We start from the raw sequence: 114,905 nt of genomic DNA on the forward strand, positions 1-114,905 counted from the left end.
GTCTTCCAGCAAGCGCCGTTCTTCGCCGAGCATCATTTGCCCCAGCGGGCCGTCGAGCCAGCCGCGCGCGGCGCTGATCAGCTCGAGCCATTCGGGGTCAGCTTGGGCGAAGGCCTTGTCAGTCATAACCGTTCCTCACTTCATGGGCACCGCATTGCGGGCACAGCACCAGACCACGCGAAAAACCAATAAGATGCGTCGTCACCGTCAGCTTAGCGACCGCGCCATGATACAGATCGATGCCCTACCCGCTTTCAACGACAACTACCTCTGGTTGTTACAAGACACTGCCACGCAGCGCTGCGCGGTGGTCGATCCCGGCGATGCTGCCCCGGTGCTGGCTTGGTTGAAGGCCAATCCCGGTTGGCAGTTGAGCGACATTCTGGTGACCCATCACCATTTCGACCACGTCGGCGGCGTGGAGCAATTGAAAACCGCCACCGGGGCGAAGGTCTATGGCCCCTCGCAGGAAAATATTCCCGGCCGCGACGTGGCGCTCGACGAAGGCGACCAGATTGAAGTGCTCGGCCTCAATCTGCGCATTTTTACCGTGCCTGGCCACACCCTCGGCCATATCGCCTACTACGCCGCAAGCGCGCCAACCGAGACCGACGTGCCGCTGCTGTTTTGCGGAGATACCTTGTTTGCCGGCGGCTGCGGGCGCTTATTCGAGGGTACGCCAGAGCAAATGTTCAGCTCCCTCGGCCGCCTGGCCGCGCTGCCCGACGACACGGCTATTTACTGCACCCACGAATACACCCTGAGCAATTTGCGCTTCGCCCAGGCCGTTGAGCCACACAACGCCCAAGTCAATGCTCGCCTGGCGCAAGTGACGGCGTGGCGCGAGCACGGACAGATCAGCCTGCCGTCGAACCTGGCTCTGGAACGGGCAACGAATCCGTTTTTGCGTGCTGAGGTTGCGAACGTGGTCGCAAAAATCGACGAACGGGACGGCGCGGCTCAGCGCAAGCCTAGCGAGGTATTTGCTCGCCTGCGGGCCTGGAAAGACCAGTTTTAAGTCCATTGCCGCCTAACCGGGCGACCGGTTAAAACTTGACCACATTAGGCGGCGTTCCTAGAATCGCCCGATCTTTTTGCCTGGATCACACCCGCCGCCAATGCCGTCAATCGCCCAGAAGTCCCGGAAATTCGACACATTGGCCCGCCTGGCTCGTGCGCTCCCGGTTGTCTTCGCGGCCATTCTGGCGGGCTGCCAAAGCAGCGGCGGTCACACTCCCGGCACCTCTAGCCCCGTCACCCTGACCAGCCGCACCCAGCCGCCTGAGTGGATGACCGACACCCCCGGCACCGACAAGCCCCAAGACATGTGGGACCGCATGCGCGCCGGCTTCAAGCTGCAAGATGAAATCGGCATCAACCCGCGCATCGAGCAACAGCGCCTGTGGTTCGCCAGCAAGCCCTCGTATCTGGAAAGCGCTAGCGGTCGCGGCAGCTTGTATATCCATTACGTGGTCGAGCGCCTTGAAGCCCACGACATGCCGGTTGAGCTGGCGCTGCTGCCGGTGATTGAAAGCTCGTATAACCCCTTCGCCCTGTCGCGCAGCGATGCGGTTGGCCTGTGGCAGTTCATTCCATCCACCGGGCGCAACTTCAATTTGCAGCAAACCACGTGGTACGACGGTCGCCGCGACATTACGGCCTCGACCAACGCCGCCATCGAATACCTGTCGCGCCTGCATGAAATGTTCAACGGCGACTGGCTGCTGGCCCTGGCCGCGTACAACGCCGGCGAAGGCACCGTGAGCCGCGCCATCGAGCGCAATCAGCGCCTCGGCTTGCCAACCGACTACTGGAACCTGCCGCTGCCCAAGGAAACCCAGGACTACGTGCCCAAGCTGCTGGCCCTGTCGCAACTGGTGAATGCGCCAGCCGCGTATGGCATCAACCTCGACCCTATCGCCAACGAGCCCTACTTCGAAGTGGTGGAAATCGACAAGCCGATGGACCTCAGCCGCGTCGCCGCCATGGCCGATATCGACAAGGACGAGTTGATCCAACTGAACCCGGCGTTCAAGCGCAACATCACCCGTGGCGGCCCTTCGCACCTTTTAGTGCCGACCCAAAAAGCCGAACGCCTGACCACCTCGCTGGCGCAAATTCAGCCGAGCGACATCACCGAATTCCAGGAATACCGCGTGCGCAAAGGCGACAGCCTGCATGGCATCGCCAGCCGCTATCAGCTCTCGTCAGCAGAATTGAAAGAAGCCAATGACCTGTCCGGCAACAAGCTCAGCGTCGGCCAGACCCTGACCATTCCGCTGACCGCCGGCTCGGCGCCGCTGCCCTCGCCCTTCCCCACCAGCAAGCCGACCGCCGTGGCCAGCAGCACCACCACCAGCGTCAAGCTCAAAAGCTACAAGGTGAAGAACGGCGACAACCTCTGGCAGATCGCCAAGGCCAACAAGCTGGACGTGGGCGACCTGCGCCGCTGGAACAACCTGCCAAACAACGCGGTAAAACCGGGGCAGACGCTCGCGCTACAAGGCACGCAGCAAGTGATCCGCAGCATTGCCAAGAACAGCCCGGCGCAGGGCCGCGAGACGGTCACCTATTACAAGGTGAAGAAAGGCGACTCGATGTACATGATCGCCAAGCGCTTCAACGTAGAAATGCAAAACCTCAAAACCTGGAACCCGAAGACCAGTCACGACCTCACTCCGGGCCAGACCCTGACGCTTTACCTCACCGACCGCTGATCAGCGCGCCACGCAGCCTTAACGCAATGTAGGGCTGAGCATGATCAACAGCGTGCACACCAGGCCAACGATCCACACTAGCGACCGTTGCCAGTGCAAATCCCCCCAGTACAGAAACAGATACAGCACGCGGGCCACCACGAAAATCACCGCCAGGGTGTCGACGAAAAAGCCCATTGTTTGCGTGCCGTGCGCCATCAGCACCGCGGCGGCGAACAGCATGAAGGCTTCGAAGGTGTTTTGGTGGGCAGCGTAGGCGCGGGCGCCGAAGCCGGTCAGGCGCGCTTGCTGGGCGCGGGGATGGTGATTGTCATAACCGCCATCTTTTTTCATCTCGCGGGCCACCGGAACCTTGGCCACGTAAATCAGTAACGCGGTAATGAATACACACCAGAACGGCAGACTCATCGGTTGTTTTCCTTGTTATGGGGATGAGCCTGGAGTGTAGCCCGGCAATCGGGCGCCTAGTACGGCGGTGTAGCGGGAAGCGAGCGTTGCACTCGCTCCCTTCAATGGCGCTTAGCCGAGATTGAGCAGCACGCGACCGACCATTTTCCCGGCCAGAATGCGCTGCAAGGCGGCGGGCAATTGTTGCAGGCTCACCTCTTCCACCAGCGGTTCCAGGTCGAGTTTCCATTGCAGCGACAGGCGATCCCACATCGAGGCCTTGACCACCATCGGCAGCTCGACCGAATCGACGCCCAGCAGATTCACACCGCGCAGAATGAACGGCATCACGCTGCCCTTGAAGCCCACGCCAGCGGTCAAACCGCAGCACGCGACGCTGCCGCCGTATTGCAGGGCTTTGACCACGTTGAAGAGGATGTCGCCGCCCACGGTATCCACCGCGCCGGCCCATTGCTCTTTAAGCATGGCTTTGTCGGCGCCGGCTTGCAGGTCTTCACGGCTGACAATCTGACTGGCGCCCAGGCCCTGCAGAAACGCCGCTTGCTCGGCTTTGCCGGTGGAGGCCGCCACGGTGTAGCCCAAGCGTTTGAGCAGCACCACGGCAATGCTGCCGACGCCGCCAGTAGCGCCGGTGACCAGCACCGTGCCGCTGTCCGGGCGCAGGCCGGCTTGTTCGAGTTTGTCGACGCACAGCGCGGCGGTCAGGCCAGCAGTGCCGAGCACCATGGATTCACGCAGCGACAAACCCTGCGGACGCTTGATCGCCCAGGCCGCGGGAGTGCGGATGTACTGACCAAAACCACCAGCGGTGTTCATGCCCAGATCGTAGCCGGTGACGATCACTTCATCGCCAACGGAAAACTCGCCAACGCTGGATTCCTCCACCACGCCGGCGGCGTCGATGCCGGGCGTGTGCGGGAAGTTACGGGTGACGCCACGGTTGCCGCTGGCCGACAGCGCGTCTTTGTAATTGAGCGACGAGTAATGCACACGAATCAGCAACTCGCCGGCTGGAAGGTCCGCGGTGTCTCGCTCAATCACCTGCGGCTCGAACACGCCAGCCACTTCACTGACTTGTAGTGCGTTGAACTTACTCATATCGCTCTCCTGCGTTAGCTCTTGTTATTGAACGCGCGACGCGGTGCCCGACCCGTGACTTACCAGAAGCGTTGTTGTTGCAGGCGGCTCAGCCAAGTCAACAACAGGCGGTCAACCGACAAGCTCGCTGCCAGGCCGACCCGCTCCGGCAGGCTTTTCTTGTGCGCGTAATGCAATTGGTACACGTCGGCGGTTTTCGCTTTCGTGGCGATGTATTCATCGCTGGTCATCAGCTCATCCACCAGTTTTTTACCCAGTGCGGCCTGACCCAGCCAGACCTCGCCCGTGGCGATCTCGTCCATCTGCAACTGCGGGCGGTAGCTGGCGACGAAGTCTTTGAACAGCTCGTGGGTAATTTCCAGGTCTTGCTGGAATTTCTCACGGCCCTTCTCGGTGTTCTCGCCAAATACCGTCAGCGTGCGTTTATATTCGCCAGCGGTGAGCACTTCAAAATCAACGTCGTGTTTCTTCAGCAAGCGGTGCACGTTGGGCAGCTGCGCCACTACGCCAATCGAACCCAGAATGGCGAACGGTGCGGAGATAATTTTCTCGCCGATGCACGCCATCATGTAGCCGCCGCTGGCTGCAACCTTGTCGACGCACACGGTCAGCGGCACGCCGGCCTGACGAATGCGCGCCAGTTGCGACGACGCCAAACCATAACTGTGGACCATTCCGCCGCCGCTCTCCAGGCGCAGCACCACTTCGTCTTTCGGTGTGGCCAAGGTCAGCAGTGCCGTCACTTCGTGGCGCAGGGCGTCGGTGGCGGAGGCTTTGATGTCGCCATCGAAATCCAGCACATAAACACGCGGTTTCGCCTCGGGGTTTTTCTTCGCCAGTTTGTCGGCCTTGGCTTGAGCCTTTTGCAGAACCTTCAGTTGGTCCTTGCTCACGATCGAGCCTTGCAGACGCTCGTGCAGCGCTTTGTAGAAGTCGTTAAGTTTATGGACCTCCAATTGCCCGCTACGTTTACGGCCTTTTCCGCGCAGCGCGGCGATGGTCAGCAGCACCACCAAAATGGCCACCACCACCGTGAATGTCTTGGCCAGAAAGCCAGCGTAATCGGCTAGAAACTCCACGCGTTTTTCCTCGATCAATCAGATAAGCGCCCGGCACCGGGCGGCGAGTAAGGGGCCCAAGCATACCGACGCAACCCTGGCCCGACCAGCCGCGCAGAGCGGCCGTTTGTTACCGGTTCGTGCGTCTCGCTTACGCCATAGAGCGCCGTGCTAGCGATTCAAACAAGCGTATGTTTTTTCGTTGACAGGCCCACCCTATCCTCATACCCTCGCGAAACTTTCACCGTAGCGGGATGACGCTCACGTGGGCAGCATTTATATGATTCGCCATGGCCAGGCTTCCTTTGGCGCCGACGATTACGACGTGCTGTCCGAGCGCGGTGTGCAGCAAGCCGAAATTCTCGGCCGGCACCTGGCGCAACTCGACGTACGCTTCGATCGTTGCCTGGCTGGCAGCCTTTTGCGTCAGCAGCACACCGGCAAATCGGCCCTCGCTCAACTCCAGGCCGCAGGCATTGCCACGCCGGAACTGGAAACCGATGAAGCCTTTAACGAATTCGACGCCGACGCCGTCATTCGCGCCCTGCTCCCCGACTTGCTTCCCGAAGAACCCCACGCTCTCGAAACCTTACGCAACGCGGCACAAAACCGTGGTGAGTTTCAGCGTCTGTTCGCCCTGCTGATCGGTCGTTGGATTAGCGGCGAGCATCCCAAAGCGGGCCTGCAAAGCTGGAAGGAATTCGTTGAACAAGTGGAAGGCGGTCTGGCGCGGATTATCGAACGTGCGTCGAGCAAAGACAGCGTTGCGGTGTTCACATCAGGCGGCACCATTACCGCCATGCTGCATCTCATAACTGCAATACCGGCAGCGCAAGCTTTCGAGCTGAACTGGCAAATCGTCAACACCTCGCTCAACCGCTTCAAGTTCCGCGGTCGCGAGGTGGCACTGGCTTCCTTCAACAGTCACGCGCATTTAGAGCTGTTGAAGGCGCCGGAACTCATCACTTTCCGCTGAGTTCCGGACTACTGTGGCCCGCAAGGCCGCGCGTAACCCAAGAAAACTATAAAGGATCGAATCATGACCACAGTTGCTGACATCGCAAAAACCATGCAGTCCAAATTCAACGCTTCCGCTGCTGCCGGCTTGGACCTGGTATTCGGTTTCAAAATCGAAGACGGCGAAGACTTCTACCTGACCGTTAAAGACGGCACCTGCGACCTGACCGAAGGCACCGCACCAAACGCCAACGTCACCCTGATCATGAACACCGAAACCCTGGCTGGCATCACCTCCGGTGAAACCGACGGCATGCAGGCGTTCATGGGCGGCAAACTGCGCGCTGAAGGCGACATGATGCTGGCCATGAAACTGGGCGAACTGTTCCCGGTTTAAGGCGATTTAGCGTCTACGCTAGATGACAAACCGGAGTCTTTGGACTCCGGTTTTTTTTCGCCTGCGCGCTGTCTGTGGCGTAGGTTGTAGCCGGCAATCAGGCCGGATGATTATCCAAAAACACGCTCACCAATAAGGGCCCGCGCGGCTTGTGAGGCCTGCGGCACGGCATTAGATTAGCCAATAATCTAAGGCCCTCATTATAAGTAGAAGGGATAAGTATGGCGCTTACCGACCAGTCCACCCGAATCCGTAATGGCGAAGAACTCGACGCCGCCGTTATCGACCCGTACTTGAAGGCGCACATTGCAGGTCTGACTGGCACGCCGGTAATCAGCCAATTCCCCGGCGGCGCCTCGAACCTCACCTACTTGCTCGAATACCCGAATCAGGAATTCGTGCTGCGCCGTCCGCCGTTTGGCCACAAAGCCAAATCAGCCCACGACATGGGCCGCGAATTCCGCATTCTCAACCAGCTCAACGCCGGCTTCCCGTATTGCCCGAAAGCCTACGTGCACTGCACCGATGAGAGCGTGATTGGCGCCGAGTTCTACGTGATGGAGCGCGTCAACGGCATCATCCTGCGCACCGACATGCCGCCTGAGCTGAACTTCAGCCCCGAGCAAACCCGCGAGCTGTGCAAAAACTTCGTCGACAAATTCGTCGAACTGCACAACGTCGACTACAACGCCTGCGGCCTGGGTGATCTCGGCAAGCCCGAAGGTTACGTAGAGCGGCAGATTGGCGGCTGGACCGACCGCTACGAAAAAGCCATGACCCCCGATGCGCCGACCTGGGACGTGGCCAAAGCCTGGTTGCGCGAGAAGATGCCCGCCGACCACCACAAGCCGGCGATCGTGCACAACGACTACCGCCTGGACAACGTGATTCTCGACCCCAACAACCCGACGCAAATCATCGGCGTGCTGGACTGGGAACTGACCACCATCGGCGACCCGCTGATGGACCTGGGCAACACCCTCGCCTACTGGATTGACGCAGCCGACTCGGCGCCGATGCAAATGATGCGTCGCCAACCGAGCCATGCGCCGGGCATGTTTACCCGCCAAGAATTCGCCGACTACTACGGCGAGCGCGCCGGCGTTGAAGTGAAGAACCTCGACTTCTACTACACCTATGGCCTGTTCCGCCTGGCCGGCATCGTGCAGCAGATTTACTACCGCTACTTCCATGGCCAAACCCAGGACAAACGCTTCGCCTCGTTCATTCAACTGAACAAGCTACTGGAGCAGGCAAGCCTGCAGGTCATCAACAAGTCCACGCTGTAATCATGCGCAACCCGCCGCCCGGCTCTCGGCTGGCGGCGGGTTCAGCCACCTGGTCGTCGCTAACCCGACGCTTATAAAAACCCGCAATCAGGGGAACCCCATGTCCAAGACCACTCTGTTCGACCTCGACGGCAAAGTCGCTTTCGTTTCCGGCGCCAGCCGCGGCATCGGTGAGTCCATCGCCAAACTGCTGGCCCAGCAAGGCGCGCATGTGATCGTTTCGAGCCGCAAAATCGAAGGCTGCCAGGCCGTTGCCGACGCCATCATTGCCGACGGTGGCAAAGCCACTGCCATCGCTTGCCACATCGGCGAGATGGAACAGATTCAGAACGTGTTCGCCCAGATTCGCGAGCAGTTTGGCCAACTGGACATTCTGGTCAACAACGCCGCCACCAACCCGCAGTTCTGCAACGTGCTGGACACCGACCTGTCGGCCTTCCAGAAAACCGTGGACGTGAACATTCGCGGCTACTTCTTCATGTCCATCGAAGCCGGCAAGCTGATGCGTGAAAAAGGCAAAGGCAGCATCATCAACGTGGCCTCGATCAACGGCGTATCGCCAGGTGTGTTCCAGGGCATCTACTCGGTGACCAAGGCCGCCGTAATCAACATGACCAAAGTATTCGCCAAGGAATGCGCGCAATTCGGCATTCGCTGCAACGCCCTGCTGCCAGGCCTGACCGACACCAAATTCGCCTCGGCGCTGGTGAAAAACGACGCCATTCTGAACACTGCACTGCAACAGATTCCGCTCAAGCGCGTAGCGGATCCGAGCGAGATGGCGGGCACGGTTCTGTATTTGGCTAGTGATGCTTCCAGCTACACCACGGGTGTGGCGCTAAACGTCGACGGTGGTTTCTTGTCGTAAGAAAATCCCGCGCAATCGGGGTGTGGGCGGGGAAGATCAACAGCATCGCGGCTAAAGCCGCTCCTACAGACCTGCGCAGACTGTGGGACCGGCCTTAGCCGCCTCCGAATCACTTCTTGGTCAACGCCTCCAAACACCGCCCAGTCAGCTGAGTAAACCGCTGAAACGCCACAAACTGTTCATGTTTCAGCGCCCGCCCGGAAATGCGGCTATCGGCGTAGAGCACGCCGATCTGCCGGTTGCCGGCCAGCAATGGGGCGATAAAGAACATGCCTTGGCCCAGCCACTGGCGGATCGGTTGGGTTACCAGTTCGTTGAGGTTGTAGCTGGCCGGCACGCCCATCCACAGCGCTTCACGATGGCGCAGCACGTAGCTAAAAATGTGCGGCTGCTCGGCCTGTTCGGCGGGTAACACGAAGTCGCTGAGCCAGCGTTCGGTTTTTTCACCAACGGCGCGCTTGGCTTTGAAGCGTGTCTGCTCATCGGCCAATACCGCCAGCATCACGCGTTCCAGGCCAGCGCCCTGGTGCAGGCCTTTGAACAACGTCTCGAGAATCAGACCCACGTCGGCGCGCTTGGAGACCATCATGCCGAGGTCTTGCAGCGCCTGTTGCAAGATCAGCAGGTTGGGCTGCAGCAGCCGTGCCTTGCGCTGTTCCTGCTGGGTGCGGATCAGTTCCGGGTCGGTGGAGGGAATCAGCCGGCACAAGGAACTGGCGCCAAACGTGGCGGCCACTTTTACCGCTTCGTCGGCGCTGTCGAGCACTTGTTGCAGCGCTTCTTGCGGCGTCACGCCAATAAAGGTGGCCATCTGATTGATCAGGCCTTCCATTTCCGGCGAGTCCCAGCCTTCCAGCGCCGCTTCGCTGATGCGCGCGCCCAGGTGCACGGCGAACGCGGCGGGGTCGTTGTGGTTGCTGGTGTTGTGGGCCAGGCTGGCGATTTCGCCGAGGTTCCAGCTCTTCACCAGGCCTTGGGTCAGTTGCCGAAAGCTGGTGCCGAGCACTTCGCGCACCACTTCGTCTTCGTTGACGCCGGGACGCGCCAAGGCGGCGCCCAGTTCATCGGCCTGCTCACCGCCACAGCCCCAGAACGCCAGCGCGCCGAGGTGGTAGAGCAACGCGGCGATAAACACTTCTTCCTGGTGCTTGGTCAGCACGTAGCCCGCCATGTTGCGTGCCTGAACGGCGGCGTGAAACGAGCGGGCCAACAGTTCGTGCAGTTGCTCGCTGGAAGCGCGCCCCAGCAAACCGTCGATCAGGCTGACCGACAAACCAATCAGCCGCACGTTGTCGAAACCGATCAGCACAATGGCGCGCGAAATGGTCCGAATCTGTTCCTGGGCGGGGTTGTAGTAAACGCTATTGCCAACGCGCAGCACTTTGGAGGTTAACGACGCGTCGCGCAGCAACACATCGGCCAATTGCTGCACCGACGATTTTTCCGCCTGGGCCAGGCGGTGCAAGTCCTGCACTACGGCGGCCAATGCCGGTAACTCGGCTTGATTCAAACGATCGATCCATGACTGCAATCCATGGGTGCGTGTTGCCAAAATAAAAACCTCGCGGAACATTCTTTCATTGTCGCCAGTAGCCTCTGAAACCGGCCTCCGGGCTTTCTCTTTTTCCAGCGGATACAAGCTGTTACTGTACCGCCACGAAGCTCAATGCCGCTACGGAACGGACCACCTAGCCTGATGCGTTGCCTCCTTTCGCTACTTCTGAGTCTGGCTCTGTGCGTTCCTGCTTTCGCGTCTATCAGCGAAAGTCATGGTTATGCGCAATTCGGCACACTCAAGTATCCCGCCAGTTTCACCCACTTCGATTGGGTTAACCCCGACGCGCCCAAAGGCGGCACGATTCGAGTGATGGCATTTGGCACCTTCGACACTCTAAACCCTTACACCTTTAAAGGTAGCAGCCCTTCGTCTACTCCCAACTTCGCCCAATACGGCATCGGTGAATTAAACGAACCGCTGATGGCCGGCACCGGCCAGTACGACCCTTCCGGCGACGAGCCAGCGTCCAGTTACGGGCTGATCGCCAAGTCAGTGGAATACAGCGAAGACCGCAGCTGGGTGGTGTTCAACCTGCGCCCCGAAGCGCGCTTCAACGACGGCAAACCGGTGACCGCGTTCGACGTGGCGTTTTCCTACCGCACGCTGCTCAAGCAAGGTCATCCGCAATACCGCACCAACCTGCAGGAGGTGGCGCGGGTCGACATCCTCAATCGCCACCGCATCCGCTTTGTGCTCAAGCGCGCCGGCAATCCGCTGCTGATTCTGCGCCTCGGCGAGCTGCCCATTCTGCCGCAGCACTATTGGAAAGACCGCGACTTCAAAGCCACCACCTTCGACGCCCCGGTAACCAGCGGCCCGTACCGAATCACCGAAATCACGCCAGGCCGCAGTCTGGTGTTCGAGCGCGTAAAAGACTGGTGGGGCGCCGACTTGCCGGTGAACCGCGGCAAGTACAACTTCGACCGTATGGATGTCGAGTTCTACCGTGACAGCGACGTCGCCTTCGAAGCCTTCAAGGCCGGCGAATTCGATTTCTATATCGAGCACCAGGCAAAAAACTGGGCCAACGGTTACCGCTTCCCAGCCGTGAAACGCGGTGACGTGATCCGCGCGCAAATTCCCCATCAAATTCCCACGCAGACCCAGGGGCTGTTCATGAACAGCCGGCGCACAACCTTTGCCGATGAAAAGGTGCGTGAAGCCATGGGCCTGATGCTCGATTTCGAGTGGACCAATCGCACTCTCTTTAACGATTCCTACACCCGCGCCAGCAGTTATTTCCCCAACAGCGAGTTCAGCGCTACCGGTAAGCCCGAAGGCCGCGAGTGGCTGCTGCTCTCGCCGTTCCGCGAACAATTGCCCGCCCGCTTGTTTACCGAGCCGTTCGCGGTGCCGAAAACCCAGGGCGGCGGCATTCCGCGGGAAACCCTCAGGCGCGCGCTGGGTCTACTGGCCGACGCCGGCTGGAAGCTCAACGGCCAACGTCTGCAAAATGCCAAGGGCGAACCGCTGCGCTTTGAGCTGCTGCTGGTCAACCCCAACCTTGAGCGCATTCTCCAGCCGTATGTGGAAAACCTCGCCAGCATTGGCGTACAGGCAAACTTGCGCACCGTCGACCGGGCGCAATATAAACAGCGGCTGGACCAATTCGACTTCGACATGATTCTGATGACGCTGCAGCAAAACCTCAGCCCCGGCCTCGAACAATGGCAGTACTTCCACTCCAGCCAGGCCAACGTCAAAGGCAGCAAGAACTACGCGGGCGTTCGCAGCCCGGTGGTCGACAGCCTGCTGGAAAGCCTGTTGGCAGCCCAAACCCGCGACGAACAGGTGGCCGCGACCCGCGCCCTGGACCGCGTATTGCTGTCGCAGCACTACATGATTCCCAACTGGTACCTCAACTACCACCGCCTGGCGTACCGCAACCGGTTCGCCTCCGTCACCACGCCGCCTTACACCCTCGGGTTGCGCGCCTGGTGGCTGAAGCCCACGGAGAAGGCTTTATGACCTTGTTTTTGCGCACCGTGCTGCGCGTTGGCAGCGGCGCCCTGCTCGCCGGTCTCTGCCTGGCAGCCGCAGCGGCGCCGCAACATGCCATTACCCTGTACGACGAAGCGCCCAAATACCCCGCCAACTTCAAACACTTCGACTACGTAAACCCCGACGCCCCCAAAGGCGGCACCCTGCGCCTGGCCGGCAACGGCGGCTTCGACAGCCTTAACCCGTTCATTCCCAAGGGCGTGTCGGCCGATCAACTGGGCTTGCTGTACGACAGCCTCACCTACCACTCCCCCGACGAGCCGTTCACCGAGTACGGGTTGATCGCCGAGAAAATCGAGAAGGCCGCCGACGACAGTTACGTGCGCTTCTTTATCAACCCGAAGGCGCGCTTCAACGACGGCACGCCCGTCACCGCCGACGACGTGATTTTCACCTTCAACACCCTGCTGAAAAACGGCGACCCGATGTACCGCAACTACTACGCGGACGTCGACACCGTGGTGGCCGAAACGCCGCTGACCGTTCGCTTTAACTTCAAGCATGCCGGCAACCGTGAGCTGCCGTTAATCATCGGCCAACTGCAAATTCTGCCGAAACACTGGTGGGCCACGCGCGACTTCAACAAAGCCAACCTTGAAGTACCGCTGGGCAGCGGCCCGTACCGCATTACCCAAGTGTCGCCAGGCAGCAGCATCCGCTACGAACGCAACCCCAACTGGTGGGCCAAGGACCTGCCCGTAACGCGCGGCTACTACAACTTCGACACCGTGCAAATCGACTACTACCGCGATATGTCGGTGGCGCTCGAGGCGTTCAAGGCCGGCCAGTTCGACTTCAACCTCGAGTACTCCGCCAAAGACTGGGCCACCGGCTATGACTGCCCGGCCTTGCGCGATGGCCGCATCGTTAAAGAAGCCCTGCCCAACCACAACTCGGTGGGCATGCAGTCGTTTGCCTTCAACATTCGCCGGCCCAAATTCCAGGACCCGCGCGTTCGCGAAGCCATCAGCTTGTTGTTCGATTTCGAATGGTCGAACAAGCAGTTGTTCTTCAGCTCCTACAAGCGCAACAGCAGCTACTTCGAAAACTCCGACATGGCCGCCCACGAGCTGCCCGACGCGGCCGAGCTGAAACTGCTCGAACCGCTGCGCGGCAAAGTGCCCGACCAAGTATTTACTGACGTGTTTCGCCCGCCCGTGTCGTCGGGCGACGGCATGATCCGCGAGCAAAAGCGCAAGGCTTACAAGCTGCTGCTGGATGCCGGCTACAAGATTGAAAACGACAAAATGGTCGGCCCCGACGGCAAGCCACTGGCCTTCGAGTTCATGCTGTACCAACTGAACATGGAGCGCATTCTGCTGCCCTTTATGCGCAACCTGGCCGAGTTGGGCATCGATATGCAGATTCGCCGTGTCGACGCCTCGCAGTTCGTGAACCGTCTGCGCTCGCGTGACTTCGACATGACCAACGCCACCTGGGGCCAATCCAACTCGCCCGGCAACGAGCAGCGTGAGTACTGGCATTCCAGCAGCGCCGACAGCCCCGGCAGCCGCAACTTCATTGGCCTGCGCGACCCGGCCATCGATGAACTGGTCGACGGCCTGATTCGCTCCGACTCCCGGCAAAGCCTGATCACCCATGCACGCGCCCTCGACCGCGTGCTGCTGTGGGGCAACTATGTGATTCCCAACTACTACATCGACACCTGGCGCATCGCCCGCTGGAACAAATTTGGCCGGCCCGCCATCACGCCGAAATATGATTTTGGCTTGATGACCTGGTGGCAAACCCGCGAGACCGCTGAGGGCACCTCCCCAGCGGCAGCGCCGGCCAGCACCGATGCCGCGCCGCCCGAAGCGGCCCCACAGGATTCCCAATAAATGCTTGCCTACATTCTGCGGCGCCTGCTGCTAATTATTCCGACGTTGCTGGGCATCTTGCTGCTCAACTTCATCATCATCCAAGCCGCGCCGGGCGGGCCGGTGGAACAGATGATCGCCAAGCTGGAAGGCTTTGAAGGCGCCACCAGCCGCATTTCTGGCGGCGGCGCCGAAGTGTCGGTGGCCGGTTCCAATTACCGAGGCGCGCAAGGCCTGGACCCGGAGCTGGTCAAAGAAATCGAGAAAATGTACGGCTTCGACAAATCAGCACCGGAGCGTTTCTGGCTGATGCTCAAAAGCTATGCGCAGCTCGATTTCGGCAACAGCTTCTTCCGCGACGCCAAGGTGGTCGACCTGATCGTGGAGAAAATGCCGGTGTCCATTTCCCTCGGGTTATGGAGCACGCTGATCATGTACCTGGTGTCCATTCCGCTGGGCATCGCCAAAGCTATGCGCAACGGCAGCACCTTTGATGTGTGGACCAGCTCGGCGATCATCGTCGGCTATGCGATTCCGGCATTTCTGTTCGCCATTTTGCTGATCGTATTGTTTGCTGGCGGCAGCTATTACGACTGGTTTCCCCTGCGCGGGCTGACGTCGAATAACTTCGACCAAATGAGCATGGGCGGCAAAATTCTCGACTACTTCTGGCACTTGGTGCTGCCGGTGATGGCGCTGGTGATCGGCAACTTCGCCACCCTCACCTTCCTGACCAAAAACAGCTTTCTCGACGAAATCAACAAACAGTACGTGGTCACCGCGCGGGCCAAGGGCCTGACCAACAACGCGATTCTGTACGGCCACGTCTTCCGCAACGCCATGCTGCTGATCATCGCCGGCTTCCCCGCCGCGTTTATCAGCATTTTCTTCACGGGTTCGCTGATGATCGAAGTGATCTTCTCCCTCGACGGCCTAGGCCTGATGAGTTTTGAGGCGGCGATCAACCGCGACTACCCTATCGTGTTCGGCACGCTGTTTATCTTCACCTTGCTAGGCCTGGTGGTGAAGTTGATCGGCGACATCACTTACACCTTGGTCGATCCGCGCATCGACTTCGCGAATCGGGAGGGTTGAGCATGGGCACTGGATTGAAAATGTCACCCCTCAACCGTCGCCGTTTCGAACGCCTGAAAGCGCACAAGCGCGGCTGGTGGTCGCTGTGGCTGTTTCTTGTGCTGTTCGTGGCAAGCCTGGGCGCCGAGCTGATCGCCAACGACAAACCGCTGGTGGTGCATTACGACGGCGGCTGGTATTTCCCGGTATTCAAGCGCTATCCGGAAACTACCTTTGGTGGCGAATTCCCGTTGGAGGCGAACTACAAGAGCCCGTACATCCGCGAACTGATCGCCGAAAAAGGCGGCTGGACGCTGTGGCCACCGATTCCGTTCAGCTACTCCACCATCAACTACGACCTCAAAGTGCCGGCCCCCGCGCCACCCTCAGCGGACAACCTGCTGGGCACCGATGACCAGGGGCGAGACGTGTTTGCCCGGGTGATTTATGGCTTCCGCATCTCCGTGCTTTTCGCCCTGACGCTGACCATTTTCAGCTCGGTGATCGGCGTGGTCACCGGCGCGCTGCAAGGCTTTTATGGCGGCTGGGTTGACCTGCTCGGCCAGCGTTTTCTGGAAGTGTGGTCGGGGCTGCCGGTGCTGTATCTGCTGATCATCCTCGCCAGCTTTGTGCAGCCCAACTTCTGGTGGCTGCTGGGCATCATGCTGTTGTTCTCGTGGATGACGCTGGTGGACGTGGTGCGCGCTGAATTCCTGCGGGGCCGCAACCTGGAATACGTGCGCGCCGCGCGAGCGCTCGGCATGGAGAACGGCGGCATCATGTTCCGCCACATTCTGCCCAACGCGATGATTTCGACCATGACTTTTATGCCGTTCATTCTCACCGGCGCCATCGGCACGCTGACCGCGCTGGATTTTCTCGGCTTCGGCCTGCCGGCCGGCTCGCCGTCGCTGGGTGAACTGGTGGCGCAGGGTAAATCCAACACCCAGGCGCCGTGGCTTGGCATCAGCGCCTTTGCCGTGCTGGGCCTGATGCTGACCCTGTTGGTGTTTATCGGCGAGGCTGCTCGCGATGCCTTCGACCCAAGGAAATAACATGGGCCAGAACCCTAAAACACCGCCAAACACCGCGCCGGAAAACCTCATTGAAGTGCGCGACCTGGCTGTGGAATTCACCTCAGGCGAAAGCCGTCAGTGCGTGATTCAAGGCTTGAATTTCGACATTCGCCGTGGCGAAACCTTGGCGCTGGTTGGCGAAAGCGGCTCGGGCAAATCGGTGACGGCGCACTCAATTCTGCGCCTGCTGCCCTACCCGCTCGCGCGCCACCCAGCCGGCAGCATTCGCTATGCCGGGCACGACCTGCTGACCGTCAACGAAAAGAAACTCCGGCACATCCGTGGCAACCGCATTGCCATGATTTTCCAAGAGCCGATGACCTCGCTGAACCCGCTGCACAATATCGAAAAGCAGATCAACGAAGTGCTGGCCTTGCACAAAGGCCTGACCGGCAAAGCCGCAACCAAGCGCACCCTGGAATTGCTCGACCTGGTGGGCATTCCCGAGCCGCACAAACGCCTCAAAGCGCTGCCCCACGAGTTGTCCGGCGGCCAACGCCAGCGGGTGATGATCGCCATGGCGCTTGCCAACGAGCCGGAGCTGTTGATCGCCGACGAGCCAACCACGGCGCTGGACGTCACCGTGCAGCTGAAAATCCTCGAACTGCTGAAAGATTTGCAGGCCCGCCTGGGCATGGCGCTGCTGCTGATTACCCACGATTTGAACCTGGTGAAACGAATTGCGCACCGGGTATGTGTCATGCAGCGCGGAGTGATCGTCGAACAGGCTTCATGCGATGAACTGTTCGACAATCCGCAGCATCCCTACACCCAGGAATTGCTCGGAGCCGAGCCCAGCGGTTCGCCGGTCGCCAACGCAGCCGGCAAGCCAGTGCTCGAAGTCGAAGACCTGCGGGTGTGGTTTCCGATCAAAAAGGGCGTACTGCGCCATACGGTCGATCATGTGAAAGCGGTGGACGGCATCCACTTCAGCCTGCACCAGGGCCAAACCCTGGGCATTGTGGGCGAAAGCGGTTCCGGCAAATCCACCCTCGGGTTGGCGATTTTGCGGCTGATTGGCAGCAAGGGCGTTATCCGCTTTCAAGGCCAGGACATGCACGACCTGACCCAGCATCAAGTGCGGCCTTTGCGGCGGCAGATGCAGGTGGTGTTTCAGGACCCGTTTGGCAGCCTGAGCCCGCGGATGTCGGTGTGTCAGATCATTGGTGAAGGGCTGCGCATTCATAAGATGGGCAGCGAAGAAGAACAGGAGCAGGCAATAATCGATGCACTGTTGGAGGTAGGTCTGGATCCGGAAACCCGGCATCGCTACCCCCACGAGTTCTCCGGTGGGCAACGGCAGCGAATCGCCATCGCCCGGGCACTTGTGCTCAAGCCGGCATTGATTCTGCTGGATGAACCCACCTCGGCACTGGACCGTACCGTGCAGCGTCAGGTGGTGGAATTACTGCGATCGCTGCAGCGCAAGTACAACCTGACCTACTTGTTCATCAGCCATGACCTGGCGGTGGTCAAGGCGCTGAGTCACCACTTGATGGTGGTCAAGCAGGGTCGGGTTGTGGAACAGGGGCCAGCCGAAGCCATTTTCGCCGCCCCGCAACACGTATATACGCAGCAGTTGCTGGAGGCCGCTTTCCTGGTCCCAGCCACTGCCGATTAATCCTTGAAAGCAGGAAGAGGAATAACACCATGGGTTTTCTCGCCGGTAAGCGCGTACTGATCGTCGGTGTCGCCAGCAAGCTGTCCATCGCATCCGGCATTGCTGCCGCCATGCATCGCGAGGGTGCTGAACTCGCCTTCACCTACCAGAACGAAAAGCTCAAAGGCCGCGTGGAAGAATTCGCCGCTGGCTGGGGCTCGAACGCCGACCTGTGCTTCCCGTGCGACGTGGCCAGCGACGAAGAAATCGCCAACGTGTTCGTTGAGTTGGGCAAGAAGTGGGACGGCCTGGACGTGATCGTTCACTCCGTCGGTTTCGCCCCTGGCGACCAACTGAATGGCGACTTCACCGAAGTCACTACCCGTGACGGCTTCCGCATCGCCCACGATATCAGCGCCTACAGTTTCGTAGCCCTGGGCAAAGCCGGTCGCGAAATGATGAAAGGCCGCAACGGCAGCCTGCTCACTCTCTCGTACCTGGGCGCCGAGCGCACCATGCCCAACTACAACGTGATGGGCATGGCCAAAGCCAGCCTGGAAGCGGGCGTGCGTTATCTGGCAGGCAGCCTCGGCCCGGAAGGCACTCGCGTGAACTGCATCTCGGCTGGCCCGATTCGCACCCTGGCGGCGTCCGGCATCAAAAGCTTCCGAAAAATGCTCGCCGCCAACGAAGCGCAAACCCCACTGCGCCGTAACGTGACCATCGAAGAAGTCGGCAACGTCGGCGCCTTCCTGTGCTCGGATTTGGCCTCGGGTATTAGCGGTGAAATCACCTATGTGGACGGTGGCTTCAACACCACGGCCATGGGTGCGATCGAAGAGTAAGAACGTTGGTATGAAGAAGCCGCTCGATTGAGCGGCTTTTTTTTGCGTTTTTGTAGGAGCCACCTTGGTGGCGAACCCTGCGAACCGAAATTCTGGATCCTCGTTTGCAGGGTTCGCTAGCAAGCTAGCTCCTACAGGCGGCGTTCGATTTGGCGGCTTTTGTAGGAGCCACCTTGGTGGCGAACCCTGCAAGCGAAATTTTCAATCCTCGTTTGCACGGCCCCGCTCTTGAACCAACACCCAAGGCGCCACCACCACAGCCCACAGCGTCGGGTCACGGTCGAGTAAGTCCTGCGCCAGCGCGGCTTCAACCTTGCAAACCGTTTCATCCGCCAACCACTGCGCCACCTGGGCGCCGTTGTCTTGCGCAAAGCCCATGGCCACTTCGATCAGGTCACTGCCCGGCGCTACCCACAGCAAGGCGCCACGGGCGAAGAAGGGTTGCAGCTCCTGCCAGGTGATCGGGGCGGTTTCGCCTAGCAACTTGGCGTAAAGCGGGTCGATGGCGTCGGTCATTACGGGCTCTTTTGTTCGACAAGATGTAAATGGCGGCCAAGCCGCCGGGCGGCAATGATAGCGGCGTTTGCCGCGGGAACAAGATCGGCTTGACGCTCTGCCCGGCGGCGACGACACGCCGTTTTTCTATACATTTATTTCGATTTAGCGACATTGCCTACAGACAGCATCAGTCGCCGCTTTTCAAGGCACAAATCGGCACTCTAAACTCCGCCGTTAAAGTTGCCAGGACCCTCGTATTCAAAGGGACTTAGGGCCGGGGATTTTCGTCTGGCGCCGCAGCTTAGGCCAACAGGGCATGAACCGCTCGCGCAGCACGCGTGATCGGGTCTTACAAAAAAACGAAAAAACATAAGAGTGGAGCACTATGAACAAGGCTACTAAGCAACTGTTTGCAGCCATGGCTATGGCCGGCGTCGCCAGCTATTCACTAGCAGCTGACACCATCAAAATCGGCCTGGCTGGCCCGGTTACCGGCGCGGTCGCTCAATACGGCGAGATGCAGTTCATCGGTGCCAAAATGGCCATCGAACAAATCAACAAGGCTGGCGGCGTAAACGGCCAGCAGCTCGAAGGCGTGGTGTACGACGACGCTTGCGACCCCAAACAAGCCGTGGCCGTGGCCAACAAAATCGTTAACGACGAAGTGAAATTCGTGGTTGGCCACCTGTGCTCCAGCTCCACTCAGCCGGCTTCGGACATTTACGAAGACGAAGGCATTCTGATGATTACCGCGGCCTCGACCAGCCCGGAAATCACCGCCCGTGGTTATCAGCTGGTGTTCCGCACCATCGGTTTGGACAGCCTGCAAGGCCCAACCGCCGGCAACTTCATTGCTGACCACATCAAGCCAAAAACCGTTGCGGTCATCCACGACAAGCAGCAATACGGTGAAGGCATCGCCACTGCCGTTAAGCAAACCCTGGAAGCCAAAGGCGTGAAAGTCGCGCTGTTCGAAGGCATCAATGCCGGCGACAAAGACTTCTCGGCCATGATCTCCAAGCTGAAACAAGCCAACGTCGACTTCGTTTACTACGGCGGCTACCACCCAGAACTCGGCCTGCTGCTGCGTCAGTCGGCTGAGAAAGGCCTGAAAGTTCGCTACATGGGCCCAGAAGGCGTGGGTAACAAAGAGCTGTCGGCCATCGCTGGCCCGGCTTCCGAAGGCTTGCTGGTTACCCTGCCGAAGTCGTTCGACCAAGACCCGAAAAACCAGGCGCTGGTTGAAGCGTTCAAAGCCAAGAAAGAAGACCCGAGCGGTCCTTTCGTGTTCCCGGCTTACGCAGCGGTACAAGTGATTGCCGAAGGCATCAAGAAAGCCGGCGACACCGACACCGCCAAGGTAGCGGCCGCCCTGCGCGCCAACACCTTCAACACCCCGACTGGCGACCTGAGCTTCGACGCCAAAGGCGATCTGAAAGACTTCAGCTTCGTGGTCTATGACTGGCACGCTGACGGCACCAAAACAGAAGCCAAGTAAGTAACAAGCCGCAACCCGAAGCCCACTGCGCACGCAGTGGGCTTTGTTTTAAGAGGTAAACGGGTCCACGCTCAGCCACAAGCGAATGAGCGCCACCCACGCGAAAGCTTCAAAACCCCAATCCCCAGCTAAATAGCAAGGCAGACCGCCACTGGCAGGTCTGAGCGGCGCGAGCCGACCCCGCACGGGGCGAAGCACAAGGCGTGCTTCGTGATGGAAGCGATTGACCACACCGCTTGGCTGGAACCCCAGCTAACTGTGCCCACACCGAGTGGATGCAGCCGTAACCGGCCTGCAGGAAACATCTCGACCTGACAGAGCTATCGAGTCGCGCAACAGGTTTTGTAAGTTTTCAGGAGAGTTCTGATGCCTGACATCTACCATTTCTTACAGCAGCTGGTTAATGGCTTGACCATTGGCAGCACGTACGCCTTGATCGCCATCGGTTACACGATGGTGTACGGCATTATCGGCATGATCAACTTCGCCCATGGCGAGGTGTACATGATCGGTTCCTACATCGCCTTTCTGGTGATCGCCGGCCTGACCATGCTGGGTCTGGACAGCCTGCCGATCATTCTGATCGCGGCGTTTGCGGCCACCATCATTGTCGCCAGTGCCTACGGCTACAGCATTGAACGGGTCGCCTACCGACCGCTGCGCGGCAGCAACCGTTTGATTCCGCTGATTTCGGCAATCGGTATGTCGATATTTCTGCAGAACGAGGTCCTCCTCGCGCAGAACTCCAAAGACAAAGCGATTCCAAACCTGATCCCCGGCAACTTCGTATTTGGCGAAAGCACCATGAACGGTGTGGTCATCTCCTATATGCAAGTGCTGATCTTCGTCGTCACGTTCCTGGTGATGGCCGGCCTCACGGTGTTTATCTCTCGCTCCCGCCTGGGCCGCGCCTGCCGCGCCTGCGCCGAGGACATCAAGATGGCCAACCTGCTGGGCATCAACACCAACAACATCATTGCCCTGACCTTCGTGATCGGCGCCACCCTGGCGGCCGTTGCGGCGGTGTTGCTGGGCATGCAGTACGGCGTAATCAACCCGAACCTGGGCTTCCTCGCCGGCATCAAGGCCTTTACCGCAGCGGTACTCGGCGGCATCGGCAGCATTCCGGGCGCCATGCTCGGCGGTCTGGTGTTGGGTGTGGCCGAAGCGTTTGGTGCCGACATTTTCGGCGACCAATACAAAGACGTGGTGGCGTTCAGCCTGTTGGTGCTGGTGCTGTTGTTCCGCCCGACCGGCATTCTCGGTCGCCCGGAGGTTGAAAAGGTATGACCAGTTCTATTAAAGCCAAACAGCTCAAGACGGCGTTTTTCAGCGCCCTGCTGGTGCTGGCCGTGGCCTACCCGATTCTGGGCCTGAAGCTGAATATCGTCGGCATCAAGCTGGAAGTGCACGGCGCCAGCGCGCCGGTGCTGTGGACCATTTTCGCCTGCGCCATCGGCATGTTTTTCTGGCAGTTGTTCCGCACCCAGTTGGGCAATGCCTGGGACGCCGTGCCGAAAGTGCCGGGCGTGCCGTCGTCGGCCACCAACTTCCTGACCCTGCCCTCGACCCAGCGCTGGTTCGTGCTGGCCCTGGTGGTGGTAGCGCTGGTGTGGCCGTTCTTCGGCTCGCGCGGCGCGGTGGACATCGCCACGCTGATCCTAATTTACGTGATGCTCGGCCTCGGCCTGAACATCGTGGTCGGCCTGGCGGGTCTGCTCGACCTGGGTTACGTCGGCTTCTACGCCGTCGGTGCCTACAGCTATGCCCTGCTCTCGCACTACTACGGTTTCGGTTTCTGGCTGTGCCTGCCGATTGCCGGCCTGATGGCGGCGCTGTTCGGCTTCTTGCTGGGCTTCCCGGTGCTGCGGTTGCGCGGCGACTACCTGGCCATCGTCACGTTGGGTTTCGGCGAGATCATCCGCATTCTGCTGCGTAACCTCACCGAGCTCACCGGCGGCCCGAACGGCATCAGCAACATCGACAAACCGACCCTGTTCGGCCTGAGCTTCGAGCGCAAGGCGGCGGAAGGCCTGCAAACCTTCCACGAATATTTCGGCATCGCCTACAACTCGATCTACAAAGTGATCTTCCTGTACCTGGTGGCTTTGCTGCTGGTGTTGGTCGCGCTGTTCGTCATCAACCGCCTGCTGCGCATGCCCATCGGCCGTGCGTGGGAAGCGCTGCGTGAAGACGAAATCGCCTGCCGCGCTCTGGGCATGAACCCGACCGTGATCAAACTCTCGGCCTTCACCCTCGGCGCCTGCTTCGCCGGTTTCGCCGGCAGCTTCTTTGCCGCGCGCCAGGGCCTGATCACGCCGGAGTCGTTCACCTTCCTGGAGTCGGCAACCATTCTGGCCATCGTTGTACTCGGTGGCTTGGGCTCGCAGCTGGGGGTGATTCTGGCCGCCATCGTGATGATTCTGCTGCCCGAGCTGATGCGTAACTTCAGCGAGTACCGGATGCTGCTGTTCGGTGCCCTGATGGTGTTCATGATGATCTGGCGTCCACAGGGCTTCTTGCCCATGCAGCGCCCGCACTTGGAGTTGAAGCAATGAGCCGCCCGATTCTTGAAGTAAGCGGCCTGTGCATGCGCTTCGGCGGTCTGTTGGCCGTGAACGGTGTGGGCCTGACCGTGCAAGAGAAACAAGTGGTGTCGATGATCGGCCCGAACGGCGCCGGCAAAACCACCGTGTTCAACTGCCTGACCGGTTTCTACAAACCCACCAGCGGCACCATCCTGCTCGACGGCGAAGCCATTCAGGGGCTGGCCGGCCATGAGATCGCCCGCAAGGGCGTGGTGCGTACGTTTCAGAACGTGCGCCTGTTCAAAGACATGACCGCCATTGAAAACCTGCTGATTGCCCAGCACCGGCACATCAACACCAACTTCCTGGCCGGTCTGTTCAAGACCCCGGCGTTCCGAAAAAGCGAGCGCGAAGCCATGGAGTTCGCCGCGCATTGGCTGGACAAAGTGAACCTCACCGAGGTCGCCAACCGCCCGGCCGGCACGCTGGCGTACGGGCAGCAACGCCGCCTGGAAATCGCCCGCTGCATGATGACCCGCCCTCGCCTGCTGATGCTCGACGAGCCGGCGGCCGGTCTCAACCCGAACGAAACCGAAGAGCTCAAGCAGCTCATCGGCGTGCTGCGCGATGAATACAACGTCACGGTGCTGCTGATCGAACACGACATGAAACTGGTCATGAGCATTTCCGACCACATCGTTGTGATCAACCAAGGCACGCCGCTGGCCGATGGCACTCCGGAGCAGATCCGCGACAATCCGGAAGTGATCAAAGCCTATTTGGGGGAAGCGTAACCATGCTGTATTTCGACAACGTTTCCACCTTCTACGGCAAGATCCAGGCGTTGCATAACGTCAACGTGCAAGTGCACAAAGGCGAGATCGTCACCCTGATCGGCGCCAACGGGGCCGGTAAATCCACCCTGCTGATGACCCTGTGCGGCTCGCCGCGCGCCGCCAGCGGCAGCATTCGCTACCAAGGCGAAGAACTGGTGGGCCTGGAATCCAGCGAGATCATGCGCAAAAGCATCGCGGTAGTGCCTGAAGGCCGCCGCATCTTTGCCCGCCTGACCGTTGAAGAAAACCTGGCCATGGGCGGTTTCTTCACCGACAAAGGCGACTACCAGGAACAGCTCGACAAAGTGCTGCACCTGTTCCCGCGCCTGAAAGAGCGCTACAGCCAGCGCGGCGGCACCATGTCTGGCGGCGAACAGCAAATGCTCGCCATCGGCCGTGCGCTGATGAGCAAGCCGCAGCTGCTGCTGCTCGACGAGCCGTCGCTGGGCTTGGCACCGATCATCATTCAGCAGATTTTCCAGATCATCGAACAGCTGCGCCAAGACGGTGTGACCGTGTTCCTGGTGGAACAAAACGCCAACCAGGCGCTGAAGATTGCTGACCGGGCGTATGTGCTGGAAAACGGGCATGTCGTTATGGAAGGTACAGGTGAGTCGTTGCTCACCGACCCGAAAGTAAGAGACGCCTATCTGGGTGGCTAAGCGATCGGCTGCGCGTCGGCGGGGCTGCGTTAAAACAGGTTTTTAAATGCTCATTGGCTACAGCCAACTGCGCTTTAAAAACCTGTTTTGCCTTGCCCCGCTCTAGCTCGCTCGATCTGGATCGGCGTGCGACAAAGCCCAAGCTCATTTCCTTCCTGAAATTCGCGATGCTTCTGATCTTGATCCCCGCCAGTCAAAATTAGTGAAAATAATTTAATCCCCCCTGTAACAACCCCCCGCCTCGTTTCTCTACTTCACTAAGCAGGCCACTACGGCTTGTTTCCTCCCACTGAAGAGAGACACTTCCATGAACAACAAAAACCGCCCTCTGCATACCGCCGCCCTCGCTCTGGCTTTGGGCAGCGCTTTGAGCATTGCCGCCGCGCCGATGGTTGCCCATGCCGATGACAGCAAAGGCGAAAAATGTTTTGGCGTTTCCATGAAGGGTAAAAACGATTGCGCAGCAGGCGCGGGCACCACCTGTGCTGGCACGTCCACCAAGGACTACCAGGGCAGCGCCTGGAAACACGTACCGGCCGGCACCTGCGAAAAAACCGCCAGCCCGACCTCCCCGACCGGCTTCGGTCAGATGGCAGCGTTTAAAGAAAAAGCCTAAGTACGCGAGGCGCGCCGTCATGAATCAGTCCGTTATCGCTTCCCATGGCGCGCCTCTCGCTTCTGTTTCAAACCTGCCCGCGCGAGCGGGTTTGGGTTTGAAGTCCCAGCATTACCAAGCCATTCTCGCCAGCCTGCCCGCCATTGGTTTCTTCGAAATTCATGCGGAAAACTACATGGTCGCCGGCGGCCCTTTTCATCACTACCTCGGGCAGATTCGCCAGCATTACCCGCTGTCGCTGCACGGGGTCGGGTTGTCGATTGGCGGCGCCGAGGCGCTGGATCGCGACCACCTGCAACGCCTCGCGACCCTGCTGGAACGCTACGAGCCTGCGGCGTTTTCCGAGCACCTGGCCTGGTCCAGCCACGGACCCACGTACCTGAACGATCTGCTGCCCGTGGCCTACGACGAACCAACGCTGGCGCGCGTGTGCGAACACATCGACCACACGCAAACCGTGCTCAAGCGCCGCATGCTCCTGGAAAACCCCGCCACCTACGTCGAGTTCACCGCCTCAAGCCTGAGCGAGGCCGCGTTTATCCGCGACGTCGTGCAGCGCACCGGCTGCGGCTTGCTGCTGGACGTCAACAACCTGTACATCTCGTGCATCAACCACCAGCGCGACGTGCAGGCTTATCTCAACGAACTGCCGTTGCACGCCGTGGAGCAGATTCACCTCGCTGGTTTCGCCGAAGACCGCGACAGCAGCGGCGCCCGCCTGTTGATCGACAGCCACGGCGCGCCGGTAGACGACGCGGTGTGGCAGCTGTACGCCGAACTTATCGCCCGCCTCGGCCCGCGGCCCACGCTGATCGAACGCGACAACGACGTGCCGCCGCTGGAACACCTGCTCGCCGAAGCGCACATGGCCGAACGCGTACTGACCCGGAGCACAGCGCGATGAGCCTGCACGCCGAGTTTGAGCAAGCCCTGCTGAGCGACGAGAACACCACGCCGAGCGGGCTGCACACCTACAACGGCTCCGACCCGGCGGCCCGTTTCGCTGTGTACCGCAACAACGTGCTCAGCTCGCTGATCAATGCCCTGGCCGATACCTTTCCCGTTGTGCAGCAGTTGGTCGGCGAGGCGTTTTTCCGCGCCATGGCGGCGGTGTACGTAAAAGCCAATCCGCCTTCCTCGTGCCTGTTGGTCCACTACGGAAGCGACTTCCCGTTGTTTATAGAAACCTTCAAGCCTACCGCCACGCTGCCGTACCTCGCGGACATGGCCCGCCTGGAAGCCTTGCGAGTGCAGGCTTACCACGCGGCTGATGCCGAGCCCGTCGCGCATGAGGTGCTAGCCGGCGCGCTAGGCGACAGCGAGCGTCTGGGCGATTTGCGGTTTCAGTTGCACGCCTCCGTTCACCTGCTGACGTCGGCTTACGGGGTGCGCTCGCTATGGGCAGCGCATCAGGGCGAGTTGGCCATCGAGCAGGTTGACCTCGGCACCGCCGAACATTGCCTGGTGCTGCGTCAGCACCTCGACGTGCTGGTAATCGGCATCGACGCCGACAGCGCCGGCTTTATTGGCCGGCTGCTGAATGGCCAGACCTTCGCCGACGCGGCGCAATCCTGCGCGCCGGATTTCGACCTCGGCGCCGCCCTGGCACTGCTGATCTCCCACGGCGCGATCACCGCGCTTTCTTACCGAGCTGCCCCATGAACATCCAACGCCTGATCGACCTGTTCGAAAAAATTCCCCACAGCCTGATCGCCTTTATCGCGCGCTTTTCCATTGCGGCGGTGTTCTGGCGATCGGGCCAAACCAAAGTCGAGGGCTTTGCCGTCGACCTGGTCAGCGGCACCTTTGTCTACGACAACCCGCACCTGGCCGACTCGACCGTTCCGCTGTTCACCAGTGAATACGCGCTGCCGTTGATCCCGCCCGAAACGGCGGCGTACCTCGCCACGTTCAGCGAGCACCTGTTCCCGGTGCTTATTCTGCTGGGCCTGGCCACACGCTTTTCCGCCTTGGCACTGCTGGGCATGACGCTGACGATTCAGCTGTTCGTCTACCCCGACGCCTACCCCGTGCACGGCACCTGGGCGGCGATTTTGCTGCTGCTGATGGCGCGCGGGCCTGGCGTGCTGTCCATCGACCACCTGCTGGCGCGGCGCCACAGAACGGCGCGAACCCTGTAGCATTACCGCCCCTCGCTAGCCAGTGAATACCGGGCCCGTCCATGTCAGTCGAAGTTTCCGCCGCCGCCACCACCGATGACCGTGGCGATTTTCTCGCCCTCGTGGAAAAAAGCCTGGTGCAGAACACCTTGGTCAAGGTGCTGCTGAGCAAATACCAGGGCGACGAAACCGAGCTGCAACGGGTAGCGATCCGTCCGGTAACCGTGCGTGGCCAGGCGTGTTTGTCGTTCGTGTACACCTACAAAACCCGCGACATCACCAAGAATTTCCCCCACGCCGAGGCCCTGGCCCTGATCGCCGACTTACTGCCGGCCGCGTTCAAAAACGCCCACCTGCTGTCGCTCACCGACGACGTGCAACTGACCTTCGGCAAGAAAAACAAAAGCCGGCTTTTCATGGGCAAGGCTGTGGAACGCGAAGGCGCCCAGGCCGGCCATGACCGCGAGAAAAAACGCTTTCTGGAACTGACGCGCCCGTTCCTCACCGACCTCGGCGTCACCACCGCCAAGCACGAACTGGTGCCGGCGATGGCGCGCAAGTGGAAGCAGATCAACAAGTTCGTCGAAGTGTTTTCCCACGCCCTTGCCAGCTCGCCGCTGCAACAACGCGGCGCCGACGAAGCGATTCACGCGGTCGATTTCGGCTCCGGCAAGGGCTACCTGACCTTCGCCATGCACGACTATTTGCGCAACAGCCTCGGCCGCCAGGGCAAGGTCACCGGCGTGGAGTTGCGTGAAGACATGGTGCGCCTGGGCAACGACGCCGCCGCGCGCCTGGAGCAACCGGGCCTTAGCTTCGAACACGGCGACGTGCGCACGTACACGCCGGCCGCCATCGACATCATGATCGCCCTGCACGCCTGCGACGTAGCCACCGACTACGCCATCCACCTGGGCATTCGCAGCGACGCCTCGATCATCATGTGCTCGCCGTGCTGCCACAAACAGATCCGCCCACAGATGCAAACCCCGGCCCTGCTGCGGCCGATGCTGCAATACGGCGTGCACCTAGGGCAGGAAGCCGAAATGGTCACCGACAGCCTGCGCGCCCTGCTGCTCGAAGCCTGCGGCTATGAAACCAAAGTGTTCGAATTCGTCTCGCTGGAACACACCAACAAAAACAAAATGATCCTCGCCGTAAAACGCCCCGAACCGGTCGACCCGGCACCGGTGATGGAGCGGATTCAAGGAATCAAAACGTTTTACGGGATTCAGGAGCAGTGTCTGGAGACGTTGCTCAAGGCTGATCTGCGCGTTTGACCCACCCTCACCCCCAGCCCCTCTCCCAGAGGTAGAGGGAGAGGAAAGCCTGCGAGCACCCCGTTTTGCCCCCTCTCCCCTCGTGGGAGAGGGTTGGGGTGAGGGGGGGACCTTAAGGCGCCACGGCCGTCAAACGATCCAACTCCCCCCGCCGCTCTTCAAACCACGCCAACAAATAATCCGCCAACACCTGCGTACGCTTGGGCAACCCATGCTGATAGGCATGCACCAGAAACACCGGACTGATGCGCGTCTGGTAATCGCGCAGCAGCCACACCAGCGTGCCGTCGAGCAACTCCTGATGCACCAGGTACGAGGGCAACCGCGCAATCCCCGCCCCGCCCAGGCAGGCTTTTTTCAGCAAGCTGTAGCGGTTGCTGGCAAACGGGCCGTTTACTTGCACACGGGTTAACTCATGCTGGCGGTGGTACAGCCACTCCTCGGCGCCGCTGTAGTGGCTGTTGAGCAAGCACACCTGCTCACTCAGCGCCTGCGGCTCGCGCACTTGGCCGTGAGCCGCCACATACGCCGGGCTGGCGCAGGTCAGTTCCTGCATCGACAACAACGGCCGCGCCACCAGGCGATCATCGCTCTGCTCACCGCTGCGAATGGCCAGGTCGAAGCCATCGGCCACCAGATCGCGGTAGCTGTTGCTCAGCTCCAGCTCGATGCGAATGTGCGGATAGGCGCGGGCGAACTCCAGTTGCAGGGCGTCGAAAAAGGTATCGCCCAGCGACACCGGCGCCGTAATGCGCACCACGCCGCTCGCCTCCTCCTGCAAACGCGCCAGGGTTTGCCGCGCCCGTGTCGCTTGCGCAACCAACGCCTGCGCTTCCGGCAACAAGGCTGCGCCCGCAGCGGTCAGCGACAACCGCCGCGTGGTGCGGTGCAGCAAGCTGATGCCCAAGCCCTGCTCCAGCACGCCAATGCGCTTGGACAACTGCCCCTTGCTGCACCCCAACCGCAAAGCGGCGGCGGTAAAACTGCCGGCCTCGACCAGCGTGGCGAAGGCCGCCAGATCATCCATTTCACTCATGGCGATTGTTTCCCAACGAGAACCAAAGGTTTCCAATTAGACGGATTATCGCTCACAAACTGCCGTCCTACACTGCGTCCCACACCCAACCCGAGGAGCAGTGCCATGAAAATCATCCTGATCGGTGCCAGCGGCACCATTGGCCAAGCCGTAGCGCGTGAACTGGCCGAGCGCCATGAAGTGATTCGCGTCGGTCGCAGCAGCGGCGACTTCCAGGTCGACATCCGCGACGCCGCCTCCATCCGCCAGTTGTTCGAACAAACCGGCCGCTTCGATGCACTGGTCAGCACCACCGGTTCGGTGCACTTCGGCGCGCTGGCCGACCTGCAAGCCGAACAGTTCGCCATCGGCCTGAACGACAAGCTGATGGGCCAGGTGAACCTGCTACTAATCGGCCGCGAATTCATCAACGACGGCGGCTCATTCACCTTCACCTCCGGCATCCTCAGCGACGACCCCATCGTTGCCGGCGCCTCGGCCAGCATGGTTAACGGCGCGCTCAACAGCTTCGTCAAAGCCGCCGCTATCGAACTGCCGCGCGGCCTGCGCGTGAACGTAGTCAGCCCCAACGTGCTGGTGGAATCCATGGACAGCTACGGCCCGTTCTTCCGTGGCTTCAAGCCGGTGCCGGCAGCAGACGTTTCTCTCGCCTACTCGAAAAGCGTTGAGGGCAAGCAAACCGGGCAGATTTATACCGTCGGGTGAGTGACGGGCCCCACGATGCTGAAGCCCCCAGATTTCTGTAGGAGAGGCTTCAGCCTCGATGCTTTTCAATCCGCGCTCCGCTCTTGTGCCAACGCAGACCCATGGGTAACGTGGCCGCACTTTCCAGGAGACCCTCCCGATGCGCGCCGTTCGCCCTCTGCTGTTTGCCCTGCTGCCCCTGTTCGCCAGTTGCGCCATGTTTGACCAACAGGACGAAACACCGGTCTCGCCCGGCACCCGCATGCAAGGTGAACTAAGCGTCAGCAACGGCAAACTGCTGCTGCGCCCGTGCCAGGAACAGCGCCGTTTCGTCATCAGCGACAGCGGCAACACCGGCCTGCTGCAAGAATCCGCCTCCCTGCTCGACAGCCGCGACGCCACCCTGTTCGCCGACGTTAGCGGCAACCTCGGCGCCAGCCCGGTGGCCGGCACCGACGGCCAGCTCAACCTCACCCGCCTGTACCGCGTGCAACGCGAAGGCCACGGCTGCGACGACCCAAACTTCAAACGCCAAATGCTGCGTGCCAGCGGCCACGAGCCGGACTGGAGCGTGAGCGTCAACGCCAAAGGCATGGTGCTTGAGCGTCCGAACCAGGAACCGTTGGCGCTGCCCTACCTGGAAGAACAATTGCCCAACGGCCGCTTCAACCTCACCAGCGAAGCCAACGGCTTGCGCATAGAACTGTGGGTGGCCCCGCAACGCTGCGTCGACAGCGCCACCGGCGCCGTGCAATTTCTTTCCGCCGAACTGCGCAGCAACGGCAAAGTGGAACGCGGCTGCGCCTACTTCGGCGGCTCGCGCACGCAATAAAACGCCTCGCCTTTCACCGTTTTTTCACATCGATTTGATAAACGCTTCACCGGCCGATTCCTAGCATGGGTGCCCTTACTTGAGGGGCTTTCATGCGCACGTCTTATCGTCTGGTGGTTGCTGTTGCGGGGTTTATCGCGCTGGTGGGCGTGGCGCTGCTCGTCCATTTCCGCCACGCCCAGGCCGCACCGGTTGAAGTCTTCAGCGCCGCGCAAAACGAAACCTGGGCGCGGCCGGTCGACAGCAGTTTCAAACTCTTCGAAATGTCACCCACCCTCTACCGCAGCGCACTGCCCAAGCCGCAAAACCTGGCGGTGCTGGAACAGCTTCAAGTGCGCACCGTGGTCAGCCTGAGCAAAGACGACGACCGCGAATGGCTGGGCAACAGCGACATCACCCTGATCAACATCCCCCTGCACGCCGACCGCGTAAACGACGCCGATGTGCTGCACGTGCTAAACACCCTGCAACTGGCCGAAACCCGCGGCCCGGTGCTGATGCACTGCAAACACGGCAGCGACCGCACCGGTTTGATGGCCGCGATGTTCCGCACGGTGATTCAAGGCTGGAGCAAGCAGGAAGCCCTGAGCGAAATGCTCAATGGCGGCTATGGGCAGGCCGACGACATGGAGGATGCGCGCCGCTATGTGGAGCGGGCGGACGTGGATAAATTGCGTGAGGCGTTGACGAACGGGCGGTGTGATACGTCGTTGGTGTCGACGTGTTATGTGAAGGGGTGGTTTAACGCGGCGACGTCGACGGCTGTTCGGTGAGGGGTGACGGGGGGGTCCGTTGTGTCACTGCATGGCGGCTGAAGCCGCTCCCACAGGTTGTGCGATTGAAGTGCGCCCCAAAAGTTGGACACGTACTGGTTAAGCCATGACGGCCTTTGCTCTGTAAGCAACAGGGCTGAGGCCGCCTAGCTTCATCTTGATCCGATCATGGTTGTAGTAACGGATGTATTCGTCCAGCCCGGCTTGCAGCTGAGCGACGTTATCGAAACGCTCGCGGTAGAAGTACTCCGACTTAAGCGTGCCAAAAAAGCTCTCCATTGTGGCGTTGTCCAGGCAGTTGCCTTTGCGTGACATGCTTTGCTTCAGGCCTGCTTTTTCCAAGCGCTCCCGGTAGTCAGGATATTGGTAGTGCCAGCCCTGATCTGAGTGCAGCAGCGGTTTTGCCGTCTCGGGCAGACCTTCAAGCGCTTGCTCCAGCATGCGGCCTACCAAGGCGTAACGTGGTCGGGTGTCGGTTTGATAGGCAACGATTTCGCCGTTGAACAGGTCCAGCACCGGGGACAGGTAAAGCTTTTCGCCGGCCACTTTGAACTCGGTTACGTCCGTGACCCACTTCTGGTTTGGCTGGTCCGCTTCAAACTGACGGGCCAAAACATTAGGCGAAGCCTTGCCGACCAAGCCCCGATACGAGCGGTACTTTTTCGGTCGCACCGTGCACTTAAGATTTAGATCGCCCATGAGGCGCCGCACCGTTTTGCTGTTAACCATCTGGCCAGCATTACGCAACGCAGCGGTCATTCGGCGATAGCCATAGCGCCCCATATGCTCCTCCTGAACGCTCTGGATAGAGGCTTTCAGAGGCGCGAACCGATCTCCGGTGTTCATCAGATTGAGCTGGTAGTAATACGTGCTGCGCGCCAACTGCGCGACTTCAAGCAGTTCTTCGAGCGAGAAATGATCACGCAGCTCGGTGATCAACTTCGTTTTTTCTTTGCTGCTTTCTCCTGCCTTTTCTTCTCCTCCCTGTGCTCCTTGAGCTTTTTTAGCCAGGCGTTCTCCACTTGGAGCTTGCGTAGCTTGAGCAGCAACTCAGCATGCGAAAGATCTTCATCGCTTGTGGTTTCAGGTGCAGAGGGCTTGGCGGGAGGTAGTGTCATAACGGCGGGCGGTCCTTTCCTGGCTGACTCCAGGGCTTCAAAGCCGCCACTGTAATACTGCTGCTGCCATATGCCCACTTGGGTTGAATTACCCAAATTGAAAGCCGCGGCCACGCAACGAAAAGAAAGATTTTCACGCCACATCTGCTGAAGAACAGCGAGCTTGAACTCTGCGCTATAGCTGACTGGCCGGGCCCGCAGGCTGGCATCGCCATGCAACCGGTAGGCTTCTACCCAACGCCGAAGCAGGGTGGGATCTAGCTGGAATTGCTCAGCAATAAAGCGAAAGCCTCGGCCTCGCTCAAGGAAGGCGGTGATAACAGACAGCTTGAAATGCGTTGTGTACTTGCTCATGGAAGAAGCCCCAAAGGTTGGATGGGTGTCCAACTTTTGGGGCGCACTTCAGATTTCTGTGGGAGCGGCTTTAGCCGCGATGCGATTCCGGCCGCTGGCGCCATCCAAACCCACTGCACAAAACTTCCAGACGCCCATTTCCGACCTTGGCATACTGACCCACCCCTCCCCCTGTCTGGTCCCCCGCCATGGCCGATAGCAACTGGATCGATCTCACCCAAGACGCCGACACCGGCATCGAGACCATTCGTGCGCATTTTCGTGGCCATGCCTATGACCCGCATTTCCACGACAGCTACCTCATCGGCGTCACCGAGCAAGGCGTACAGCAGTTCAGTTGCCGCCAGCAGCGACACAACAGCACGCCCGGCCAGGTATTTATGCTCGAGCCCGGCGAGATTCACGATGGCACCGCGCCGTCGGAGGAAGGTTTCACCTATTCCATGCTTTACCTCGACCCGCAGTGGCTGGAGCGTGAGTTGCAGGCGTTGTTCGAGCACGCGCCCGCTGCCTGTCAGCCGGGGTTTGCGCAGACGTTGATTGGCGACCGGCCGTTGGCCCACGCCACGCTGAATGCCTATCAGGCGCTGCGGGACAATGAGTTGCGCATCGTGCGGCAGACTGCGTTGGACGGTTTGCTGGGGCAGATGACGGCGCATTTGCATTGGCGCAAGCCGCTGAGCATCGACCCGCGCTTGCCGTTGGTGGCGCAGCGCGCGCGGGATTATGTGCATGCCCATGTGCATGACGACATCGGCCTGGATGACCTGGCGCGCATCAGCGGTGTCGACCGTTTCCGCCTCAGCCGCGCGTTCAAAGTCGCGTTTGGCATGGCGCCCCATGCGTATCTGATTCAGTTGCGCCTGAGCAAAGCGCGGCATCTGCTGGCCCGTGGTGAAACGCCTGCGCAGGTGGCCAGCGCCCTCGGGTTTGCCGATCAAAGCCACCTCGGACGCTGGTTCCGTCGTGCCTATCAACTGACGCCGGCGGACTACCGCAAGCGTTGCACAAATCATCCAGACTGAACCGCGCTCGCCTGCAACCCTTGCGGCTCCTGAATCTGTTTGGAGCCCACCGTGGATTTGTTGCCCTTTTTGCTGTTCGCCCTCGTCGCGTCCATTACCCCCGGCCCTACCAACTTGTTGGTGCTGAGTAACAGCGCGCGCTTTGGTTTGCTCGCGGCGCTGCCGTTGGTGTTGGCGGCCTGTGCCAGTGCGGCGTTGTTGGTGTTGCTGGTGGGCCTGGGCATTGGCGATACGCTGACCCGCCACCCCCAGGTGCAGCAGGCGATGGCGTGGGCAGGAATTGCCTGGCTGAGTTACCTGGCCTGGCAGATTTTTCGCAGCCCGGCGGTGGGCCTGGACAATGCTCGCCAGCAGCCGGGCAAGCGCCTGAGCATGGCGGCGGCCGCGGGCTTGCAGGTGGTGAATCCGAAAACATGGATGATGGCGCTGGCGGTGGTCGGCGTGTTTGCCGCCCATTCGCCAGACAAAACCAGCCGCGTGGCGCTGCTGGCCCTGCTGTTCTTTCTGGTCGCCCTTCCCTGCCTGGGTGTTTGGGCGGCGTTCGGTCGGGGCGTGACGCGCTTTTGCCGCACCGACGCCGGCATGCGTCGGTTCAATCAGGTGATGGCGTTGCTGTTGCTGGCCTCGGCGTGGCTGAGCTTGCTGGCGTAGCTCGCATTTCGCCCCCTCTCCCGTCAAACGGAGCGGGCTGGGGTGAGGGGCCTTTGCTTTACGTGCCGGTCAGAAATCGCGCTTGTAGAAAATATCCAGCGAACTGGCCAAGCCGCTGGCCGCTTCCACGTACACCCGTTTGGTCAGTTCGTAGCGCAGGGCCAGGGTGCTCGCCGGCTCGAATACGCCTACGCCATAACGCAGGCTCAAGCGCTCCGACAAATTGCCGCTGGCCACCACGCTGGTACGCGCGCCGCTGCCGCCGGTGTCTAGCTGGAAGTCGCTGATGCCCAGGCGTTGCGCCATTTCGCTGGTCACCGACGAACTGCCCATCAAACCCAGGCCCAGCGCCGCTTCGGCGAGCATGTTGTTGTCGCCGGTGCCGGTGCCGGCCGGGCGCCCGAGTACCAGATACGACAGCGCCTGCTGCTGGCTCATGGCCGGTTCGGAAAACACTTCGGTGGTCGGCTGCTCGGCGTTGCCGCTGATGCGCAGGCCGGCCGTGACGCTGTCGACCTGGCGCACCGCTTCAACGTCGAGGTACGGCTGGTCAATCGGCCCGGCGAACAACAGCCGCGCGCGACGCAGGTTCAGGCGCTGGCCGTAGGCGCGGTAGCGGCCTTTGTTGAGCGTCAGTTCGCCGCGCGTGTCGAGGTTGTCGCCCATGTGCAGGCGCCCGCCCAGTTCGGCGGTCAGGCCGAAGCCGCTGAAGGTCAGCGGCGGCTCGCCTTCAGCGGCGCCCACGTCAATGTCGATATCCATCGCCATGGCCTGCGTTTGCCGCGCTTCGGGGTCGTGCACGCCAAGGACCTGCGCATCGTCAGAGACTTTCACGGTGGACGGCGGCAACTGGCGAATCTCGATCGCGCCACGGGGCACCTTCACGTTGCCTTGCACCGACAGGCGTTCATCGGCCAGGCGCAGGTTGAGGTCCGGGTGCACTTCCAGGTTGGCGTAGGGCTCGACAGTCACCGGCAGGCGGCTACCGCGCAGTTGCATGTCCATGTTCAGCCCTTGTTCCCAGGCCAATTGCCCGCTCAGGCTGCCCTCGCCCGCCTCGCCGCTGTGCCAGGTGCTGGTCAATTGCAGGCGTTCGCCCACGATCAGCGCCTCGGCCTTCAGCCCTTGCAGGCTAACCGGCAATTCACTGCCGGCGACTTCGCCATCGTTGATCAGCAAGCGGCCGCTGATTTGCGGCGCCAGCAAGCCGCCAGACAAGGTGCCGCTACCGTTCAGATGCCCCGTCAAGCGCTCGACCATCGGCACAAAAGGCCGCGCCACGCTGAGGTCGAGGCCCGCCAGTTCAAAGCTGCCAGACAGCGGCTTGCTCACCGGCCGTGGGTCGATCTGTGCGCGCAGGGTCAACTGGCCCAATTTGGCGCCATGGAAATCCAGCTGCGATTCGATGCGCTGCGGGCGCAGTTGGCTGCTGAGCAGGAAGCGGTCGTAGGGCAAGTCCAGCCAATGACCGTTGTCGCGAACACGAAAACTGCCGGCGCCCAGGTCTAGGCGCACATCGCCGTTAGGCCCGCTGGCGGGCAAGTCGAGCGACAGGTCGGCGTTGAGTTGCCCTTGCCAGGCGAAGTCTGCCGGCCACCACTGCGCCAGGGTTTGCATGGGGAAATCGCGCAGGCGCCAGCGCAAGCGCGGTTCGGGCATCAGCCGTTGTTCATCGCCACACAAGCTGGCCGCACCACTCAGCCAACAGTTCGCGCCCAGGCTCAACTGGCCGTTGGCCAAGCGTTGCAGCGTGGCCGCTTGTTGCAGCGTCCACACCTGCCCGGCCGTTTCAACGCGGCCGCTGGCGATGCGTCCACGCCAGTCGAAGTTCTGCGCCAGGGTGCCGTCGGCGGCGACGTTGAGCTTCAATTTGTCGCCAGTGAGATCGATCGCCACACGCTGCTGCTGGCGATTGCCGCTGCCGACCAGGTGCAGGCGGCCAAGGTCGGTGTCGCCGTTTCTGATTGCCGTGCCAGTCAGTTCCAGATTGCCGCGCTGCTGACTGTCGAGCGCGGCGGAGAGGTCGAGCGTGGCGATTTTCTGCTGCTGATAGGCCAACTGCGTACCGCGCAGTTTCAGTTGACCTTGCGGCGCTTTCAGGGTGCCGGCGAGGTCGAGCTGGCCATTCAGTTGGCCCGCCAGCTGCGGCCACAGTTGACCGAGGCGTGGCATGGCCAGGGTCAGTTGCCCGGCCAGGCGTTGATCAAGGCTGCCCTGCCCCTGCACGCGGTTGTCGCCCAGGCGGATGTCGAGCTTGTCCACGCTCCAGCGTTCACCGGCGCCAGCGGCTTGCACCTGAATCACGGCGGGTTGGCCGCGCAGGCGGCCGTTGAGGTCCAGATCGGCAGTCAGCTTCAGCTGCTCGCGGTATTCGCCCTGGCTGACCAAGGTGCCACCGAGTGTGCCGGGCAGCTCGGCCAGCCAATAGGCGGGGTCGAGCTGGCTGAGCTGCAAGCGGCTGTCCCAGCGAATGCCATCAGCAAAGCCCAGCGTCACCTGCCCTTCGGCTTTGCCCCGCCCGGCTTGCAGTTGCAGGCTGACCAAATGCACTTGGCTCAAATCGCCGCTCACCGGGCTGCTCAGGCTGAACGCACCGGCCGGGCCGTTGAGCTCGGCGGCGAAATGGCCGAGGTAACTGCCGTTTTGAAAATGCACCTGCCCGGCCAGCGTATGCAGGGCAACGGCCGGTTCCTCAGCCTCGGGCAGCAGGCGGCGCCAGGGGAAGTCCAGCCAGGTGAACTGAGCGTCGGCGGTAAAGGCGTCTTGCCAATCCAGGCGGCCATTTACGCTGATGTGTTGGTCGTCTGCCGCTTGCAGCGTCAGGGCTTGGATATCGGCGCCACTGGCGGTGACGAGCCCGGCCAGGGTCAGCGGAATATCGCCGTTCTGCGCCGCCAGCGCCGCCGTGCCGTTCACTTGATACCCAGCGCTTAGCGTGCCGGCTGCGCTCAGTTCGATGGCGTTCAGCGCGGGCACATCGGCGTGCGCCGTGAATGGCTCAGCGCTGATCTGCGCCTGTGCCGGCAGGCCGTCGGCCAGGGGCTGCACGCGGCCCTTGAGCGTTGCCGTCAGGTAGCCGGAGCTGGCGGCCGTCACCGCCAGGCTGTTTTGCAGCTCGCCATCAACCTTCACCGCCAGGTCCCAGCGCTGCGCATCGGGGGCCGGCAGTTGCACGCTGCCTTCGAGCCTCAGCGGCCACTGGCCGTTGGGGTCGAGCGAGCCGTGTATGTCTAGCGCCACGCCATTGCTGGCGCCCTGCAAGCGTTCGATCTGCAAGCCGCCCGCGTTCCAGTGCGCCACCAACGCCAGCTGGCTCGCCTGCTCGCCGCCGTTGTAAACGATGCTGCCCAGTTGGATATCGCCCAGTTGCAGCGACACCGGCAGGTTCAGTGCCGGCAACGCCAAGGGCGTGTCGTCGCTGCTTTCGCTGCTGGCAAATTGCAGGGTCAGTTGCTGGGCGTGTAGTTGGTCGACGCACAGGGTCAGCCGCAGTAAACACGACGGTGACCACTCGACGCTCACGTCTGTCAGCGCCACCTCATCGCCCTGCTGCTGCCACACCACACTCGCTGCGCTCCACGCCCCCCCGAGCCGGCCTGCGAAGGCGTCCACCTGAACGCCCGGCAATTTTGCTAACAGCCAGCGACTGCCGCCCTCGGTGCCCAGCACTACCGCCGCCACCAGTATCGTGCTCAGCACCACGGCGAGCAGCGTCCAGCTCACGCGTTTGAGCACCCTCACAGCTCCGGCCCCATGGAGAAATGCAGGCGAAAGCCGCCGTCATCATCGAGCGCGCGGGCCAGGTCCAGGCGGATTGGCCCCACCGGGGAAATCCAGCGCACGCCCATGCCGACACCGGTTTTCAGCGTTGGAATTTCCAGGCTCTGAAAGGCATTGCCCTGGTCTACAAAGGTTGCCCAGCGCCAGCGCTCGGCGAAGGCGTATTGGTATTCCATGCTGCCGGCTACCAGATAGCGGCCGCCGATGCGGTCGCCCTCGTTGTTTTCTGGCGACAACGATTGGTAGTCGTAGCCGCGCACGCTCTGGTCGCCGCCAGCAAAAAAACGCAGCGAGGGCGGCACGGCTTTGTAGTCGTTGGTGGCGCTGCCGCCGAATTGAATGCGGCCAAGAAAACGGTGTTTGTCCCACAGCGTGGTTAGACCTTTGGCGAGCACCGTGCCGTACAACAGATTGCTGTCGGAGATCAGCCCGTCCTTGGCCACCGACGCCTCGAATTGCAGGCGGTAGCCATTCGCCGGGTCGATGGCGTTGTCGCTGTGCAGGTAGGAATAACTGACGCCGGGCATCAATAAGGTGCTCAGGCCGTTGTCGCTGCCCAGGCGATATTCCTCGCGTTGCAGTTTGAGCGAGAGCACTTGCTGCCAGCCGCTGTCGAGTTTGCTGTGCCATTCCGGGCCGACGGTGAGCAGGCGGCTGAGGCTGTCGGTGTTGGCCAGTTCTTCGTATTGGTAGCCGCCGGCCCAGCGGGTTTTGTCGGTGAGCGGCGGGTTGCCGGGAATGTCGTACCACAGGCCGACGTTTTGCCGAGGGGCGGATATTTCCATTTCCGTGCCGTAGCTGTGCCCTTGCGCGTTGGCCCAGTGGCGGGTCCAGTTGAAGCGAGCGCGGGGCCCAACGTCGGTGGAAAAACCCAAGCCGATGCCCACGGTGCGAGGCTCACGGGCGACCAGATCGATTTTTACCGGCACCTGCTCGCCGCTGCCCTGAACCGGCGCGGCATCGACCCGCACGCTGTCGAAATAGCCGCTGCCTTGCAGATTCTGGTAGAGCTTGGCGATCAGGTCGGCGTCATAGGCAGTGCCTGGTTTGAACGGCACCATGCGTTGCAGCAGTTGTTCGTCGAAGGTCTGGTCGCCGCTGAATTGGCTGGGGCCGAAGTAGTAGCGCGGGCCGCTGGCGTAGATCAGCTCGATGTCCGCCACGCCGGCTACCGGGTCGATGGCCATGCGCTGCGAGGTGAAACGGCCGCTGAAAAAGCCGTAGCGCGAGGCTTGGTTCTGTATCAGCCGTTTGGCATCTTCGTAGTGGCCGTGATGGAGCACCGCGCCGCTGCGCAGCTCGCTACTGGCGGGTACGCGAAAGGCCGGTAACTGCGCAGCCGGGCCGTCGATACGCACCGTCACGTTGCGCACATGCACCGGCTCGCCGGGCTCTATACGCAAAATCAGGCGCGGGCCGCGGTCGTTGCGGTCGACTTCGCTGCTGATGGTTGCCCGGTAATAGCCCAACGCCTCGGCGGCCTTGCGTGCCTGTACTTCGGCGCCGCGACTGAAGCGGTGCAAAGCCGGTTCGTCGCGCTCGCCCAGATCGCCGACATAGCCGCTGATGTTGGCTCTGAGCGCCGGGTTGGCCGGCTTGATGCGCACGCTCAGCTGCGTTTGTGCGAGGGCGGTGCTGGCCGTGAGCAACAGCGCCAACGCCAGCCCGATTGATGCGTGGAAAGTCATGGGCACGGATGCTAACACGGGCGCCCGCCCGTTCCAGAGCGGTCGGGCGCCACGGCTGCGGCGGGTTTCAAGCGCTGGCGCGGGCGACCTGCTGGGGGTTGGCGTGGAAGAACACATGTTCGTGAATCGGTCCCACGGCCACTTCGCCAATTTCTTCGTAGCCTTGGCGTTTGTAGAAATCCAGGTAGCGCGGGTTGCCGGTGTCGAGCACGACGCCGAGCGATGTTTCGTCGCTGGCGCACCAGTCGTGCAAGGCTTCGAGTAACTGCTCGCCCAGGTGTTTGCCCTGAAATTCCGGGTGCACGCCCAGCAGTGGCAGCACGTGATATTGCCCCGGCGGCAGGCAGGCGAGCACCGCGTCGTGGTAGTGCAGGTAACGTTTGGTGCAACGCAGGCCGGTGGTCAGCAACATGCGCAGGCGCCAGCCCCAGCTTTCGGTGATGTCGAGCCGCCGCTGCGGCGGCGCGATCAAAGCCAAGGCCACCAGCCGGTCGTTGATCACCAGGCCAATGGCGGGCAAGTCTTCGAGAAAATGCCGCTGCACCAGTTCGCGCACCGTGGCGCGTACGCGTTGGTCGTAACCGGGGCGTTCGGATTCAAACAGATAGCCGAAAGTCGGCTCGTGGCGGTAGGCGTGATACAGCAGAGAGCGGGCTTCGCGAACAAAGCTGCTGTCGAGTAAACGCACCTCGGCAGCGGGAAGGGCAACAGACGAAGGCATGCACGGTACCTCGGTTCACCTGCCTTGGCGCAAACGCACAAACGGCGCGGGCTCCAGGCGGTTTTTATTGTTGGTTTTATCGGGCGTTTATTGCGTTAGACCGACCTCACGTTAGCAGTCAAGCCGCTGCCCTGCCACACGCCGCCGCGCTGGTTCGCAGACCAACCATGGGCTAGCATCGCAGGCTTTGTTGTCCGCCCGTCTAGACCGCCATAAAGAGAACCTGCCGCCCATGAAGATCGTTTCCTTCAACATCAACGGCTTGCGCGCCCGCCCTCATCAGTTGGCGGCGTTGATCGAAAAACACCAGCCCGACGTCATCGGCCTGCAGGAAACCAAAGTGGCGGACGAGCAATTTCCCTTCGCTGAAATTGAAGCCCTGGGTTACCACGTGAGCTGGCACGGGCAGAAAGGCCATTACGGTGTTGCCCTGCTCTCGCGCCAGGCTCCGCTGTCGCTGCACAAAGGCTTCCCTGGCGACGACGAAGAGGCCCAGCGCCGTTTTATCTACGGCACCTTTGCCGACGAAAACGGCCAGCCCGTCACCGTGATGAACGGCTATTTCCCCCAAGGCGAGAGCCGCGACCACCCCACCAAATTCCCGGCCAAACAGCGCTTCTACGCCGACTTGCAAACCCTGCTCACCACGCAGTTCTCGCCGGACCAGGCGGTGGTGGTGATGGGCGACATCAATATTTCCCCGCAAGACTGCGACATTGGCATTGGCGAAGTGAACCGCCTGCGCTGGCTGAAAACCGGCAAGTGCAGCTTCCTGCCGGAAGAGCGCGAATGGCTGGAAACCTTGAAAGGCTGGGGCCTGGTGGATTCCTTCCGGCACCTGCATCCGGAGGTGAACGACCGCTTTAGCTGGTTCGACTACCGCAGCCGTGGTTTTGAAGACGAACCCAAACGCGGCCTGCGCATCGACGTGATTCTGGCCAGCGCCCCGCTGCTGAGCCGCCTCAAAGACGCTGGCATCGACTACGACCTGCGCGGCATGGAAAAGCCGTCCGACCACGCCCCGATCTGGCTCGAATTGAGCTGAGCGAAACCCATCTGATCCGGTTTTTTCCGCTAAACCTGAGTCTGTTATCGGAGCAGATGCCGCCCCATCATGGCCACGCCTGAAAAAGAGCCTGATGGGGCCAGCCATGACCGACCGTATTCCCGCGCAACTGCTTGAAACCATTGACCCGCGCCAGCCATTGCGGCTGACCCCGGCGCAAGCCGGCGGGCCGATTCACACCCGCGCCTTTACCGGCTTGTTTCGCAACCTGCGCCTGTACGGTGCGGGGCTGCTGTTCCTGATTTTCTTCGGCACCGCGTGGCTGAACTGGGGCGGTCGCCAGGCGGTGCTCTGGGATTTGTCCGGCCAGCGCTTTTACATCTTCGGCGCCACCTTCTGGCCGCAGGACTTCATTCTGCTGTCGGCGCTGCTGATCATTGCCGCCTTTGGCCTGTTCGCCATCACCGTATTCGCCGGCCGCGTGTGGTGCGGCTACACCTGCCCGCAAAGCGTGTGGACCTGGGTGTTTATGTGGGCGGAAAAAGTCACCGAGGGCGATCGCGGCCAGCGCATCAAACTCGACGCCGCGCCGTGGTCGGTCAACAAAGTGCTACGGCGTAGCGCCAAGCACGGCTTGTGGTTGGCCATCAGCCTGGCAACCGCGGTCGGCTTCATCGGCTACTTCGTGCCGGTGCGCGACCTCACCCACGAGCTGCTGAACTTCAGCCTCGACAGCGGCAGCGCCACCTGGCTGTTCTTCTTCACCGCCGCCACCTACCTGAACGCCGGCTGGCTGCGCGAGAAAGTGTGCCTGCACATGTGCCCGTACTCGCGCTTTCAAAGCGTGATGTTCGACAAAGACACCCTGCTGGTCAGCTACGATGCCGCCCGTGGAGAAAACCGTGGCGCCCGCCGCCGCGACGTGGTGCCGCAAAGTGTCGGCTTGGGCGACTGCATCGACTGCACCGTGTGCGTCCAGGTGTGCCCCACCGGCATCGACATCCGCGACGGCCTGCAGCTGGACTGCATCAGCTGCGGCGCGTGCATCGACGCCTGCGACTCGGTGATGGACAAAATGGGCTACGCCCGCGGCCTGATCGGCTACCGCTCCGAGCGCTCGCTGACTGGCGAAAAAACCCGCTTCCTGCGCCCCCGGTTGGTCAGCTATGGCGCTGCGTTGCTGCTGATGATCGGCGCTTTCGTCTGGGCGCTGGACGCCCGGCCGCAGCTGTCTCTGGACATCACCCGCGACCGCGGCCTGTTCCGCGAAAACAGCGCCGGGCAGATCGAAAATATCTACAGCGTCAAAGTCATCAACAAAACCCAACAAACCCGCCGCTATCAACTGGCCCTGACCGGCGACGGCCCGTACCAACTCAGCGGCAACACCACCCTGCAACTGGCGCCCGGCGAGATTACCGACGTGCCGCTGAGCGTGGTGCTGACGGCGGAACGGCCGGCGAGCATTTCCGAGAAAGTGCATTTCGAGCTGCGGGATGTGGATGTGCCGGGCAGTCGTGTAGCGGGGGTGAGTACGTTTGTGGCGCCGGTGAATCGCTGAGGCCAAAAAGCCCCTCTCCCCCAGCCCCTCTCCCGCGAGCGGGCGAGGGGTGACGTAAGGCCGCGACCGCATGGGTTCAACCCCCTCTCCCGCCTGCGGGAGAGGGCTGGGGAGAGGGGCCGTTGATTTCAGCTTTGGCTCAACCGCTGTTGATCGTCCGCTTAATGAATGCCCACCACCGCGTGACGTTGGGCTTCGCCGAGGCTCAACCAAACCTACGCTGCTCTTCAAAACAGACCCCATCGCCATGCCCCCACCCCTTCCCGTAAAGTCCCCTCCTGCCCTCCCGCCCATGCCCGCGCAGGACTCGATGAAACGCTACGAAAAATTCGCCGATGAAATCGCCGAACTAATCCGCTCCGGCGTGCTTGCCGCCGGTGAAAAAGTGCCGTCGGTGCGTCACGCCAGCCGCACGTATGGCGTCAGTCCTTCCACGGTGTTTCAGGCCTATTACCTGCTCGAAGATCGCGGCCTGATTCAGGCGCGCGCCCGTTCCGGTTACTTCGTGCGTGAACACGCCAAACGCCCCCTGCCCGAGGCGCAGATCAGTCCCCGTGCGGCGCATACCACGGAGGTGGATGTCAGCGAGTTAGTGTTCTCCGTGCTCGGTTCCCTGAAAGACCCCAACACCGTGCCCTTCGGTTCGGCGTTTCCCAGCCCGGATCTGTTTCCCCTCGCGCGCCTGGCGCGTTCGATGGCGCAGAGCCTGCGCGCGCTGTCGCCCCATGCGGTAATCGCTGACATGACCTCGGGCAACCCCGATCTGCGTCGGCAAATTGCCCTGCGTTATCGCGTGGCCGGCGTGATGCTGCGGCTGGAGGAATTGGTCATTACCAACGGCGCCATGGAGGCGTTGAATCTGTGTTTGCAAACCGTTACCCAACCGGGCGACCTGGTGGCCATCGAGGCGCCCGCGTTTTATGCGACGTTGCAAGTGCTCGAACGCTTGAAGCTCAAGGCGGTGGAAATTCCGGTGCACCCGCGCGAGGGCATTGATCTGCAAACCCTGGCCGACAGCCTCGCGCAGCTGCCGATCAAGGCGTGCTGGTTTATGAGCAGTTTGCAGAACCCGCTCGGCGCGAGCATGAGCGATGAGAAAAAGCGCGCGCTGTATGAGCTGCTGCACCAGCATCAGGTGCCGCTGATTGAGGACGATGTGTACGCCGAGCTGTATTACGGCACCCAACCGCCCAAGCCGGTGAAGAGTTTCGACCGCGACGGGCTGGTGATGCACTGCGGCTCGTTTTCGAAAAGCCTGGCGCCGGGTTATCGGGTCGGCTGGGTCGCTGGTGGGCGTTATGCGGAGAAGATCAGCCGGCTAAAACTGATGACCACCATTTCCCCTTCCGTGCCGGCGCAAGCGGCGATTGCCGATTACCTGCAACACGGCGGCTACGACCGACACCTGCGCAAGCTGCGGCACACCCTGGAGATGCAGCAGAGCGCCATGCTCGCCTCCGCTGCTCGCCACTTTCCGGCCGAAACGCGGGTGACGCGGCCCAGCGGCGGCTATTTTCTGTGGTTCGAATTTCCCCAGGCGGTGGACTCGTTGCAGCTGTTCCAACTGGCATTGGCGCAGGGCATCAGCCTGGCGCCGGGGCCGATCTTTTCAGCCACGCGCAGCTTCGGCAATTGCGCGCGCCTGAATCACGGCCACACCTGGGACGAGGCCAGCGAGCGGGCCATGGAAATGCTCGGGCAGATCGTCGCTGAGTTCTGATTAGTCGGCGAAACGGGGCAGGTACAAGGTCACGCGCAAGCCGCCTTCGCGCAGGTTTTGCAGGGTCACTTCGCCGCCGTGACTGTGGGCGATGTTGCGCGCGATGCCCAATCCCAACCCGTAGCCCTGCTGCTTACCAGACAGGCGAAAGTGCGGCTCGAATACTTGCTCCAGGCGCTGTTCCGGCACGCCGGGGCCTTCGTCATCGACGTGCAGAATGAACGCGCTGTCGTTGTCTTCAATGTGCAGGTGCGCTTTGTTGCCGTATTTGAGGGCGTTGTCGATCAGGTTGCCCATGCAGCGGCGCAGCGCCAGCGGCTTGCCGGCGTAGGCGGCCATGGCCCGGCCATGCAGGCTGACGCGGCCGTTGCCTTGGGGCGGCAGGTACGGTTCGATCAGGCAGTCGAGGGCGAGGTTGAGGTCGACCGGCTCGATGTTTTCGTGGATGTCGGTGTCTTTCACGCATTGCAGCGCGCCTTTGACCAACATTTCCAGGTCGTCCAGGTCGCGGCCGAATTTGGCTTGCACCTTTTCGTCTTCGAGCAATTCCACACGCAGGCGCAAGCGTGTGATGGGCGTGCGCAGGTCGTGGGAAATGGCGCTGAACAGTTGGCTGCGCTCGATCAGGTACCGGCTGATGCGTTCGCGCATGGCGTTAAAGGCGCGGCCCACTTCCACTACTTCACTGCCCCCGCCCTCCGCCACCGGGCGCACTTCAGCGGCGCCCAACGACATGTCGCGCGCGGCTCGGGCCAAGCGTTTAAGCGGTCGGCTTTGCCAGTGCACCAGCACGCCGATAAACAGCAGCAAAAAGCTGCTGGTGAGAAAAATGAACCACACCTGCTGCGCCGGCAGGCCTTCTTCTTCCAGGCTGGTGTAGGGCTCGGGCAGCAACGAGGCGATGTACAGCCACTCGCCCGGCGCCATCTGAATTTGCGTGACCAGCACCGGCGGTTTCACCGGTTCCAGGGTCAGCGCGTAATGCGCCCAGGAGCGCGGCAGTTCGTCGAGTTTCAGGCCGCCGTTGAAGATGCGTAAATCGTCCGGGCTGACGAAGGTCACCAGAATGTCGGGATCGCTGCCCATCGCTTCGCGCAGCACGTCGTGCACCGATTCCAGCACCGCCGTTTTGCGCGGCGTTGGCGGCAGCACGCGCATGTCCAGCGGCTTGTCGTTGAGGGTTACCACAAAACGGGTGCCGCCCATGCTGCGCAACTGATCCAGCACCAGCGGCCGGTAGGCCAGCGGCAGCGAACGCAAGTAACTGACGCTGGCGGACATCGAATGCGCCAGGCTGCGGGCGCTGGTCACCAGGCCTTCAAGCTGCGTGGCGCGCAGTTGCGACAGCCAGATCACGCTCGACAAGCTTTGCGCCATCAACACCGCCAGCAAGGTCAGCAGCAACATGCGCCCGAGCAAGGAGCGCGGCACCGGCACCCATCCGAACCAGCGTTGATACCAGGCTTTCGGCGGCGTCGGCGCCGGGTTAGGCAGCATTGTGCGGCGTCACGTTGGCCGCCAGCAGGTAGCCGGAACCGCGTACGGTGCGGATCAGGCGCGGCGCTTTGCCGGTGTCGCGCAGGCGTTGGCGCAAGCGGCTGACGGCCATGTCGACGATGCGATCGAGCGGCATCGGCTCGCGGCCACGGGTGGCGTTGCCTATGGTGTCGCGGTCGAGAATTTGTTGCGGATGGTCGAGGAACAGCTTGAGCAAGGCGAAGTCGGCGCCGGAGAGAAACACTTCTTCGCCGTCGAGGTGAAACAGGCGATGGCTGATCATGTCCAGGCGCCATTCATCAAAGGCCAGCACCTCGACGCGGCTGCGTTCCTGGCCGAACTGGGCGCGGCGCAACAGGGCTTTGATGCGCGCTTGCAGTTCGCGGGGGCTGAAGGGTTTGCCGAGGTAGTCGTCCGCGCCCAATTCCAGGCCAATCACGCGGTCGGCTTCGTCGGAGCTGGCAGTCAGCATGATGATCGGCACCTGGGCCAGGCGCGGGTGTTGGCGCACCCAGCGGCACAGGCTGAAGCCGTCTTCGTCGGGCAGCATGACATCGAGAATCAGCAGGTCGGCGCTCTCCTCCCCCAGCGCCGCGCGAAAGCCGGCGCCGTCGGCGACGGTGCGTACCTGAAAGCCGGCGCGGCTCAGGTAGGCTTCCAGCAGTTCGCGAATTTCCTGATCGTCATCCACTAACAGAATGGATTTTCCGGTCTGGCTCAAGGGGCCGTCCTTTTCTGGTTTTTGTTCTAGACGTTTATTGCTGGCGTTCCAACAGTTGCTGCAGGGCGACACCCGCGCCCATCAAACCGGGGTACTCGGCGGTGACCAGCCACACCGGCACATCGACCATGTATTTGCTCATCGGGCCTTTCTCGGCGAAGCAGCGCGCGAAACCGCTGCGCAAGAATAGCTCGGTGAAACGCGGCACGATGCCACCGACGATGTACACACCACCACGCCCACCAAGGCTCAGCACGTTGTTGCCGGCAACGCGGCCAAGCCACGAGCAAAACTGGTCGATCACCTGGCCCGCCACCTCGTCACCGGCCAGTGCGGCGGCGGTGATGTCGGCTGGCGATTGCAGGGTTTGTTCATGGCCGTCGAGGGCGCACAGGGCGCGGTACAACAGCAGCAAACCGCCGCCGCTCAACACGTCTTCGGCGCGAATATGGCCATTCAGGCGATACAGCTCCTGCCACAGCTGCGCCTCACGAGGCGAGCCAATCGGCAGGTCGACATGGCCGCCCTCACCCGGCAAGGCTTGCCAGCCTTCAGTCGCCGAACCAATCAGGGTGCCAACCCCCAAACCGGTACCGGGACCGACTACCACGGCCGGGCGATCGGCTTCGGCAGTGCCGGGGCACACTTGCACGCGCTCATGGTCTTCCAGGCGCGTCATGCCCAGGGCCATGGCGGAAAAATCGTTAATCAGCAGCAGGTCGTCCACTTGCAAGTCGCGGCAGAACGCCGAACGGCTCAGGCGCCAGTGGTTGTTGGTGAACACAAACACATCGCCGCTCACCGGCCCGGCGCAGGCCAGGCACACCGCGTGCACAGCGCCGGGCGCCAGGCCCAGGCCGTCGAGGTAGGCGATGATGGCTTGCTCGACGCCGGGAAAATCGGCCGTGGCCAGAACCCGCACAGACTCCAGCTGGTTATCGCGCCACAACGCAAAGCGTGCATTGGTGCCGCCGATATCGCCGACCAGGGCTAACTTCATTTCAATCCTTCCAAACTGGTAGTAAAGGCACTGGCGCCTTGTTCGGCAGTGCTGAACGCGGCGCGCATAAAGGCAAACAATTCACGGCCGGTACCGAAGGCGACCGGCAGCCCTTGGGCATTTTCCCGCTGCGCCAGTTCCGCTTCGTTTACCAACACGCGCAATTCGCCTTTGGTGCCGTCAACGCGAACGATATCGCCGTCACGCACGCGGGCCAGCGGACCACCGTCGAAGGCTTCCGGGCACACGTGAATGGCGGCCGGGATCTTACCCGAGGCGCCCGACATCCGGCCATCGGTGACCAGCGCCACTTTGAAGCCGCGGTCCTGCAACACGCCCAGGTAAGGCGTCATTTTGTGCAGCTCGGGCATGCCGTTGCTGCGCGGCCCCTGGAAGCGCATCACGGCGACGAAATCACGCTCCAACTCGCCGGCCTGGAAGGCGTCGGCCAGCTCTTGCTGATCGTGAAACACCCGCGCCGGCGCTTCGACGATCTGGTGTTCCAGCGCCACGGCCGACACTTTCATCACGCCACGGCCGAGGTTGCCTTCCATCACGCGCAAGCCGCCTTCGGGCGAGTACGGGTTGGCGAGCGGACGCAGAATGCTTTCGTCGAGGCTTTGGGTCGGGCCGTCGCGCCACACCAGTTTGCCGTCTTGCAGGAACGGTTCCTGGGTGTAGCGGCGCAGGCCATGGCCGACCACGGTTTGCACGTCTTCATGCAGCAAGCCGCCGTCGAGCAGCTCGCGGATAAGGAACGCCATGCCGCCAGCGGCCTGGAAGTGGTTGATGTCAGATTTGCCGTTCGGGTAGACGTGGGCCATGGTCGGCACCACTTCGGAGAGGTCGGCCATGTCTTGCCAGGTCAGCAAGATGCCGGCCGCGCGAGCGATGGCGGGCATGTGCAAGGTGTGGTTGCTGGAGCCGCCCGTGGCGTGCAACGCAACGATGGAGTTGACCAGCACTTTTTCATCGACCATCTCACCCATCATCAGGCGGTTGCCGGCCTGGCTGGTAAGACGCGTGACCTGCTGCGCCGCTTCGCGGGTCAGCGCATCGCGCAGCGGCGTGTACGGGTTAACGAACGAGGCGCCGGGCAGGTGCAGGCCCATTACTTCCATCAGCAGCTGGTTGGTGTTGGCGGTGCCATAAAAGGTGCAGGTGCCGGGGCCGTGGTAGGCCTTCATTTCCGATTCCAGCAGCTCGTCGCGGGTGGCTTTGCCTTCGGCGTAGCGCTGGCGAACTTCGGCTTTTTCCTTGTTCGACGAGCCGGTGGTCATCGGCCCGCCCGGCACGAAAATAATCGGCAAGTGGCCAAAGCGCAGCGCGCCCATCATCAAGCCCGGCACGATTTTGTCGCAGATACCCAGGCACAAGGCGGCGTCGAACATATTGTGAGACAGCGCCACGGCGGTGGACATGGCGATGGTTTCGCGACTGGCGATACCAATTTCCATGCCCGGCTCGCCTTGGGTCACGCCGTCACACATGGCCGGCACGCCACCGGCGAATTGGCCGACGGAGCCGATATCGCGCAGCGCCTGTTTGATCTGGTCGGGGAAGTGCTCGTAAGGCTGGTGGGCCGACAGCATGTCGTTGTAGGCGGAGATGATCGCCACGTTGGCGGAATCCATCAGGCGCAGGCGCTGTTTGTCCTCGCCGGTACACCCCGCCACGCCGTGGGCGAAGTTGGCGCATTGGTGCTTGGCCCGCGCCGGACCGTCTTCGGCAGCGGCGCGAATCATCTTCAAATAATGCTCACGCGTGGCGCGGCTGCGGGCAATCAAACGCTCGGTAACTTCTACGACACGAGGATGCATATCATCGGCTCCAAACAGGCATAAATTTTATATAAAACAAAATATAGTCGGTAAAAATGGCTTGATTTATATATTACCGAGCATAATCTTGTAATTCCAACAACAAAAGACAAGATTCGGTGATTCCATGACACTGCGTATCGCAATCAACGGCTTCGGCCGTATCGGCCGCAACATTCTGCGCGCCCTGTACACCCAGGACTACCGCCAACAGCTGCAGGTAGTCGCGATTAACGACCTCGGCGACAGCGCCATCAACGCCCACCTGTTCAAGTACGACAGCGTGCATGGCATTTTCGACGGCACTGTTGAGGCACAAGCCGACGCACTGCTGGTGAACGGCGACCGCATTGCCGTGACCGCCATCCGCAACCCCGCCGAACTGCCATGGCGCGAGCAACAGATCGACATCGTCTTTGAATGCACAGGCCTGTTCACCGACCGCGACAAAGCGGCCGCGCACCTGACGGCAGGCGCTGCCAAGGTGATTATCTCGGCCCCAGCCAAAGGCGCCGATGCCACCATCGTTTACGGCGTCAACCACGACACCTTGCGCCAGTCGCACCAGATCATTTCCAGCGCCTCGTGCACCACCAATTGCCTGGCGCCGATTGCGCAAGTGCTGCACCGCGAGTTGGGCATTGAAAACGGCCTGATGACCACGATTCACGCCTATACCAACGACCAGAACCTGTCGGACGTCTACCACAGCGACCCCTACCGCGCGCGCTCGGCCACCCAGTCGATGATTCCAACCAAAACCGGCGCCGCCGAAGCGGTCGGGCTGGTACTGCCGGAACTGGCGGGCAAGCTCACTGGCATGGCCGTGCGGGTGCCGGTGATTAACGTGTCGTTGGTGGATTTAACGGTAGAACTGAAACAGCCGACGAGCGCGGAAACTGTCAATGCGCTGATGCTGGAAGCCAGCAAGCAATTGCCTATTCTCGGTTACAACACGCTGCCGCTGGTGTCGCACGACTTCAACCACAACCCGCTGTCGTCAATCTTCGATGCCAACCACACCAAAACCAACGGCAAGCTGCTCAAGGTGCTGGCCTGGTATGACAACGAGTGGGGCTTTTCCAATCGGATGCTCGATAACGCGCTGGCCTTGCGGGATGCGCCTTGAAGCGCAAGCGCATCGCGGCTGAAGCCGCTCCTACAGAGGTTGTGCTGTTTTTGGGAGCGGCTGGCGGCATTGCCAATAGCCGCGATGCTTTATAGATGATTGCGCTGAAAGGTCTCTTCTCCCATCGCCGCAATCTGCCCCTCAATCAACGCCTCGAACGGCTTGAGCAATTCACCGAACCGTTGCGGCGCTTCAATAAGCTCCAGCGCCTGCACAATGGCTTCAATGGTCGACAACGCCCCTTCCTTCGGCGCCTTGCGCAGCCGATAACGCGACTCGCCGCCCGCCGGCAAACACACCCTCGGCAACGTCGCTAACTCTGGATTCACGTGCAGCAATTTGCTCGCCTTGCGCCAGGTGCCATCCGGCACCACCAGTTGCAACGGCAGCTCAATGCCACCCTGGGTTTCGAGCACCGTCGCGCCCTCGCCCGGAAATAACAGCACGCTGCGACAACCCGGCGGGTTAAGCAGTGTTTCCAATTCATCAAACCGCTCGCCCACGCACAGCTCGGCATTGTTCAGACCGAGGGCGGCCAGGCGCGCCGTGTTGAGGGCGTGTTTGACTTCGCTGGGGTGCTGCAAAATCAGCACGCGGGTGCGGCTGTTGAGGCTGGGAATCAGCGCGCACAGGCAATAGCTAAGCGGACGCTGGCAGCGCGGGCATAACGGGCGGGACATGGGCACTCCTCTGGAGCGCGAAGTCTGCCACCCGATGGCAGCCACTGCCATCGGGCTGCCCACTGATTATTTGTTAAAGCGCTCGGCCAGGCTGTGCAGGTAATCGGCCATGTGTTCGAGGTCCTGGCTGATCACCACGCCTTCCTGCGCCTGCCCGGCGCTGCGGTCGGACAATTGCGCAATGCGCGTGATTTGCTGGCTGATGTCTTCGGCCACATGGCTTTGCTGCTCGGAGGCCGTGGCCATCTGCTGGCTCATGCCGGTGATGCGCGTGACCGCCTGACTGATGCCATCCAGCGCCTGGCGCACCGCTTCCACGCTGTGCACGCTCTCGCGGGAAATCTCTTCGCCTTTGCTGGCCGTGGTTACCGCACGGTCGGCGCCGCTGCGCAGCGAGGCAATGATGGCGTGAATCTGCTCGGTGGATTCTCGCGTGCGCGAGGCCAACGAACGCACCTCGTCTGCCACCACGGCAAAACCGCGCCCCTGCTCCCCGGCCCGCGCCGCTTCGATTGCAGCGTTCAGGGCCAGCAAGTTGGTTTGCTCGGCAATGGAGGTGATCACGTCGGCGACACTGCCAATCGATTGAGTCGAGTCAGCGAGGTCTTTCACCGCCTGGCCGATTTCGGTGACGGCGTCGGCCATGTGTTTCATCGCACCCAAACTGTCATTGGCCAACCCGCGCCCTTGCTGGGCCAGCTGATCCGCCTCTTGCGCAGCATGGGCGGTGCTGGCGACGTTTTGCGCCACTTCCTGAATGGTGGCGGCCATCTGGTTGATGGCGGTGGCGGATTGATCGGTTTCGTTGCGTTGCTGCTCGATGAGTTCGGCATTGGAGTTCGACAACTTTGACGACTCCGCCGCGCGCACTTTTACGCTGTTACCCGCATCTTCCAGGCGCGTGAGTGCCGTTTGCAGCCTCGCCTCTTCGCTGATCATCGCCAGGTCGAGCAGCCCTTGCGGGCCGGGGTTGTCGGAATAGGTCAAGGCCACCAATTCGCTGGTGAATGCCTTCGGATGGTCTGCCAGGGTGTGGCGCACCTCCTGGCGCTTGCTCAGCACCAGCCAGAACGCCAGCACCACCATGACTGCCATGGACAACGCCGTTTCTGCCCAGCCGTTGAGCCACAGGTCGCCGCCGAGAATGACCAACGCGGCGAGAATCACCGGCCACGAATGCACGATGTCCTGCGTCCAGTAGGCCATGGCGGGCACCGGGCTCTTGCCGGCACGCAGGCGCGCATAGAGTTTGTCGGCGCGCGCCACTTGCTCACGGGTGGGCAACGAGCGCACCGATTCATAGCCGGCGATCTGGCCGTTGTCATACACCGGCGTGACGTAGGCGCTGACCCAATAGAAGTCACCGTTTTTGGAGCGGTTCTTGACCAGGCCCATCCATGGCTTGCCCTGCTTGAGCACGTCCCACATATGACCGAATACGGCCGGCGGCATGTCGGGATGACGAACCAGGTTGTGGGGTTGGCCGATCAATTCCTCTCGACTGAACCCACTGAGCTCAACGAACGCGTCGTTGCAGTAGGTAATTTTGCTGTGCAAATCCGTCGTGGAAATAAGGCGCTCATGCTCGGAAAAGGTTCTTTCGCGCTGAGTAACAGGCAGGTTCTGGCGCATCGCGTTCATCCTTGTGGTGACGAGCACATAAACCCCTATGCCCATAAGGGATTAGGTGTAGCACAGCGATGGCTAGAAGCCAGTAACGGCGGGACTTATAGCGCAGCGGCGGGTAGCGCAGCGGCTGGGCGCGGCTGGCTTAGCTGGGTTTTGAGCAAATCGCGGAACGTTTGCAACAGCGGCTCGCGCGAACGCCCACGGCGGTAGGTCAGGGAAAACGGCGCCTGGTACCCAAAGGTGGTGGGCAGCAGCGGACGCAGACGTTTCTGGTCGACCCACGCTTGCGCATAGTGCTCGGGCAGGTAGCCGATGTAGGCGCCCGACAGCACCAGAATCAACTGCGCCTCCATACTTTCCACCGTCGCCGCGCTGTGCTTGAAACCGTGGCGCGCCAGCTCCGCCTGGCTCCAATAACTGCGCCCGACCATGCGCTGCTGAGTGATCAACTCTGGCGGAATGCGCCGCTCGCCGAACAGCGGATGACGGTCGCTGCAATACAACCAGTGCTGCTCGCGGTAAAGGGCCTGATAGAGCAAGCCGTTCATGCGCGTGGAGAACGAACCGATGGCCAGGTCGAGGCGGTTTTCCAGCACGCCGAGCTGAAGCTCGTAAGGGCTGAGCACCGACAAGTGCAAATGCACGGCCGGGTGTTCTTCGCTGTAAGTGCCGATGACCTCGGCGAACGGTAAGGCGCGGTCGCTAACAGTGGAGTCGATCACCCCCAAATTGAGCGTGCCCCGCAGCTCGCCCTTGAGCGCGGCGGCGTAGCGTTCGAAGCCTTCCATCTCGCCGAGCAGGCGCAGGGTTTCCTGGAAGAACAGCTCGCCCTTGCTGGTCAGACTGAACCCACCGCGCCCGCGATGGCACAGGCTCAGGCCCAACTGGCCTTCGAGCTGGCTCATGTAGGTGCTGATGGCCGAGGTGGAGAGATTGAGCTCCTGCTGCGCGGCCGCGAAACCCTGATGGCGGACGACGCTGACGAAGATGCGCAGCAGTTTTAGATCGGGGAGGACTTGGCTCAAAACAAACTCCAGAGGCTGTTCACCGCTCTCCCGCTTGCGGGAGAGGGGCTGGGGGTGAGGGCCAGGGCAAACATCGGTGTCTGCTGCTACCCCCTCTCCCCAGCCCTCTCCCCGGAGGGGCGAGGGGGCTAATCACGCGAGCTTGCTCGCGAAGCATGTCTCCCCTCTCCCGCTTGCGGGAGAGGGGCCGGGGGAGAGGGCCAGGGCAAACATCGGTGTCTGCCCGCCTCCCCTCACCCCAGCCCTCTCCCCAGAGGGGCGAGGGGGTTAATCACGCGAGCTTTGCTCGCGAAGCTTGTCTCCCCTCGCCCGCTTGCGGGAGAGGGGCTGGGGGAGAGGGCCGGGGCCAACACCGATGTCTGCCGCTACCCCTCACCCCAACCCTCTCCCCAGAGGGGCGAGGGGGCAAGATGTACGTCGGGGCTGACCCAGTCTACCCACCCCAACTTAGTTTAGAAATCTCTGAACTAAGTATTTGCCTACACCGGATTTTTCTCCCGCCTACGCCTTGCGCAGAATCCGCCCACTATTAAAAACATAAGATCGTGAGGCCACCCCGTGGAAAAGACGCTTCATCAACCCCTGGGCGGTAACGAAATGCCGCGTTTCGGCGGCATCGCCACCATGATGCGCTTGCCGCATATCCAAACCGACGCCGAACTCAATGCCCTGGACGCCGCCTTCGTTGGCGTACCGCTGGACATCGGCACCTCCCTTCGCTCCGGCACCCGCTTCGGCCCCCGTGAAATTCGCGCCGAATCCGTGATGATTCGCCCCTACAACATGGCCACCGGCGCCGCGCCGTTCGATTCGTTGAACGTGGCTGACATCGGCGACGTGGCGATCAATACCTTCAACCTGCTCGATGCCGTGCGCATCATCGAAGCCTCGTACGACAAAATTATCGGCCACGGCATTCTGCCGCTGACGCTCGGTGGCGATCACACCATCACCCTGCCGATTCTGCGGGCGCTGACCAAGAAGTACGGCAAGGTTGGCCTGGTGCACATCGATGCCCACGCCGATGTGAACGACCATATGTTTGGCGAGAAAATCGCCCACGGCACCACCTTCCGCCGCGCCGTGGAAGAAGGCCTGCTGGACTGCGACCGTGTGGTGCAGATCGGTTTGCGCGCACAGGGTTACACCGCTGAAGACTTCAACTGGAGCCGCAAACAGGGCTTCCGTGTGGTGCAGGCCGAAGAGTGCTGGCACAAGTCGCTGACCCCGCTGATGGCCGAAGTGCGCGAGAAAGTCGGTGGCGGCCCGGTGTACCTGAGTTTTGATATCGACGGCATCGACCCGGCCTGGGCGCCTGGCACCGGCACTCCGGAAATCGGCGGCTTGACCACTATTCAAGCCATCGAGATCATCCGCGGCTGCCAAGGGCTGGACCTGATTGGTTGTGACGTAGTTGAAGTGTCGCCACCCTACGACACCACCGGCAACACCTCGCTGCTGGGCGCCAACCTGCTGTACGAAATGCTCTGCGTTCTGCCGGGGGTTAGCCACAAATGACCAACGCCCTTAAAGAACAGCAAGTGCTCAACGCCGCCGAACGGCTTGTAGCCGCCTTCGCCCGCACCGACACCGCCGCCTACTTCGCCGCGTTCAGCGAAGACGCCAGTTTCGTCTTCCACACCTGGCCCACGCCGTTGCTGAGTCGCGCAGCGTACGAAGCCGTATGGGCCGAATGGCTGGCGGATGGCTTCGAGGTGCTGGAATGCACCTCGAGCAAACCCTTCGTCAGCGTGCAGGGCGACGTGGCGATTTTCATCCACGAGGTGCGCACGCAAGTACGCGTAGCCGGCAGCGAAAGCACCAGTTACGAGCGCGAGACCATCGTTTTTCGTGAGGTAGAAGCGGGCCGCTGGTTGGCCTGCCATGAGCATTTGTCGGCTGTACCGCAGTAACGCGTAACCACGCAAAACCATAAAAATAGAAGCCGGGCGCAGACGCTTAGCGCGTCTTTGCGGGGAGAAAAAATGAATAACAACAACCCAAAAACACTGACAACCATCGAAACCTTCGGCGTCGAACAGATCCCGGACAGCGAACGCAGCGCCAAACCGCTGGACCTGTTCCGTATGATTTTCGGCGGCGCCAACACCTTCGCCACCGCCGTGCTCGGCAGTTTCCCTGTGCTGTTTGGCCTGTCATTTCAGGCCGGCGTGTGGGCAATTTTGCTGGGCGTGCTGGTGGGCTCGGTGATTCTCGCGCCCATGGGTTTATTTGGCGCATTGAACGGCACCAACAACGCCGTATCGTCGGGCGCGCACTTTGGCGTGCACGGGCGAATTGTCGGCTCGTTCCTGTCGCTGCTGACCGCCATCGCGTTCTTTTCGCTGTCGGTCTGGAGCTCGGGCGATGCGTTGATCGGCGGCGCAAAACGCCTGATCGGCCTACCGGAAACCGACCTGACCCTGGGCCTGGCCTACGGCCTGTTCGCCCTGCTCGTTCTCACCGTCTGCATTTACGGCTTCCGCTTTTTGCTGTGGGTGAACAAGGTGGCGGTATGGAGCGCCAGCGTGTTGTTTTTGCTGGGCATCTTTGCCTTCGCCAGCACCTTCGACAGCGCCTATGCCGGCAGCGTAAACCTGGGCACCGAAGGCTTCTGGGCGGCCTTTATCGGCGCGGCGTTGGTGGCCATGAGTAACCCGATTTCCTTCGGCGCCTTCCTCGGCGACTGGGCGCGCTACATTCCTAAGCACACCTCCAAAGGCCGCATCATGCTGGCGGTGGTTTTCGCTCAGCTGGCTACCCTGATTCCATTCCTGTTTGGCCTGGCGACCGCGACCATCGTTGCGGTGAAAGCGCCGGAGTACATCACCGCCAATAACTATGTCGGTGGCTTGCTGGCGGTATGTCCCACCTGGTTCTTCCTGCCGGTGTGCCTGATTGCGGTGATTGGCGGTATGTCCACCGGCACCACGTCGCTGTATGGCACCGGCCTGGATATGTCGAGCGTGTTCCCGCGTGTGCTGTCGCGGGTCAAGGCGACGCTGCTGATTGGCGTGTTGTCGATCGCGTTTATCTTCATCGGCCGCTTCGCCGCGAACCTGGTGCAAAGCGTGTCGACCTTCGCGGTGCTGATCATTACCTGCACCACGCCATGGATGGTGATCATGATTCTCGGCCTGGTGATTCGCCGGGGCGTTTACCACGCCGATGACCTGCAAGTGTTCACTCGTGGGCAAAAAGGTGGCAGCTATTGGTTCACCCACGGCTGGAACTGGCGCGGCATGGGCGCCTGGGTGCCGAGCGCGTTGATCGGTTTGTGCTTCGTCAACCTGCCGGGGCAATTCGTCGGGCCGCTGGGCAATCTGGCCAACGGCATCGACGTGAGTTTGCCGGTGACGCTGGGCTTGGCGGCGGTGCTGTATCTGGTGCTGCTGGTTCTGTTCCCGGAACCGGCCGAGGTGTATGGGCCACAAGGGCCGCGTTGGATGCCGCTGCCCAAGAAAGCTGAAATGAAAGGCAACGCGGAAATCGCGTAACGCCCAATCGAGGCTAAAGCCTCTCCCACAAAAAGCTCGGTCGTTGTGGGAGAGGCTGGTCGATGCTCTACCCGCTCCAAACGCTTTTGCATAACAACAAACGGCTCTACAGGTCCTCGCTGGCCTGATTCTTGAACTGCCAATAACAGATGCACTTAGCCTTTTAAGGAGTCACCCATGCGCACTCGTTCCATTGCCCTTCTCGGCCTGCTGGCCGCTGCCCTGAGCGCCACGCTGCACGCCGCCGACAGCAAACCTTCGTTTGTCAGCGGCGGCAGCTTCAATGTTTGCTCCGACCCCACCTTCCCGCCGCTGGAGTTCTTTGAGAAAACCGGCGACCGCGAGCCAAGCGGCTTCGATGCCGACCTGATCCGCGCCATGGCGAAAACCTGGGGCGTGCCGGCGCGCTTTATCGTCACCGAGTTCACCGGCCTGCTGCCGGGCCTGGAATCCAAACGCTGCGACGTGGTCATCAGCGGTGCATTGATCACGCCTGAGCGCACGCAAAAGCTCAATGCCGTGCCGTATCTGGCCAGCGCCACCATCGTGTTTGGCAGTGGCAAGGGCGACCTCACCCTGAGCAAGCTGGAAGACCTCTCCGGCAAAGTGGTGGCCGTGCAATCGGGCACGCGTTACGTGGCGATCATGGAAAAGCTCAACACTGAACTCAAAGCCGCCGGCAAACCGGCCGCCACGATTCAGACCTACCCCAAGGGCAGCGACGTGGCCCAGCAAGTGCTGGTCGGCCGCGCGAGCGCCGGCTTGTCGCAAGACACCGAACTGGCATACCGCGAACTGCAAACGCCGGGGCAATTCAAAACGCTCTATACCTTCCCCGAGAAGGATGTTTTCGGCGCGTATCTGGTGAAAGACGAAGCCAACACCAAAGCCGTGGCGGCGGCGATCAAGTCGCTGAAAGACGACGGCACGCTGAAGGCGCTCAGCGAGAAGTGGAAGCTCGATCCGGTGAATGTGGAAGGTGCGGGGGAGTAACGCCCAGCGCCATTTGGCCCCCCTCTCCCGCTTGCGGGAGAGGGGCTGATTGAGTTTGGTAGTAAACACGTGCGCCGATCCGTTAACGAAGCGCAGCTTCTCACCGCCTGAAAGGGGATACCCCCATGCAATTCGACGTCGCCGTCTTCTGGGACGCGCTGTTTTCCTACCCCTTCTTCAAGGGCGCGTGCATCACCTTGCTGCTTGCCCTGCTCGCCCATTCGGTCGGCATCGCCCTGTCCATTCCCGCCGCACTGGCGCTGGACGGCCCGCCCAATCCGCTGCGTATGTTGCTGCGCGGTGTACTCAGTGTGTTTCGCGGGGCGCCGACGCTGTTGCAGTTGCTGTTCGTGTGGAACGCGCTGCCGCAGTTTTTCCCGATTTTTCGCGAAACCTGGTTCACCCCGTTTTTCGCCGCCTGGATTGCCCTAAGCCTGAATGAAATGGCCTACCAGGCCGAAATCAACCGCGCCGCCTTGAAGGCGCTGGACAAAGGCCAGCACGCCGCTGGCCATGCGCTGGGCTTGTCGGGCTGGCAGATTTTCCGCTACGTCACGCTGCCGCAAGCGGCGCGTATCGCCATTCCGCCGACGGCGAACGAGTTCATCACGTTGCTGAAAATCACCTCGCTGGCCTCGGTGATTTCCCTGCAAGAGCTGATGGCCGTGACCTCGCAAACCGTGTCCACCACGTTCCAGTTTTCCGAGTACTACGCGGTGGCGTTGGTGTACTACCTGGTCATGGTTTACACCCTGACCTGGCTGCAAGGCCGCCTGGAGCGGCACTTGTCGTGGGATCAGGTCAGCCCCGCCGCGAAGAACGTCGGCCTGGTGCAACGCACCCTTGCGCGTATGCGCCGCATCTGAGGAATTGTGATGACCACCGAGATCATTCGGCTCGAGAACGTCGGCAAGCGCTACGACGATTTTCAGGTGTTGCAGAGCATCAACCTGTCCGTGCGCCAGGGCGAGAAAATTGTGATTTGCGGGCCATCAGGCTCGGGCAAGTCGACGCTGATTCGCTGCATCAACCGCCTTTCGCCCCACGACACCGGCACCATCACCGTGGAAAACCAGGACGTGGCCAGCAAACAAGGCAGCGCCAATGTGCGCCGCGAAGTGGGCATGGTGTTTCAGAACTTCAACCTGTTCCCCCATCTGACCGTGCTGGAAAACTGCACCCTGGCGCCGATGAAAGTGCGCGGCATTGCGCGCGCCCAGGCCGAGGAACAAGCGCTGCGTTACCTCAACCGCGTGCACATCGGCAGCCAGGCGCAGAAGAAGCCCGGCCAACTGTCCGGCGGCCAACAGCAACGCGTGGCCATTGCCCGGGCGCTGTGCATGAACCCGAAGGTGATGCTGTTCGACGAGCCCACTTCGGCGCTCGACCCGGAAATGGTCGGCGAGGTGTTGGACGTGATGACCGAGCTGGCGCTTGAAGGCATGACCATGCTGTGCGTGACCCACGAGATGGGTTTTGCCCGCAAGGTCGCCGACCGTGTGGTGTTTATGGACGCCGGGCAAATCGTCGAAACCGGCGCGCCGACCGAATTCTTCGAGCAGCCCAAGCACCCGCGCCTGCAAGCCTTTCTGTCGCAGATCAGCCATTGACGGCCCTGCTGCCCTCCTCGCCTCTAAGGACTGCCCGATGAGCACCTGCGGTGAATTTCTGCTGAAGCAACTGGACGCCTGGGGCGTGGACACCGTGTTCGGTATTCCCGGCGTGCACACGGTGGAGCTGTACCGCGGCTTGCCGGCCACGGCGCTGCGCCACATCACGCCGCGCCACGAACAAGGCGCGGGCTTTATGGCCGACGGTTACGCGCGGGTCACCGGTAAGCCTGGGGTGTGTTTCATCATCACCGGGCCGGGCATGACCAACATTCTCACCGCCATGGCGCAGGCCTATGGCGACTCGATTCCGATGCTGGTGATTTCCAGCGTCAACGAGCGTTCGCGCCTGGGCACTGGCAATGGCTACCTGCACGAACTGCCCGACCAGCGCGGGCTGACCGCTGGCGTTACCGCGTTCAGCCATACCGTGCTCAGCGTCGACGAATTGCCCGAGGTGCTGGCCCGCGCCTTCGCCGTGTTCGACAGCGAACGCCCGCGCCCGGTGCACATCGAGTTGCCGCTAGACATCATCACCGCCCCGGCAGCCCACCTGGCCATTCAGCCGCGCGAACGCTCAAGCCGACCCGCGCCTTCTGCCGAGCTGATTAAACAGGCCGCCGAGAAACTGCACGGCGCGAAACGGCCGCTGCTGTTGCTCGGCGGCGGCTGCCTGGAGGCGGCGGACGTTGCGTCGCAACTGGCCACCGTTCTGGATGCGCCGACCGCGCTCACCATCAATGCCAAAGGCTTATTGCCCGCTGAGCATTTGCTGCTGATCGGTAGCAACCAGTCACTGGTGCCCGTGCGCGAATTGGCCGCCGCTGCCGACGTGGTTCTGGCCATCGGCACGGAGCTGGGTGAAACCGATTACGACGTGGTATTCGACGGCGGCTTTGCCTTGCCTGGCGAGCTGATCCGCATCGACATCGGCGCCCAGCAATTGCAGCGCAACCATGCGCCGACGCTGGCGATTCAAAGCGATGCGCGCGCGGCCATAGTCGCCCTGCTGGCCGAGCTGCCGGGTCGCACGGGCGATGCCAGCAGCCCCGGCGCTCAACGTGCCGCCACCGTGCGCGCGCAATTGGCTGAAGGGTTTAGCGGCTGGGCGCATTACCGCGCGCTGTTCGCCACCGTGCTCGGCGTGTTGCCGCAGGCCCGGTTTGTCGGGGATTCCACGCAAACCGTGTACAGCGGCAATCACCTGGTCGACCTAAACACACCGCGCCGCTGGTTCAACTCCTCCACCGGCTACGGCACCCTCGGCTACGCCCTGCCCGCCGCCATCGGCGCAAAACTGGCCGAACCGCAGACGCCGGTCATTTGCCTGATCGGCGATGGCGGGCTGCAATTCAGCCTGCCGGAACTGGCCAGCGCGGTGGAGGCCAAGGTTGGCATCGTGATTCTGCTGTGGAACAACTATGGCTACGGCGAGATCAAGGGCTACATGGAACGCCGGGGTATTGAGCCGATTGGGGTGGATATTTACACGCCAGACTTTATTGCCATTGCCCGGGGGTTTGGGTGTGTGGCGGAGCGGGCAACCGATCTCCCTCACCTGACCGCGTTGCTGGCCAATGCGCCAAGTGATCGGCCACTGCTGATCGAGATTATCCAGGCGCCCCCGTTCGCTCCGTAAGTCTGGATCCCGAATCGTCGGACCGCCGCGTTCGGGAGGATGACGGAGGTTTTTAACGAGACCACCGTCATCCTCGCGAACGCGGGGATCCAGAATCTTGAATGGATCGAAAGCTTCGCCCGTACCGCGCGCCCCAAAAAAGAGCCACCTCATGAAAATTGTCACCCGCGACAAATGGTTCGAAGTCCGCCACTGCTACGACGGCATCAGCCTTATCCACGAGCCCTACATCCGCCCGTTCTACCGCTGCAACCTCTGGCACATTCAGGGTCGCGACAGAGACGTGCTGCTAGACAGCGGCTCCGGCCTGGTAAGCCTGCGCGAACAGCTGCCGTGGCTGACGGAAAAGCCGCTGATGGCCGTGGCCAGTCATTGCCATTTCGACCATATCGCCGGGCACCACGAATTCAGCGAGCGCCTGGTGCACCCGGCCGAGGCAGACATTCTTGGCCACCCCGACGGCGCCAATACCTTGAGCACGGCATTCGTGGGCGACGAGATGTTTGAAGCGCACCCGGACTGCCCGCTGTGCTACGCCGAGTACCAGGTGAAAGCGGCGCCGGCGACCGGGTTTGTCGAAGATGGCGATGTGCTGGACCTGGGCAACCGCGTGTTGCAGGTGCTGCACACGCCGGGTCATTCGCCGGGCGGCATCAGCCTGTGGGAAGCCAGCACCGAAACGCTGTTCAGCGGCGACATCATCTACGACGGCCCGCTGATCGAAGACACCTACCACTCCAACCTCGACGACTATGCCGCCAGCCTCGAACGCTTGCGGCGGCTGCCCGTGCGCACGGTGCATGGCGGGCATTTCGACAGTTTTTCCGGCGAGCATTTGCGCGGGATGATTGATGAGTGGTTCAAGGTGCACGGCTGAGTGGGAGATCAAAAACTCGCGGCTAAAGCCGCTCCCACAGGTTCGGCGCTGGCTGGTTGATGGGTGGTTCTGACGGCACAAGCAGAGCTTGGAGGTCAAAAACTCGCGGCTAAAGCCGCTCCTACGGGTTCGCGGCGGACTGTAGGAGCGGCTTTAGCCGCGATTCCTGGAAACGATTTTCTGCGCATAAAAAAACCGCAGCCTGGGCTGCGGTTTTTTTGCTGCTCACCCAGGCCTTAGTGGGCCAGCAGCGAGCCGCCTTTCTTGCCTGCCAGCTTCTCAGGCTTGATGAGGAAGCGTGCCAGCGCTGGCAACAGCCACAGCGCGCCGAACATGTTCCACAGCAGCATAAAGGTCAGCATCAGGCCCATGTCGGCTTGGAACTTGATGGCCGAGAAAATCCAGGTGCACACGCCGATGGCTAGGCACAAACCGGTGAACAGTACCGCTTTACCGGTGGATTTCAGGGTCTGGTAATAGGCTTCTTGCAGCGGCATACCGGCGCGCAGGAAGCTTTCCAGTCGGCTGTAGATATAGATGCCGTAGTCGACACCAATACCCACACCCAACGCGATCACCGGCAAGGTCGCGACCTTTACACCGATGCCCAAGAACGTCATCAGCGCGTTACCCAACACCGAGGTGAGGATCAGCGGCAGCACGATGCACAAGGTCGCCGCGAACGAGCGGAAGGTGATCAGGCACATGGTGGCCACGCAGATGTACACCAGGATCAAAATGGTGAACTCGGTTTCCTTGATCACTTCGTTGGTCGCCGCTTCGATACCGGCGTTACCGGCAGCGAGCAGGAACTGCAGGTTCTCGTTGTCGTGTTCCTTGGCAAAGGCTTTCACCGCGTTAACCGCACGGTCGAGGGTTTCGGCTTTGTGGTCGTTGAGAAACACCAGCACCGGAGCCAGCGAGCAGTCGTTGTTGAACAGGCCATCGGCGCGGGCGATGGAGTTGTTCAGCACGTCTTTGTTGCGCGACAGGGTTTCCCACTTCAGGTTGCCCTCGTTCATGCCCTTGATCATCTGCTTGGAGACGGTGACCAGGGAAATGGCCGATTGCACACCTTCGGTGTTGCTCATGGTCCACATCAGCTCATCGATGGGCTGCATGGTTTCGTGAATCGAGCAGCCTTCAGGTTTGCTCTTGACCATGACCACCAACACGTCCGAACTGGTCGAGTAGTTGTTGATGATGAAGGCGTTGTCCTGGTTGTAGCGCGAGTCCGGACGCAGCTCCGGCGCACCTTGGTCAAGGTCACCGATTTTCAAACCGTGGCCGTACCACAAGCCGCCGCCAAAGGCTGCCAATGCAATGACCACCGAAATCGGTGCGACCACCGGGTGAGCGAAGTTGGACAGCAGGCGCCAGAACGGGTGTTCGCGCACGGCGTCTTTCTTGCTGCGCTCGATGGCCTTTTTGCTGATGCCGACATACGAGATGGCAACCGGCAGCAGGATCAGGTTGGTGAACACGATCACGCCCACACCAATGGACGCGCCAATGGCCAGTTCGCGGATCACGCCGATGTCGATAATCAGCAGCGTGATAAAGCCCACGGCGTCAGCCAGAATCGCGATGGCGCCCGGCAGGAACAGTTGGCGGAAGGTCAGGCGCGCAGCGGTCAGCGGGCTATCGGCTTCACTCGATTGCAGGGCGATACCGTTGATTTTCTGTACGCCGTGGGAAATACCGATGGCGAAAATCAGGAACGGCACGAGCATCGAATAAGGGTCGAGACCGAACCCTACGGTGTGCATCAGGCCCAGTTGCCACACCACGGCAATCAAGGTGGTGAACAGCACGGCGATGGTGCTGCGAATGCAGCGGGTGAACCACATCAGCAAGACGAGGGTGATCAGGAACGCGATGGCAAAGAACGCCACCACCATCACCAGACCGTCGATAAGGTCACCGACTTTCTTGGCGAAACCGACGATGTGAATTTCCACATTCGGGTTTTGCGCTTCGTACTTGTCGCGAATCTTCGCTTCCAGTTCGTGGGAGAACTGGCGGTAGTCGAGTTTCAGCAGGGTGCCTTGGTCTTGCGGGTCTGGGTAGGACTCCAGCAACGGCACGTCGACGATACTCGACTTGAAGTTGTTCGCCACCAGGCGGCCGATCTGGCCCGACTTGAGCACGTTGTTGCGCAGCTCGTCGAGGCTGTCTGGCGAGCCGTCGTAGGTTTGCGGAATCACTTCGCCGCCGGCGAAGCCTTCTTCCGTCACTTCGGTCCAGCGAACGCTCGGGCTCCACAGCGACTTCAGACCAGAACGGTCGACGCCTGGAATGTAGAACACCTCGTCGTTCACCTGACGCAGGGTTTCCATGTATTCCTTGCTGAAGATGTCGCCGTCTTTGGCTTCCACCGAGATACGCACGGTGTTGCCCAGGTTGGCCAGATCATTGCGGTGCTCGAGCATCTTCTGAATGAACGGATGCTGCAGCGGAATCATCTTTTCGAAGCTGGTGGACGGGCGCACTTGCAAGGCTTGGTAGCACAGGAAGACGCTGACCAGCAGACAGATGAGGATCACTGTCGGCCGGTTGTTGAAGATCAGGCGCTCGAGAAAGGAGCCCTTATCCTGATGATGGTTGCTCATCGTACTCATACCTCAAAGCCACGGCTTATTGTTTTGGGCTAGCGTCTTCACCGGTGGGCGAAGTGACATGGACGCCACCTTGACCGACCAACACCAGATCACCTTTGTCATCAGCAGCGACGCTGGACAAGGACAAGCGATCCGGACGGTTGATCAGGCTGAAGGTCAGGCCGTTATCGGTGCTTTTCAGTACGCTGCCGCCGTGCCCGACGATGACCACAGAGCCATCTTTAAGCAGCGCTCCGCCGGACAAACCGAAGTCGAGTTTGCCGCGAGGCGACTTGACCTTGATAGGTGTCCAGGTGGTGCCGAAGTCGGTGGAGCGGAACAGGTTGCCGCGCAGGCCATAGGCCAGAAGCGTGCCGGGCTCATTGGTGCCGATCACACCAAACAGCGAACCTTCATACGGGCCCTCGAGGGTTTCCCAGGTTTCGCCGTCGTCGGCACTTCTAAACATGCTGCCCATTTCACCGACGGCAAACAGGCCCGAGCCTTTGACTTCGGTGATGGCATTGATGTGGTAACCGTCGGGGTTATCGAGACGGTCGCCGGCATCTTCCCAGTTCTTGCCGCCGTCGGTAGTGGCGAACAACGCGCCATACGCACCAACCGCAAAACCGGTGGAAGCATCTTTGAACCAGACGTCGAGGAACGGCGCGCCCTCCTCCCGTTCCTGGTCGCTGAATTGTTGGGTCCAAGTGGTGCCACCGTCTTCGGTAGCGAGGATCAGTGCGTCGTGACCAACCGCCCAACCGTGTTTGTCGTCACCGAACGCCACCGCTGTGAGCATCATCCGGGTTGGCACTTTGGCCTGCACCCAGGTTTTGCCTTCATCGTCGGAATACAGAATGTGGCCACGGTCACCCACAGCGACCAGGCGTTTGCCGGCGTTGTCGATGTCGAGCAACAGAGAGTCTGCAGCTTTGGCGGATGGGATTGAGTAGACGGTCGCCGAATCGTCGGTCGCCGCGTGCACATTGAGGGGTGCAACAAAACTCAGAACGGACAACACACTACACAGCGAAAGCACGTTAGCCAGCGGCGAGTGGAAGCGGAACGCTGGTGTGCGCAACTTCTTAGCCTCACCAGACTGGGTGCGCCGCATGACGGGCTCACTCATACACCTTTCCCCTTTATTGTTATGGGATATCAGCCTTTTTGCAGGCCGCCTATCCTATCCAGCTTTCGAAAGGTCTGACAATCAACGTGACGTTATGTTTTGTTAAGGCAAACCCGCGTGATTGACGCGTTATAGGCACCTCTGATGCATCGGAATAGATACCCCTGATGCACAAAAGCCGCTACGACTGTAGCGGCCTTTGCCGAACACTACACAACCTGAGTTGTGTTGCCTATGGTCTTGTAGGAACGAACCCTGAACTCTGTGGGAGCGACTTCAGTCGCGATGCTTTTTTACCTCAAGAGCATCGCGGCTGAAGCCGCTCCTACACCATCACGCTGTTAACGCGTACCGCGACGACGCAGAGCAGCGGGCTTGAAGTAGCCGTCGTCTGGAATCGGCTGGCTGAAGTCGATGGTGGTCGGCTCTTCGTTGTCCAGGTTCTGTACGTGGTAGCGACGGGCTTGCAGGTCGTGGAACACGTCCAGGGCAGTCCAGGTGGTTGGCAGTTCGTAGAAGTTTTTCAGGTATGCCAACGACACGCGCCACAGTTCGCCACGGCCGTCGTATTGGTCCACTTCTGCTGCTTGCCAGCTGTCCTCGTCGAGGAACAGTACGCGCTTGGAGTAGATGTGACGGGCGCCAGCTTTCAGCGTGCCTTCAACTACCCACACACGGTGCAGTTCATAACGGGTGTAAGCCGGGTTCAGGTGGCCTACTTTCAGCAGGTCGGCGTATTTCACGTCGGGGCTGCTGATTTTGTAGTTGTTGTACGGAATGTAGATTTCTTTCTTGCCGATCAGCTTCCAGTCGTAGCGGTCTGGCGAGCCGTTGAACATGTCGGTGTCGTCTGCAGTACGCAGGCCGTCAGCGGCAGCAATCGGGGTGTCGTAAGCCAGGTTCGGCGCGCGACGTACGCGACGCTGACCGGCGTTGTAGCCCCAGGCCTGACGCGGCTCTTTCACCTGATCCAAGGTCTCGTGTACCAGTACCGCGCCGCCAGCCAGGCGTGCCGGGCTCTTGGTGAAGGACAGGTAGTAGAACAGGATGTTGTTCAGGTTCGAGTAGTTACTTTTCGGATCGTAGAACCGGAACATCGCTTCTTGCTGCGAAGTCACCAGGGTGAAATCGCCATTGCGCTGCACGGCTACTTCCGAAGCGCGACGCACGATGTAGGTGCCGCGATAACGAGCAATGTGGTTCCACACCGCTTCAACGCCGTTCTGCGGAATCGGGAACGGAATGCCGCCGTATGCGTCGGCGAAACCGTTGCCGCCATCGAGCAGTTTGGCGGTGGTGGCGTTTTTCTGGGTGTTGTCATAGACCCACTGCGGCGCGGAGCCGGAGCGACGGGTCGGGTACACCGGCAACTGGTAGTCAGTTGGGTAGGCGTTGAACAAGGCGATCTGGCCTGGAGTCAGGTTGGCCTTGTACTGGTCCATGTTGGCTTTGGTGATGGTGAACAGCGGCTTGTCGTCAGCGAACGGATCGACATGGTGCTGGCCCGGGGTTTTGTAGCCAGCCGGTGCCTTGGTGATACCGCCAGTCCAAGCCGGAATGGTGCCTGCCGCGTTACCCGCTTTCTCGGCGCCGAACGGCGTCAGCGTAGTGCCCAGCTTGGCGGCTTCCGAAGACGAAACAGCGGCCAGCGCGCTACCGGCGGTAAACGCCAGTGCGATCGCTGCACTAATCAGCGTGTGCTTTTTCAGCATCTTAATTCTCCGTGGTCAATCATCGTCCGAGCGCCCGTAGGCGCCCGGCTTCTTATATAGAGGGTGTTAGAACGAGTACTTAACGTTGACGCCGATGTTGTCGCGGTCACGGCTGGCGTTGTTTTTGCCAGCACCCGAGAACTCGGTGTAGGCCAACTCGCCTTCCAGGCTGTTCAGGTAGCTGGCTTTAACGCCAAGGGTGTAAGCCTGACGGCCTTCGATGAAGTTACCGGTCTGGTAGGAGTTACCTTCGAAGTCGTTTTTGTAGACGACGTACGGGGAAACGTTCACGCCAGCGTATACGTCGTTCCAGGTACCTGAGAGCACAGTGGTGAAGCCGTATGCGTTTTTGTTGACCTGGTCGTCACGGTCAGCGCCGCTGATGTAGGAGCTGTTGCCGCGACCGGAGTAGTACTTAGTGTTGCCTTGGAAGTCGGTGTACTTCAGGTCGCTACCGCGCAGATGCTCGGACGCCAGTTCGAACACGCCGAACAGGGAATCGAAGCCGACCGAAGGACCGAAGTTATAGATAGTGCCCAGAGAGGTGTTGTAAGCCTCCACGCGCTCGACGTTGTGGATTTCGTTGCCCAGCCGAACATTCTGACCACCGATATTCACGGTGCTGCCGCTCGCCAACGGAGCGGCCTGGCGAAGCAGATCGCCCAGCAGGTCGTTGGTGGTAGCGATGCCGATAGGCAGGTTTGGCCGGTAAGCCAGCTCACCGAATACCGAAGCATTACCCACGGTGGTGTTGAAGCTGAAACCGTACATACGGATGTCTTCGGCGTACTCACGACGTGCGTTTACTTGGTTAGCCACATCAATAGTGGTCAAGCCACCGGCGGCCGTCAGGAAACTACCGAAACCAGCTGGACCGGCACACGCACCACCACCGCCATTCAAGGCACACAATGTCTGCGCAAGCCCAACCACGTTAACGCCCTGATAGTCACCCAGGTCTGCTGCAATGGTCGGCTCTTTGGAATGGTAGTTAACAAAGTAAGCGCCGAACTCAGTGGAGTTAAGCTCTTCAGCTATGTACTTGAAGTTGACGCCGTACTGGCCATCATTTTTTGCGTTTATGTCAGAGCCAATACGCGCAACCTGAATGTTGCCGTTAGCGTCGACGTTACGGCCGCCTGCCAGACCAGCGATTCCGGCCGCGCTCAAGCCAGGATAAAAGGTGCCTGCTGGAATCAGAGCCGGCTGATTGGAGTAAGCAATATTGCCGCCATCAGCAAACAGGTCGGTCTCGGAGAAGTAAGTACCAACCGGGTCGATCGCCGATTCTTTCCAGTTGAACTGGTAGAAAGTTTCCATCGACAGGTTGTCGGTCAGACCGATGTTGAAGCTCAGCGCTTCAACCGGGACCAGCACTTCCTTTAGCTCCGAACCTGGCAGGCGGAATTTCGCGGCGTCTACCGGGTTAGTGGTGTTTACGCCACCGCGGTAAAACAGGCCTTCGCCCCAATTGAATACTTGGTTACCCAGGCGAGCGGTTACAGGCAGATCCGCGACGTCCCAGTTGCCGTAAACGTAGGCATCAAGAAGCTGAGCATCACGACCAGCCTTGTGGCGAGTTTCGTAGGTAAAACTCGAGCTGTTCGGAGAAGTCTGGCTCGGCTGATTCGGATTGTTGTTGTCGTTGTAGTCGTTGCGCTTATCCATGATCTGCGTGTCATAGAAAGCAGTACCACGCACGAACACACCGTAGTTCTTGTAGGTCGCTTCCAGGTCGGAAGTGATTTTATACACCTCGGAAACCAGACCGGTGTCGAAGTTACGGTTGCCGTCGTTGGTGTTGATGTCGTCGTTGCCTTTGTCACGACCCTGTACGCGCCACAACTGGCCGTAAGACACGGTGGTGTCGATGGAACCGCTGACTTCATTGTCGGCAAAGCTGAATTCCACGGCCTGGGCTTGAACAGCCACCAGCAACGGCAGAAGACCGGCGAAGGCAAAGCCTGCCTTGGACGGCGCGAAACGCAACATAGGACTACGGGATTTGAATTCCATCGAGACTTTACTCCGTGGACAGATCGTTATTCTTATCGGCCCACGCTTAACAGCGAGCGGGCTCATGTACGCCGCTGTTTAGAGGCGGTCTTTTTAGTTGATTGGAAGATCCCCTTCCAACGCGTCTAGCACGCACCCCAGCGCATTGTCTGCACCATTGCGGGGCCAATTACAGTCGAGCAATGCAACCATGGTGCCAAACAAGCGTTTTAATTCAATTTAATGACGCCAAGGTTTTATGGTTTGTCAGCCGAGACGTGACTGATCATTCATTAACCAACTCACCTACTATTCAGGAAATAATTGCGCGGTTTGTCCTACGATGTGGCGCGGATAGCCACTCGCCTGGGTTCGGGCATTAATTCCTGGCCGCACAATCAGAAAACAGTCAAGGGCAAACCCCCAACCTATTAAGGGTTTTCTACTAAGCAGCGGGCGCGTTATTTCAGTAAGTAACAAAAAAGTGTTACCGGCACTTTGCCAGTAACACTTTTTGTTTTTCAGGAAAGGGATGAATCAAATCTTAAGCAAGGCTCTTGCTGACCACTTCATAGACGTCGGACGACAGCTCGCCAGAGGCGAGAATCCGCTCTAGCTCGGCCTTCATAAGCGCCTGACGGCCGGCATCGTATTTGCGCCAGCGGGTCAGCGGCGCCAATTGCCGCGAAGCGATCTGCGGATTGAAGCCATTCAGGGTGATGACCAGGTCCGCCAGGAAGCGGTAGCCCGAGCCATCGGCGCTGTGGAAGTTGATCAGGTTTTGCCCGGCGAACGCACCGATCAACGCACGTACCTTGTTGGGGTTTTTCAGGGTGAAGGCCGGGTGTTCCATCAGCGCTTTAACGCGCGCTAAACCGCCAGGCAGAGCGCTCGCCGCTTGCACGCTGAACCACTGATCCATCACCAACGGGTTGTCTTTGAAGTGTTCGGCAAACGCCGCCAACGCCTTGGCTTTCTCGGCCTCGAACGGCGAATTGACCAATACGGCCAGCGCGGTGAGGCGCTCGGTCATGTTGTCGCACGCCTCGTACTGCTCCAGGCACGCGGTGAGCACTTGCGGTTTGCCACTCAGCATTAAGTATGAGAGCGCGATGTTTTGCAGGCTGCGGCGGGCGAAATGCTCGGCTTGCGCCACGTACTCACTGTTACGCGAGACCTCGCGGTTCTGCTGATAACGCTGCCACAGCGGCTCGAACAAGGCCTCGGCCAGTTGCTGACGGGCGAATTCACGGGCGCTGTGAATGGCGTCGACGTCTGCCACTTCGCTGATTTCAGTGAGGTACGCCTCGCTTGGCAGCGACAGCATTTCGGCGACCATGGCCTGATCGAGGCTGGTATCGCTGAGCACGGTGCCCAGCGCAGTGATCAGACGCTGATCCAGCACCAGCGCTTCGCCGCGTTGATGCTGGCCGATCAGCTCTTGCAGCACTTGCACCGACAGCTGCTGGCCGGCCTCCCAACGGTTGAAGCCGTCGGCGTCGTGTTGCATGAGGAACATCAGTTGGTCGCGGTTGTATGGGAAGCTCAGCTTCACCGGCGCCGACAAGCCGCGCAGCAACGAGGGCAACGGCTGCTCGGTCACTTCCACAAAGGTGAAGCGCTGCTCGGCTTCGGTCACGGCAATAACCGTGGACTCGCCGCGCGGCCCGCTCTCACCTTGCAGCTTCAACGTCAGTGCCTGGCCCTGGGTGCCGAGCAAGCCCAGCTCAACGGGAATCACGAATGGCAGTTTTTCAGTCTGCCCCGGTGTTGGCGGGCAGCTTTGGCGGAAGATCAGGGTGTAGGTTTTCGCGTCGGCGTCATACGCCTCGCTCACCTGCAAACGCGGTGTGCCGGCTTGGCTGTACCAGCGTTTGAACTGGGTGAAGTCGGCACCGTTGGCGTCTTCCATGGCCTTGATAAAGTCGTCGCAGGTGACGGCCTGACCGTCGTGGCGCTCGAAGTACAGGTCGCTGCCTTTACGGAAACCCTCGTTGCCCAGCAGGGTGTGGAGCATGCGCACCACTTCCGAGCCCTTTTCGTACACGGTCAGGGTGTAGAAGTTGGAAATCTCGATAAAGCTGTCCGGGCGCACGGCGTGAGCCATGGGGCCGGCGTCTTCGGCGAATTGGTGGGTGCGTAGGTAGGCCACGTCCTCAATGCGTTTGACCGTGCGCGAATTCATGTCGGCCGAGAACTCGGCGTCGCGGTACACGGTGAAGCCCTCTTTAAGCGACAGCTGGAACCAGTCGCGGCAGGTGACGCGGTTGCCGGACCAGTTGTGGAAGTACTCGTGCGCCACCACGCCTTCAACGCGCTGGTGCGCGGCGTCGGTGGCGGTGTCGGCTTTGGCCAGCACGCAGCTGGAGTTGAAGATGTTCAGGCCCTTGTTTTCCATGGCGCCCATGTTGAAGTCGTTCACGGCGACGATCATGAAAATATCCAGATCGTATTCGCGGCCGTAGACCTCTTCATCCCAGCGCATGGATTTTTTCAGGCTGTCCATGGCGTGCTGGCATTTGTCGATGTTTTCCGGCTCGACATAAATGCGCAGCGCCACTTCGCGGTTGCTCATGGTGGTGAAGGTGTCTTCGATGCACCACAAATCGCCCGCTACCAGCGCGAACAAATAGGCGGGCTTCATAAACGGGTCTTCCCACGTCGCCCAATGGCGGCCGCCCTCGCCTTCTTCCGGGCCACTGGCAATCGGGTTGCCGTTGGAAAGCAGCACGGGGTATTTGTGCTGTTCGGCGCTGAGGGTCGTGGTGAACTTGCTCATCACGTCCGGGCGGTCGAGGTAGTAGGTGATTTTGCGGAAGCCTTCGGCCTCGCATTGGGTGCAGAACATGCCGCTGGATTTGTACAAGCCTTCCAGCGCGGTGTTGGTTTCCGGGTGAATGCGCACGCTGCTGTCGATGACGAAGCGCTCGCCGGCCGGTTGCAGGGTCAGGTGGCTGTCGCTGAGCTGGTAGTCGCCCGGCTCCAGGGTTTTGCCGTCCAGGCTCAGGGACAACAGTTCCAGCTCCTGGCCGTCCAGCACCAGCTGCGGCAGGCCTTCGCCACGCAGCGGGTTGCGGCGCATCACCAGCTGCGCGTGAACCAGAGTGTGGTCCTCGAACAACTCGAAAGTCAGATGGGTTTCGTCGATCAGGTAATCCGGCGCCTGATAGTCCTTCAGGTAAATCATCTTCGGTTGTTCGGTGCGCATGGCAGTTGCCCTTACGTTCAGGAATGCACGGCCAGTTGGTAGGCCGTGTATTTGCGGATATTGATAACGCCGGTATCGAACATCAGGTATTGGCCCTTGATGCCCAGCAGCGTGCCTTCGGCGATGGGGTCTTTATCCAGATTAAAGCGGGTTATCTTGGCCGGGTACGCCTCGATCGGATACGTGATCTCGATGGGCTCAACGTCGGTCAGCGCCTGAATCGCCTGCAAGCCAAAGCGCTGCTGCAAACCCAGCATCCCTTCGGCGCAGGCGGCGAATATCTGCTCGCGTACGGCTTTGAGTTCGACCGGCGCGGCGTGGCTTTTCAGCAAGGCGCGCCAGTTGGTTTTGTCGGCCACCTGGGTGCGCAGCAAGTCTTCGACAAAGCCCGATTGCTGGCGGGTGCTAACGCGCATGATCGGCAGCGCCTGGCTGGCGCCCTGGTCGAGCCAGCGGGTTGGCACTTGCGTCGCGCGGGTAATGCCCACTTTCACGCCCGACGAATTGGCCAGATAAACAATGTGATCGGTCATGCAGAACTGCGCCGCCCATTCCGGCTCGCGGCAGGTGCCGGCCTCATGGTGGCAACGCTCGGGGCTCATCATGCAGGTGTCGCACTGCGCCAGCTTGGTCATGCACGGGTAGCAATAACCCTGACTGAAGCTGGTTTTGGTTTTGCGGCCGCAATGGCTGCAATGAATCGCACCCAGATACTCCAACCGCACGGTCTTGCCGATCAGCGGGTTGACCGGAATTTCGTCGTCACCCAACCGAAACGCGTACTGCACCGGCGCGCCCAGGCGGGCGGCCATTTTGCTCAAGGCACCGCGACCCAATTCACTCAATGGATAGCGTCCGACTTAAACAGAATGTTCGGCACGGTTTTCGATTTCGAGCTGCATTCCTGCACGGCCATGTAACCGGTGCGCTGGTCTTCCGGCAGGTTTTGCAGTTCCCAGGCGATAACCGCCTGCATGCTCAGTTCTTTCTGTTCCTGGGTGAGCTTGCGCCCGTCCGACCACTTACCAATTTCCACCGCCAGCTTCAGGCTTTCGTAGATATCGGGGGTGATGTTTTCAATCATTTCAGCAAAGGACGACATATTCGCCTCCAAAAACAAAGTCGCAGTTTAACGACGACGGCGCGCCAGTGCACCGCCCAGCAGACCGGTGAGGCAGCCCATAACGAGACCGCCGACATGCGCGCCGTTGGCGATGGCGCCAATGCCGGCCACCTCGGTAATGCCGCTCATGCAGATGACCAGCCAGATCAGCATCATCACCACCACGCCTTTGGGTAAGTGGTAAGCACGATTTGGGGCCAGTAACTGGTAAATCCAACAGTGGCCAAGCAGGCCGTAGAGCACGCCGGACAGCCCGCCAAAAATCGACGGCCCCGCCCACCAGAACTGCACCGCGTTGGAGGCCAGGCCGAACAGCAGCGTCAGGCCCAGCAGCGCGATACCGCCTTGGTACGACTCAATGCGCCGCCCCAGCTCCCAGTACCACATGCCGTTCATAGCCAGATGCAAGATGCCGAAGTGAATGAAGATCGGCGTGATCAGCCGCCAGTATTGGCCGGCGGCCATGCTGTCTGACCAGGGCACAAAGGTGGCGTAGTCGCCGGAGACGTGAAAATCCATCCAGCTCAGCCAGCGGATGGCGTCGAAGTTGTCGCCCAGCAAGGTGATGCCTGCGACGATCAACGTCAGCACCATCATTAACGTGGTCAGCGGGCTCTGCCGCAGCTGCGCGACAAACCCGACCTTCACCGGCTTTTCCTGCTCCGGCACCTGCAACCGCTGCTCGGGATCGCCATCCGGATACTGCTGATACAACCCGCGCACATCCGCCGCCAACTGCTCGCCGGGCACCCACAGCACCTGCTCGCCCGACTCTTCGCTCACCCGGTGCGGCACCTGCAAGCGCTGCAACAGCTGAACGAAGCCGGCCAGATTGACGCTCACCGGCAGGCGCAACACTTCAACCGGGTTCATGGCGTTAGCACTCGATGCCGTGTCACTCAACGGGAACCTCCGGGCGCTCGACGTCTACCCAGGCGAATTTATTCGGATCGATGCGGGTTTCCTGGTCCATGCGATAGGCCACCAGCTTGCCGTACAGCACGGCGCTGTAATCGAGGCAGGCCAAGTTCGGCCGAATCGGCGCCGGCCGGCCTTTGCGCCAGTAGTGGCCGACAAACAGCGGCGGCTCTTTCGGGCCATAGCGCAGCAATTGGGTTTTCTCTTGCGGGGTTAGCGGCGTGCGCGCCACGTCTTCGGGCAAGGCGTCGGGCTGGAAGACGATATCGCCGTAGGTTTGCGGGTCTTCTTCCCAGAACTTGGTGCGAAAGAAGGCGCGGGTATAGCCGTCGCCGCTGGTGAGCGTCAGGCCATCGGGCAGGCGCATGTCCGTGCCACGCAGCAAGCGGCTGAAGACTTTATTGGCGAAGCTGCCCGGCACTGCCGAGGCCTGGATAAACGCTTCATCGACACGGCCGTCGGGGTGCTGAGCGCGCAGCGAGTCGATCAGGCCGGCGTCCCAGCAGGCGTGCACCACGCGAAAATGCCCGGCGTCGATAAACAGCGGCAGCTCGTAAAACCAGCGCTGGAATTCGCGCCATTCATGGGGATAGGCATCGAATTGCGCGAGGCTTTGGGTAATCAGGCGGGCGTTGCGTGGCGTGTGCTCGCGGACGAACTGGCGGCCGCTGCCGGGCGGCGCCGGCGTGCTCCAGCCGAGGGCATCAAATTCGTGGTTGCCCATGATGCACAGCGCCTGCCCGGCTTCGACCATGTCATGCACCATGTGCAGCGCCTCGCGAATACGCGGGCCACGGTCGACGATATCGCCCAGGAAAATTGCCATGCGCCGCGGGTGACGCCACACGCCGCCCTGGCGTTGGTAGCCGAGGCCGTCGAGCAGGCGCGCCAGGGTGTGCGCGCAACCATGCACGTCCCCAATCAAGTCATACCCGCGCGCCGCATCGAGTTCCATCAGTCGTTACCGCCCCCTAGGCGACTGCCCCACCCCAACTTGGTCCGGCAAACTTCGTAATAGTTGTGGTCCAGCGGATGAATCAGGCGCAGTTTCTGCGGCTTCTTGCTGACAATCAGCGTGTCGCCAGGGGCGCAGGTGAAATGGTTCTGCCCGTCGCACGACACTTGCGGATAAATCTGCATGTCTTTCGAGGCGACGATTTTCAGCTCACTGTTGCCGTCCACCACAATCGGGCGGCTCGACAAGGTGTGCGGGTACATCGGCACCACGACAATGGCGTCGAGCTTGGGATGCATGATCGGGCCGCCGGCCGACAAGGCGTACGCGGTAGAGCCAGTAGGCGTGGCGACGATCAGGCCGTCGGCCTTCTGGCTGCACACGAATTGGCCATCGATGTGCAGTTCGAACTCGATCATGCGCGTCGATTTGCCGGGGTGCAGCACCACATCGTTCAGTGCATCGCCCTGGCCAATCACTTCAGCGTGACGGCGCACTTCGGCTTGCAACAGGAAGCGGTTTTCCACCAGATACTGGCCGTCGAGCACTTCGGCGACTTTGCTTTCGAGTTCGTCGGGGCGAATGTCGGTAAGAAACCCGAGGCTGCCCCGGTTGATGCCCAGCACCGGCACATTGAACTGCGCCAGGGCGCGCGCGGCGCCAAGCATGCTGCCGTCACCGCCGACCACAATCACCAGATCGCAGGCTTCGCCCAGGCTTTTGCGCGATGAGGTTTGCAGGCCATGGCCAGGCAACACCTCGGCGATGGTGTCCTCAAGGATCACGTGCAACTGGCGCTCGATAAGCAGTTTTTTCAGGCGGCGGATGGTGTCCAGCACCTGCGAACTGCCCAAGCGGCCAATGATGCCGATATTGCGAAATTGCTCCATGAGGCTCCTGGCAGACGCTGGCAGAAAATGAAAAGACGCCCTCTATCCAGAGAGGTGAACGTAATTATGGGCGAAAGCTGCGGGCCAAACCAAGGCGCACTTCACCCCAGCGACCCGCTATGCTCGCAACATGACGCTTTTTCCCACGCTCACCGCCCTGCCCCAGCACCTGCACCAGCCCGCCGTGCGCGACCTGGCCTGGGTGCTGCTGTCGCCACCCCTATTGGACCCCGCGCATTGCCCGCAACGTCATCCGTTAACCGCCAGCACCTGGGCCGCGGCGCCTGAACAACTGGCCGACTGGCTGCAGCAACTCGACCGCGACCCTGCTGCGCTCACCGCTTGGCTCGCGCAGCACAGCATTCGGCGCTTAGGTTTGTACTACGAACGCCTCTGGCAATTTGCCCTGATGGCCGCGCCTGGCGTGCACTTGCTGGCCGCCAACCTGGCGATTCGCGAGGGCGGGCATACGCTGGGCGAGCTGGATTTGCTGCTGCAAGACGACGACGGCGTGCACCATCAGGAACTGGCCATCAAGCTCTACCTCGGCCCGCAACAGGGCGACGGCCGCAACGCCCACGAATGGCTCGGCCCCGGCAGCCAGGACCGCCTGGCACGCAAGCTCAGCCACCTGCAAGACCACCAACTGCCGCTGTCTGCCACGCCGCAAGCGCAAGCGGCACTGGCCGAGCTGGGCATTGCCAACGTGCAGCCGCAACTGTGGTTGGCCGGTTACCTCTTTTATCCCTGGCCTGGCCACAGCGAACCGCCAGCCGGCGCCTTGGCTGAGCATTTACGTGGGCGCTGGCTGCATCGCAAAGACTGGGCCGCGTTTGCGGCCGAGCGAGAAGGCGCAGGGCTGTGGCAGCCGATTCCTCGGCAAACCTGGCTGGCACCGGCGCGGGAACAGGCAGACACGGTGTGGACGGCTGAGCGGTTTGCGCAGTGGCTGGGGGAGCTGGAGGTGGACGCGCAGGCGCAGTTGTTGGTGCGGTTTGCGCGGGATGGAAGTGGGGATTGGCGGGAGGCGGAGCGGGTGTTTTTGGTGGGGGATGGGTGGCCGCGGTGGGGTGGGTGAAGGGGCTTGGTTCTCGTCGTTCGCCGAGGCATCACCGCTCGGCTCAAAATTCTGGATTCCCGCCTGCGCGGGAATGACGGATGTCTCTAATCAACTCACCGTCATCCTCGCGAACGCGGGGATCCAGAATCTCGGATGTGTCGGCGTTATGTGTAGAGAGCACCGTCATTCCCGCGAAGGCGGCGGTCCGACGATTCGGAATCCAGGCTCGTTCAGGCAACCTCGCTTCCCGACCGCATCTCGAACCCAAAAACAACCCTACCGACTCCGCTCCGTCCTCCCCCCCGACCGCGCCAAATACCCCGACCCGCTCTCACACAGCAACCCGTCACGCAACACCGCCGGCAACGCACCCAACCCGTCACGCAACGCATAAGCGTTAAACCCCAGCTGCGAGAGCAAAAACACCGCGCTGGCACTGCGCGTACCGCTGTCGCAGTAGCACAGGTAGGTGCGGGTTTTGTCCAGCAGCCGCGCTTTCAAGCGCAGCAGTTGCAGCGGCATGTTCAGCGATTCCAGGGCGTGGCCGCGTTCGTATTCTTCTTGCAGGCGCACGTCCAGCCACTGCGCACCGGCCGATAGCAGCCGCGCCGCTTCGCCGAACGACACCTCGTCGACAATCGGCGCTTTGAGCAGGGCGAAAAAATCCTGGCGGTCCAGGCGCAGCACCACGCCGTCTTCGAGCATGGTCACCGTGGCGTTGCGCGGCTGGTCGGCCAGCAGCGCTTCTTCGCCAAAGCAGGCGCCCTCTTCCAGTTCGGCCAGCACCTGTCTTTCACTGCCGGCGCTGCGCATCACTTCCGCGCGGCCGCTGTTGAGGAAAAAGCAGCAGTCACCGGTTTCGCCTTCGCTAAGCACGGTGCTGCCCGCTTTCAGTTCCAGGCGCTGCAAGCGGTCGAGCATGGCCCGTACGTTCGGCGGCGGCACTTTGGCGAACAGCGGGTTTTGCAGCAGACGCTCCAGCCATTCGACGTCACCGCCGCGTTGGCCCAGCTCCAGCAGCAAATCCTGATACGCCAGGCGCCATGTCAGCAGGCGCGTGAGGGTCGCGCTGTCGAGCACCAGAATGCTGATGTCGGTGAGCGCCCGTGCTTCGTGCAGGCGCGGCAGGTTGGGTGACACGGGATGGCAGCTGGCTTCGCTGCCGGCCTGCAAGCGCTGTTTGCGGCCGTCGGCGTCGGTCAGTATCAACTCGCCGGCCAGCAGGAAATACGTAACCCGCGCCTGGTCGCCCGCCCTGAACAACAGCTGCCCGGCCAGCATCGGCTGCGGCACCAGTTGGCTGCGCAATTCGCGCCACTGTTGCTCCGACAGCACGTTGAGCGGCGTCAGGCTGCGCAGTTGCTCAAGGTTCAGGGGTTCACTCATGGAAGGCGGCTACTCATGAAAGGGCTCGTGCAACGGGCGGGCAATGTTCACTTGCGTGGCGCGGCGGCCCTGCAAACCGCCGGGGTGGACGAACAGCAGGCGAGTGCCGCGCGCCACGTTACCGGCCGCCACGTGCAGGCGCAACGCCATTAGGGCCTTGCCGGTGTAAATCGCTTCCAACGGCAATTCGCCCTCGCGCTCAGTCTGGCTGATGAATGCCGTTAACGCTTCATCGACCTTAGCAAAGCCTGATCGACTCGCTTGCAGCACGTCGTACCCGTCACCTGCGTAACCAGCCTGTTCGAAGATGTGCCGAAGGTTCGCCTCCACACCATGCCCCGCCGGCACCGCCGACGCCCCGTACACGCGCCGCTGGCCTTGCTCGGCCAGAACCAGCCCAGCCAGGGTGGTGCCGGTGCCGACGGCCAGCCACCAGGCGTCGAAGTCATCCCAACCGATGCTCGCCAGCTGCGCCTGCACCATCTCGCGCAAGCCCATGCAACCCAGCGCGCCGGGCAAGCCGCCACCGCCTTCGGGGATCGGGTAGAAACCGGGATATTGGGCGAGCCACTGGTTCCAGAAGTCCGGCTGATGCCGTTGCCGATAGCCGCCGTAGCCAAGCCAGTGCAGCGACATGCCCCAGGCTTGAAGGTCGCGCACGGTGGGCGTGTCGAGCGCATCGCCGCGCAGCAGACCGATGGTGGGAAAGCCGAAACGTTGCCCCGCAGCCGCCAGCGCATGCAGGTGATTGGAGTGAGCGCCGCCCAGGCTGATGACCCCGCGCGCGCCAGCCGCCGCAGCCGCGCTGAGGTGGTGGCGCAACTTGAACCATTTGTTGCCGCTGATCAGCGGGTCGATTTCATCAAGGCGCAGCACCGCCACGTGCACGCCGGCTTCTTGCAGCCACGGCGTAACCAGGCGCTGGAGCGGCGCCTGGGGTGACCAAAGGGAAACGTCGAGGGACAAGGGTTAGCTGACAGTCCGCAAGCGGGCACCGGCTTTGTGGCGGGCGCAGCAGTTGGAGTCGCCGATAACAAAGCGGCTCGGCGTGTCGATGCGGTCCAGGGGAATGCCGCAGCGATCACCGTTCGGCAAGCTGGCGTCGCAGCTGGGTTTTTCGTAATGGGCCAGCCACTGGCGATACTGCGGCTCGGCGACAAAGCATTTGGCCGCCGCGTAGGCCATGGGGTTGTCTTGGTAGCGGGCGATGTCTTGCAGCGGAATGGTCAGGTGGCCGGCGCCCGGGTGATACACCACAAACACCACGCCGAGTTTCGACAGGCGCTCCAAAATCTGCTCGCCGCCCTGGCTGGCAAAGGCGTCGCGCTCTTTCTTCAGGCGCTCGACCTCTTCTTCCAATTGGGTGTCCAGCTCGTTGCGGTAGGCCAGCTCTACGTCACGAATGGCGATCTGCTCTTTGTACTCGACCACAGCGGAGGAAATTCGCGCTTGCAGCTCGCTGTCGAATTGCGCCCGCAGAATGTCCGCCTCGGCACGCCCGTGACGCTCGATGGCGCGCAGTTGCTCGGTCATTTCCTCGCGGTTTTTCTGAAAGGTGTCGGCCTGGGCAGCCAACTGCGATTTCAGGCTGACGTTCAATTCTTCTTGCTGGCGCAGCGCCTGATGCAGGCTCTGAATCTGCCCGAGCATGGTTTGCGTGTCTTGCGCGGCGGCGAGCTTGAGCTTGGCCAGCTCTTCTTCGTACTGCTGGGTTTGGCTGCTGATGCGCAGGCGCTGCTGCTTGATGAGCTGGGCGGTTTTGAGCCGGTGTTCCTGCTCGATTTTCTCCGCGACTTGATCGGCCGCTTCCTTGGCCGGATCCGGCGCGTGCCACTGATCTTCCGGGGCCAGTTGCAGACGCTCCGGGGCAACGCTCTGGCCGGAATCGTCTTCTACCAACAAGCCAAGCTGATTGCGCCGCACAGTATCGCGCAGCAACACCAGATCGTTCTGACCCGGCACCAGGTTGGGATCCCACAAATGCATTTGGTGCCACGACACCGGGCACTGGCTGCGGCAGGCCAAACGAATGGGGCCGGCGCCTAGGTCCGGGCCACGGCCGGAGCGTTCGGCCAGGTGACGCAGCGGAATGTTCCAGCCGCTGTCGGGCGAGCCGCGTTCGTCGAAGTCGAGGAAAAAAAACACCGCCGCGCGTACCAGCAAGCGCGGGTTGATCAGCACGTAGGCCACGCGCATTTGCTGGTCTCTGAACTCCGGCATGTTGACCACGCCGTCGAGCAAAGCCTCGAATTCGGGGTACAGCATTTCTTTGCAGATACCGCGTTCACTGAAGAACATTACGGCTTCAACCATTTGCGGCTTGATCTGCATGCTCATCAACGAACCCCTAACCCAGATACATGGCGACTTTCGCGCTTATGAATACGCTCAAATTTTTCTGCGCGCACGGCGAGAAAGTAGGCGTATTCCTACATTTGGCTCAAGTCTAGGGTAAAAAGTATCGACGGCAATGTGACTGGGTTGGCAGTCACCCATGCCGGGCGCCTGGTGAGCAGGCGCTGACATGAAAGTGTGACGGAATCGGTACAAGCGGTCAGGTTTGCGGTATTAAGCCGAGGCTTTGGCCTTGGCCAGGAACGGCGCCAGGCGTTTGCCCATCTCATCACCCAGCGCTTGCAGGCCGCTCATGGGGCGAACCATGACTTCGAAGTCGACGATTTTGCCGTCCTCGTTGAAACGCACCATGTCGATGCCCTTGAGCTGACGCTCGCCGACCGTGGCGCTGAACTCCAGCACCACATTCAGGCCGTCGGCGCTGACCAGCTCGCGGTGGTATTCGAAGTTCTCGAACACCTGAATCACGGTATTCAGAATCACATTGACCATCTGCGCGCCCTCGTACGGTTTGTAGGCCATGGGCGAACGAAACACCGCCTTGGCATCCAGCAACTCGGGCAGCGCCTTGAGGCTTTTGCTGGCGATCATGTGGTGCCACTGCTCGAGGGCAGCAGTGACGGCGGGATTGGAACTTAGGGCGGAAGTGGTCATGGCAACTCCTTTTTTGTTTTCGGGGAATACACACCTCCTGTAGGACCGGCCGGGCGGCGATCCGCTTTAGCCGCGATGCCTTTAAAACAATCAAAAGCATCGCGGCTAAAGCCGCTCCCACAGAAACAGCAGAAACAGCCCTCTCCCGCAAGCGGGAGAGGGAGAGGGAGCAGATCGATTACAGCGCTGCAGCCAAACGCGAACCCTGGTTGATCGCACGCTTGGCATCCAGCTCCGCCGCCACGTCCGCGCCACCAATCAAATGCACCACTTGCCCGGCCGCTTCCAGGCCTTCCTGCAGTTCACGCAATGGGTCTTGGCCGGCGCAGATGATGATGGTGTCGACCGGCAAAAGCTGCGGCTCACCTTCGGCAATGCGGATGTGCAAACCGGCGTCATCAACGCTGAGGTACTCCACGCTGTTGAGCATTTGCACGTTCTTGTTTTTCAAGCCGGTGCGGTGGATCCAGCCGGTGGTTTTGCCCAGGCCATCGCCCACTTTGGTTTTCTTGCGTTGCAGCAGGAACACGTCGCGCGCCGGAGCGTGCACTTCTGCTTTGATGCCGGCGATACCGCCGCGCGCTTCCAGGGCCTTGTCGATGCCCCACTCTTTCCAGAACGCATCGCGGTCCTGGCTGGTGGCGTCGCCTTGGTGAACGATGAATTCCGACACGTCGAAACCAATGCCGCCGGCGCCAATCACGGCCACCTTCTGGCCAACCGGTTTGCGCTGCAAGATGGCGTCGAGGTAGTTGATCACTTTCGGGTGGTCGATGCCCGGAATGGCCGGTGTGCGCGGGGCGATGCCGGTGGCCAGAATAATCTCGTCAAAGCCGCCTTTAACCAGGTCATCAACGCTGACGCGGGTGTTCAGTTGAAGATCAACGCCGGTGGTTTGCAGCTTGCGGCCGAAGTAGCGAATGGTTTCGTAGAACTCTTCTTTGCCCGGCACACGCTTGGCAATGTTGAACTGGCCGCCGATTTCGCTGGCCGAGTCGAACAGGGTCACTCTGTGGCCGCGCTCCGCCGCTACGGTGGCAGCAGAAAGCCCCGCCGGACCAGCGCCGACCACGGCAATTTTCTTCACGGCTGCGGTGGGAATGTAGTTCAGCTCGGTTTCGTGGCAGGCGCGCGGGTTGACCAGGCAGGTGGTGAGTTTGCCGCCGAAGGTGTGGTCCAGGCAGGCCTGATTGCAGCCGATGCAGGTGTTGATTTCGTCGCTGCGACCTTGCGCGGCCTTGTTGACGAATTCCGGGTCGGCGAGGAACGGGCGAGCCATGGACACCATGTCGGCGTCGCCATCGGCCAGCACTTGCTCGGCCACTTCCGGGGTGTTGATGCGGTTGGTGGTGATCAGCGGAATGCTGACTTCACCACGCAGTTTGGCCGTCACTTTGGTGAACGCTGCGCGCGGCACTTTGGTGGCGATGGTGGGGATACGCGCTTCGTGCCAGCCGATACCGGTGTTGATGATGGTGGCGCCGGCCTTTTCGATGGCTTTGGCCAGGGTGACGATTTCGTCCCAGGTGCTGCCGCCTTCCACCAGGTCGAGCATCGACAGGCGATAAATAATGATGAAGTTCGGGCCTACCGCTTCACGCACGCGGCGCACGATTTCCACCGGCAGGCGCATGCGGTTTTCGTAGCTGCCCCCCCAGCGGTCGGTGCGCTGGTTGGTGTGGGCGGCGAGGAATTGGTTAATGAAATAACCCTCGGAGCCCATGATTTCAACGCCGTCGTATTCGGCCACTTGGGCGAGGCTGGAGCAATTGACGAAATCGGCGATCTGCTTTTCGATGCCCTCTTCGTCCAGCTCATGGGGCTTGAACGGGTTGATCGGCGCTTGAATGGCGCTCGGCGCTACCGATTTCGGGCTATAGGCATAACGGCCGGCGTGGAGAATCTGCATGCAGATCTTGCCGCCCGCTTCGTGCACGGCGCGGGTAACAATGCGGTGCTGCTCGGCTTCTTCCGGGGTGCTCAGCTTGGCCGCGCCGGAATACACGCCACCTTCCACGTTCGGGCCAATGCCGCCGGTGACCATCAGGCCAACGCCGCCCAATGCGCGCTCGGCGAAGTAGGCCGCCATGCGTTCGAAGCCGCCCGGTTTTTCTTCCAGCCCGGTGTGCATGGAGCCCATCAGGGTGCGGTTACGCAGGGTGGTGAAACCCAGGTCCAGCGGGGCCAACAGGTGGGGGAATTGGGCGACGGTCATAGCAAGCTCCACATCGGGGGTTAGTGCACGGAATGCCGCTGCCTCATGGATTGGCTTTCTGGTCGAAAGCGTGGGCGGCGGTCAGTTGTGAGCGAACGATAAAGAGCGCGCCGCGCCCTCTCAATGATCCAAAGTGACAAGTTATTGATCCAAACGCGCAGCGCAACTTGGCAAGCGCCGCTGCGCCCCCTACCCTTATGGCCTCATTTCGCATCCCGACGACCATGCGCAGACTATTCGGCAACGCCCTCGCCTCCTCCACCATCGTTCTGCTCGGCGCTTATGCGCTGTGGACCGATTTGCCGTCCGAGGCCCATTACCTGTCCGACCTTCGCAGCGAAGTGGCGCTCAATCAGGGCCAGCCGGGCACCAACGGCAATCTGCTGGGCATTCAGCCGCAGCTGTATTCCGGCGACTACCACAGCGCCGAGCTGCTGCGCTTGAAGCTCGCCGCCTACCTGCACAAGGCCAACGAAGCCGGCTTGCTCAATGGCAAAACCGTCGCCGTGCTGCCCGAACATATCGGCACGGGCCTGGTGATCAGCGGCGAGAAAGTGGAGGTGTATCAGGCGCACACGGTCAACCGCGCAATGGCCTGGCTGGCGGCGAGCAATCCACTGAAACTCAGCCGCGCGCTGCTATTCGCCAAAGGTGAAAACCGCTTGCACGACGCCCTGCTGCGCATGCAGGGCGAGCACATGGCGCGCGACTACCAAACGGTGTTTGGCGGCCTGGCCAAAGATTTCGGCATCACCCTGGTGGCCGGCTCGATCGTGCTGCCCGAGCCGAGCGTGGAAGACGGCCAATTGGTGGTCGGCAGCGGCCCGCTGTACAACGTCAGCCTGGTATTTGGCAGCGACGGTGCACCGCTGGGGCAGCCTCAACGCAAGGCGTATCCCAGCGCCGATGAACTGGGTTTTGTCGCCGCCGCACCGCGCGAGCTTCAGGTGATCGAAACGCCAGCTGGGCGCTTGGCCGTGGTGCTGGGTAGCGACAGCCAGCGCGCCGATGCGTTTGCCGACCTGAGCAAACAAGGCGTGCAATTGCTCGTGGTTCCGGCTTTTCAAATGGCCACTCGCTCAGACAGTTCGACGCCGCCAGTGGACGGCAGCAGCGCACGCCTGGGCATGACGGTTTTTCTCCATGGCCAGTTCTGGGACCTGCGCAGCGACGGCCACAGTCTGCTGATGCAAGACCAGGCCGTGAGCACGCTCGACGACAGCGGCGGGCCCGGTGGCCGGCTGCTGAATATCTGGCTGTAAGCCATGAAGCCGGTACGGGTTCGGCTGGGGGATTTGTCGGTCGGCTTTGTACATGGCCTGGCTGATGCCGTGCGCGATGCCGGGCACGATCCGCTGCCGTTGCTTGAGCAATACGGGCTCGATACGGCGCGCCTGGCTGAGGCGCGGGCGCGGTTGTCGATTCCGCGCTACATGCGTTTGGGCCATGCCGCGATTCAACTGACCGGCGATTCAGCGCTGGGCTTGAGCATGGGCGTGCACACGCGCCTGAGCCAGGTTGGGTTGGCCGGCGTCACCGCCGCTCAGGCCCCGACCGTGCGCGAGGCAGCCCGTGCCCTGATTCGCTTCGAGCCGCTGTACGCCTACAACTACCGAGGCCAATCGAGCTTTCACGAAGACACCCGTGGCGCCTGGCTGCGCTTCTACTCGATCAACCCTTATAACGCCTACAACCGCTTCGTCGTCGACTCGGTATTGGCCGGCTGGGCAGCGCAACTGGGCGCGCTGGCCGGACAGCGCCTGGACGTGGAAAAAGTCGACATCGAATTCCCCGCCACGCCTTACGCCGAACGCTACGGCGAGCTGTTTGGCTGCGCCGTGGAGTTCGCCAGCGCCACCAATCAACTGCGCCTGAACCAGGCCACGCTTGCCTTGCGCAACCCCGAACACTGCCCGAGCACATGGCGGCACCTGCTGGACATTTGCGAGCGAGAACTGGAGCAACTGACCCGCACCCGCAGCCTGCGCGAGCGCATCAGCCAGCTGCTCGGGCCGCTGCTAAACGGCCGCGAGCCGGACCTGGAAGAAGTCGCCAACCGCCTGCAACTGCCGACCTGGACTTTGCGGCGCAAGCTGGCCGAAGAAGGCACGCAGTACCGCGCCATCCTCAACGACACCCGCCGCGACCTGGCCATGGCGTATATCCGCGACACGGAATTGGCGTTTGGGGAAATTGCGTATCTGCTCGGATTCGCTTCGGCGGAGGCGTTTCAACGGGCGTTCAAACGCTGGAACGGGCAGACGCCGGGGGAGTTCAGGAAGGCGCAGCGTAAGGCGGGATGATCGCGTTTTGCCCGGCCCTCACCCCCAGCCCCTCTCCCGCTCGCGGGCGAGGGGAGCCAATCGCCTTTCTGCTGACTAACGCGATTTGCTTTTAGTCCCCTCGCCCCTCGAGGAGAGGGCTAGGGTGAGGGGGGAAGCCGGCGCAGATTTAAAGCTCTGTAGCGTCTTCCACTAATTCAGCCGGCTCATCCTGCTCAGCCGCGCGGTATTCCAACAACTCTTCTTGGTACTCGTCCATTTGCTTGTGCTCGCTCTATCTTCGTTCGGGTCAAGGCCAAGCCTAAAACCCGCAGATGACTAACAGATGAACGAACCCAAGCGGCCAATCATTAAATCGCAGCCAATAAAAAACCCTTGGACCTTTCGATCCAAGGGTTTCGTATATGGCGCAGCGGACGGGACTCGAACCCGCGACCCCCGGCGTGACAGGCCGGTATTCTAACCGACTGAACTACCGCTGCGTGTCGGTGGACTTTCGTCCTATACAACGTGATGCGTGCTGCGTCTGATCGTAAAGCCCTGGTTGGCTTCTGATCTCAAGCCTGACAACGTCGAACTTGGCAAATAATGGCGCAGCGGACGGGACTCGAACCCGCGACCCCCGGCGTGACAGGCCGGTATTCTAACCGACTGAACTACCGCTGCGCGTCGGTGGACTTTCGTCCGGTTTCACAAGTGGTGGGTGATGACGGGATCGAACCGCCGACCCTCTGCTTGTAAGGCAGATGCTCTCCCAGCTGAGCTAATCACCCCTTGCTTGCGAGGCGCGAAATTTACGCGGGGGGCATACCTAAGTCAACACCCTGTATAGAAATTTTCTGAAATTAATCAATCGGCTATGTTTTCGCTGAGCCGTAGGTTGGGTTGAGCCGAAGGCAAAGCCCAACGTCATTGCCCAACCCGCAATGTCAACCGCGCTGTCACCAAACCTTCTTCATTGCGGTCCATGCCCGCCTCGTCAATTCGTACGCCCTGCCCTTCAAGCTCCTGGAACCACCGCAGCAGTACGTTGAAGGCCACCGGTTGCAGGTTCACTTGCAAGCTGCCATCACCGGAGCTGTCGAGGCGTTCGATGGTCAGCTGGGCGGCCGCTGCACTGCTGGTGACATACCCTTGCAGCTGTTCCGGCGCCAGGCTGGTGGTGGGTTTTTCCACCAAGGCACGGGCTTGCGGGGCTTTGGCTTGCAGGTAGCCGCTCAGTTCCAATTGCTGCGCGAGCGCTTCGCGGGCGTTGTGCAGGCGATGCTGGGCGGGCTGCCAGAAGCTGATATAGAGCAGCGCGCCGAGCACGCAAATAACCATCAGACCGAGCGCCAAACGCTCACGCGGCGCCAGAGTGGACCAGCGCCGTTGCAGTGGTGAGCGCTGCCAGCGGTCGAGCAGTTGCGTTCTAAACGTGGCGGTATTCATCCCTGCCCTCCTACGACTAACCGGGCGCTAACGCCGTTGTTTTCCCGACTCGCCGAGCCCAGTTGCACGGGCAAACCGGCATCTGCCAGGCGTTGGCGCAGGCGCTCCAGCGCGCTGAAGTCAGGCGCTTGCAGCTGCAGCGCGAGGTCGCCACGGGTGTCGCTGAAGTCCAACTGTTGAACGCGCACCAAACCGCCGTCTGCTTGCACAGCGGTGCTGGCCAGATCCATCAAAGCAAGAAAGCGACTGCCCCCGGCCGTGCGGCCTTGGCTTAGGTGTTCGTCGAGTTGGTGACGCAGATTCACCAGCTTGCTGTCCTGCGGAAACAACTCGCGATACAGCGCCGCGTTGGCAGCGGCGATGGTGTCGCTCTTGTGTTGCAGCTGCCACGCTTGCGCCAGGTTGAAGCCCCATTGCAGCACCAGCCATAACCCCACCAGCCCCAGCACCGGGCGCCAGCGTTTCCAGCCGTGGCTGTCTTCGCGACTGGCCAGTTCGCCTTGGGCCAGGTTGCAGCCGGCCGTTTGGGCGGCGAGCCAGAGGTACACATCCTCTTCGCGCTGGGCGGTTTCGATGCCGTCCGGCAAGGCTTGGGTCGGCGGCGCGATGGCGTGCAAGGGCAACGGGCACTGGTCGGCAATCTGCGGCCAATCGTCCTGCGCCACCGCCATACGCGTGGCCAACTGGCCGCCCAGCAGCCAGCGCTCGCCAAGCCAGCAAATCTGGGTGCCGACGTCAGGCAGCAAGTCGGCATCGACATGAATACTCACCGGCGCCACCGGGCACGCGGCGAGCCAGCCCTGCAGCCAGGCTGCGCGTACGGCGACAATACGGTGACGCCCGTCGCCGAGCGGTGTGCCGAGGGCCAGGTGAAATTGCTCGACGTCTTCGGCCAGCAATTCCTCCACGGCAAACGGCAAGGCCTGACGCAGCCAGCGCGCTTTCTGCGTGGGCAGCGCCACGGCACAGGCGGTGACAGCCTCCACCGGAATCACCAGGCGCCACGGTTCATCCAGCTCCACCATCGCTTCGGCGAGCAACAGCTGGTCGTGCACACCCGCGCGGATGCGATGCACCGGCAGGGTTTCGTCGACAGCCACCGCAGCGGCCGCCGGTAGAAAAATCGTTACCAGGCTCATCGTGCCTGCTCCTCGTTTGTTGCGGGGGCGGTCGCGCCAATGGCGATCAGCCCGTCTTGTCCAAGGTCGCGCGCCAGGACACGCACGCGCCCTTGTTGATCTCGGTGCATGTTACTCACCACCACCTGCCGGCGATCACCCATTCGCACCTCGCTGATCACTTGGAAATACGCGGTGCCGACCGCCAAGCCTTGCCCGTCGATACCCTGCCCCGCCAGCCCGGGCTGCGCGAGAAAGGCGTCCACCGAAGCGAAGCCTTCTTTGCCACGCGCCAGTACCACCCCTTGTGCCAGGTCCGGCGTCAGGCCGTCGGCCAGGCACGACAGCACCATGGCGCCAGCCGTGTTGACGTTCAACGGCGCATCGGCTGGCAAGGCGCTTACGTAAGGTTGCAGGCGGCGGAAGTCGGCCTCGGTCATGCCCAGCAATAACCGTAGCTCGGAGACGTCTTGCAGGCGACGGTTGGCGGCGCGATAGGCCGGCTTGGCGAGCAGGTATTGATTGTCTTCGGCGCCTTCGCTGCCGGTGGCTTCCTGGTCCACGTCGAGCCAGTCCACCAGACGATCGGCATAGGGCGTGGCGATGTCCAGGCGCAGCAGCAGGCGGCGAAAGCGCAGCACCGAGGGTTCGTCGACTTGCTGCTGGCGCACCAGGCTGTTGAGGTTAAAGCGGCCGCTGGGGTCTTCGATGCGCACGCTGAGCACGCCACCTTCGTCCAGCGCGAACGGCTGCATGGGTTTGGCCCAGTTCTCGCCAGGATGATCCACCGACTGACGCGGGTCGCCGCCGCGCGCATCGCGTTTAAGCACGGCCTTGGCCAGCGTCTCGCCGCCCAGCGCGTACTGCCAGGCTTGACGGGTATCGAGCAGATTGGCGCTGCTGCGAATGGCAACATGTTGGCGGGCGATCATGCCGGCGCACACCACAGTGACTACCGCCACGACCAGCAGCACGGTGATCAGCGCCACACCCTGTTGACGCTTCATTCCGGCACCTGCGAATCATCGGGCGCCGGGCTTTGGCCGTCCGGGTTGGCGTCAGGATTATCCGGGTTCTGACCGTCGCCAGGATTGCCTTCAGCGGGCAGATCGGGCAGGCGCAGCACGCGGCGAATCTGGCCGTAGCGCCGGTGTTCAAGCACCAGTTCCAAGGCTTTGGGCAACTGTTCCAGGCGCTCGCTTTCGTTGCCGTCGGCAGGCGGCCAACTGGCTTGCCATTGGCCCTGGCGGTCGAGGTAGCGAAGCGTCATGCGGGTGACGCCGTCGAGCACGGCTTGCACCTGCGGCTGGCCGTCTTGCGCTTGATCGAGCACCGGCCAGTAGCGGCGTTGCAGTTGCTCGCCGCTGAGTTCCCAGCGCACCCGTTGCAAGCGCGACCGACCGGCGCCCATGGGATTGCGCCAGCCGGTGCGGGTGAATTCCAGAGCAGTGGCGTCGCCGTCTTCACCGCGCAACGCGGCGCGTTCATCGCCAAACGGATCGCGCACCGGGCGCGGCACCGCTTGCAATACATCACGCTCGAACGCGGCCATGCCGCGCACCAGTTCGCGCAATTGTTGCTCGTGACTGCGCGTGGCGCTGTCGGCCTGCATCACGCTGCTCAGCATGCGATAGGTCGCCAAGGCCAGCAGCGCAAAGATGGCCACGGCAATCAGCAGTTCCAGCAGGGTAAAACCCCGCGAGCGCTTCATTGTCCGGCCTCGATAGGCTCGGTGGTGACAAAGCCGACCAGGCTGGCGACGGCGCGGTCTTTGATTTCGCCCCCGCGCCCACGCTCGTCCCGCGTGGCGACCCACACGGTGATGCGGCGCATGGTTGGCTCGCTGGTGTCTTCGACGGTGCTTTGCCATTGCCACTGGCGGTTGGCGAAATCGACCTGTCCCTGCTGATTGCCGATGCCGGGCACGGCGGGAGCCAATTGCATGTCGCTGAGCTGGTTGTCGGCGATCCACATGGCCAGGGTTTTGTCTTCAAGCCGCGCGGCCGTCTGCAAGCTGCGGGCGCTAACGCCCAGAACGCTGGCCGCCACCAACGCAAATATCGCCAGGGCTACTAGCACTTCGAGCAAGGTGAAGCCACGGCAGCGGCTCACTTACCGGCTCCTTTGCCGTCTGCCGCTTCGACTTTTGGCAGGCGAAAGCCGTCGGTGGACATCTGCAAGCGAGCGCCTTGCGCACGCTTCTCGGCCAGTTGTAGGCGAAAGGGACTGAGTTCACCGCTGGATAGAATCAGCACTTGCGGGCTGCGCTCGGCGTCTTTGGGTTGGTCTTCTTCAGCGTGTTGGCTGGGAAGTTTCAGCGCGGCACCTTCGAGTTCGACCGTCAGCACGGCATAAGCAGGCAACTGGTGCGGCGCGCGATCCACCGGCTGCCAGCGGTTTTTGCCGGGCTCGTAGCGCAGCACTTGATAGGACGAAGCGTCGAACCACAAGCCGTATTCGCGGTTGTCCAACACGGCCTCATCGGCCAGCACGCCAATCAACCCGCTAAGCCGCTCGGCTTCGTTACGCAGCTCGCGCGCCGGGCCGGCGATGCCGGTACTGAGCACCGCCAGCCCAACCAGGGTGCCCAGAATTACCAGCACCACCAGCAGCTCCACTAACGTGAAACCGGCCAGGGCCTGCGGCCGCTTCAAACTCACTGATCCCAGTTACCAATATCTGCATCGTTGTCGCTGCCGCCTTCTTTGCCATCGGCGCCGAAGGAGTAAAGATCGAACGGGCCTTTGCTGCCCGGCGCGAGGTATTGATACGGGTTGCCCCATGGGTCGACCGGCACGCGTTTGAGGTAGCCGTCAGCGTTCCAGTTTTTCGGTGCGGGGTTGCCGCTCGGTTTTTTCACCAACGCTTCGAGGCCTTGCTGCGTGCTCGGGTAGGCGTGGTTGTCGAGTTTGTACATGTCCAGCGCGGCGCTAATGCCTTTGACGTCGCCTTTGGCCACGGTGATTTTTGCCTGGTCGGGCCGGCTCATTACCTGAGGCACGATCAGCGCCGCGAGAATGCCGAGAATCACCACCACCACCATGATTTCAATCAGGGTAAAACCGCGCTGGCTTTGCCGTTGTCGCAGCCCGTTTTGCATGACGTTTGTTTGCATCGTGATCACCCCACTAGTTGGTTCAAAGACAGAATTGGAAGAAGAATCGCCAGCACGATGAGCAGCACCACAACGCCCATAAACACCAGCATAAAAGGCTCGAACAGGCCGACCATCAGCGCGATCTGGGCGGCCAGGTCGCCCTCCTGATTGCGCGCGGTGCGGGCCAGCATCTGGTCCAGTTCGCCGGAGCGTTCGCCGCTGGCGATCATGTGCAGCATCATCGGCGGAAACTGCCCGCTGGCTTCCAAGGCACGGGTAAGGCTGCCGCCCTCGCGGACTTTTTGCGCGGCCAAGACCACGTCGGCGCGGATCACGCGATTGGATATCACCTGGGCGCCAATGCTCAGCGCTTCCACCAGCGGCACGCCGCTGCGAGTGAGAATGGCCAGGGTCGAGGCGAAGCGCGCGCAGTCGGTGGCACGCACCAGTCGGCCGACCAAGGGCAGGCGCAATTGAAAGCCGTGCCAGCGCCGTTTGACGTTGTCATCGCGCAGCGCCCACCGTGCGGTAAAGCCACCGGCAATCACCAGCAGTACAAATAACCAGCCCCAGCTTTTCACCGCATCACTGAGGGCGATGAGGCCGCGCGTGAGGGCCGGCAGCGTTTGCCCAGAATCGATAAACACCCGCACCACATCCGGCACCACATAGCCGAGCAAAAAGCCGACGATGATCAGCGAGGTGATCATCAGCACCAGCGGGTACAACAACGCCAGCTGTACTTTCTGCCGCGACTGTTGGCGCTGTTCGGTGTAGTCGGCCAATTGTTCGAGCACCGGGCCCAAATGCCCGGCGTGCTCGCCGGCTGCCACGGTGGCGCGGTACAGGTCGGGGAATGCTGCAGGAAATTCTTTCAGCGCTGCCGCCAGGCTGTGCCCTTCCAGCACCCGCGCTCGCACTGCCAGCAACATCGCCTGCACACGCGGTGCGGAGGCCTGAGCGGCGGCGGCGCGCAACGCTTCTTCGATAGGCAATGCGGCTTGAATCAGGGTGGCTAACTGGCGCGTGAGCATCGCCAGATCGCGTGCAGACAGCCCGCGCACAAAGGTGAAATGACCGTCGTTACTCGCCTGCTCGCGGGTACGCGTGGCGTTGACTTGCAGCGGCGCCAGTTGCTTTTCGCGCAGCATCTGCCGCACTTGCCGCGCGCTGTCGGCTTCCATCACGCCCTTTTGCTGGCGCCCTGCATTGTCCAGAGCAAGGTATTCGAACGCTGCCATCAGAATGTGCCCGGTTGGGTGACGGTCAGAGCGCGGGCGACGGACTTAACGGTCTTCACGTCGTTCGCCCCTACGTTGGTGTTGATTCGGTGAGCTGGCAGATAGTTCGCGCCGCTGAGCGGCAGTGGTCGGCGCTTCGTCTTCTCGCGTCACGCGCAGCACTTCTTCGAGGCTGGTGACGCCCTGCATCACTTTGCGCCGGCCATCATCGCGAATGCTCGGGCCGTTGCCGCGCGCGTGCCGCGTCATCTCCTGCTCGCCGGCGCCGCTGTGGACCAGCGTGCGCATGTGGTCATCGAACACCACCAACTCATAAATACCGGTGCGCCCGCGATAGCCCTGCTGCTTGCATTCCGGGCAGCCGCGCGGGTGATGAATGACCGGCGTTTCGCCGCTGCGCACGCCCAGCACCTGGGCTTCAGCTTCAGTGACTGGCAGGCCTTCTTTGCAGTGCGGACAGAGCACACGAACCAGGCGCTGGGCCAACACACCGAGCAGCGAGGACGACAAAAGAAACGGTTCAACGCCCATATCCACCAAGCGCGTTACGGCGCCAATCGCGCTGTTGGTGTGCAACGTCGAGAGCACCAGGTGGCCGGTGAGCGAGGCTTGCACGGCAATTTGCGCGGTTTCAGCGTCGCGAATTTCGCCGACCATGACCACGTCCGGGTCTTGCCGAAGGATGGCGCGCAGGCCGCGGGCAAAAGTCATGTCGACCTTGGTGTTGACCTGCGTTTGGCCAATGCCTTCAAGGTGATATTCGATAGGGTCTTCGACGGTCAGAATGTTGCGCGTGCGGTCGTTCAGGCTAACCAGGCTGGCGTACAAGGTGGTGGTTTTCCCCGAGCCCGTGGGGCCGGTGACCAGAATGATGCCGTGCGGTTTGCGCACGCTGCTTTCCATTAGTTGGCAGTCGCGGCTGGACATGCCCAAGTGCTGCAAACTCAAGCGCCCCGCTTGTTTGTCCAGCAGCCGCAACACCACGCGCTCACCGTTGGCCGAGGGCAACGTCGACACCCGCACGTCCACTTCCCGCCCGCCTACGCGCAAGGAAATACGACCGTCTTGTGGCACACGTTTCTCGGCGATATCCAGGCGCGCCATCACCTTGATACGAGACACCAACAGCGCCGCCAACTCGCGTTTGGGCTCGAGCACTTCGCGCAGCACGCCGTCGACGCGAAAGCGCACGACCAAGCGTTTTTCAAAGGTTTCGAGGTGAATGTCGGAGGCGTTTTCCTTGATCGATTCACCGAGGATGGCGTTGATCAAACGAATGATCGGCGCGTCGTCTTCCTGCTCCATCAAGTCTTCGGTTTCGGGCACCTGATCCGCCAGCGCAGCGAGGTCTAGCCGCCCGCCGATGTCTTCAGCCAGTTGCATGGACGCAGAATCATGTTGATAGGCGGCCGCCATGGCCTGGTCGAAATCGGCCGGGCTGAGCGCTCGCAACGGCAAGCGGCGGCCGACAAACCGTTGCGCTTCGGCCAGCGCGACCATCTCTACAGCCGGCCGAAAGCCCAGGCACACCTGGTCTTTATCGAGCATCAACACCACGCCATTACGCTTGGCGTAACTGAACGGTAAACGGCGTGACACGGTTTCCACCGGAGAAACGTTCATCTGTAATCCGACCTTGGCATTGTGGAAGGGGCTGCTGCTCAGCGCCCATGTTCAAGATTAAGGATGACGATCATTCGCCATGCTGCTGTTTTTTTATCAATTTTTAGACGAGGCGACTCGTAGAGTGTGCAACGGCGGCTATCTTTACCACACTGCCGAAAAAACACATCGCCCCGCCATATAAAACAGAATAGGACCACAGCGCGAAGTGGATGCGTAAAAACACTTGGCTGCTCTATGATCGGCCGCCAGCAAATCCGACAGTGCGAGAAACGTCTTTGACCGTGCCCGAAACCCTCCGCAGGCTGATGCACAATGCCCCGACATTGCTGGGCGTGTTGTTGATCCTGTTGATCAGTTTGAGTTTCGCCACGCAAACCATCGAATGGCTCCAACTCAACCGCACCCAAGTAAGCGTGCAGACCGATGAGGCGAGCGAACTCTCCAGCGCACCGGCCCTGGACAGTATAGAAACCCTCTTCGGCCCCGCCCGCGTCGCGCAAACCACCGCGCCCCCCGCCACCAGCCTGCGCCTGACCCTGCGCGGCAGCTTTGTGCACAGCGATGCGCGCAGCTCCAGCGCAATCATTCAACGAGAAAACGCCAAGCCGCTGCGCTTCGGCGTGGGCGCCGAAATCGACAAGGGCATCCGCCTGCATGCGGTGTACCGCGATCGCGTCGAAATCGAGCGCAACGGCCGCCTCGAAACGCTGATGTTCAACAAGAACAAAAACGCCCCGGCCAGCCGCCCGCTTCCCAGCAGCTACGACGCCGTGGACGAGCTGTCCACGCTGCAACAGCAAGATGAACAGCAACTGCGAGAGCGCATGGAAGCCTTGCGTCAACAGATGGAAAGCGCTGGCGGTCAGGACGAACCCGATCAGGAGCCGGTGAACGAACCCGAGCCCCCTGCCGCGCCGCGCTCAACCGAACCCCTCCCTACCGATCCGCCTACGGAAAGCGATTAAGCCGATGCCATTGACTCTTTCACGCTTGACCCTGGCCCTGTTCGCCTGCGGTCTGCTCAGCATCAGCGCCACGGCTGGCGCCGCGATAACACCGGCGAACGGCACGGCCGGCGATGAACAGCAGCAGAACGAGGAACGCTGGACGATCAACCTCAAAGACGCCGACATCGCCGAGTTCGTCGACCAGATCGCTGACATCACCGGGCAAACCTTTGTGGTCGATCCGCGCGTCAAAGGCCAGGTCAACGTGGTGTCCAAAGCGCCGCTGAATCTCAGCGAGGTGTACCAGCTGTTCCTCTCGGTAATGGCCACCCACGGTTTTAGCGTGATTACCCAGGGCGACCAGGCGCGCATCGTGCCGAATGCCGAAGCCAAGGCCGATGCCGACACTGGTCGCGCTGCGCCGGATCGCCTGGAGACGCGGCTGATTCAGGTCCAGCACGGCAACGTCGCCGAGTTGATTCCATTGATTCGCCCACTCGTTCCGCAATACGGCCACCTGGCAGCGGTGACCTCGGCCAACGCCCTGATCATCAGCGACCGCAGCGCCAACATCACGCGCATCGAAGACCTGATTCATCAGTTGGATCAGAAGAGCAACAACGACTACAGCGTGGTCAACCTGCAATACGCCTGGGTCACCGATGCCGCCGAAGCGCTCAATGCCAGCGTGGCGCACGGGCAGGCCAAGGGGGCCGCCGGTACGCAGGTGATTGCCGACACGCGCACCAACCGCCTGATTCTCATCGGCCCGCCCGCCGCCCGCGCGCGAATGGTCGGTCTGGCCAAATCCCTCGACACGCCCAGCAGCCGCTCCGCCAACACGCGGGTCATTCGTTTGCGGCATAACGATGCCAAAGCATTGGCCACCGTGCTGGGCGAGATTTCCGAAGGGATTAAAAACCCGGCTGGCGGCGGAACTGCCGAAGCCGGTGGCGGCAAGCCGCAGAACATTCTGATTCGTGCCGACGAGAGCCTGAACGCCCTGGTATTGCTGGCCGAGCCTGACACCGTTGCCATGCTCGAAGACATCGTGCACCAACTCGACGTACCGCGCGCGCAGGTAATGGTGGAAGCAGCGATTGTCGAGATTTCCGGCGACATCACCGACGCGCTCGGCGTGCAGTGGGCGGTGGATGCGCGGGGCGGCACCGGTGGCGTCGGCGGCGTGAACTTCGGCAACACCGGGCTTTCCGTCGGTTCCGTGCTGCAGGCCATCCAGGATGACACCGTGCCCGACACCTTGCCCGACGGCGCGATCATCGGAATTGGCAGCAAGAACTTCGGCGCGCTGATAACAGCGTTGTCGGCCAACAGCAAAAGCAACCTGCTCTCCACGCCAAGCCTGTTGACGCTCGATAACCAGAAAGCCGAGATTCTGGTCGGCCAAAACGTGCCCTTCCAAACCGGCTCGTACACCACCGCTACCGACGGCGCGAGCAATCCGTTTACGACCATCGAACGCAAAGATATCGGCGTCACGCTTAAGGTCACTCCGCACATTAATGACGGCGCCTCGCTGCGGCTGGAGATCGAACAGGAGATTTCCTCAATTGCCCCCAGCGCCACGCTGTCTGCGCAGGCGGTGGATTTGATCACCAACAAGCGCTCGATCAAAAGCACCATCCTTGCCGAAGACGGCCAGGTGATTGTGCTCGGCGGCCTGATTCAGGACGACGTGACCATGACGGATTCGAAAGTGCCGCTGTTAGGCGATATCCCATGGCTGGGCCGGCTTTTTCGCTCAACCAAAGAGGCCCATACCAAGCGCAATTTGATGGTCTTCCTCAGACCGAGCGTCGTGCGTGATGGCGCGGGTTTGGCAGCGCTTTCGGGCAAGAAGTACAGCGACATTCGCGTATTAGGCGGCGCGGCGGATAGCGCACGGCCGAGCATATTGCCGCAGAAGCCAGGGCAGCTGTTTGATGGTCAGGGCGATTCGGCGATTGATCTGCGGCCGCAGTAAACAGGCGCGTTCGTTGTCGTCTGGGAAACCCCATCGCGGCTAAAGCCGCTCCCACAGGCTATGCAGATTCCTGTAGGAGCGGCTTCAGCCGCGATGCTCTCGAAATCAAAAAAGTCGCTCCCAAAACCGATGAAGGCTCCTGTAGGAGCGGCTTTAGCCGCGATGCTTTTCAAATAAAGACGAGGCGCAAGCCACCACCTCCAGCGGCAGACGTTACTCGACGTAAATCATCTTGCACGTCATCCCGCCATCCACCACAAACTCCTGCCCGGTCACAAACCCGGCGCTCGCCGAGAGCAGCCAAGCCACTTGCGCGGCCACATCTTCAACCGTGCCTACGCGGCCAGCGGGATGTTGGTCGTGGTCGGCGTCGGTCAATGGCGCGGCGCGGCGTTCGCTGGGGTCGCGGGCGTCGATCCAGCCTGGGCTGACGGCGTTGACGCGGATGTCCGGTCCCAAACTGATGGCCAGCGCGCGGGTCAGAGCCAATAAGCCACCTTTGCTCGCCGAATAGGCTTCGGTGTCCGCTTCGGCTTGATGGGCACGGGTCGAGGCAATGTTGACGATGGCGCCGTAATGCGCTCGCAGATAAGGCGCGCAGTGTTTGGCCAGCAGCAACGGGCCCGTGAGGTTAACGGCCAGCACGCGATTCCACTGCGCCAGCTCCAGGCTGTCCAGCGGCGCGTTGTGCGGGTCGGCGATACCGGCGTTGTTGACCAGCGCATCGAGCCGGCCGAACTGGCCCAGCACCTGCGCAACGCCTTCAACCACTTGGCTTTCCTGGCTGACGTCCATCGCCACAAACCAGGCGTTGTCGCCAAGCGCTTTGGCGACCTTGGCGCCGCGTTCACGCTCAGTATCGGCCAGCACCACTTGCCAGCCTTCCGCGATCAGCCAGGCGGCGATGCCCAGGCCGATGCCACGCGCGGCGCCAGTGACCAAGGCCACCTTGCCGTTGCTGGCCAGCGGGCGCTCCACTTCCAACTCGACCATCAGCGACGCCCGATCACAGCGCCGCGAGGCCCCGGGCCAGATCGGCCTGGATGTCGTCGACTTCTTCGAGGCCAACGGCCACGCGGATCAAGCTGTCGCGGATGCCCGCTGCAGCGCGTTCTTCGGGCGTCAAACGACCGTGGGACGTGGTGCTCGGGTGGGTGATGGTGGATTTGCTGTCGCCCAGGTTGGCGGTGATCGAGAGCAAACGCGTGGCGTCGATAAAGCGCCAGGCGCCCTCTTTGCCGCCTTTCACTTCAAAGCTCACCACGGCGCCAAACGCACGCTGCTGACGCTTGGCCAGTTCGTGTTGCGGATGGCTCGACAAGCCCGCGTAGTGAACCTTCTCGATGCCGGGCTGCTGTTCCAGCCACTGGGCCAAGTGCAGCGCGCTGGCGCAATGGGCTTGCATGCGGATGCGCAGGGTTTCCAGACCTTTCAGGAACACCCAGGCGTTGAAAGGGCTCAGGGTCGGGCCAACGGTGCGCACGAAGCCCACCAGCTCGGCCATCAGCTTGGCACTGCCGGCCACCACGCCGCCCAGGCAACGACCCTGGCCGTCGATAAATTTGGTGGCCGAATGCACCACCACGTCGGCGCCGAGCGCCAGTGGCTTTTGCAGCACCGGCGTGCAGAAGCAGTTGTCGACCACCAGTTTCGCGCCGTGGGCATGAGCCACTTCGGCCAGCGCGGCGATGTCCACCAGCTCGGCCAACGGGTTGGAGGGTGATTCGACGAAGAACATTTTGGTGTTGGGCTTGCAGGCATCGCCCCAGCCGGCGACGTTGGTCAGCTCGACGTAGTCGACCTGCACGCCAAAGCGCTTCAGGTATTTTTCGAACAGGCTAATGGTCGAACCAAACACGCTGCGCGAGACCAGCACGTGGTCGCCGGCACTGCAAAACGCCATGACCACGCCCATGATCGCCGACATACCGGACGCCGTTGCGACCGCCTGCTCCGCCCCTTCCAGCGCGGCGAGGCGCTCTTCGAAGGTGCGTACGGTGGGGTTGGTGTAACGCGAATAGACGTTGCCCGGCACCTCGCCAGAGAAGCGCGCAGCGGCGTCGGCGGCAGTGCGGAACACGTAGCTCGAGGTGAAGAACATCGCCTCGCCGTGCTCGCCTTCAGGGGTACGGTGTTGCCCGGCGCGCACTGCCAGGGTGTCGAAGCCTACGCCTTCGAGGTCACTGTCCAGCCGACCGGCATCCCATTCCTGCGTCATGCCCTTTCTCCATCAAATGTTCAGCACTAAAACGTTCAGCCCGCTTTCGCGGGCTGGGGTTATCAATTGTTGTACAGGTCGATGATGGCGCTGACCACGTTGGTCTTGAGCTTCGACGAGTCGTTGCGTGCCTGTTCGATTTTGTTCAGGTACGCCTCGTTGACGTCGCCGGTGACGTACTTGCCATCAAACACCGCGCAATCGAACTGGTCGATCTTGACCTTGCCGCCGCCCACCGCGTCGATCAGGTCGCTGAGGTCCTGATACACCAGCCAGTCGGCGCCGATCAGTTCAGCCACTTCCTCGGTGGTGCGGTTGTGGGCGATCAGTTCGTGGGCGCTCGGCATGTCGATGCCGTACACGTTCGGGTAACGCACCGCCGGCGCTGCCGAGCAGAAGTACACGTTCTTCGCCCCGGCTTCGCGGGCCATCTGAATGATCTGCTTGCAGGTGGTGCCGCGCACGATGGAGTCGTCGACCAGCATCACGTTCTTGCCGCGGAATTCCAGCTCGATGGCGTTGAGCTTCTGGCGGACCGATTTCTTGCGCGCAGCCTGGCCCGGCATGATGAAGGTGCGGCCGATGTAACGGTTTTTAACGAAGCCTTCGCGGAATTTCACGCCCAGGTGGTTCGCCAGTTCCAGCGCGGAGGTGCGGCTGGTGTCCGGAATCGGGATAACCACGTCGATGTCGTGATCCGGGCGCTCGCGCAGGATTTTATCGGCCAGTTTCTCGCCCATGCGCAGGCGGGCTTTGTAGACCGAAATGCCGTCCATGATCGAGTCCGGACGCGCCAGGTACACGTGCTCGAAAATGCACGGGGCGTATTTCGGGTTGGTCGCGCATTGGCGGGTAGAAATCTTGCCTTCTTCGGTGATGTACACCGCTTCGCCCGGCGCCAGGTCGCGGATCAGGGTGAAGCCGAGCACGTCGAGCGACACGCTTTCCGAAGCGATCATGTATTCCACGCCTTCGTCGGTGTGACGTTGGCCAAATACGATCGGACGGATGCCGTTAGGGTCGCGGAAACCGACGATGCCGTAACCGGTGACCATGGCCACCACGGCGTAACCGCCGGTGCAACGCTTGTGCACGTCGGTGACGGCAGCGAACACGTCGTCTTCGGTCGGCTGCAACTTGCCGCGAACAGCCAGCTCGTGAGCGAACACGTTGAGCAGCACTTCGGAGTCGGAACTGGTGTTGACGTGACGAAGGTCAGATTCGTAGATCTCCTTGGCCAGCTGCTCGACGTTGGTCAAGTTGCCGTTGTGGGCCAGGGTGATGCCATACGGCGAGTTCACGTAGAAAGGCTGCGCTTCAGCGGACGTGGAACTGCCCGCCGTCGGATAGCGCACGTGACCGATGCCCATGTGGCCAACCAAACGCTGCATATGGCGCTGATGGAACACATCGCGCACCAGTCCGTTGTCTTTGCGCAGATACAACCGGCCGTCATGGCTGGTCACGATACCGGCAGCATCCTGGCCGCGATGTTGGAGCACGGTAAGCGCGTCATACAGCGCTTGATTGACGTTTGACTTACCGACGATACCCACGATGCCACACATGCGACCAACCCCTTTGAAGTGGGAAACTACTGCGCTCGGCTAGGCATTAGAAGACACGCCTAACGTTTGCTCGCTACGTTTCTTAACAACTGCGCTCGGTTAGGCATAAGAAAACACGCATAACCTTCGCTCGCTTCGTTTCTGAATTACCGCGACTGCTTACTTCGTTACCGCAACTGCTGACTGCTACAACGGCTTGGGCGCCAGAACATCTTTAAACGACAGCTCTGCCGGTCCACTCACACCGCTGGCCAGCCATTGACTGGCCAGGGTAAGAATCATGTTTTTCGACCAGTCCGCCACGATCAGAAAGTGCGGCACCAGTGATGACTCTTTCCACCAAGCGTCCTGAGTAACCGGCGCCAGGCTCAATAATCCAACCAGCAACACCACCAGCAAACCGCCTCGCGCGGCACCGAACACCATGCCTAGCACGCGGTCAGTGCCCGATAGTCCGGTAACGCGAACCAGCTCGCCAATAAGAAAATTAAATAGGGCACCCACTAATAATGTGGCCACGAAAAGAATGGCGCAGCCGGCGATAACGCGGGCTGATGGGGTGTCGATGTAATCCACGAGGTGCTGGGAAAGCGCGCCGCCGAACATCCAGGCAACGACTCCAGCAATGATCCAAGTTACCAGCGACAGCGCTTCTTTGACGAAGCCGCGTTTCAAGCTGATTAAACTGGAAATTGCGATAACGGCGATGATCGCCCAATCGACCCAGGTAAATGGCACGTTACAGGCCTACCGACGGAAGAGGCGCGGGATTTTAGCAGAGCGTTCGGCAAGGAGTAAGCCGGGATTTATCGAACACCGATTAATTCCCTGCCGCTGGGCGAAAATGCTGATGGTGCGTTGGGTTTAGCTGTGCTCGAAGAGCGCGGACCGACGCAACCTAACTGCTGAAAGCGTCGCGGCAAAGATGCTCCCAAGAATCGTACATTCCTCTGGGAGCGGCTTCAGCTGCGATGCTCTTACCGGCCCATCAGCTACTTTCCGGCTGGAAACGCACCACAAACCCTTTGAGCTTCTGCTGCTTGGTCAGCTGATCGCGCAGGCGATCCGCTTCAGCACGTTCAATCAGCGGCCCGACAAATACCCGGTTCATGCCTTCAGCGCTGCGGATGTAGGCGTTGTAACCCTGGCTGCGCAGGGTTTTCTGCAGGCTTTCAGCACTGGCGCGGTTGGACAGGCTGGCCAGTTGGATTGACCAACTAATCGGCAAGCTGTTGGCGTCCAGACGGTTCTGCGTCGCCGGCGCTGCCGCTGGCGTAGCGGGCGTGGCGCTGGCAGTGGCCGGCGGTTTGCTGGCTGGCGGTACGGGAGGCGCCGGAGCAATAGGCGTGGTCGGCGGTGGCAAAGCGCTAGGCGTGGTCGGAAGCGGGGCTGGCGTAGTTGCCACCTGCTCGACCGGCACGGGCTCTTCGGGCAGCAGTTCTGGCTCTGGAACCGACACCGGCTCTTGCGCCACTTCCGGCATGGCCGGGGCTTGCGGCATGGCCGGGGCGTCGACCACCACGTGACGGGATTCATCCTGGCGCGACAGCAGCATCGGCAAGAAGATGATCGCCAGGGCAATCAGCACCAAGGCGCCGACGATCCGCTGCTTCAATCCTTTATCCAGCAAAGCCATTCCCCACTTCTCCCATGGCATGGCGGGCCAGCCATTCCAGGGCCTCGGCCACGCAGTAAAAAGAACCAAACAACAGAATTTCGTCTTCTGCCGTCGCCTGCTGCAGCTGCGCTTCCAAGGCGGCGGCAATGTCGCCATACGCTTCAACGCGTGCGCCCAGGTTCAGCAGCGCGGCCTGCAACTCGGCGGCGGGCCGACTGCGCGGCGTTGGCAGCGGCGCCACGGCCCAAGCCGTCACCTGTGTGAGCAACGGAGCGAGCACGCCGGGTAAATCTTTATCAGCCAACAAACCGAACACCGCCAGGCGCTTGCCAGCCACCGGGCGATCCGCCAAGCGCTGCGCCAAATACTCGGCGGCGTGGGGATTATGCCCAACATCCAGCAACAGCGTGAGTGCCTTGCCATGCCAATTTATAGCGCGGCGATCAAGGCGACCGGTCACCCGCGTGCGTTGCAGCGCCGTGACCAGTTGGTCAGGCCGCCAAGGCAGGTCGAGCATGGCGTAGGCCTGCAGTGCCAGCGCGGCGTTTTCCATGGGCAGATCGAGCAGCGGCAGATCATGCAAGCTCAGTGGCTCGCCGGCGGCGTTGAAGCCACGCCAGTGCCAGCTGTGCTCGCCAAACGCCAGGTCGTAATCGGGGCCGCGCAGCAACAATGGGCAAGGAAGCGAGGTCGCTTTTTCACGAATCGGTGCTGGCGGCTTCAAATCGCCGCAAATAGCCGGTACGCCAGCGCGGAAAATGCCGGCCTTCTCGAATGCTACCGACTCGCGGGTGTCGCCCAGGTAGTCCGCATGGTCGAGGCCAATGCTGGTGATCAGCGCCAGATCAGGATCAATCAGGTTGACAGTGTCCAGTCGACCGCCCAGGCCTACTTCCAATACTGCCGCATCCAGGCCGCTGCGCTGGAACAACCAGAACGCAGCCAGGGTGCCAACTTCGAAATAGGTCAGGGAGGTTTCGCCACGGGCCGCTTCAACGGCGGCGAAGGCTTCGCAGAGTTCGGCGTCAGTGGCTTCCACTCCCGCCACTTGCACGCGTTCGTTGTAACGCAGCAGGTGGGGCGAGCTGTAGACGCCCACTTTCAGCCCCTGCTCGGCAAGTAGCGAGGCAAGAAAGGCGCAGGTTGAGCCTTTGCCATTGGTGCCGGTCACGGTGATGACTTTCGCCGCCGGCCGCCCCAGACCGAGGCGGCTGGCCACCTCGCGGGTGCGGTCCAGGCCCATGTCGATGGCCACCGGGTGCAACTGCTCCAGATAGCTCAACCACTCAGCCAGGTTGCGCTGCACCGTGGGCTGGGTCATGCGCTGATAGGCGCAGGGATGGCGACCGGGGTCGGGAGATTTTGCATTTGCGCCAGCAAACGGGCGAGACGAGGACGCAATTCCTGACGGGAAATGATCATGTCGATGGCGCCGTGGGCCAGCAGGAATTCGCTGCGCTGGAAGCCTTCTGGCAACTTTTCTCGCACGGTTTGTTCGATCACGCGCGGGCCGGCGAAACCGATCAGGGCTTTGGGTTCAGCGACAATCACGTCACCCAGCATTGCCAAGCTGGCCGACACGCCGCCGTACACCGGATCGGTCAGTACGGAAATAAACGGCACGCCCTCTTCGCGCAGGCGGGCCAATACGGCCGACGTCTTGGCCATTTGCATCAGCGAGATCAGCGCTTCCTGCATACGCGCACCACCGGAAGCGGCGAAGCACACCAGCGGGCAACGCTCTTTCAGCGCGACGTTGGCGGCCTGAACAAAACGCTCGCCGACGATGGCGCCCATCGAGCCGCCCATAAAGGCGAACTCAAAGGCGCACGCCACGACGGGCAGGTCTTGCAGGGTGCCGCGCATGGCGATCAGCGCGTCTTTCTCGCCGGTCTGCTTTTGCGCGGCGGTGAGACGGTCTTTGTACTTTTTGCTGTCGCGGAATTTCAGGCGGTCCACCGGCTCAAGATCAGCGCCGATTTCTTCGCGCCCCTCGGGGTCGAGGAAGATGTCCAGACGGGCGCGGGCATCGATGCGCATGTGGTGGTTGCACTTGGGGCAAACATCCAGGGTTTTCTCAAGCTCAGGACGGTAAAGCACCGCTTCGCAGGACGGGCATTTGTGCCACAAGCCCTCGGGGACAGAGCTCTTTTTCACCTCGGAACGCATGATCGATGGGATCAGCTTATCTACCAGCCAGTTACTCATGCACTCATTCTCCAAAGCTGTTGGCTTGTACAGGCGGCGTTTAGGGCTGCCTGTCGCAAAGCAAAAAATTCAGGTTGGCGGTTCGGTCGATCATCTGACGTACCGCCTCGGACCCGCTGATGCCGCTCATTGCCGTATGGGTTTAACCGCAACGAACCGGCGAAGTTCACGCGCCTTGCGCAGCGACAGGGTTATGGACGGCACGCGATCGCCAGCCGTCACATGCCTGGCGGGCGTTTCACGCCCCGTTTACGGCGCGGATAAACGCCTGCACTTTCGACGTACTTTTAATGCCTTTGCTCTGCTCTACCCCGCCGCTGACATCCACGGCATACGGTTGCACCTGTTCAATCGCGGCGCGCACATTCTCAGGCGTCAGCCCACCGGCAAGGATAATCGGCTTGCTCGCCTGCCTTGGCACCAACGCCCAATCAAACGCCTCACCGGTGCCGCCAGGGATGCCCGCGACAAAGGTGTCCAGCAGAATGCCTGAAGCCTCGGGGTAACGCGCGATCATTGCCGCAACGTCGTCGCCGGTACGCACTCGCAGGGCTTTGATATACGGGCGGCCATAACCGGTGCAATCGGCGGCCGTTTCGTCGCCATGGAATTGCAGTAGGTCCAACGGCACCTGTTGCAGCAGGGTTTCCAATTCAGTGCGCGGCATATCAACAAACAAGCCGACCGTGGTCACGAAAGGCGGCAGCGCGGCGATGATGGCGGCGGCTCGCTCGGCCGTCATGGCTCGCGGGCTGTTGGCGAAGAACACGAAACCCAACGCGTCGGCGCCCGCCTCGATGGCAGCGAGTGCATCTTCAAGGCGGGTGATGCCACAGATTTTGCTACGAACGACGGACACGGCAGACACCTGAATAACCGGCTGTTGAACACAAGGCCTGGAATGGTAGCAAAGGCAATCGGCAGGCGTCAGCCAAGGTCCGGCAGACCCGAGAGGAAATGCGGCCCGATATAGCGCTCCGGCAACACGAACTCCGCCGGGTATTCGACCTGCACCAGGTACAAGCCAAACGGATGCGCCGTCACCCCGCCCGTGCGGCGAATACGCGACTCCAGCACCTCTTTCATCCACTCAACCGGGCGCTCGCCCGCGCCGATGGTCATCAGCACGCCGGCGATGTTGCGCACCATGTGGTGCAGAAAGGCGTTGGCGCGCAGGTCCAGCACAATCATTTTTCCGTGCTGGGTAACGCGCAGGTGGTGCATCTTTTTGATCGGCGACTTGGCTTGGCACTGCCCGGCGCGGAAGGCGCTGAAGTCGTGCTCACCGACCAAATATTGAGCCGCTTCGCGCATGCGCTCGACGTCCAGCGGCCGGTGGTTCCAGGTAATTTCCTCACCCAAATGCGCCGGTCGGATTTGGTCGTTGTAGATGACGTAACGGTAACGCCGGGCGATGGCTTTGAAGCGCGCATGGAAATGCGCCGGCATCACCTTGGCCCAGGTCACGCTGATGTCATGGGGCAAGTTGATATTCGCCCCCATCACCCAGGCTTTCAGGCTGCGCTCGGCTTGGGTGTCGAAGTGCACGACCTGACCGCAGGCGTGCACACCGGCGTCAGTGCGGCCGGCACACAGCAACGTGACGGGGGAATCGGCGACTCGCGACAGGGCTTTTTCCAGTTCTTCCTGGATGGTCGCCACGCCGGAGGCCTGGCGCTGCCAGCCACGGTAACGGGAGCCTTTGTATTCAACGCCGAGGGCGATTCTGGAAAAGCCAACGGCGGCCATTTCGGCCGCCGCTGTGGGTATTGCTTCAGTCATTAATCAGACGATACGGGCGATCAGCTCGCGCGCTTCCTGTTGTTGAACGTCGGTGCCTTCGCTGATCACTTCGTCGAGGATGTCGCGGGCGCCTTCGGAGTCACCCATGTCGATGTAGGCGCGGGCCAGATCGAGCTTGGTGGCGGTTTCGTCGGTACCGGAGAGGAAGTCGAAGTCATCGTCGGCGTCCAGGCTGGCCACCGATGGGCTAGCAGCTGGAGCGATCAACGAGTCGAAGTCGTCTTCTTCTGGGAGGTCCAGCTTGTCATTCATCTGATCCAGCTCGGCAGTCACTTCGTCCAGTTTGGCGGCGAACGTTTCGTTGGATACCGGTGCGCTTGGCTCATCGTCAGCCAGCGACAGGTCGAAGTCGGCCGGAAGCTCGTGCTCGGCGTCCAGGCCAGCGTGCAGCTCTGGGGTAGCGTCAGGCTCCAGGTTCAGATCAGCGAAATCATTGCTGGTGGTAGTGCTGTTGAGGTCGTCGTCCAGGCTCAGAAGGAAGTCGTCTTCTTCGCTGGTGGCGCTGGCTTTCGGCTCGTCCAGATCCAGGCTGAAATCGGCCAGGTCGTCGCTGAGAGCGGCGTTGCTGGTGGTGCTTGGGGTGTCGTCCAGGCTCAGGTCGAAGTCCAGGTCGCTCATGCCGCTGGCGGCTGGGCTAGTAGTCGAAGACAGCGCCAGCTCGTCGTCCAGGCTCAGATCACCGAAGTCGTTCAGCGAGTCGTTGCCGGCGGCGTTCAGGTCGCGATCCAGTTCAGCTTCCAGATCGTCCAGGCTCAAGTCCATGTCGTCGGCTGGCTGAGCGGCCAGTGGCGCAGGTTCGTCGAGGGTCAGGTCGTCGAGGCTGAAGTTGTCGGCGTCGCTGTTGTTGAAATCATCGTTGTGGTTATCAAGCGCCGAGGCAGCCATTACGCCAGCGAACGCGCCGAGTGCCGCAGCGCCCATGCCTGGGTAGCGGGATTTCAGCTGTTCAACTTCGCTGTGGGCGCCGCCGATTTCGTTCAGCTCACGCTCTTGACGAGCAAAGCCTTCCTGGTCGCCCAGCTCGGCCTGCACTTCCATCAATTTCAAGCGCAGATCCGCGCGGTGCGGTTCGTTGTTGATGGCGTCTTGCAGCAGCTCGGCAGCCTGGGTGAAGCGGCCGTAGGCGATGTAGATGTCGGCTTCGCCGAGCACGTCGCCGGTTTGCGCGGTCACGCGCTCTTCTTTGACCGGTGCAAAGTTGTCGTCGGTGGCGTCATCCAGGCCGGCGAACGAGGTATCTGGGGTATCCAGATCGTTGTCGAACGGGCTTTGCTCTTCGTGGATGTGAATCTCGTTGTGCAGCGCAGCTTCTTTCTGCGCGTTGCGGCGCGACAGTACCATCAAGCCGATCAACAGCAGCAACAGTGCGCCACCGCCGGCAATGCCAAGCATCATCGGGTTGGCCATCAGGTCGTCGACGAAGCTGGTTTCTGCGGCTGGCTCAGGCGCGGACACAACAGCGGGCTTCGGCTCGGCCGGCGCTTCGGCTGGCTTGGGCATTGGCGCCGGCGCGGCTTCTGCTGGTGTTTTGGCGGCTTCAGCAGCCGATTGCTCGGCCGGGTCTTCGCTGTAGTTGTAGTCGGTCTCGCCGCTTGCGTTCGCAGCCGGCGCTGGGGTTGCAGGAGTTGCAGCCGGGGCCGCTGGCGTGGTTTCAGCTGGCTTGGCGGCGTCCACGGTCGGTGCCGGTGCTGGCGCAGCGGCGCTTGGGGCGGTGGCTGGAGCAGGCATTTCGACCTTGGCCGGTGCGGCCGGGGTGGCCGAAGCGCTCGGCGTTGCCGTTGCCGTCGAAGAGCCTGCAGCTGCTGAGGCTGGCTGTTTGGCTTTGGCAGCCAGATCGGCCTGCAACTTGGCCATCTGGCTGTCTTTGAGCTGGAGCAGGCGGTTGAGTTTGTCGACCTGGCTTTGCAGGTCGCCCATGCGACTCTTCAACTCGTCGTTTTCACGGCGAGTGGAATCCAGGCTTTCTTTGGTGACCGCCAATTTGTCGTTGAGCGCCTTGGTGTCGCCACCGGTGCCTTTGTCAGCGCCGCGAGTGGCTTTGCCGGCATCACCGGACAACAGTTTGAGGCTGTCTTTGTCGTCGGTTTTCGCAGGGGCGGCGCCAGCGGTGTCGCGTTTGGTGGCGTCCAGCTGGCGAGCGCCAGTGGCGGCTACGCTGCGGCGCTCACGCCAAGCGGTGTTCTGCGACGCCACCTGGGCAATTGCTTCGCTCTGCGAGCGCGACTTGATCTGTTGATCATCAGGCAGGCGCAGCACCTGGCCGCTTTTCATGCGGTTGATGTTGCCGTCAACGAAGGCATCAGGGTTGAGATCCTGAATGGCCAACATGGCCTGGTGCACCGAACCACCGGAACGGGTGCGCTGAGCGACTTCCCAAAGCGTGTCGCTAGAGGTGGTTTTGTAGGTGTCGTCGGCCACTTTGCCAGCCGGTGCGGCGGCAGGTGCCGGAACTGGCGCAGGCGTTGCCGGGCGGGCGGCAGGTGCCGACGGCGCAGGCGCAGCGGCGACCGGTGCGGCTGGACGTGCTGTAGGGGCAACGGCGGCCGGCTTGCTTGCAGGTTTGGCGGCCGGCGCAGCCACAGGCGGCTTGGGCGCGGCAGCGGCGGCAGTTTGAGGGGAATAAAGCGGCGGATCGAGCAGCAGGGTGTATTCGCGCATTACGCGGCCGCTCGGCCACAGCACTTCCACCAGGAAGTTCAAGTAAGGCTCGCGAACCGGTTTGCTGGAAGTCACGCGAATAACGCTCTTGCCATTAGGCTTGAGCACCGGCGTGAACTTGAGATCAGTTAGAAAGTATTGACGGTCAATACCGGCTTTATTGAATTCTTCAGGGGATGCCAGATTCGGAACCACCTCGTTAGAAGCCAGATCCCGAACTTCGACGAGTTCGATTTCTGCGTCCAATGGCTGATTCAGCGCCGACTTCAGGGTCACTTCCCCGAGCCCCAACGCGTGCGCCATACCGGACGTCAGCGCCGAAGCAGCCGCGATTGCCAGCACCAGTTTGCGAACCCGAGCCATAGCGATATCCCTTGTTTTATCTTTCTTCTCGAACTGCGAGAGGGTCTTATTACAGTTGCTGCCTGTTCCGCCTTGCGGCGGCTCCCCAACCAACAACAGCTCAGCCCCCGGTTGTACCAAGATAGGCCAAGCTAGAATGATTCTTCAAATTTCTAGGTAAGTATCTTTTACAGATAGTGTTTTATCAATAACTCAGCAATTTGGACAGCGTTCAGAGCGGCGCCTTTGCGCACATTATCAGACGCAATCCACAAATTGAGTTCGGACAAATCGTCGAATCCGGCACGAACCCGTCCGACATAGATCACATCCTGGCCAACGGCGTCCCCGACCACGGTCGGATAATCGCCCTCTTCCACCAGTTCGATACCCTCGGCCGCTTCCAAAGCGGCGTTCACCGCAGCCACATCCACAGCGTTAGAACACTGCAACGAAACGCTCAGGCTGTCGCCGAAAAACACAGGCGCGAGCACGCAGGTGGCGGACACCTTGAGGTCTGCCTTGGCCATCACCGCTTTCAACTCTTCAACCAGGCGCTTTTCTACGCGGCTGAAACCACTGGCATCCGGCTTACCCACCTGCGCCAATACGTTGAAAGCAACCTGACGATCAAAGAACCGCGGCTCCAGCGGACGCACATTTAGCAATTCCGCTGTTTGTCGGGCGAGTTCCGACACCCCTTCCCGACCGACACTCGAAATTGCCAGACATGCCGTCGTGGTCACCCGTTGGATATCCAACACCGCGCGCAAAGGCGCCAGCGCGACGGCCAAGGCAATCACGCAAGGACTCGGGCTGCTGATCTGGAACGGCGCTTTAAGCTGTTTCAACACATCGGCATTGGCCTCGGGCACCAGCAGCGGCGCCTCGGCGGCTGGCAGCGCGCCGGACAAGTCGATCAAATGGCAGCCGGCGGCCTGGGCACGCGCGACTAAACTATGGGTGACCTGCTCGGCGGCGGCGAAAAACACCAGCTGCACCTGAGCGAAATCGAATTTCTCGACCTCACGCACCCGCACGTTTTTGCCACGAAATGGCACCGACGCGCCGGCCGATTCAATGCTGGCCAGCAGGTGCAAGTTGCCGACAGGAAATTCGCGCTCTTCAAGCACTTGAACAAGGGTTTCGCCGACGGTGCCGGTGGCGCCAATGATGGCGATATCGAAAGTCTGGCTCATGCTGCTACCTCTGTTGAACGCCGGGTGTAACGCGGGGAGCGGCACTGTACCCGCCCGCACATAAAAAAACAGCCTTGGTGTTGCACAGGCGTTAACCCGTGCGCTCCAAGGCTGTTTTTTCACATCGACTATCTGTGCGCCCTTCCCTTCTTTATAGAAGAAGGGTTGCGGCGATTAACGCTCCAGCAGAATCCGCAGCATGCGGCGCAGCGGTTCGGCGGCGCCCCACAGCAGTTGGTCGCCCACGGTGAAGGCGCCCAGGTACTGCGAGCCCATGTTCAGCTTGCGCAAGCGGCCAACCGGAACGGTCAGGGTGCCGGTCACGGCCGTCGGGGTCAGTTCCTTGATGCTCAGCTCGCGCTGGTTCGGCACCAGTTTCACCCAAGGGTTGTGCTGGCTGATCAAGCCTTCGATATCGCTCAACGGCACGTCTTTGTTCAGCTTCAGGGTCAGCGCCTGGCTGTGGCAGCGCATGGCGCCGATACGAACGCAGATGCCGTCGACCGGAATCGGGCTCTTAAAGCGACCCAGAATCTTGTTGGTCTCGGCCTGGCCTTTCCACTCTTCACGGCTTTGGCCGTTGGGCAATTCTTTGTCGATCCAGGGAATCAGGCTGCCAGCCAACGGCACACCGAAGTTTTCGGTAGGGAACGCGTCGCCGCGCATGGCTTCGGCCACTTTGCGGTCGATGTCGAGGATGGCGCTGGCCGGGTTGGCCAGTTCATCAGCGACAGCGGCGTGGGTGGCGCCCATTTGCTTGATCAGCTCGCGCATGTTCTGCGCACCGGCGCCAGAGGCCGCCTGGTAGGTCATGGCATTCATCCACTCCACCAGACCGGCTTCGAACAAGCCACCCAACGCCATCAGCATCAAGCTGACGGTGCAGTTGCCGCCGATGTAGTTTTTGGTGCCGGCGTCCAGCGCCTGGTCGATGACCTTGCGGTTCACCGGGTCGAGCACGATCACCGAGTTATCGTCCATACGCAGCGAGGACGCCGCGTCGATCCAGTAACCATTCCAGCCCGCTTCGCGCAGCTTGGGGAATACTTCGCTGGTGTAGTCGCCGCCCTGGCAGGTCAGGATCACATCGAGGCCTTTGAGCTCTTCAATGCTGTAAGCGTCTTTGAGCGGCGCAATGTCTTTACCCACGGCCGGGCCTTGGCCCCCGACATTGGAGGTAGTGAAGAACACCGGTTCGATCAAGTCGAAATCCTGCTCTTCGAGCATCCGCTGCATGAGTACGGAACCGACCATCCCGCGCCAACCGATCAGACCTACACGCTTCATCGCAACTACACCTTAAGAAAACATGAATACGAACCCCCGCTTTCGAGGGGGTCGCAGAGAGTAACCGAGTTGATGTCGCCCGTGCGACCCCGAAAGCGGTTGTTGCTTGGCGCCGCTATTTACAGCTCACGCAGCGCCTTTACCACGGCATCGCCCATTTCACGGGTGCCGACCTTTTTGCAGCCTTGCGACCAGATGTCACCGG

The 114,905-nt window shown here is 61.4% G+C and carries 98 protein-coding genes, 3 tRNA genes and 2 pseudogenes (2 of these 103 running past the window's edge); 44 read left to right on the forward strand and 59 right to left on the reverse strand.

What is annotated here, in order from left to right:
• Positions 1-126: the start of a methyltransferase domain-containing protein gene (locus tag ACZZ0Q_RS14155; RefSeq protein ID WP_463541857.1), read on the reverse strand. Its footprint begins 633 nt before the window's first position; the window shows 126 of its 759 coding nt (coding positions 1-126); it begins with the start codon at positions 124-126; its stop codon lies beyond the left edge, outside the window.
• Positions 127-226: 100 nt separating this feature from the next.
• Between ACZZ0Q_RS14155 and gloB the strand changes: the two genes are divergently transcribed.
• Both gloB and ACZZ0Q_RS14165 read left to right on the forward strand, forming a co-directional pair.
• Complete coding sequence (gene gloB, locus ACZZ0Q_RS14160) at positions 227-1,018, forward strand: hydroxyacylglutathione hydrolase (protein WP_463541856.1); 792 nt, start codon at positions 227-229, stop codon at positions 1,016-1,018.
• A gap of 100 nt (positions 1,019-1,118) precedes the next feature.
• Positions 1,119-2,717 carry a LysM peptidoglycan-binding domain-containing protein gene (locus ACZZ0Q_RS14165; protein WP_463560686.1) on the forward strand — a complete coding sequence of 533 codons (1,599 nt, stop codon included), beginning with the start codon at positions 1,119-1,121 and terminating at the stop codon, positions 2,715-2,717.
• Positions 2,718-2,735: 18 nt separating this feature from the next.
• Here ACZZ0Q_RS14165 and ACZZ0Q_RS14170 read toward each other — a convergent pair whose 3' ends face one another.
• The 3 genes from ACZZ0Q_RS14170 to sohB all read right to left on the reverse strand — a co-directional run bounded on the left by ACZZ0Q_RS14170 (position 2,736) and on the right by sohB (position 5,302).
• Positions 2,736-3,125, reverse strand: a complete 390-nt coding sequence (locus tag ACZZ0Q_RS14170; protein WP_122497821.1) for an MAPEG family protein — start codon at positions 3,123-3,125, stop codon at positions 2,736-2,738.
• 111 nt (positions 3,126-3,236) lie between these two features.
• Positions 3,237-4,223 (reverse strand): YhdH/YhfP family quinone oxidoreductase, encoded by a 987-nt coding sequence (locus tag ACZZ0Q_RS14175; protein WP_463541855.1) that lies wholly within the window; start codon positions 4,221-4,223, stop codon positions 3,237-3,239.
• A gap of 59 nt (positions 4,224-4,282) precedes the next feature.
• The gene (gene sohB, locus ACZZ0Q_RS14180) at positions 4,283-5,302 is read right to left on the reverse strand and encodes a protease SohB (RefSeq protein ID WP_463541854.1); all 1,020 of its coding nucleotides are present in this window, start codon (positions 5,300-5,302) and stop codon (positions 4,283-4,285) included.
• A 244-nt stretch (positions 5,303-5,546) separates the two neighbouring features.
• Here sohB and ACZZ0Q_RS14185 point away from each other — a divergent pair, with 244 nt between their 5' ends.
• The 4 genes from ACZZ0Q_RS14185 (at position 5,547) to ACZZ0Q_RS14200 (ending at position 8,792) form a co-directional block, all read left to right on the forward strand.
• Positions 5,547-6,257 (forward strand): histidine phosphatase family protein, encoded by a 711-nt coding sequence (locus ACZZ0Q_RS14185; protein ID WP_463541853.1) that lies wholly within the window; start codon positions 5,547-5,549, stop codon positions 6,255-6,257.
• A gap of 63 nt (positions 6,258-6,320) precedes the next feature.
• Entirely contained in the window at positions 6,321-6,635 is a 315-nt protein-coding gene (locus ACZZ0Q_RS14190) for an SCP2 sterol-binding domain-containing protein (RefSeq protein ID WP_122453347.1), read from the forward strand.
• Positions 6,636-6,856: 221 nt separating this feature from the next.
• Positions 6,857-7,924, forward strand: a complete 1,068-nt coding sequence (locus ACZZ0Q_RS14195; protein ID WP_463541852.1) for a phosphotransferase family protein — start codon at positions 6,857-6,859, stop codon at positions 7,922-7,924.
• A gap of 100 nt (positions 7,925-8,024) precedes the next feature.
• Complete coding sequence (locus ACZZ0Q_RS14200; protein WP_122497811.1) at positions 8,025-8,792, forward strand: SDR family oxidoreductase; 768 nt, start codon at positions 8,025-8,027, stop codon at positions 8,790-8,792.
• 109 nt (positions 8,793-8,901) lie between these two features.
• Here ACZZ0Q_RS14200 and ACZZ0Q_RS14205 read toward each other — a convergent pair whose 3' ends face one another.
• Positions 8,902-10,323, reverse strand: a complete 1,422-nt coding sequence (locus ACZZ0Q_RS14205) for an HDOD domain-containing protein (protein WP_122498531.1) — start codon at positions 10,321-10,323, stop codon at positions 8,902-8,904.
• Between the two features lie 165 nt (positions 10,324-10,488).
• Between ACZZ0Q_RS14205 and ACZZ0Q_RS14210 the strand changes: the two genes are divergently transcribed.
• The 6 genes from ACZZ0Q_RS14210 to fabI are packed head-to-tail and all read left to right on the forward strand — an operon-like array spanning position 10,489 to position 18,766.
• Positions 10,489-12,318 carry an extracellular solute-binding protein gene (locus ACZZ0Q_RS14210; protein WP_463541851.1) on the forward strand — a complete coding sequence of 610 codons (1,830 nt, stop codon included), beginning with the start codon at positions 10,489-10,491 and terminating at the stop codon, positions 12,316-12,318.
• Positions 12,315-14,192: an extracellular solute-binding protein gene (locus ACZZ0Q_RS14215; RefSeq protein ID WP_463541850.1), complete on the forward strand. Its 1,878-nt coding sequence runs from the start codon at positions 12,315-12,317 to the stop codon at positions 14,190-14,192. Before ACZZ0Q_RS14210 ends, ACZZ0Q_RS14215 begins: the two co-directional genes overlap by 4 nt.
• Positions 14,193-15,266, forward strand: a complete 1,074-nt coding sequence (locus tag ACZZ0Q_RS14220; protein ID WP_122497807.1) for a microcin C ABC transporter permease YejB — start codon at positions 14,193-14,195, stop codon at positions 15,264-15,266. It begins immediately after the preceding gene.
• Positions 15,267-15,280: 14 nt separating this feature from the next.
• Positions 15,281-16,300, forward strand: coding sequence for an ABC transporter permease (locus ACZZ0Q_RS14225; protein ID WP_463542328.1), 1,020 nt, complete (start codon positions 15,281-15,283; stop codon positions 16,298-16,300).
• Between the two features lies 1 nt (position 16,301).
• A complete protein-coding gene (locus ACZZ0Q_RS14230) occupies positions 16,302-17,942 on the forward strand; it encodes an ABC transporter ATP-binding protein (protein ID WP_463541849.1) in 1,641 nt (546 codons plus the stop codon).
• 29 nt (positions 17,943-17,971) lie between these two features.
• Positions 17,972-18,766 (forward strand): enoyl-ACP reductase FabI, encoded by a 795-nt coding sequence (gene fabI, locus ACZZ0Q_RS14235; RefSeq protein ID WP_122453352.1) that lies wholly within the window; start codon positions 17,972-17,974, stop codon positions 18,764-18,766.
• Positions 18,767-18,967: 201 nt separating this feature from the next.
• Here fabI and ACZZ0Q_RS14240 read toward each other — a convergent pair whose 3' ends face one another.
• Positions 18,968-19,282, reverse strand: coding sequence for a DUF2288 domain-containing protein (locus ACZZ0Q_RS14240; protein WP_463541848.1), 315 nt, complete (start codon positions 19,280-19,282; stop codon positions 18,968-18,970).
• 367 nt (positions 19,283-19,649) lie between these two features.
• Between ACZZ0Q_RS14240 and ACZZ0Q_RS14245 the strand changes: the two genes are divergently transcribed.
• The 10 genes from ACZZ0Q_RS14245 to ACZZ0Q_RS14290 all read left to right on the forward strand — a co-directional run bounded on the left by ACZZ0Q_RS14245 (position 19,650) and on the right by ACZZ0Q_RS14290 (position 28,804).
• Complete coding sequence (locus ACZZ0Q_RS14245) at positions 19,650-20,762, forward strand: branched-chain amino acid ABC transporter substrate-binding protein (RefSeq protein WP_463541847.1); 1,113 nt, start codon at positions 19,650-19,652, stop codon at positions 20,760-20,762.
• Positions 20,763-21,128: 366 nt separating this feature from the next.
• The gene (gene livH / locus ACZZ0Q_RS14250) at positions 21,129-22,052 is read left to right on the forward strand and encodes a high-affinity branched-chain amino acid ABC transporter permease LivH (RefSeq protein ID WP_463541846.1); all 924 of its coding nucleotides are present in this window, start codon (positions 21,129-21,131) and stop codon (positions 22,050-22,052) included.
• Positions 22,049-23,320, forward strand: a complete 1,272-nt coding sequence (locus ACZZ0Q_RS14255) for a high-affinity branched-chain amino acid ABC transporter permease LivM (protein ID WP_122497798.1) — start codon at positions 22,049-22,051, stop codon at positions 23,318-23,320. Before livH ends, ACZZ0Q_RS14255 begins: the two co-directional genes overlap by 4 nt.
• Entirely contained in the window at positions 23,317-24,084 is a 768-nt protein-coding gene (gene livG, locus ACZZ0Q_RS14260; protein ID WP_122453357.1) for a high-affinity branched-chain amino acid ABC transporter ATP-binding protein LivG, read from the forward strand. Before ACZZ0Q_RS14255 ends, livG begins: the two co-directional genes overlap by 4 nt.
• A 2-nt stretch (positions 24,085-24,086) precedes the next feature.
• Entirely contained in the window at positions 24,087-24,788 is a 702-nt protein-coding gene (locus tag ACZZ0Q_RS14265) for an ABC transporter ATP-binding protein (protein ID WP_463541845.1), read from the forward strand.
• A 307-nt stretch (positions 24,789-25,095) separates the two neighbouring features.
• The gene (locus ACZZ0Q_RS14270; RefSeq protein ID WP_122453359.1) at positions 25,096-25,404 is read left to right on the forward strand and encodes a BufA1 family periplasmic bufferin-type metallophore; all 309 of its coding nucleotides are present in this window, start codon (positions 25,096-25,098) and stop codon (positions 25,402-25,404) included.
• A 19-nt stretch (positions 25,405-25,423) separates the two neighbouring features.
• Complete coding sequence (bufB, locus tag ACZZ0Q_RS14275; protein ID WP_463541844.1) at positions 25,424-26,308, forward strand: MNIO family bufferin maturase; 885 nt, start codon at positions 25,424-25,426, stop codon at positions 26,306-26,308.
• Positions 26,305-27,066, forward strand: coding sequence for an HvfC/BufC family peptide modification chaperone (locus tag ACZZ0Q_RS14280; RefSeq protein WP_463541843.1), 762 nt, complete (start codon positions 26,305-26,307; stop codon positions 27,064-27,066). The genes bufB and ACZZ0Q_RS14280 overlap by 4 nt, the downstream gene beginning before the upstream one ends.
• On the forward strand, positions 27,063-27,545 hold the full coding sequence (locus tag ACZZ0Q_RS14285) for a DoxX family protein (RefSeq protein WP_463560687.1): 483 nt from the start codon (positions 27,063-27,065) through the stop codon (positions 27,543-27,545). The genes ACZZ0Q_RS14280 and ACZZ0Q_RS14285 overlap by 4 nt, the downstream gene beginning before the upstream one ends.
• A 41-nt stretch (positions 27,546-27,586) precedes the next feature.
• Positions 27,587-28,804: a class I SAM-dependent methyltransferase gene (locus ACZZ0Q_RS14290; protein ID WP_463541842.1), complete on the forward strand. Its 1,218-nt coding sequence runs from the start codon at positions 27,587-27,589 to the stop codon at positions 28,802-28,804.
• A 112-nt stretch (positions 28,805-28,916) separates the two neighbouring features.
• Here ACZZ0Q_RS14290 and ACZZ0Q_RS14295 read toward each other — a convergent pair whose 3' ends face one another.
• The gene (locus ACZZ0Q_RS14295; protein ID WP_463560689.1) at positions 28,917-29,840 is read right to left on the reverse strand and encodes a LysR family transcriptional regulator; all 924 of its coding nucleotides are present in this window, start codon (positions 29,838-29,840) and stop codon (positions 28,917-28,919) included.
• 105 nt (positions 29,841-29,945) lie between these two features.
• Between ACZZ0Q_RS14295 and ACZZ0Q_RS14300 the strand changes: the two genes are divergently transcribed.
• The 3 genes from ACZZ0Q_RS14300 (at position 29,946) to ACZZ0Q_RS14310 (ending at position 32,129) form a co-directional block, all read left to right on the forward strand.
• A complete protein-coding gene (locus tag ACZZ0Q_RS14300; protein WP_463541840.1) occupies positions 29,946-30,545 on the forward strand; it encodes a short chain dehydrogenase in 600 nt (199 codons plus the stop codon).
• A gap of 139 nt (positions 30,546-30,684) precedes the next feature.
• Positions 30,685-31,356: a COG3650 family protein gene (locus ACZZ0Q_RS14305; RefSeq protein WP_463541839.1), complete on the forward strand. Its 672-nt coding sequence runs from the start codon at positions 30,685-30,687 to the stop codon at positions 31,354-31,356.
• 92 nt (positions 31,357-31,448) lie between these two features.
• A complete protein-coding gene (locus tag ACZZ0Q_RS14310; protein ID WP_463541838.1) occupies positions 31,449-32,129 on the forward strand; it encodes a phosphatase domain-containing protein in 681 nt (226 codons plus the stop codon).
• A gap of 99 nt (positions 32,130-32,228) precedes the next feature.
• Here ACZZ0Q_RS14310 and ACZZ0Q_RS14315 read toward each other — a convergent pair.
• A protein-coding gene (locus ACZZ0Q_RS14315) for an IS3 family transposase (protein WP_463560691.1) occupies positions 32,229-33,601 on the reverse strand; the annotation gives its coding sequence in 2 pieces (ribosomal slippage) (positions 32,229-33,119 and positions 33,122-33,601; 1,371 coding nt in all).
• Positions 33,602-33,789: 188 nt separating this feature from the next.
• On the opposite strand from ACZZ0Q_RS14315, the gene ACZZ0Q_RS14320 reads away from it, so the two are divergent.
• Positions 33,790-34,626, forward strand: a complete 837-nt coding sequence (locus ACZZ0Q_RS14320) for an AraC family ligand binding domain-containing protein (protein WP_463541837.1) — start codon at positions 33,790-33,792, stop codon at positions 34,624-34,626.
• 51 nt (positions 34,627-34,677) lie between these two features.
• Positions 34,678-35,277 (forward strand): LysE family translocator, encoded by a 600-nt coding sequence (locus ACZZ0Q_RS14325; RefSeq protein WP_463541836.1) that lies wholly within the window; start codon positions 34,678-34,680, stop codon positions 35,275-35,277.
• A gap of 69 nt (positions 35,278-35,346) precedes the next feature.
• Here ACZZ0Q_RS14325 and ACZZ0Q_RS14330 read toward each other — a convergent pair whose 3' ends face one another.
• The 3 genes from ACZZ0Q_RS14330 to ACZZ0Q_RS14340 all read right to left on the reverse strand — a co-directional run bounded on the left by ACZZ0Q_RS14330 (position 35,347) and on the right by ACZZ0Q_RS14340 (position 41,466).
• On the reverse strand, positions 35,347-39,018 hold the full coding sequence (locus ACZZ0Q_RS14330) for a translocation/assembly module TamB domain-containing protein (protein ID WP_463560692.1): 3,672 nt from the start codon (positions 39,016-39,018) through the stop codon (positions 35,347-35,349).
• Positions 39,015-40,745 (reverse strand): autotransporter assembly complex protein TamA, encoded by a 1,731-nt coding sequence (locus ACZZ0Q_RS14335; protein WP_463560694.1) that lies wholly within the window; start codon positions 40,743-40,745, stop codon positions 39,015-39,017. Before ACZZ0Q_RS14335 ends, ACZZ0Q_RS14330 begins: the two co-directional genes overlap by 4 nt.
• Before the next feature lie 67 nt (positions 40,746-40,812).
• On the reverse strand, positions 40,813-41,466 hold the full coding sequence (locus tag ACZZ0Q_RS14340; RefSeq protein WP_463541835.1) for a GNAT family N-acetyltransferase: 654 nt from the start codon (positions 41,464-41,466) through the stop codon (positions 40,813-40,815).
• Between the two features lie 232 nt (positions 41,467-41,698).
• On the opposite strand from ACZZ0Q_RS14340, the gene xthA reads away from it, so the two are divergent.
• The 3 genes from xthA to mapR all read left to right on the forward strand — a co-directional run bounded on the left by xthA (position 41,699) and on the right by mapR (position 45,753).
• Positions 41,699-42,511, forward strand: a complete 813-nt coding sequence (gene xthA, locus ACZZ0Q_RS14345; protein WP_463541834.1) for an exodeoxyribonuclease III — start codon at positions 41,699-41,701, stop codon at positions 42,509-42,511.
• A 106-nt stretch (positions 42,512-42,617) separates the two neighbouring features.
• Positions 42,618-44,033 carry a cytochrome c oxidase accessory protein CcoG gene (gene ccoG, locus ACZZ0Q_RS14350; protein ID WP_463541833.1) on the forward strand — a complete coding sequence of 472 codons (1,416 nt, stop codon included), beginning with the start codon at positions 42,618-42,620 and terminating at the stop codon, positions 44,031-44,033.
• A 310-nt stretch (positions 44,034-44,343) separates the two neighbouring features.
• Positions 44,344-45,753 carry a GntR family transcriptional regulator MpaR gene (mapR, locus tag ACZZ0Q_RS14355; RefSeq protein ID WP_463560696.1) on the forward strand — a complete coding sequence of 470 codons (1,410 nt, stop codon included), beginning with the start codon at positions 44,344-44,346 and terminating at the stop codon, positions 45,751-45,753.
• Here mapR and ACZZ0Q_RS14360 read toward each other — a convergent pair whose 3' ends face one another.
• Genes ACZZ0Q_RS14360 through edd form a run of 4 tightly spaced genes read right to left on the reverse strand, consistent with a single transcriptional unit; the run spans position 45,754 to position 50,791 of the window.
• Positions 45,754-47,250 (reverse strand): ATP-binding protein, encoded by a 1,497-nt coding sequence (locus tag ACZZ0Q_RS14360; RefSeq protein ID WP_463541832.1) that lies wholly within the window; start codon positions 47,248-47,250, stop codon positions 45,754-45,756.
• Positions 47,240-47,971, reverse strand: coding sequence for a response regulator transcription factor (locus ACZZ0Q_RS14365; protein ID WP_122497762.1), 732 nt, complete (start codon positions 47,969-47,971; stop codon positions 47,240-47,242). Before ACZZ0Q_RS14365 ends, ACZZ0Q_RS14360 begins: the two co-directional genes overlap by 11 nt.
• A gap of 34 nt (positions 47,972-48,005) precedes the next feature.
• Positions 48,006-48,971 (reverse strand): glucokinase, encoded by a 966-nt coding sequence (locus tag ACZZ0Q_RS14370; RefSeq protein WP_463541831.1) that lies wholly within the window; start codon positions 48,969-48,971, stop codon positions 48,006-48,008.
• The gene (edd, locus tag ACZZ0Q_RS14375; protein WP_122497758.1) at positions 48,968-50,791 is read right to left on the reverse strand and encodes a phosphogluconate dehydratase; all 1,824 of its coding nucleotides are present in this window, start codon (positions 50,789-50,791) and stop codon (positions 48,968-48,970) included. The genes ACZZ0Q_RS14370 and edd overlap by 4 nt, the downstream gene beginning before the upstream one ends.
• A gap of 127 nt (positions 50,792-50,918) precedes the next feature.
• On the opposite strand from edd, the gene gap reads away from it, so the two are divergent.
• Positions 50,919-51,920 carry a type I glyceraldehyde-3-phosphate dehydrogenase gene (gene gap / locus ACZZ0Q_RS14380; RefSeq protein WP_463541830.1) on the forward strand — a complete coding sequence of 334 codons (1,002 nt, stop codon included), beginning with the start codon at positions 50,919-50,921 and terminating at the stop codon, positions 51,918-51,920.
• Positions 51,921-52,009: 89 nt separating this feature from the next.
• Here the strand turns inward: gap and ACZZ0Q_RS14385 are convergent, their stop codons facing one another.
• The 4 genes and pseudogenes from ACZZ0Q_RS14385 to ACZZ0Q_RS14400 all read right to left on the reverse strand — a co-directional run bounded on the left by ACZZ0Q_RS14385 (position 52,010) and on the right by ACZZ0Q_RS14400 (position 55,254).
• Positions 52,010-52,600, reverse strand: coding sequence for a tRNA-uridine aminocarboxypropyltransferase (locus ACZZ0Q_RS14385; protein ID WP_463541829.1), 591 nt, complete (start codon positions 52,598-52,600; stop codon positions 52,010-52,012).
• 66 nt (positions 52,601-52,666) lie between these two features.
• Positions 52,667-53,632 (reverse strand): annotated as a pseudogene (locus tag ACZZ0Q_RS14390) (methyl-accepting chemotaxis protein); the annotation flags it as partial.
• A 321-nt stretch (positions 53,633-53,953) separates the two neighbouring features.
• Positions 53,954-54,277 (reverse strand): annotated as a pseudogene (locus tag ACZZ0Q_RS14395) (PAS domain-containing protein); the annotation flags it as partial.
• Positions 54,278-54,327: 50 nt separating this feature from the next.
• Complete coding sequence (locus ACZZ0Q_RS14400) at positions 54,328-55,254, reverse strand: LysR family transcriptional regulator (RefSeq protein ID WP_463541828.1); 927 nt, start codon at positions 55,252-55,254, stop codon at positions 54,328-54,330.
• 558 nt (positions 55,255-55,812) lie between these two features.
• Here ACZZ0Q_RS14400 and speB point away from each other — a divergent pair.
• The 8 genes from speB (at position 55,813) to ACZZ0Q_RS14440 (ending at position 63,870) form a co-directional block, all read left to right on the forward strand.
• Entirely contained in the window at positions 55,813-56,772 is a 960-nt protein-coding gene (speB, locus tag ACZZ0Q_RS14405; RefSeq protein WP_122497271.1) for an agmatinase, read from the forward strand.
• Complete coding sequence (locus tag ACZZ0Q_RS14410) at positions 56,769-57,167, forward strand: YybH family protein (protein WP_463541827.1); 399 nt, start codon at positions 56,769-56,771, stop codon at positions 57,165-57,167. The genes speB and ACZZ0Q_RS14410 overlap by 4 nt, the downstream gene beginning before the upstream one ends.
• A 72-nt stretch (positions 57,168-57,239) precedes the next feature.
• Complete coding sequence (locus ACZZ0Q_RS14415; RefSeq protein WP_463541826.1) at positions 57,240-58,751, forward strand: purine-cytosine permease family protein; 1,512 nt, start codon at positions 57,240-57,242, stop codon at positions 58,749-58,751.
• Between the two features lie 177 nt (positions 58,752-58,928).
• Positions 58,929-59,744, forward strand: a complete 816-nt coding sequence (locus ACZZ0Q_RS14420) for a transporter substrate-binding domain-containing protein (RefSeq protein ID WP_463560697.1) — start codon at positions 58,929-58,931, stop codon at positions 59,742-59,744.
• A 125-nt stretch (positions 59,745-59,869) separates the two neighbouring features.
• The gene (locus ACZZ0Q_RS14425; protein ID WP_463541824.1) at positions 59,870-60,610 is read left to right on the forward strand and encodes an amino acid ABC transporter permease; all 741 of its coding nucleotides are present in this window, start codon (positions 59,870-59,872) and stop codon (positions 60,608-60,610) included.
• A gap of 9 nt (positions 60,611-60,619) precedes the next feature.
• The gene (locus tag ACZZ0Q_RS14430; protein ID WP_463541823.1) at positions 60,620-61,354 is read left to right on the forward strand and encodes an amino acid ABC transporter ATP-binding protein; all 735 of its coding nucleotides are present in this window, start codon (positions 60,620-60,622) and stop codon (positions 61,352-61,354) included.
• Between the two features lie 37 nt (positions 61,355-61,391).
• Complete coding sequence (locus tag ACZZ0Q_RS14435) at positions 61,392-62,993, forward strand: 5-guanidino-2-oxopentanoate decarboxylase (protein ID WP_463541822.1); 1,602 nt, start codon at positions 61,392-61,394, stop codon at positions 62,991-62,993.
• A 151-nt stretch (positions 62,994-63,144) separates the two neighbouring features.
• Positions 63,145-63,870, forward strand: coding sequence for an MBL fold metallo-hydrolase (locus ACZZ0Q_RS14440; protein WP_463541821.1), 726 nt, complete (start codon positions 63,145-63,147; stop codon positions 63,868-63,870).
• A 236-nt stretch (positions 63,871-64,106) separates the two neighbouring features.
• On the opposite strand, the gene ACZZ0Q_RS14445 is transcribed toward ACZZ0Q_RS14440, so the two are convergent.
• From ACZZ0Q_RS14445 to ACZZ0Q_RS14490, 10 genes are all read right to left on the reverse strand, one after another.
• Entirely contained in the window at positions 64,107-66,491 is a 2,385-nt protein-coding gene (locus ACZZ0Q_RS14445; protein WP_163016702.1) for an efflux RND transporter permease subunit, read from the reverse strand.
• Between the two features lie 16 nt (positions 66,492-66,507).
• Positions 66,508-67,602, reverse strand: coding sequence for a WD40/YVTN/BNR-like repeat-containing protein (locus tag ACZZ0Q_RS14450; protein ID WP_463541820.1), 1,095 nt, complete (start codon positions 67,600-67,602; stop codon positions 66,508-66,510).
• Positions 67,603-67,943: 341 nt separating this feature from the next.
• On the reverse strand, positions 67,944-69,314 hold the full coding sequence (locus ACZZ0Q_RS14455; protein ID WP_463541819.1) for a DUF1329 domain-containing protein: 1,371 nt from the start codon (positions 69,312-69,314) through the stop codon (positions 67,944-67,946).
• 66 nt (positions 69,315-69,380) lie between these two features.
• Positions 69,381-71,330, reverse strand: a complete 1,950-nt coding sequence (locus ACZZ0Q_RS14460) for a DUF1302 domain-containing protein (protein WP_463541818.1) — start codon at positions 71,328-71,330, stop codon at positions 69,381-69,383.
• A gap of 523 nt (positions 71,331-71,853) precedes the next feature.
• Positions 71,854-74,517, reverse strand: a complete 2,664-nt coding sequence (pepN, locus tag ACZZ0Q_RS14465) for an aminopeptidase N (RefSeq protein WP_463541817.1) — start codon at positions 74,515-74,517, stop codon at positions 71,854-71,856.
• Between the two features lie 17 nt (positions 74,518-74,534).
• Positions 74,535-75,362 (reverse strand): DUF2797 domain-containing protein, encoded by an 828-nt coding sequence (locus ACZZ0Q_RS14470; protein ID WP_463541816.1) that lies wholly within the window; start codon positions 75,360-75,362, stop codon positions 74,535-74,537.
• Positions 75,359-75,619: a DUF1315 family protein gene (locus ACZZ0Q_RS14475; protein ID WP_122451247.1), complete on the reverse strand. Its 261-nt coding sequence runs from the start codon at positions 75,617-75,619 to the stop codon at positions 75,359-75,361. The genes ACZZ0Q_RS14470 and ACZZ0Q_RS14475 overlap by 4 nt, the downstream gene beginning before the upstream one ends.
• 27 nt (positions 75,620-75,646) lie before the next feature.
• The gene (locus ACZZ0Q_RS14480; protein WP_463542325.1) at positions 75,647-76,513 is read right to left on the reverse strand and encodes a rhomboid family intramembrane serine protease; all 867 of its coding nucleotides are present in this window, start codon (positions 76,511-76,513) and stop codon (positions 75,647-75,649) included.
• A gap of 22 nt (positions 76,514-76,535) precedes the next feature.
• The gene (locus ACZZ0Q_RS14485) at positions 76,536-77,513 is read right to left on the reverse strand and encodes a metallophosphoesterase (RefSeq protein WP_463541815.1); all 978 of its coding nucleotides are present in this window, start codon (positions 77,511-77,513) and stop codon (positions 76,536-76,538) included.
• Entirely contained in the window at positions 77,513-78,403 is an 891-nt protein-coding gene (locus ACZZ0Q_RS14490; protein ID WP_122451244.1) for an NAD(+) kinase, read from the reverse strand. The genes ACZZ0Q_RS14485 and ACZZ0Q_RS14490 overlap by 1 nt, the downstream gene beginning before the upstream one ends.
• A gap of 130 nt (positions 78,404-78,533) precedes the next feature.
• On the opposite strand from ACZZ0Q_RS14490, the gene ACZZ0Q_RS14495 reads away from it, so the two are divergent.
• Entirely contained in the window at positions 78,534-79,481 is a 948-nt protein-coding gene (locus ACZZ0Q_RS14495) for a DUF1853 family protein (RefSeq protein ID WP_463560699.1), read from the forward strand.
• Between the two features lie 258 nt (positions 79,482-79,739).
• Here the strand turns inward: ACZZ0Q_RS14495 and ACZZ0Q_RS14500 are convergent, their stop codons facing one another.
• The 5 genes from ACZZ0Q_RS14500 to ACZZ0Q_RS14520 form a co-directional block, all read right to left on the reverse strand.
• A complete protein-coding gene (locus ACZZ0Q_RS14500; protein WP_463560700.1) occupies positions 79,740-80,849 on the reverse strand; it encodes a cyclic nucleotide-binding domain-containing protein in 1,110 nt (369 codons plus the stop codon).
• 9 nt (positions 80,850-80,858) lie between these two features.
• On the reverse strand, positions 80,859-81,815 hold the full coding sequence (locus tag ACZZ0Q_RS14505; protein WP_463541813.1) for a 1-aminocyclopropane-1-carboxylate deaminase/D-cysteine desulfhydrase: 957 nt from the start codon (positions 81,813-81,815) through the stop codon (positions 80,859-80,861).
• A gap of 3 nt (positions 81,816-81,818) precedes the next feature.
• Positions 81,819-83,186, reverse strand: coding sequence for a chromosome partitioning protein ParA (locus tag ACZZ0Q_RS14510; protein ID WP_463560702.1), 1,368 nt, complete (start codon positions 83,184-83,186; stop codon positions 81,819-81,821).
• Positions 83,187-83,417: 231 nt separating this feature from the next.
• Positions 83,418-83,858 (reverse strand): nuclear transport factor 2 family protein, encoded by a 441-nt coding sequence (locus ACZZ0Q_RS14515; RefSeq protein WP_463541812.1) that lies wholly within the window; start codon positions 83,856-83,858, stop codon positions 83,418-83,420.
• Positions 83,859-84,036: 178 nt separating this feature from the next.
• Complete coding sequence (locus ACZZ0Q_RS14520; protein WP_463560703.1) at positions 84,037-86,073, reverse strand: oxidoreductase; 2,037 nt, start codon at positions 86,071-86,073, stop codon at positions 84,037-84,039.
• A gap of 224 nt (positions 86,074-86,297) precedes the next feature.
• Between ACZZ0Q_RS14520 and ACZZ0Q_RS14525 the strand changes: the two genes are divergently transcribed.
• On the forward strand, positions 86,298-87,335 hold the full coding sequence (locus ACZZ0Q_RS14525) for a carbon-nitrogen hydrolase family protein (RefSeq protein ID WP_463541811.1): 1,038 nt from the start codon (positions 86,298-86,300) through the stop codon (positions 87,333-87,335).
• A gap of 3 nt (positions 87,336-87,338) precedes the next feature.
• Positions 87,339-88,376 (forward strand): AraC family transcriptional regulator, encoded by a 1,038-nt coding sequence (locus ACZZ0Q_RS14530; RefSeq protein WP_463541810.1) that lies wholly within the window; start codon positions 87,339-87,341, stop codon positions 88,374-88,376.
• 384 nt (positions 88,377-88,760) lie between these two features.
• Here the strand turns inward: ACZZ0Q_RS14530 and ACZZ0Q_RS14535 are convergent.
• The 12 genes from ACZZ0Q_RS14535 to gspE all read right to left on the reverse strand — a co-directional run bounded on the left by ACZZ0Q_RS14535 (position 88,761) and on the right by gspE (position 96,865).
• Positions 88,761-88,837, reverse strand: a tRNA-Asp gene (locus ACZZ0Q_RS14535).
• Between the two features lie 107 nt (positions 88,838-88,944).
• A tRNA-Asp gene (locus tag ACZZ0Q_RS14540) sits at positions 88,945-89,021 on the reverse strand.
• A gap of 31 nt (positions 89,022-89,052) precedes the next feature.
• Positions 89,053-89,128: transfer RNA gene (locus ACZZ0Q_RS14545), tRNA-Val, on the reverse strand.
• 136 nt (positions 89,129-89,264) lie between these two features.
• Positions 89,265-89,786 (reverse strand): type II secretion system protein M, encoded by a 522-nt coding sequence (locus ACZZ0Q_RS14550; RefSeq protein WP_463541809.1) that lies wholly within the window; start codon positions 89,784-89,786, stop codon positions 89,265-89,267.
• Positions 89,783-90,925, reverse strand: coding sequence for a type II secretion system protein GspL (gene gspL / locus ACZZ0Q_RS14555; protein ID WP_463541808.1), 1,143 nt, complete (start codon positions 90,923-90,925; stop codon positions 89,783-89,785). The genes ACZZ0Q_RS14550 and gspL overlap by 4 nt, the downstream gene beginning before the upstream one ends.
• Positions 90,922-91,911 (reverse strand): type II secretion system minor pseudopilin GspK, encoded by a 990-nt coding sequence (gene gspK / locus ACZZ0Q_RS14560; protein WP_463541807.1) that lies wholly within the window; start codon positions 91,909-91,911, stop codon positions 90,922-90,924. Before gspK ends, gspL begins: the two co-directional genes overlap by 4 nt.
• A complete protein-coding gene (gspJ, locus tag ACZZ0Q_RS14565; protein WP_463541806.1) occupies positions 91,908-92,615 on the reverse strand; it encodes a type II secretion system minor pseudopilin GspJ in 708 nt (235 codons plus the stop codon). The genes gspK and gspJ overlap by 4 nt, the downstream gene beginning before the upstream one ends.
• Positions 92,612-93,016, reverse strand: a complete 405-nt coding sequence (gene gspI, locus ACZZ0Q_RS14570) for a type II secretion system minor pseudopilin GspI (protein ID WP_463541805.1) — start codon at positions 93,014-93,016, stop codon at positions 92,612-92,614. The genes gspJ and gspI overlap by 4 nt, the downstream gene beginning before the upstream one ends.
• Entirely contained in the window at positions 93,013-93,558 is a 546-nt protein-coding gene (gene gspH, locus ACZZ0Q_RS14575) for a type II secretion system minor pseudopilin GspH (RefSeq protein ID WP_463541804.1), read from the reverse strand. The genes gspI and gspH overlap by 4 nt, the downstream gene beginning before the upstream one ends.
• A 2-nt stretch (positions 93,559-93,560) precedes the next feature.
• Positions 93,561-94,004 carry a type II secretion system major pseudopilin GspG gene (gspG, locus tag ACZZ0Q_RS14580; RefSeq protein WP_463542324.1) on the reverse strand — a complete coding sequence of 148 codons (444 nt, stop codon included), beginning with the start codon at positions 94,002-94,004 and terminating at the stop codon, positions 93,561-93,563.
• Between the two features lie 20 nt (positions 94,005-94,024).
• Positions 94,025-95,242 carry a GspF family T2SS innner membrane protein variant XcpS gene (gene xcpS, locus ACZZ0Q_RS14585; RefSeq protein WP_122497214.1) on the reverse strand — a complete coding sequence of 406 codons (1,218 nt, stop codon included), beginning with the start codon at positions 95,240-95,242 and terminating at the stop codon, positions 94,025-94,027.
• Between the two features lie 45 nt (positions 95,243-95,287).
• Entirely contained in the window at positions 95,288-96,865 is a 1,578-nt protein-coding gene (gene gspE, locus ACZZ0Q_RS14590; RefSeq protein ID WP_463541803.1) for a type II secretion system ATPase GspE, read from the reverse strand.
• Positions 96,866-97,173: 308 nt separating this feature from the next.
• On the opposite strand from gspE, the gene ACZZ0Q_RS14595 reads away from it, so the two are divergent.
• Positions 97,174-97,833 (forward strand): type II secretion system protein N, encoded by a 660-nt coding sequence (locus tag ACZZ0Q_RS14595; RefSeq protein WP_463541802.1) that lies wholly within the window; start codon positions 97,174-97,176, stop codon positions 97,831-97,833.
• A 4-nt stretch (positions 97,834-97,837) separates the two neighbouring features.
• Complete coding sequence (gene gspD, locus ACZZ0Q_RS14600; RefSeq protein WP_463541801.1) at positions 97,838-99,799, forward strand: type II secretion system secretin GspD; 1,962 nt, start codon at positions 97,838-97,840, stop codon at positions 99,797-99,799.
• Positions 99,800-100,012: 213 nt separating this feature from the next.
• On the opposite strand, the gene ACZZ0Q_RS14605 is transcribed toward gspD, so the two are convergent.
• From ACZZ0Q_RS14605 to leuB, 13 genes are all read right to left on the reverse strand, one after another.
• Positions 100,013-100,792 (reverse strand): SDR family oxidoreductase, encoded by a 780-nt coding sequence (locus ACZZ0Q_RS14605; protein ID WP_463541800.1) that lies wholly within the window; start codon positions 100,790-100,792, stop codon positions 100,013-100,015.
• A gap of 13 nt (positions 100,793-100,805) precedes the next feature.
• Entirely contained in the window at positions 100,806-102,017 is a 1,212-nt protein-coding gene (locus ACZZ0Q_RS14610; RefSeq protein WP_463541799.1) for an O-succinylhomoserine sulfhydrylase, read from the reverse strand.
• A 62-nt stretch (positions 102,018-102,079) separates the two neighbouring features.
• The gene (gene purF / locus ACZZ0Q_RS14615; protein WP_122497202.1) at positions 102,080-103,585 is read right to left on the reverse strand and encodes an amidophosphoribosyltransferase; all 1,506 of its coding nucleotides are present in this window, start codon (positions 103,583-103,585) and stop codon (positions 102,080-102,082) included.
• A gap of 186 nt (positions 103,586-103,771) precedes the next feature.
• The gene (locus ACZZ0Q_RS14620; protein ID WP_122497200.1) at positions 103,772-104,323 is read right to left on the reverse strand and encodes a CvpA family protein; all 552 of its coding nucleotides are present in this window, start codon (positions 104,321-104,323) and stop codon (positions 103,772-103,774) included.
• A 250-nt stretch (positions 104,324-104,573) separates the two neighbouring features.
• Positions 104,574-105,221: an SPOR domain-containing protein gene (locus ACZZ0Q_RS14625; RefSeq protein ID WP_463541798.1), complete on the reverse strand. Its 648-nt coding sequence runs from the start codon at positions 105,219-105,221 to the stop codon at positions 104,574-104,576.
• A complete protein-coding gene (folC, locus tag ACZZ0Q_RS14630; RefSeq protein ID WP_463541797.1) occupies positions 105,205-106,524 on the reverse strand; it encodes a bifunctional tetrahydrofolate synthase/dihydrofolate synthase in 1,320 nt (439 codons plus the stop codon). The genes ACZZ0Q_RS14625 and folC overlap by 17 nt, the downstream gene beginning before the upstream one ends.
• Positions 106,521-107,411, reverse strand: coding sequence for an acetyl-CoA carboxylase, carboxyltransferase subunit beta (gene accD / locus ACZZ0Q_RS14635; RefSeq protein WP_463541796.1), 891 nt, complete (start codon positions 107,409-107,411; stop codon positions 106,521-106,523). Before accD ends, folC begins: the two co-directional genes overlap by 4 nt.
• Positions 107,412-107,649: 238 nt before the next feature.
• The gene (locus ACZZ0Q_RS14640) at positions 107,650-108,270 is read right to left on the reverse strand and encodes a phosphoribosylanthranilate isomerase (protein WP_463541795.1); all 621 of its coding nucleotides are present in this window, start codon (positions 108,268-108,270) and stop codon (positions 107,650-107,652) included.
• 68 nt (positions 108,271-108,338) lie between these two features.
• Positions 108,339-109,160, reverse strand: a complete 822-nt coding sequence (gene truA, locus ACZZ0Q_RS14645; protein WP_463542323.1) for a tRNA pseudouridine(38-40) synthase TruA — start codon at positions 109,158-109,160, stop codon at positions 108,339-108,341.
• A gap of 36 nt (positions 109,161-109,196) precedes the next feature.
• Positions 109,197-112,235, reverse strand: coding sequence for a FimV/HubP family polar landmark protein (locus tag ACZZ0Q_RS14650; protein ID WP_463560705.1), 3,039 nt, complete (start codon positions 112,233-112,235; stop codon positions 109,197-109,199).
• Between the two features lie 167 nt (positions 112,236-112,402).
• Positions 112,403-113,413, reverse strand: coding sequence for an aspartate-semialdehyde dehydrogenase (locus ACZZ0Q_RS14655; RefSeq protein WP_463542322.1), 1,011 nt, complete (start codon positions 113,411-113,413; stop codon positions 112,403-112,405).
• 174 nt (positions 113,414-113,587) lie between these two features.
• Entirely contained in the window at positions 113,588-114,700 is a 1,113-nt protein-coding gene (gene asd / locus ACZZ0Q_RS14660; protein ID WP_122497184.1) for an aspartate-semialdehyde dehydrogenase, read from the reverse strand.
• Between the two features lie 119 nt (positions 114,701-114,819).
• A protein-coding gene (gene leuB, locus ACZZ0Q_RS14665; RefSeq protein WP_463541794.1) for a 3-isopropylmalate dehydrogenase crosses the window boundary here: on the reverse strand, positions 114,820-114,905 show its 3' portion. 997 nt of this gene lie beyond the right edge of the window; 86 of the gene's 1,083 nt are visible here — the last part of the coding sequence; its start codon lies off the right edge, out of view; it ends in the stop codon at positions 114,820-114,822.

Source organism: Pseudomonas sp. AC070, from assembly GCF_979258635.1.

Excerpts from the sequence above, each read along its gene's own strand:
- ACZZ0Q_RS14515 (WP_463541812.1), bottom strand. The coding sequence starts at position 83,858 with ATGACCACTTCCGCCCTAAGTTCCAATCCCGCCGTCACTGCTGCCCTC.
- gspG (WP_463542324.1), bottom strand. The coding sequence starts at position 94,004 with ATGCAAAACGGGCTGCGACAACGGCAAAGCCAGCGCGGTTTTACCCTG.
- ACZZ0Q_RS14170 (WP_122497821.1), bottom strand. The coding sequence starts at position 3,125 with ATGAGTCTGCCGTTCTGGTGTGTATTCATTACCGCGTTACTGATTTAC.
- xcpS (WP_122497214.1), bottom strand. The coding sequence starts at position 95,242 with ATGGCAGCGTTCGAATACCTTGCTCTGGACAATGCAGGGCGCCAGCAA.
- mapR (WP_463560696.1), top strand. The coding sequence starts at position 44,344 with ATGAAACGCTACGAAAAATTCGCCGATGAAATCGCCGAACTAATCCGC.
- ACZZ0Q_RS14475 (WP_122451247.1), bottom strand. The coding sequence starts at position 75,619 with ATGTCGTCCTTTGCTGAAATGATTGAAAACATCACCCCCGATATCTAC.
- ACZZ0Q_RS14485 (WP_463541815.1), bottom strand. The coding sequence starts at position 77,513 with ATGGAACTCGATGCGGCGCGCGGGTATGACTTGATTGGGGACGTGCAT.
- gspE (WP_463541803.1), bottom strand. The coding sequence starts at position 96,865 with ATGAACGTTTCTCCGGTGGAAACCGTGTCACGCCGTTTACCGTTCAGT.
- livH (WP_463541846.1), top strand. The coding sequence starts at position 21,129 with ATGCCTGACATCTACCATTTCTTACAGCAGCTGGTTAATGGCTTGACC.
- accD (WP_463541796.1), bottom strand. The coding sequence starts at position 107,411 with ATGAGTAACTGGCTGGTAGATAAGCTGATCCCATCGATCATGCGTTCC.
- ACZZ0Q_RS14500 (WP_463560700.1), bottom strand. The coding sequence starts at position 80,849 with ATGAGTGAACCCCTGAACCTTGAGCAACTGCGCAGCCTGACGCCGCTC.
- ACZZ0Q_RS14190 (WP_122453347.1), top strand. The coding sequence starts at position 6,321 with ATGACCACAGTTGCTGACATCGCAAAAACCATGCAGTCCAAATTCAAC.
- ACZZ0Q_RS14420 (WP_463560697.1), top strand. The coding sequence starts at position 58,929 with ATGCGCACTCGTTCCATTGCCCTTCTCGGCCTGCTGGCCGCTGCCCTG.
- ccoG (WP_463541833.1), top strand. The coding sequence starts at position 42,618 with ATGACCGACCGTATTCCCGCGCAACTGCTTGAAACCATTGACCCGCGC.
- ACZZ0Q_RS14425 (WP_463541824.1), top strand. The coding sequence starts at position 59,870 with ATGCAATTCGACGTCGCCGTCTTCTGGGACGCGCTGTTTTCCTACCCC.
- ACZZ0Q_RS14435 (WP_463541822.1), top strand. The coding sequence starts at position 61,392 with ATGAGCACCTGCGGTGAATTTCTGCTGAAGCAACTGGACGCCTGGGGC.
- asd (WP_122497184.1), bottom strand. The coding sequence starts at position 114,700 with ATGAAGCGTGTAGGTCTGATCGGTTGGCGCGGGATGGTCGGTTCCGTA.
- ACZZ0Q_RS14595 (WP_463541802.1), top strand. The coding sequence starts at position 97,174 with ATGCACAATGCCCCGACATTGCTGGGCGTGTTGTTGATCCTGTTGATC.
- ACZZ0Q_RS14410 (WP_463541827.1), top strand. The coding sequence starts at position 56,769 with ATGACCAACGCCCTTAAAGAACAGCAAGTGCTCAACGCCGCCGAACGG.
- ACZZ0Q_RS14230 (WP_463541849.1), top strand. The coding sequence starts at position 16,302 with ATGGGCCAGAACCCTAAAACACCGCCAAACACCGCGCCGGAAAACCTC.
- xthA (WP_463541834.1), top strand. The coding sequence starts at position 41,699 with ATGAAGATCGTTTCCTTCAACATCAACGGCTTGCGCGCCCGCCCTCAT.
- livG (WP_122453357.1), top strand. The coding sequence starts at position 23,317 with ATGAGCCGCCCGATTCTTGAAGTAAGCGGCCTGTGCATGCGCTTCGGC.
- ACZZ0Q_RS14650 (WP_463560705.1), bottom strand. The coding sequence starts at position 112,235 with ATGGCTCGGGTTCGCAAACTGGTGCTGGCAATCGCGGCTGCTTCGGCG.
- ACZZ0Q_RS14430 (WP_463541823.1), top strand. The coding sequence starts at position 60,620 with ATGACCACCGAGATCATTCGGCTCGAGAACGTCGGCAAGCGCTACGAC.
- pepN (WP_463541817.1), bottom strand. The coding sequence starts at position 74,517 with ATGCGCACCGAACAACCGAAGATGATTTACCTGAAGGACTATCAGGCG.
- gap (WP_463541830.1), top strand. The coding sequence starts at position 50,919 with ATGACACTGCGTATCGCAATCAACGGCTTCGGCCGTATCGGCCGCAAC.
- ACZZ0Q_RS14495 (WP_463560699.1), top strand. The coding sequence starts at position 78,534 with ATGACGCTTTTTCCCACGCTCACCGCCCTGCCCCAGCACCTGCACCAG.
- ACZZ0Q_RS14320 (WP_463541837.1), top strand. The coding sequence starts at position 33,790 with ATGGCCGATAGCAACTGGATCGATCTCACCCAAGACGCCGACACCGGC.
- ACZZ0Q_RS14370 (WP_463541831.1), bottom strand. The coding sequence starts at position 48,971 with ATGAAGTTAGCCCTGGTCGGCGATATCGGCGGCACCAATGCACGCTTT.
- ACZZ0Q_RS14445 (WP_163016702.1), bottom strand. The coding sequence starts at position 66,491 with ATGAGTACGATGAGCAACCATCATCAGGATAAGGGCTCCTTTCTCGAG.
- ACZZ0Q_RS14550 (WP_463541809.1), bottom strand. The coding sequence starts at position 89,786 with ATGAATACCGCCACGTTTAGAACGCAACTGCTCGACCGCTGGCAGCGC.
- ACZZ0Q_RS14295 (WP_463560689.1), bottom strand. The coding sequence starts at position 29,840 with ATGAGTGAAATGGATGATCTGGCGGCCTTCGCCACGCTGGTCGAGGCC.
- ACZZ0Q_RS14655 (WP_463542322.1), bottom strand. The coding sequence starts at position 113,413 with ATGAGCCAGACTTTCGATATCGCCATCATTGGCGCCACCGGCACCGTC.
- ACZZ0Q_RS14285 (WP_463560687.1), top strand. The coding sequence starts at position 27,063 with ATGAACATCCAACGCCTGATCGACCTGTTCGAAAAAATTCCCCACAGC.
- ACZZ0Q_RS14525 (WP_463541811.1), top strand. The coding sequence starts at position 86,298 with ATGCGCAGACTATTCGGCAACGCCCTCGCCTCCTCCACCATCGTTCTG.
- ACZZ0Q_RS14220 (WP_122497807.1), top strand. The coding sequence starts at position 14,193 with ATGCTTGCCTACATTCTGCGGCGCCTGCTGCTAATTATTCCGACGTTG.
- ACZZ0Q_RS14520 (WP_463560703.1), bottom strand. The coding sequence starts at position 86,073 with ATGACCGTCGCCCAATTCCCCCACCTGTTGGCCCCGCTGGACCTGGGT.
- ACZZ0Q_RS14510 (WP_463560702.1), bottom strand. The coding sequence starts at position 83,186 with ATGAGCATGCAGATCAAGCCGCAAATGGTTGAAGCCGTAATGTTCTTC.
- ACZZ0Q_RS14340 (WP_463541835.1), bottom strand. The coding sequence starts at position 41,466 with ATGCCTTCGTCTGTTGCCCTTCCCGCTGCCGAGGTGCGTTTACTCGAC.
- fabI (WP_122453352.1), top strand. The coding sequence starts at position 17,972 with ATGGGTTTTCTCGCCGGTAAGCGCGTACTGATCGTCGGTGTCGCCAGC.
- folC (WP_463541797.1), bottom strand. The coding sequence starts at position 106,524 with ATGACCCAGCCCACGGTGCAGCGCAACCTGGCTGAGTGGTTGAGCTAT.
- ACZZ0Q_RS14195 (WP_463541852.1), top strand. The coding sequence starts at position 6,857 with ATGGCGCTTACCGACCAGTCCACCCGAATCCGTAATGGCGAAGAACTC.
- ACZZ0Q_RS14455 (WP_463541819.1), bottom strand. The coding sequence starts at position 69,314 with ATGCTGAAAAAGCACACGCTGATTAGTGCAGCGATCGCACTGGCGTTT.
- gspD (WP_463541801.1), top strand. The coding sequence starts at position 97,838 with ATGCCATTGACTCTTTCACGCTTGACCCTGGCCCTGTTCGCCTGCGGT.
- bufB (WP_463541844.1), top strand. The coding sequence starts at position 25,424 with ATGAATCAGTCCGTTATCGCTTCCCATGGCGCGCCTCTCGCTTCTGTT.
- ACZZ0Q_RS14175 (WP_463541855.1), bottom strand. The coding sequence starts at position 4,223 with ATGAGTAAGTTCAACGCACTACAAGTCAGTGAAGTGGCTGGCGTGTTC.
- edd (WP_122497758.1), bottom strand. The coding sequence starts at position 50,791 with ATGCATCCTCGTGTCGTAGAAGTTACCGAGCGTTTGATTGCCCGCAGC.
- ACZZ0Q_RS14305 (WP_463541839.1), top strand. The coding sequence starts at position 30,685 with ATGCGCGCCGTTCGCCCTCTGCTGTTTGCCCTGCTGCCCCTGTTCGCC.
- ACZZ0Q_RS14605 (WP_463541800.1), bottom strand. The coding sequence starts at position 100,792 with ATGGTCGAGTTGGAAGTGGAGCGCCCGCTGGCCAGCAACGGCAAGGTG.
- ACZZ0Q_RS14335 (WP_463560694.1), bottom strand. The coding sequence starts at position 40,745 with ATGACTTTCCACGCATCAATCGGGCTGGCGTTGGCGCTGTTGCTCACG.
- ACZZ0Q_RS14240 (WP_463541848.1), bottom strand. The coding sequence starts at position 19,282 with ATGACCGACGCCATCGACCCGCTTTACGCCAAGTTGCTAGGCGAAACC.
- ACZZ0Q_RS14280 (WP_463541843.1), top strand. The coding sequence starts at position 26,305 with ATGAGCCTGCACGCCGAGTTTGAGCAAGCCCTGCTGAGCGACGAGAAC.
- gspL (WP_463541808.1), bottom strand. The coding sequence starts at position 90,925 with ATGAGCCTGGTAACGATTTTTCTACCGGCGGCCGCTGCGGTGGCTGTC.
- ACZZ0Q_RS14490 (WP_122451244.1), bottom strand. The coding sequence starts at position 78,403 with ATGGAGCAATTTCGCAATATCGGCATCATTGGCCGCTTGGGCAGTTCG.
- gspK (WP_463541807.1), bottom strand. The coding sequence starts at position 91,911 with ATGAAGCGTCAACAGGGTGTGGCGCTGATCACCGTGCTGCTGGTCGTG.
- ACZZ0Q_RS14270 (WP_122453359.1), top strand. The coding sequence starts at position 25,096 with ATGAACAACAAAAACCGCCCTCTGCATACCGCCGCCCTCGCTCTGGCT.
- ACZZ0Q_RS14360 (WP_463541832.1), bottom strand. The coding sequence starts at position 47,250 with ATGCTGCCTAACCCGGCGCCGACGCCGCCGAAAGCCTGGTATCAACGC.
- ACZZ0Q_RS14165 (WP_463560686.1), top strand. The coding sequence starts at position 1,119 with ATGCCGTCAATCGCCCAGAAGTCCCGGAAATTCGACACATTGGCCCGC.
- ACZZ0Q_RS14265 (WP_463541845.1), top strand. The coding sequence starts at position 24,087 with ATGCTGTATTTCGACAACGTTTCCACCTTCTACGGCAAGATCCAGGCG.
- ACZZ0Q_RS14480 (WP_463542325.1), bottom strand. The coding sequence starts at position 76,513 with ATGAACCCGGTTGAAGTGTTGCGCCTGCCGGTGAGCGTCAATCTGGCC.
- truA (WP_463542323.1), bottom strand. The coding sequence starts at position 109,160 with ATGGCCGCCGTTGGCTTTTCCAGAATCGCCCTCGGCGTTGAATACAAA.
- ACZZ0Q_RS14450 (WP_463541820.1), bottom strand. The coding sequence starts at position 67,602 with ATGAGTGAGCCCGTCATGCGGCGCACCCAGTCTGGTGAGGCTAAGAAG.
- ACZZ0Q_RS14610 (WP_463541799.1), bottom strand. The coding sequence starts at position 102,017 with ATGACGCAGGAATGGGATGCCGGTCGGCTGGACAGTGACCTCGAAGGC.
- ACZZ0Q_RS14290 (WP_463541842.1), top strand. The coding sequence starts at position 27,587 with ATGTCAGTCGAAGTTTCCGCCGCCGCCACCACCGATGACCGTGGCGAT.
- ACZZ0Q_RS14440 (WP_463541821.1), top strand. The coding sequence starts at position 63,145 with ATGAAAATTGTCACCCGCGACAAATGGTTCGAAGTCCGCCACTGCTAC.
- ACZZ0Q_RS14415 (WP_463541826.1), top strand. The coding sequence starts at position 57,240 with ATGAATAACAACAACCCAAAAACACTGACAACCATCGAAACCTTCGGC.
- ACZZ0Q_RS14210 (WP_463541851.1), top strand. The coding sequence starts at position 10,489 with ATGCGTTGCCTCCTTTCGCTACTTCTGAGTCTGGCTCTGTGCGTTCCT.
- ACZZ0Q_RS14300 (WP_463541840.1), top strand. The coding sequence starts at position 29,946 with ATGAAAATCATCCTGATCGGTGCCAGCGGCACCATTGGCCAAGCCGTA.
- ACZZ0Q_RS14255 (WP_122497798.1), top strand. The coding sequence starts at position 22,049 with ATGACCAGTTCTATTAAAGCCAAACAGCTCAAGACGGCGTTTTTCAGC.
- ACZZ0Q_RS14245 (WP_463541847.1), top strand. The coding sequence starts at position 19,650 with ATGAACAAGGCTACTAAGCAACTGTTTGCAGCCATGGCTATGGCCGGC.
- ACZZ0Q_RS14460 (WP_463541818.1), bottom strand. The coding sequence starts at position 71,330 with ATGGAATTCAAATCCCGTAGTCCTATGTTGCGTTTCGCGCCGTCCAAG.
- gloB (WP_463541856.1), top strand. The coding sequence starts at position 227 with ATGATACAGATCGATGCCCTACCCGCTTTCAACGACAACTACCTCTGG.
- ACZZ0Q_RS14530 (WP_463541810.1), top strand. The coding sequence starts at position 87,339 with ATGAAGCCGGTACGGGTTCGGCTGGGGGATTTGTCGGTCGGCTTTGTA.
- ACZZ0Q_RS14385 (WP_463541829.1), bottom strand. The coding sequence starts at position 52,600 with ATGTCCCGCCCGTTATGCCCGCGCTGCCAGCGTCCGCTTAGCTATTGC.
- purF (WP_122497202.1), bottom strand. The coding sequence starts at position 103,585 with ATGTGTGGCATCGTGGGTATCGTCGGTAAGTCAAACGTCAATCAAGCG.
- ACZZ0Q_RS14215 (WP_463541850.1), top strand. The coding sequence starts at position 12,315 with ATGACCTTGTTTTTGCGCACCGTGCTGCGCGTTGGCAGCGGCGCCCTG.
- ACZZ0Q_RS14625 (WP_463541798.1), bottom strand. The coding sequence starts at position 105,221 with ATGGCTTTGCTGGATAAAGGATTGAAGCAGCGGATCGTCGGCGCCTTG.
- gspJ (WP_463541806.1), bottom strand. The coding sequence starts at position 92,615 with ATGAAGCGCTCGCGGGGTTTTACCCTGCTGGAACTGCTGATTGCCGTG.
- ACZZ0Q_RS14200 (WP_122497811.1), top strand. The coding sequence starts at position 8,025 with ATGTCCAAGACCACTCTGTTCGACCTCGACGGCAAAGTCGCTTTCGTT.
- ACZZ0Q_RS14310 (WP_463541838.1), top strand. The coding sequence starts at position 31,449 with ATGCGCACGTCTTATCGTCTGGTGGTTGCTGTTGCGGGGTTTATCGCG.